At 39.7% G+C, this 115,343-nt stretch carries 95 protein-coding genes, 1 pseudogene and 1 other annotated feature (2 of these 97 only partly in view); of the genes and pseudogenes, 45 read left to right on the top strand and 51 right to left on the bottom strand.

Translation table 11 applies throughout. The features are described 5' to 3' along the window. On the top strand, positions 1-1,274 hold the 3' portion of the coding sequence (locus tag ACPEH5_RS05070) for an MFS transporter (RefSeq protein ID WP_042846490.1). The gene continues 142 nt to the left of window position 1, outside the view; the window shows 1,274 of its 1,416 coding nt (coding positions 143-1,416); its start codon lies beyond the left edge, outside the window; it ends in the stop codon at positions 1,272-1,274. 36 nt (positions 1,275-1,310) lie between these two features. On the opposite strand, the gene ansB is transcribed toward ACPEH5_RS05070, so the two are convergent. Beyond that, entirely contained in the window at positions 1,311-2,354 is a 1,044-nt protein-coding gene (gene ansB / locus ACPEH5_RS05065) for an L-asparaginase 2 (RefSeq protein ID WP_048606585.1), read from the bottom strand. Between the two features lie 194 nt (positions 2,355-2,548). On the opposite strand from ansB, the gene ycaO reads away from it, so the two are divergent. Continuing rightward, positions 2,549-4,303, top strand: a complete 1,755-nt coding sequence (gene ycaO / locus ACPEH5_RS05060) for a 30S ribosomal protein S12 methylthiotransferase accessory factor YcaO (protein ID WP_071547884.1) — start codon at positions 2,549-2,551, stop codon at positions 4,301-4,303. A 63-nt stretch (positions 4,304-4,366) separates the two neighbouring features. Here ycaO and ACPEH5_RS05055 read toward each other — a convergent pair whose 3' ends face one another. Genes ACPEH5_RS05055 through ACPEH5_RS05045 form a run of 3 tightly spaced genes read right to left on the bottom strand, consistent with a single transcriptional unit; the run spans position 4,367 to position 8,243 of the window. Then, entirely contained in the window at positions 4,367-5,959 is a 1,593-nt protein-coding gene (locus tag ACPEH5_RS05055) for a UxaA family hydrolase (RefSeq protein ID WP_281110655.1), read from the bottom strand. Between the two features lie 25 nt (positions 5,960-5,984). Next, a complete protein-coding gene (locus ACPEH5_RS05050; protein WP_281110656.1) occupies positions 5,985-7,298 on the bottom strand; it encodes an MFS transporter in 1,314 nt (437 codons plus the stop codon). Between the two features lie 51 nt (positions 7,299-7,349). Next, a complete protein-coding gene (locus ACPEH5_RS05045; RefSeq protein WP_131680520.1) occupies positions 7,350-8,243 on the bottom strand; it encodes a dihydrodipicolinate synthase family protein in 894 nt (297 codons plus the stop codon). Positions 8,244-8,599: 356 nt separating this feature from the next. Here ACPEH5_RS05045 and ACPEH5_RS05040 point away from each other — a divergent pair, with 356 nt between their 5' ends. From ACPEH5_RS05040 to pflA, 4 genes are all read left to right on the top strand, one after another. Then, positions 8,600-9,379: an IclR family transcriptional regulator gene (locus ACPEH5_RS05040; protein ID WP_048606579.1), complete on the top strand. Its 780-nt coding sequence runs from the start codon at positions 8,600-8,602 to the stop codon at positions 9,377-9,379. Positions 9,380-9,827: 448 nt separating this feature from the next. Continuing rightward, positions 9,828-10,685: a formate transporter FocA gene (gene focA, locus ACPEH5_RS05035; protein WP_048606577.1), complete on the top strand. Its 858-nt coding sequence runs from the start codon at positions 9,828-9,830 to the stop codon at positions 10,683-10,685. 70 nt (positions 10,686-10,755) lie between these two features. Then, complete coding sequence (gene pflB / locus ACPEH5_RS05030; protein WP_042846497.1) at positions 10,756-13,038, top strand: formate C-acetyltransferase; 2,283 nt, start codon at positions 10,756-10,758, stop codon at positions 13,036-13,038. A gap of 123 nt (positions 13,039-13,161) precedes the next feature. Continuing rightward, positions 13,162-13,959 (top strand): pyruvate formate lyase 1-activating protein, encoded by a 798-nt coding sequence (pflA, locus tag ACPEH5_RS05025; RefSeq protein WP_048606575.1) that lies wholly within the window; start codon positions 13,162-13,164, stop codon positions 13,957-13,959. Between the two features lie 283 nt (positions 13,960-14,242). Here pflA and ACPEH5_RS05020 read toward each other — a convergent pair whose 3' ends face one another. Genes ACPEH5_RS05020 through ACPEH5_RS05005 form a run of 4 tightly spaced genes read right to left on the bottom strand, consistent with a single transcriptional unit; the run spans position 14,243 to position 19,305 of the window. Then, entirely contained in the window at positions 14,243-15,403 is a 1,161-nt protein-coding gene (locus ACPEH5_RS05020) for a DUF1120 domain-containing protein (RefSeq protein ID WP_166686736.1), read from the bottom strand. A 10-nt stretch (positions 15,404-15,413) separates the two neighbouring features. After that, complete coding sequence (locus ACPEH5_RS05015; RefSeq protein WP_166685420.1) at positions 15,414-17,780, bottom strand: fimbria/pilus outer membrane usher protein; 2,367 nt, start codon at positions 17,778-17,780, stop codon at positions 15,414-15,416. Positions 17,781-17,785: 5 nt separating this feature from the next. After that, positions 17,786-18,481, bottom strand: a complete 696-nt coding sequence (locus ACPEH5_RS05010; protein WP_042846500.1) for a fimbria/pilus chaperone family protein — start codon at positions 18,479-18,481, stop codon at positions 17,786-17,788. Between the two features lie 56 nt (positions 18,482-18,537). Beyond that, entirely contained in the window at positions 18,538-19,305 is a 768-nt protein-coding gene (locus tag ACPEH5_RS05005) for a DUF1120 domain-containing protein (protein ID WP_048606569.1), read from the bottom strand. A 586-nt stretch (positions 19,306-19,891) separates the two neighbouring features. On the opposite strand from ACPEH5_RS05005, the pseudogene ACPEH5_RS05000 reads away from it, so the two are divergent. Both ACPEH5_RS05000 and ACPEH5_RS04995 read left to right on the top strand, forming a co-directional pair. After that, a pseudogene (locus ACPEH5_RS05000) lies at positions 19,892-20,227 on the top strand (ISNCY family transposase); the annotation flags it as partial. A gap of 670 nt (positions 20,228-20,897) precedes the next feature. Continuing rightward, the gene (locus ACPEH5_RS04995) at positions 20,898-21,704 is read left to right on the top strand and encodes a BPSS1780 family membrane protein (protein WP_042846502.1); all 807 of its coding nucleotides are present in this window, start codon (positions 20,898-20,900) and stop codon (positions 21,702-21,704) included. Positions 21,705-22,118: 414 nt separating this feature from the next. Here the strand turns inward: ACPEH5_RS04995 and serS are convergent, their stop codons facing one another. From serS to lrp, 5 genes are all read right to left on the bottom strand, one after another. Next, on the bottom strand, positions 22,119-23,411 hold the full coding sequence (gene serS, locus ACPEH5_RS04990; RefSeq protein ID WP_042846503.1) for a serine--tRNA ligase: 1,293 nt from the start codon (positions 23,409-23,411) through the stop codon (positions 22,119-22,121). Positions 23,412-23,520: 109 nt separating this feature from the next. Then, positions 23,521-24,864, bottom strand: coding sequence for a replication-associated recombination protein A (locus tag ACPEH5_RS04985; RefSeq protein ID WP_042846504.1), 1,344 nt, complete (start codon positions 24,862-24,864; stop codon positions 23,521-23,523). Between the two features lie 85 nt (positions 24,865-24,949). Beyond that, positions 24,950-25,570, bottom strand: a complete 621-nt coding sequence (lolA, locus tag ACPEH5_RS04980) for an outer membrane lipoprotein chaperone LolA (RefSeq protein ID WP_042846505.1) — start codon at positions 25,568-25,570, stop codon at positions 24,950-24,952. A gap of 106 nt (positions 25,571-25,676) precedes the next feature. Next, positions 25,677-29,264 (bottom strand): DNA translocase FtsK 4TM domain-containing protein, encoded by a 3,588-nt coding sequence (locus tag ACPEH5_RS04975; RefSeq protein WP_423727021.1) that lies wholly within the window; start codon positions 29,262-29,264, stop codon positions 25,677-25,679. A 413-nt stretch (positions 29,265-29,677) separates the two neighbouring features. Next, positions 29,678-30,172 carry a leucine-responsive transcriptional regulator Lrp gene (gene lrp, locus ACPEH5_RS04970; RefSeq protein ID WP_004918089.1) on the bottom strand — a complete coding sequence of 165 codons (495 nt, stop codon included), beginning with the start codon at positions 30,170-30,172 and terminating at the stop codon, positions 29,678-29,680. A 538-nt stretch (positions 30,173-30,710) separates the two neighbouring features. Between lrp and trxB the strand changes: the two genes are divergently transcribed. From trxB to infA, 6 genes are all read left to right on the top strand, one after another. Then, positions 30,711-31,670, top strand: a complete 960-nt coding sequence (gene trxB / locus ACPEH5_RS04965; RefSeq protein WP_042846507.1) for a thioredoxin-disulfide reductase — start codon at positions 30,711-30,713, stop codon at positions 31,668-31,670. Positions 31,671-31,853: 183 nt separating this feature from the next. Beyond that, positions 31,854-33,533, top strand: coding sequence for a DUF4153 domain-containing protein (locus tag ACPEH5_RS04960; RefSeq protein ID WP_048606565.1), 1,680 nt, complete (start codon positions 31,854-31,856; stop codon positions 33,531-33,533). 417 nt (positions 33,534-33,950) lie between these two features. Next, on the top strand, positions 33,951-35,717 hold the full coding sequence (gene cydD, locus ACPEH5_RS04955) for a heme ABC transporter permease/ATP-binding protein CydD (RefSeq protein WP_281110658.1): 1,767 nt from the start codon (positions 33,951-33,953) through the stop codon (positions 35,715-35,717). 2 nt (positions 35,718-35,719) lie between these two features. Then, positions 35,720-37,462 (top strand): heme ABC transporter ATP-binding protein/permease CydC, encoded by a 1,743-nt coding sequence (gene cydC / locus ACPEH5_RS04950; protein WP_166685337.1) that lies wholly within the window; start codon positions 35,720-35,722, stop codon positions 37,460-37,462. A 7-nt stretch (positions 37,463-37,469) separates the two neighbouring features. Next, the gene (gene aat / locus ACPEH5_RS04945; RefSeq protein ID WP_042846511.1) at positions 37,470-38,171 is read left to right on the top strand and encodes a leucyl/phenylalanyl-tRNA--protein transferase; all 702 of its coding nucleotides are present in this window, start codon (positions 37,470-37,472) and stop codon (positions 38,169-38,171) included. Between the two features lie 141 nt (positions 38,172-38,312). After that, a complete protein-coding gene (gene infA, locus ACPEH5_RS04940) occupies positions 38,313-38,531 on the top strand; it encodes a translation initiation factor IF-1 (protein ID WP_004244560.1) in 219 nt (72 codons plus the stop codon). 62 nt (positions 38,532-38,593) lie between these two features. Here infA and clpA read toward each other — a convergent pair whose 3' ends face one another. Both clpA and clpS read right to left on the bottom strand, forming a co-directional pair. Beyond that, positions 38,594-40,876, bottom strand: a complete 2,283-nt coding sequence (clpA, locus tag ACPEH5_RS04935) for an ATP-dependent Clp protease ATP-binding subunit ClpA (protein ID WP_129466733.1) — start codon at positions 40,874-40,876, stop codon at positions 38,594-38,596. A gap of 30 nt (positions 40,877-40,906) precedes the next feature. Next, a complete protein-coding gene (gene clpS, locus ACPEH5_RS04930) occupies positions 40,907-41,227 on the bottom strand; it encodes an ATP-dependent Clp protease adapter ClpS (protein ID WP_042846513.1) in 321 nt (106 codons plus the stop codon). 400 nt (positions 41,228-41,627) lie between these two features. Here clpS and cspD point away from each other — a divergent pair, with 400 nt between their 5' ends. Continuing rightward, complete coding sequence (gene cspD, locus ACPEH5_RS04925) at positions 41,628-41,870, top strand: cold shock domain-containing protein CspD (protein WP_240133431.1); 243 nt, start codon at positions 41,628-41,630, stop codon at positions 41,868-41,870. Between the two features lie 94 nt (positions 41,871-41,964). On the opposite strand, the gene ACPEH5_RS04920 is transcribed toward cspD, so the two are convergent. From ACPEH5_RS04920 to ACPEH5_RS04890, 7 genes are all read right to left on the bottom strand, one after another. After that, positions 41,965-42,927: a DUF1177 domain-containing protein gene (locus tag ACPEH5_RS04920; protein WP_206227282.1), complete on the bottom strand. Its 963-nt coding sequence runs from the start codon at positions 42,925-42,927 to the stop codon at positions 41,965-41,967. 250 nt (positions 42,928-43,177) lie between these two features. After that, entirely contained in the window at positions 43,178-43,927 is a 750-nt protein-coding gene (locus tag ACPEH5_RS04915; protein ID WP_042846516.1) for an IclR family transcriptional regulator, read from the bottom strand. Further along, positions 43,924-44,757, bottom strand: a complete 834-nt coding sequence (locus ACPEH5_RS04910) for a nitrilase-related carbon-nitrogen hydrolase (RefSeq protein ID WP_181469161.1) — start codon at positions 44,755-44,757, stop codon at positions 43,924-43,926. The genes ACPEH5_RS04915 and ACPEH5_RS04910 overlap by 4 nt, the downstream gene beginning before the upstream one ends. A 3-nt stretch (positions 44,758-44,760) precedes the next feature. Continuing rightward, complete coding sequence (locus ACPEH5_RS04905; RefSeq protein ID WP_042846518.1) at positions 44,761-46,113, bottom strand: purine-cytosine permease family protein; 1,353 nt, start codon at positions 46,111-46,113, stop codon at positions 44,761-44,763. Positions 46,114-46,582: 469 nt separating this feature from the next. Then, entirely contained in the window at positions 46,583-48,526 is a 1,944-nt protein-coding gene (gene macB / locus ACPEH5_RS04900; RefSeq protein WP_166686735.1) for a macrolide ABC transporter ATP-binding protein/permease MacB, read from the bottom strand. A 1-nt stretch (position 48,527) separates the two neighbouring features. Next, a complete protein-coding gene (macA, locus tag ACPEH5_RS04895) occupies positions 48,528-49,634 on the bottom strand; it encodes a macrolide transporter subunit MacA (RefSeq protein ID WP_281110659.1) in 1,107 nt (368 codons plus the stop codon). 211 nt (positions 49,635-49,845) lie between these two features. Next, positions 49,846-51,510 carry an ATP-dependent nuclease gene (locus ACPEH5_RS04890; RefSeq protein WP_042846521.1) on the bottom strand — a complete coding sequence of 555 codons (1,665 nt, stop codon included), beginning with the start codon at positions 51,508-51,510 and terminating at the stop codon, positions 49,846-49,848. Between the two features lie 391 nt (positions 51,511-51,901). On the opposite strand from ACPEH5_RS04890, the gene ACPEH5_RS04885 reads away from it, so the two are divergent. The 6 genes from ACPEH5_RS04885 (at position 51,902) to artM (ending at position 57,341) form a co-directional block, all read left to right on the top strand. Further along, positions 51,902-52,801: a lysine exporter LysO family protein gene (locus ACPEH5_RS04885; protein WP_048606535.1), complete on the top strand. Its 900-nt coding sequence runs from the start codon at positions 51,902-51,904 to the stop codon at positions 52,799-52,801. Between the two features lie 51 nt (positions 52,802-52,852). Further along, entirely contained in the window at positions 52,853-54,334 is a 1,482-nt protein-coding gene (locus ACPEH5_RS04880; protein ID WP_042846523.1) for a DUF2867 domain-containing protein, read from the top strand. A gap of 98 nt (positions 54,335-54,432) precedes the next feature. After that, on the top strand, positions 54,433-55,161 hold the full coding sequence (artP, locus tag ACPEH5_RS04875) for an arginine ABC transporter ATP-binding protein ArtP (protein ID WP_281110660.1): 729 nt from the start codon (positions 54,433-54,435) through the stop codon (positions 55,159-55,161). 18 nt (positions 55,162-55,179) lie between these two features. Next, positions 55,180-55,923, top strand: coding sequence for an arginine ABC transporter substrate-binding protein (gene artJ, locus ACPEH5_RS04870; RefSeq protein WP_042846525.1), 744 nt, complete (start codon positions 55,180-55,182; stop codon positions 55,921-55,923). A gap of 12 nt (positions 55,924-55,935) precedes the next feature. Continuing rightward, the gene (artQ, locus tag ACPEH5_RS04865; RefSeq protein ID WP_042846526.1) at positions 55,936-56,676 is read left to right on the top strand and encodes an arginine ABC transporter permease ArtQ; all 741 of its coding nucleotides are present in this window, start codon (positions 55,936-55,938) and stop codon (positions 56,674-56,676) included. After that, positions 56,673-57,341 (top strand): arginine ABC transporter permease ArtM, encoded by a 669-nt coding sequence (gene artM, locus ACPEH5_RS04860; RefSeq protein WP_131680514.1) that lies wholly within the window; start codon positions 56,673-56,675, stop codon positions 57,339-57,341. Before artQ ends, artM begins: the two co-directional genes overlap by 4 nt. Before the next feature lie 129 nt (positions 57,342-57,470). Here artM and rlmC read toward each other — a convergent pair whose 3' ends face one another. The 3 genes from rlmC to ACPEH5_RS04845 all read right to left on the bottom strand — a co-directional run bounded on the left by rlmC (position 57,471) and on the right by ACPEH5_RS04845 (position 59,589). Next, complete coding sequence (gene rlmC, locus ACPEH5_RS04855) at positions 57,471-58,598, bottom strand: 23S rRNA (uracil(747)-C(5))-methyltransferase RlmC (protein WP_048606529.1); 1,128 nt, start codon at positions 58,596-58,598, stop codon at positions 57,471-57,473. A gap of 9 nt (positions 58,599-58,607) precedes the next feature. Beyond that, positions 58,608-59,126, bottom strand: coding sequence for a YbjN domain-containing protein (locus tag ACPEH5_RS04850; RefSeq protein WP_042846530.1), 519 nt, complete (start codon positions 59,124-59,126; stop codon positions 58,608-58,610). 136 nt (positions 59,127-59,262) lie between these two features. Further along, on the bottom strand, positions 59,263-59,589 hold the full coding sequence (locus ACPEH5_RS04845) for a YbjC family protein (protein ID WP_042846531.1): 327 nt from the start codon (positions 59,587-59,589) through the stop codon (positions 59,263-59,265). A gap of 159 nt (positions 59,590-59,748) precedes the next feature. Between ACPEH5_RS04845 and ACPEH5_RS04840 the strand changes: the two genes are divergently transcribed. Further along, positions 59,749-60,012 (top strand): GrxA family glutaredoxin, encoded by a 264-nt coding sequence (locus tag ACPEH5_RS04840; protein WP_042846532.1) that lies wholly within the window; start codon positions 59,749-59,751, stop codon positions 60,010-60,012. A 246-nt stretch (positions 60,013-60,258) separates the two neighbouring features. On the opposite strand, the gene ACPEH5_RS04835 is transcribed toward ACPEH5_RS04840, so the two are convergent. Next, the gene (locus ACPEH5_RS04835) at positions 60,259-60,687 is read right to left on the bottom strand and encodes a secondary thiamine-phosphate synthase enzyme YjbQ (RefSeq protein ID WP_048606528.1); all 429 of its coding nucleotides are present in this window, start codon (positions 60,685-60,687) and stop codon (positions 60,259-60,261) included. A 202-nt stretch (positions 60,688-60,889) separates the two neighbouring features. On the opposite strand from ACPEH5_RS04835, the gene ybjG reads away from it, so the two are divergent. The 3 genes from ybjG to ACPEH5_RS04820 all read left to right on the top strand — a co-directional run bounded on the left by ybjG (position 60,890) and on the right by ACPEH5_RS04820 (position 65,107). Next, entirely contained in the window at positions 60,890-61,498 is a 609-nt protein-coding gene (gene ybjG / locus ACPEH5_RS04830) for an undecaprenyl-diphosphate phosphatase (RefSeq protein WP_042846534.1), read from the top strand. Between the two features lie 850 nt (positions 61,499-62,348). After that, positions 62,349-63,665 (top strand): serine/threonine transporter, encoded by a 1,317-nt coding sequence (locus ACPEH5_RS04825; RefSeq protein ID WP_042846536.1) that lies wholly within the window; start codon positions 62,349-62,351, stop codon positions 63,663-63,665. 74 nt (positions 63,666-63,739) lie between these two features. Next, positions 63,740-65,107, top strand: a complete 1,368-nt coding sequence (locus ACPEH5_RS04820) for an L-serine ammonia-lyase (RefSeq protein ID WP_048606527.1) — start codon at positions 63,740-63,742, stop codon at positions 65,105-65,107. 75 nt (positions 65,108-65,182) lie between these two features. Here the strand turns inward: ACPEH5_RS04820 and ACPEH5_RS04815 are convergent, their stop codons facing one another. Next, positions 65,183-66,388 (bottom strand): serine hydrolase, encoded by a 1,206-nt coding sequence (locus ACPEH5_RS04815; RefSeq protein WP_042846538.1) that lies wholly within the window; start codon positions 66,386-66,388, stop codon positions 65,183-65,185. Positions 66,389-66,620: 232 nt separating this feature from the next. On the opposite strand from ACPEH5_RS04815, the gene ACPEH5_RS04810 reads away from it, so the two are divergent. Beyond that, on the top strand, positions 66,621-67,244 hold the full coding sequence (locus ACPEH5_RS04810; RefSeq protein ID WP_042846539.1) for a glutathione S-transferase family protein: 624 nt from the start codon (positions 66,621-66,623) through the stop codon (positions 67,242-67,244). On the opposite strand, the gene ACPEH5_RS04805 is transcribed toward ACPEH5_RS04810, so the two are convergent. Further along, positions 67,245-68,072: an SDR family oxidoreductase gene (locus ACPEH5_RS04805; RefSeq protein ID WP_042846540.1), complete on the bottom strand. Its 828-nt coding sequence runs from the start codon at positions 68,070-68,072 to the stop codon at positions 67,245-67,247. It abuts the gene before it with no gap. Between the two features lie 268 nt (positions 68,073-68,340). Beyond that, positions 68,341-68,468, top strand: a sequence feature (His leader region). A gap of 40 nt (positions 68,469-68,508) precedes the next feature. Between ACPEH5_RS04805 and hisG the strand changes: the two genes are divergently transcribed. The 8 genes from hisG to hisIE are packed head-to-tail and all read left to right on the top strand — an operon-like array spanning position 68,509 to position 75,585. Next, positions 68,509-69,408 (top strand): ATP phosphoribosyltransferase, encoded by a 900-nt coding sequence (hisG, locus tag ACPEH5_RS04800; RefSeq protein ID WP_042846642.1) that lies wholly within the window; start codon positions 68,509-68,511, stop codon positions 69,406-69,408. A gap of 6 nt (positions 69,409-69,414) precedes the next feature. Then, entirely contained in the window at positions 69,415-70,731 is a 1,317-nt protein-coding gene (gene hisD, locus ACPEH5_RS04795) for a histidinol dehydrogenase (protein WP_048606526.1), read from the top strand. Positions 70,732-70,734: 3 nt separating this feature from the next. Then, the gene (hisC, locus tag ACPEH5_RS04790) at positions 70,735-71,805 is read left to right on the top strand and encodes a histidinol-phosphate transaminase (RefSeq protein ID WP_042846542.1); all 1,071 of its coding nucleotides are present in this window, start codon (positions 70,735-70,737) and stop codon (positions 71,803-71,805) included. A 13-nt stretch (positions 71,806-71,818) separates the two neighbouring features. Continuing rightward, positions 71,819-72,886 (top strand): bifunctional histidinol-phosphatase/imidazoleglycerol-phosphate dehydratase HisB, encoded by a 1,068-nt coding sequence (gene hisB / locus ACPEH5_RS04785; RefSeq protein WP_042846543.1) that lies wholly within the window; start codon positions 71,819-71,821, stop codon positions 72,884-72,886. Beyond that, the gene (hisH, locus tag ACPEH5_RS04780) at positions 72,886-73,479 is read left to right on the top strand and encodes an imidazole glycerol phosphate synthase subunit HisH (RefSeq protein ID WP_042846544.1); all 594 of its coding nucleotides are present in this window, start codon (positions 72,886-72,888) and stop codon (positions 73,477-73,479) included. The genes hisB and hisH overlap by 1 nt, the downstream gene beginning before the upstream one ends. Positions 73,480-73,484: 5 nt before the next feature. Further along, the gene (hisA, locus tag ACPEH5_RS04775; protein WP_042846545.1) at positions 73,485-74,222 is read left to right on the top strand and encodes a 1-(5-phosphoribosyl)-5-[(5-phosphoribosylamino)methylideneamino]imidazole-4-carboxamide isomerase; all 738 of its coding nucleotides are present in this window, start codon (positions 73,485-73,487) and stop codon (positions 74,220-74,222) included. Beyond that, complete coding sequence (gene hisF, locus ACPEH5_RS04770) at positions 74,204-74,980, top strand: imidazole glycerol phosphate synthase subunit HisF (RefSeq protein ID WP_042846546.1); 777 nt, start codon at positions 74,204-74,206, stop codon at positions 74,978-74,980. The genes hisA and hisF overlap by 19 nt, the downstream gene beginning before the upstream one ends. After that, positions 74,974-75,585: a bifunctional phosphoribosyl-AMP cyclohydrolase/phosphoribosyl-ATP diphosphatase HisIE gene (gene hisIE / locus ACPEH5_RS04765; RefSeq protein WP_181469156.1), complete on the top strand. Its 612-nt coding sequence runs from the start codon at positions 74,974-74,976 to the stop codon at positions 75,583-75,585. The genes hisF and hisIE overlap by 7 nt, the downstream gene beginning before the upstream one ends. A 34-nt stretch (positions 75,586-75,619) precedes the next feature. On the opposite strand, the gene ACPEH5_RS04760 is transcribed toward hisIE, so the two are convergent. Continuing rightward, entirely contained in the window at positions 75,620-76,606 is a 987-nt protein-coding gene (locus tag ACPEH5_RS04760; RefSeq protein WP_281110661.1) for an ABC transporter substrate-binding protein, read from the bottom strand. A 60-nt stretch (positions 76,607-76,666) separates the two neighbouring features. After that, positions 76,667-78,844 carry a TonB-dependent receptor gene (locus ACPEH5_RS04755; protein WP_281110662.1) on the bottom strand — a complete coding sequence of 726 codons (2,178 nt, stop codon included), beginning with the start codon at positions 78,842-78,844 and terminating at the stop codon, positions 76,667-76,669. 350 nt (positions 78,845-79,194) lie between these two features. Between ACPEH5_RS04755 and ACPEH5_RS04750 the strand changes: the two genes are divergently transcribed. Continuing rightward, positions 79,195-79,671 carry a YbaK/prolyl-tRNA synthetase associated domain-containing protein gene (locus tag ACPEH5_RS04750; RefSeq protein WP_131680528.1) on the top strand — a complete coding sequence of 159 codons (477 nt, stop codon included), beginning with the start codon at positions 79,195-79,197 and terminating at the stop codon, positions 79,669-79,671. Positions 79,672-79,720: 49 nt separating this feature from the next. Here the strand turns inward: ACPEH5_RS04750 and ACPEH5_RS04745 are convergent, their stop codons facing one another. After that, a complete protein-coding gene (locus ACPEH5_RS04745) occupies positions 79,721-80,362 on the bottom strand; it encodes a CatB-related O-acetyltransferase (RefSeq protein WP_129466746.1) in 642 nt (213 codons plus the stop codon). A gap of 286 nt (positions 80,363-80,648) precedes the next feature. Between ACPEH5_RS04745 and ACPEH5_RS04740 the strand changes: the two genes are divergently transcribed. Further along, on the top strand, positions 80,649-83,810 hold the full coding sequence (locus ACPEH5_RS04740) for a M66 family metalloprotease (RefSeq protein ID WP_281110663.1): 3,162 nt from the start codon (positions 80,649-80,651) through the stop codon (positions 83,808-83,810). Positions 83,811-83,893: 83 nt separating this feature from the next. Here the strand turns inward: ACPEH5_RS04740 and ACPEH5_RS04735 are convergent, their stop codons facing one another. Together ACPEH5_RS04735 and gndA are read right to left on the bottom strand one after the other, a co-directional pair. Beyond that, positions 83,894-85,081 carry a multidrug effflux MFS transporter gene (locus tag ACPEH5_RS04735; RefSeq protein ID WP_129466748.1) on the bottom strand — a complete coding sequence of 396 codons (1,188 nt, stop codon included), beginning with the start codon at positions 85,079-85,081 and terminating at the stop codon, positions 83,894-83,896. A 189-nt stretch (positions 85,082-85,270) separates the two neighbouring features. Beyond that, complete coding sequence (gndA, locus tag ACPEH5_RS04730; RefSeq protein WP_042846554.1) at positions 85,271-86,677, bottom strand: NADP-dependent phosphogluconate dehydrogenase; 1,407 nt, start codon at positions 86,675-86,677, stop codon at positions 85,271-85,273. Positions 86,678-86,919: 242 nt separating this feature from the next. Between gndA and ACPEH5_RS04725 the strand changes: the two genes are divergently transcribed. Together ACPEH5_RS04725 and ACPEH5_RS04720 are read left to right on the top strand one after the other, a co-directional pair. Further along, positions 86,920-88,503: a TerC family protein gene (locus ACPEH5_RS04725; protein WP_129466749.1), complete on the top strand. Its 1,584-nt coding sequence runs from the start codon at positions 86,920-86,922 to the stop codon at positions 88,501-88,503. Positions 88,504-88,685: 182 nt separating this feature from the next. Then, entirely contained in the window at positions 88,686-89,246 is a 561-nt protein-coding gene (locus ACPEH5_RS04720) for a hypothetical protein (protein WP_166685349.1), read from the top strand. Positions 89,247-89,414: 168 nt separating this feature from the next. Here ACPEH5_RS04720 and asmA read toward each other — a convergent pair whose 3' ends face one another. From asmA to apbC, 6 genes are all read right to left on the bottom strand, one after another. Further along, entirely contained in the window at positions 89,415-91,253 is a 1,839-nt protein-coding gene (gene asmA / locus ACPEH5_RS04715) for an outer membrane assembly protein AsmA (RefSeq protein WP_129466751.1), read from the bottom strand. Positions 91,254-91,380: 127 nt separating this feature from the next. Continuing rightward, the gene (dcd, locus tag ACPEH5_RS04710) at positions 91,381-91,962 is read right to left on the bottom strand and encodes a dCTP deaminase (RefSeq protein ID WP_042846558.1); all 582 of its coding nucleotides are present in this window, start codon (positions 91,960-91,962) and stop codon (positions 91,381-91,383) included. Between the two features lie 42 nt (positions 91,963-92,004). Next, positions 92,005-92,649 (bottom strand): uridine kinase, encoded by a 645-nt coding sequence (udk, locus tag ACPEH5_RS04705; protein ID WP_042846559.1) that lies wholly within the window; start codon positions 92,647-92,649, stop codon positions 92,005-92,007. A gap of 179 nt (positions 92,650-92,828) precedes the next feature. Next, positions 92,829-93,785 carry a zinc metalloprotease HtpX gene (gene htpX, locus ACPEH5_RS04700; RefSeq protein ID WP_042846560.1) on the bottom strand — a complete coding sequence of 319 codons (957 nt, stop codon included), beginning with the start codon at positions 93,783-93,785 and terminating at the stop codon, positions 92,829-92,831. Between the two features lie 101 nt (positions 93,786-93,886). Next, positions 93,887-94,447, bottom strand: coding sequence for a LemA family protein (locus ACPEH5_RS04695; protein ID WP_042846562.1), 561 nt, complete (start codon positions 94,445-94,447; stop codon positions 93,887-93,889). Between the two features lie 283 nt (positions 94,448-94,730). Beyond that, a complete protein-coding gene (gene apbC / locus ACPEH5_RS04690) occupies positions 94,731-95,843 on the bottom strand; it encodes an iron-sulfur cluster carrier protein ApbC (protein ID WP_042846563.1) in 1,113 nt (370 codons plus the stop codon). Positions 95,844-96,182: 339 nt separating this feature from the next. Between apbC and metG the strand changes: the two genes are divergently transcribed. The 4 genes from metG (at position 96,183) to cdd (ending at position 100,609) form a co-directional block, all read left to right on the top strand. Continuing rightward, the gene (metG, locus tag ACPEH5_RS04685; protein ID WP_042846564.1) at positions 96,183-98,210 is read left to right on the top strand and encodes a methionine--tRNA ligase; all 2,028 of its coding nucleotides are present in this window, start codon (positions 96,183-96,185) and stop codon (positions 98,208-98,210) included. A gap of 144 nt (positions 98,211-98,354) precedes the next feature. Continuing rightward, positions 98,355-98,822, top strand: a complete 468-nt coding sequence (locus tag ACPEH5_RS04680; RefSeq protein ID WP_042846565.1) for a CidA/LrgA family protein — start codon at positions 98,355-98,357, stop codon at positions 98,820-98,822. Further along, complete coding sequence (locus ACPEH5_RS04675; RefSeq protein WP_042846566.1) at positions 98,822-99,517, top strand: CidB/LrgB family autolysis modulator; 696 nt, start codon at positions 98,822-98,824, stop codon at positions 99,515-99,517. Before ACPEH5_RS04680 ends, ACPEH5_RS04675 begins: the two co-directional genes overlap by 1 nt. A gap of 204 nt (positions 99,518-99,721) precedes the next feature. Further along, positions 99,722-100,609: a cytidine deaminase gene (gene cdd / locus ACPEH5_RS04670; RefSeq protein WP_129466752.1), complete on the top strand. Its 888-nt coding sequence runs from the start codon at positions 99,722-99,724 to the stop codon at positions 100,607-100,609. A gap of 157 nt (positions 100,610-100,766) precedes the next feature. Here cdd and ACPEH5_RS04665 read toward each other — a convergent pair whose 3' ends face one another. The 6 genes from ACPEH5_RS04665 to ACPEH5_RS04640 form a co-directional block, all read right to left on the bottom strand. Beyond that, entirely contained in the window at positions 100,767-101,414 is a 648-nt protein-coding gene (locus tag ACPEH5_RS04665) for a hypothetical protein (RefSeq protein ID WP_129466753.1), read from the bottom strand. Continuing rightward, positions 101,401-102,069 carry a hypothetical protein gene (locus ACPEH5_RS04660; protein ID WP_221078535.1) on the bottom strand — a complete coding sequence of 223 codons (669 nt, stop codon included), beginning with the start codon at positions 102,067-102,069 and terminating at the stop codon, positions 101,401-101,403. Before ACPEH5_RS04660 ends, ACPEH5_RS04665 begins: the two co-directional genes overlap by 14 nt. 155 nt (positions 102,070-102,224) lie before the next feature. Continuing rightward, a complete protein-coding gene (locus ACPEH5_RS04655; RefSeq protein ID WP_281110664.1) occupies positions 102,225-102,719 on the bottom strand; it encodes a hypothetical protein in 495 nt (164 codons plus the stop codon). Between the two features lie 74 nt (positions 102,720-102,793). Beyond that, positions 102,794-104,338, bottom strand: coding sequence for a hypothetical protein (locus ACPEH5_RS04650; RefSeq protein WP_281110665.1), 1,545 nt, complete (start codon positions 104,336-104,338; stop codon positions 102,794-102,796). 13 nt (positions 104,339-104,351) lie between these two features. Next, positions 104,352-105,068 (bottom strand): hypothetical protein, encoded by a 717-nt coding sequence (locus tag ACPEH5_RS04645; RefSeq protein ID WP_129466756.1) that lies wholly within the window; start codon positions 105,066-105,068, stop codon positions 104,352-104,354. 71 nt (positions 105,069-105,139) lie between these two features. Further along, positions 105,140-105,745, bottom strand: a complete 606-nt coding sequence (locus ACPEH5_RS04640) for a hypothetical protein (RefSeq protein ID WP_281110666.1) — start codon at positions 105,743-105,745, stop codon at positions 105,140-105,142. A gap of 430 nt (positions 105,746-106,175) precedes the next feature. Here ACPEH5_RS04640 and ACPEH5_RS04635 point away from each other — a divergent pair, with 430 nt between their 5' ends. Together ACPEH5_RS04635 and ACPEH5_RS04630 are read left to right on the top strand one after the other, a co-directional pair. Continuing rightward, entirely contained in the window at positions 106,176-107,873 is a 1,698-nt protein-coding gene (locus tag ACPEH5_RS04635; RefSeq protein WP_048606512.1) for an NAD-dependent malic enzyme, read from the top strand. Between the two features lie 154 nt (positions 107,874-108,027). Further along, a complete protein-coding gene (locus ACPEH5_RS04630; RefSeq protein ID WP_131680503.1) occupies positions 108,028-108,915 on the top strand; it encodes a rhomboid family intramembrane serine protease in 888 nt (295 codons plus the stop codon). Positions 108,916-108,932: 17 nt separating this feature from the next. Here ACPEH5_RS04630 and ACPEH5_RS04625 read toward each other — a convergent pair whose 3' ends face one another. The 5 genes from ACPEH5_RS04625 to ACPEH5_RS04605 all read right to left on the bottom strand — a co-directional run bounded on the left by ACPEH5_RS04625 (position 108,933) and on the right by ACPEH5_RS04605 (position 113,788). After that, the gene (locus ACPEH5_RS04625) at positions 108,933-109,715 is read right to left on the bottom strand and encodes a sulfite exporter TauE/SafE family protein (protein WP_042846573.1); all 783 of its coding nucleotides are present in this window, start codon (positions 109,713-109,715) and stop codon (positions 108,933-108,935) included. Next, the gene (locus tag ACPEH5_RS04620; protein WP_042846574.1) at positions 109,715-110,560 is read right to left on the bottom strand and encodes a MurR/RpiR family transcriptional regulator; all 846 of its coding nucleotides are present in this window, start codon (positions 110,558-110,560) and stop codon (positions 109,715-109,717) included. Before ACPEH5_RS04620 ends, ACPEH5_RS04625 begins: the two co-directional genes overlap by 1 nt. A gap of 15 nt (positions 110,561-110,575) precedes the next feature. Beyond that, the gene (locus tag ACPEH5_RS04615; RefSeq protein WP_042846575.1) at positions 110,576-111,937 is read right to left on the bottom strand and encodes a PTS transporter subunit EIIC; all 1,362 of its coding nucleotides are present in this window, start codon (positions 111,935-111,937) and stop codon (positions 110,576-110,578) included. A 61-nt stretch (positions 111,938-111,998) separates the two neighbouring features. Further along, the gene (murQ, locus tag ACPEH5_RS04610) at positions 111,999-112,916 is read right to left on the bottom strand and encodes an N-acetylmuramic acid 6-phosphate etherase (RefSeq protein ID WP_210846876.1); all 918 of its coding nucleotides are present in this window, start codon (positions 112,914-112,916) and stop codon (positions 111,999-112,001) included. A 176-nt stretch (positions 112,917-113,092) separates the two neighbouring features. Continuing rightward, positions 113,093-113,788 carry a carbohydrate-binding family 9-like protein gene (locus tag ACPEH5_RS04605; protein WP_129466761.1) on the bottom strand — a complete coding sequence of 232 codons (696 nt, stop codon included), beginning with the start codon at positions 113,786-113,788 and terminating at the stop codon, positions 113,093-113,095. A gap of 368 nt (positions 113,789-114,156) precedes the next feature. Here ACPEH5_RS04605 and sanA point away from each other — a divergent pair, with 368 nt between their 5' ends. Continuing rightward, positions 114,157-114,861 (top strand): outer membrane permeability protein SanA, encoded by a 705-nt coding sequence (sanA, locus tag ACPEH5_RS04600; protein WP_042846578.1) that lies wholly within the window; start codon positions 114,157-114,159, stop codon positions 114,859-114,861. Positions 114,862-114,902: 41 nt separating this feature from the next. Here sanA and yeiB read toward each other — a convergent pair whose 3' ends face one another. Beyond that, positions 114,903-115,343 carry the 3' portion of a DUF418 domain-containing protein YeiB gene (gene yeiB, locus ACPEH5_RS04595; RefSeq protein ID WP_042846579.1) on the bottom strand. 702 nt of this gene lie beyond the right edge of the window, so 441 of the gene's 1,143 nt are visible here — the last part of the coding sequence; its start codon lies beyond the right edge, outside the window; its stop codon occupies positions 114,903-114,905.

The raw sequence follows: 115,343 nt of genomic DNA, 5'->3' as shown, positions 1-115,343 counted from the left end.
ATATTGGTGGTATCCGATTCTATGCATGGAATACAACTTTATTTATCCTTTCATCCATTATTCTTTCTGCACTAACCTCTCGGATTTTAAACCATCTCGGTCCTAAACGGAGTTATTTACTCGCTACTGCTATCTTCCTAATTGGCTCTGTTATTTGTGCCATCACGCCTTCTATGTTTATCATGTTGCTTGGCCGGATTATTCAAGGAGCAGGCGGGGGAATATTACTGACACTTTCCTACTCAATGGTGCATATTGTTTTCCCTCAGCACCTATGGTCAAAAGTATTAGCCATGATGTCGAGTATGTGGGGGATGGCAACATTACTGGGCCCCGCATTAGGTGGTTTTTTTGCTGAATATGATATCTGGCGCGGTGCATTTTGGTGCTTAGTATTTGTTGGGATACCTTATTTATGGCTAACGTGGTTGATTTTACCAAGTCATAATTTAACTGAAAAATGCCCTCAAGACCCAATCCCACTGCAAGCTTTGTTGCTACTTTCTGCCGCAGTATTGGCTATTTCACTTGGAAGTCTAAGTAAAGCAAGTCTAATTCCTATTCTTGGGATGTTAATTGCCATTTTATTATGTATACGATTAGTTAAACTTGAACGGACAGCCGAAAATACACTATTCCCCCAAGGTACATTCCATTACAAAGCACAACTTGCTCCTATTTACCTCACGATGGCGCTATTAGGGCTAAGTGTGCAAACAGAAGTTTTTGTCCCTTATTTTTTACAAACCCTTCATGGTGTTGCTCCATTAATGTCAGGCTACTTGGCCGCCTTAGTTGGAGCAGGATGGTCATGTTCTGCCATTATCTCGTCTTCATGCAAACCCGAACATGCGATAAAAACTATACAAATAGGCCCTTTTATTACCTTTAGTGCATTAGCTATTTTAGCACTTTTCATAACAAACATTTGGCAGATTGAAACGCTGCAAATCTGGATAATCTGCTTAGCATTATTCACAACAGGAGCTAGTATCGGCGCAGCTTGGCCACATTTGCTAACCCGTGTCCTGCAAGTTTCTATCGGCCCTGAATCACAAAAAGCCTCTTCAGCGATTACCACATTGCAGCTATTCTCCACTGCGTTTGGCGCATCTTTAGCTGGGTTAATCGCCAACCTTGCAGGGTTATCAGTACCAGGGGGAGTTGAAGGGGCGCAATCCTCAGCGAGTTGGCTATTTGCTGTGTTTTCACTGATCCCGTTACTTGCCTTAATGACGGCAAATATCGTTGCTAACAGAATGAAAGGTCAGTAACTAGAAGGCGGTAAACTCACCGCCTTCTATGCATGGTTAATATTGTTCAAATAGTTCTTGAATTTGTTTTGCATCCTTCGTTTGCGTCAAGGCTAATTGTAGTAAAACCCGTGCTTTTTGTGGGTTTAACCGTTCTGATGCTACAAAGCCATATAAGTTATCATCAACTTCCGCATTGCGTGTGGTATAGCCTGTTGGTACACGGCTTGAACGCACGACCACAACATCTTCTTTTGCTGCGTTTGCTAAGGCATCAAATACTGTTTTATACATATTACCATTACCGACTCCCGCACTTACTATCCCCTCAACCCCTTCTTCTCTAAGTGCTTTAACTGGTGCTGCGGAGGCATTAGCATAATTATAAACAATACCCACCATCGGTAGTTTTTCGAGTTTACTCACATCAAATACCGCCTTATCACTACGGGGCTGGGCAGCTTGGAAGTACGTCACTTTACCATCATGAATAAACCCTTCGGCCCCCGCGTTCACTGCATCAAACGCTTGTACTTCTGTAGTACTCATTTTCATCACATTGCGGCCTTGAACAACTTTATCATTCATGGCCATTAAAACCCCACGCTGCCCTGCTGATTTGTCTGTTGCTAAAACGACGGCGTTATACAAATTAAGCGGGCCGTCGGCACCTAACGCCGTTGAGGGGCGCATTGCCCCCACTAATACAATAGGTTTTTTACAACTCGTGGTTAAATCGAGAAAAAAAGCGGTTTCTTCTAATGTATCAGTCCCATGAGTGATCACAAAACCATCAGTTTTATCACAATCTTGATTAATCTTTTTAGCCAGTGTTAGCCAAACTTGGTCATTCATATCTTGGGAACCGATATTCACCAACTGCTCACCACTTAAATTAGCAATTTTTTTAGTTTCAGGAACAGCATTAATTAATGCGTCAATCCCGACTTTACCTGCTTGGTAGTTTGAAGAGGTTGCTGAATCTCCGCCTCCAGCAATAGTCCCTCCCGTCGCTAATACCGTAATATTGGGTTGGGCAATTGCTGATACGGCAAACAATGAAACCAGTGTCGCGAGCAGCGCTTTATTTCTGTTTTTCATCTTAATTTCCTTTCATTAATAAACTTCAGTTATTATGTGTATTTGTGCTGGGTTTTATGTGATCTATATAATTATTTTACGATAAATAATGAATTTTAAGATGATTTCTCTATGAACGAATAAAAAGCGTGAGGCTGACGACAAAAATCCGTATCATAGCCCGTTTGAAACACCCTACTCACAAGTGACTGACAATGAGCCAAACTTTTATACCCGGCAAAGATGCCGCTCTTGAAGATTCCATCGATGCATTTCAAACCAAATTAAAAAAATTGGGGTTTGATATTGAAGAAGCATCTTGGTTAAACCCTGTACCAAACGTTTGGTCAGTACATATTCGCGATAAAGAATGCCCTCTTTGCTTTACTAATGGCAAAGGTGCGAGCAAAAAAGCGGCATTAGCCTCTGCACTTGGCGAGTATTTTGAACGTTTATCAACTAACTACTTCTTTGCTGACTTTTACTTAGGTAAAGCGATTTCTGAAGGGGACTTTGTTCATTATCCCAATGAAAAATGGTTCCCACTGACAGAAGATGACAGCTTGCCTGAAGGCTTATTAGATAGCCGTCTGCTCAAATTCTATGACCCAGATAACGCATTAGCAGCAAGCCAATTAATTGATTTGCAATCAGGTAATGAAGAACGGGGTATTTGCGCCCTACCATTTACCCGCCAATCAGACGATAAAACGGTTTATATTCCAATGAATATCGTTGGCAATTTATACGTTTCTAACGGTATGTCTGCGGGAAATACAGCGAATGAAGCCCGAGTACAAGGCCTTTCTGAAGTCTTTGAACGTTTTGTAAAAAACAAAATTATCGCAGAAAGTATCAGCTTACCAACGATCCCAGCAGACGTGATGGCACGTTACCCTAGCGTAGTTGAAGCTATTGATACCCTTGAAAAAGAAGGCTTCCCAATTTTCTGCTACGACGCTTCATTAGGTGGGAAATACCCTGTCATTTGTGTCGTGTTATTTAACCCACAAAATGGCACTTGTTTTGCCTCATTTGGAGCTCACCCTGACTTTGGTGTTGCCCTTGAACGTACCGTCACTGAATTACTGCAAGGTCGTGGCTTAAAAGACCTCGATGTATTCAATGCCCCAACGTTTGATGACGAAGAAGTGGCTGAACACACCAATCTTGAAACTCACTTTATTGATTCAAGTGGTTTAATTAGCTGGGATCTATTCAAAGATGATGCGGATTATGCATTTGCAGATTGGAGTTTCAAAGGGACAACCCAAGAAGAATTTGCAACGCTTATCAGTATCTTCAATACCTTAGATGCAGAAGTGTATATTGCGGACTATAACCATTTAGGCGTATACGCATGCCGTATCTTAGTACCGGGTATGTCTGATATTTACCCGGTTGAAGACCTACATATCGCCAATAATGCGATGGGGGCTTATTTACGCGATACTATTATTAATTTGCCGGATAGCCAATGGGAAAAGCAAGACTACCTTGCCCTTATTGAGCAATTAGATGATGACGGTCTAGACGACTTCACCCGTGTCCGTGAGCTACTTGGTTTAGCTGTGGGTAAAGATAACGGCTGGAGCAACCTGCGTATTGGTGAGCTAAAATCCATGCTAGCACTGGCTGGTGGTGACCTTGAGCAAGCATTAGCTTGGGTTGAGTGGACGCAAGATTTCAACAGTTCAGTATTTACTGCAGAGCGTGCGAATTATTATCGTTGTTTGCAAACCCTGCTGTTGCTTTCTCAAGAAGAACAGCGTGAGCCTACTCAATACTACAACGCATTTGTTCGTATGTATGGGAAAGAAGCGGTGGATGCAGCATCTGCGGCTCTTGCGGGTGAATCATGTTTCTATGGTTTGTGGTCCATTGACGATGAACTAAAAGCGTTACCTGCACATCAAGCCTTGCTTGCCGCTTATGAAAAACTACAAAAAGCGAAAAGAGACAACGCATAATAGGTATTAGTTTATTGACGGGGTATCCTTACCCCGTCAATATTTAGTTTTATTCTAAATAACTTATAAATCGAGTGAACGTTTCCACAGTAAAAAATCATACTGCTCTAAACGGTCTGCTTTGACTTTATAGTCCCCACTCGCCGTTTCAATAACACGCTCAAACAACCCTTCGCTTATCGCCGGTAATGGGACACCCTCTATAATTGGCCCGCAATCATAATCAATCATATCCGATAAACGCTCTGCTATTGCGCTATTTGTGGATATTTTCAACACCGGAACAATTGGGTTCCCTGTCGGCGTACCAAGACCCGTCGAGAAGATAACCACATTACATCCCGCAGCCACTAACCCCGTAACTGCATCCACATCGTTACCGGGCGTACAAACTAACGATAACCCACTATTTGGCATTGGCTCTGCATAATCACACACCGCACTAATTGGCGATGTTCCACCCTTTTTAGCCGCTCCCGTTGATTTAATTGCATCTGTTATCAACCCATCTGCAATATTGCCCGGACTTGGGTTATCTGCAATGGTCGTACTAAAGAAATTTGCCGTTTTTTCATAGCGTTCCATTAGTTCAAGGAATTTCTTTTTATCATCAAAAGCGATACAGCGTTTCACCATATCCCCTTCAGCACCACAGAGTTCGGGGAATTCCGCTAAACCAGATGCACCGCCAAGAGTCACTAACCAATCAGAAACTAACCCCATTGCAGGGTTACCAGAAATCCCTGAAAAACCATCAGATGCCCCGCATTTAACACCTAGTTTTAAATATGATAGAGGGACATCAACCCGAGACTGAGGCTTAACTGCTTTCATGCTCTCATACGTTTGCTTTAATGCCGTTTGCATCATTTGTTCCTCGCTGTTCCATTCTTGTTGACGGAAATACAGCGTCGGTTTATCAAAGTTAGGATTACGGGCAAAAAGTGATTCTTTGAACATGTCCCGCTGTGCTTTTTCACAACCTAAACTAAATACAGTGATCCCAATGACATTAGGATGGTCTGCATAAGCCGCAAGCACATCACACATCGTTTTGCTGTCTGACGTTGCCCCACCGCACCCGCTGGTTACAGTAATACAGCGAACACCTTCTATATGTGGAAATAGTTTTGGCTTAGTGATTGCCTCTTGTGCGCCTGCCGTTAAATCAAGTGCGAAACTTTTTAAGCTATTATTGCTGTAACCCAATGCGTCATTAAGAGCATCAGTCAACTTAGTCACATTGCGGTTTTCACAAAACACTAATGGAAAAATTAACCAGTAATTAGCCGTACCAACGCGGCCATCATCCCGTAAATACCCTTTAAATGTACGCCCCTTATATTGTGAAACATCTGGGGCCAGCCATTCATAAGGCTCTTGTTCTAACGAAACAGGTGCAGCATAGTGGCGGATATTATCAACCGTAATCGCCTCACCTTTTGCGATAGCTTTTGTGGCTTTCCCTACTGCCGTACCATACATAGACACAATGCCATCAACAGGGATAGCTTCAAGGGCAAATTTGTGCTTGGCTTTGACCTCTGTCACTAACGTAACGCTTTCATTTCCCCATTGATAAGTCTCACCTGCATGTAAGTCTTTCAGCGCTACAATCAGATTATCACTTTCATCTATTCTTAATATTTTTTGCATGTTTCACCTTCCAGAAATCAAGCTATTAATTTGACGGTAACGCCTTAATATTTTTTTTATGTGTATTCTTTTTTAGTAACCCAATAAGCAATGCGCACCCCACAGTGATCACCGCTAAAGTGACAATACCCGCGGTAGTACTATTCATCATTTTATCGACCTCAACGCGAATGATTTGCGCAAGGAATGAGCAAAATGCCCCCATCGTAGTACAAAAGCCGATCCCTGCAGCAAGTGCTGGGCCGCTCAATAGCTGTGGAGGAAATGTCCAAAAAATCGGTTGCACTGATAAAAAACCTACCGCACTTAAACAGAGAGCTGCAATAGCGAATACCGGACTCGCAAATGCAGATAATGCAAGACCTAAAGCGGCTGCTAGCATACACACAACAGAGATTTCGATGCGACGATTTGGGTACCTGTCAGCAATACGAGGGATAAAATACACCCCGAATGCAGAACAAGCCCAAGGGATTGCAGCCACCAGTGATTGTTTAAAGCCTAGGCTTTCCCCCATGAGGGATGCAACTTGAGAAGGTAAAAAGAACATCAAACCATACACTGAAATTTGGATCGTGCCGTAAATCAATGCCAAGTGCCATACTTTGGCATTTTTCAGTGCAGATAATACCGATGTTGTTTCTGTTTTTTCATTTTCTTTTGCTAACTGCTCTGTCAGTGCTTTTTTCTCTTCATCAGTAAGAAAACGTGCTTTTTCGGGGCTATCATCCAGATAAAAGAATGCAAAGATACCAATAACAATCGCGGGTAAGCCTTCAATAACAAACATCCAGAACCATCCCGGACGACCTAACCAACCATGTAATTCAAGCAAAGCTCCTGATAACGGTGAACCTAAAGTTAACGCAAGTGGCACACCAAGAACAAAAATACCAATCACTGAGCCACGAACATTATTTGGAAAATAAATAGAAGCTAGTAATAAGATCCCTGGATAAAACCCAGCTTCACCCAGCCCAAGTAAAAAACGCAAAATAATAAATTGCGTTTCATTGGTAACAAACCCTGTCATTGCAGAAAGAACCCCCCAAATGACCGTCGTAATACTGAGCCATTTTTGGGCGCCTATTTTATTTAAAATCAAGTTTGCGGGAATACCAAATAATGCATACGCGGCAAAGAAAATCCCTGCACCAAATGCAAAGGCAGAATCTGATAAGCCAATATCCACTTGCATGGCATCTTTGGCAAAACCAACATTCACTCGGTCAATGAATGCAACAAAATACAAAATAAACATCAGGGGGACTAAACGCTTCCACGATTTGGCTATCGCAGAATTTAAAACGGGATTGTTATAAGCTTTTATCGTTGCCATGATATTTTTTCCCTGTCAGTAAGATGTTCTATGTTTTGGATTCAGGAAAGATTAGAGCGGTGCATCAGCAAGTGCCAATAGCTGCTGAAGCTGCTCTGTCTGTGTACTGTTCAATCCAATAAATGGTGATGTGCAATGATCAGAATTAATCACCCCTTTGAGTTGTAACGCTTTTTTAAATGTTGGAATAAATGGCGTATTCACCCCATAAATCGCCATTAATTGGTCGACGCGTTGCTGATATTTTGCGACTAATGCTAAATCACCTTGAGCAAAAGCTTGCATCCATGATGCAAAAAATTGAGGGAAAATATTCGATAAACCGCCGATACAGCCACTTCCGCCAGACAACACGACATGAGCAAAGTTATTGTCATAGCCTGCATAAACTTCAAAATGTGGGAGCCGTGATTTTACTGTTTCAATCACTTGAGCTGTATGAGAAGTGTCAGGAATGGTATCTTTTAGCCCAACAATATTAGTGTATTTATCCGCTAAGCGAAGACAAACCTCAGGAGAAACAGAGTAGCCAGTGCGCTCAGGGAAGTTATAAATAAAAATTTTAGCGGGTGTTTTTTCCGCAATCGTACTGTAAAAACGGTAAACCCCTTCATCGTCTAGTGGGAAATAATACGGGCTAATGATCATCACACCGTCAATTTCCTGCTCATAGGCAAAATTAGCCAATTCAATGGATTCATTCACATCTAGGCGGCTTGCCCCTGCATAAACATGCATTCCTTCTTTTTGATAACCGCCACAAAGTTCTATTAATGCTTTTGAATTCTGCATATTTAATGCAAAAAACTCCCCAGTACTCCCCATCGTCACAAAACCTGACACCTTTCCTTTCAAAGAGTCATAAACGTGTAAGTTCTGTTCAAGATCTACTCGCCCCTTGTCATCAAAAACGGTCACTACAGGGGTAATATAACGACTTTCCATACTTTTTTTCTCCATTATTCTTTTTCTTCATTAATCATCGTTCATATATACAAACTGTATTCATAAATAAAAACACAATCAAATAAACACGAATTCTAGATGGAGTCAAATTTATCCATTAACTTTAACTATTCACTTAATGAATTGATTAATTGAGATTTAATTGATAAAAGGGATAATAACGGTAGATTAAATCTATTTTTTTTATTAAAAAATTTTGAGCAGTATCACGGCTTTTTATTGCTCATATCAGGTTTATTCATGATGAAAATGAGACAAATCGTTTTTCTACGGCGATTTACATCGTGTTATTTTAAACCTAGAATAGCGGCAAAATTAATCAGGGAGATAGTTCAATGTCTACGGGGCACATGCCGACAATTCGAGTATTAGAGATACTTCAAGTTTTAGCGGCTGAAAATACTGGGCTTTCTTTGACACAACTTTCTGATAAAACTAATATTTTAAAGGGGACAATTTACCCTATTTTAAAAACATTAGCTGAGTTTCGGTATATCAATTACGATGATAAGAGCCAGCTTTACTATTTAGGTATTGCGTGCTCAATTCTTTCCCGCTCATTTTTCGAAAAATCATATTGGTTGAAAATGATACATCGAGAGATGACGCAAATTGTTGAAGAGTGTAATGAAGTTTGCCAAATGGGCATCTTAGATGGCGCTGATGTACTATACATAGACAAAGTGCAATCTGCACAAAAAGTCCAACTAATTTCTAACATTGGAACCCGCTTACCCGCCATTTATTCAGCATTGGGTAAAGCGATGATTTTTAACTATACTGACCAACAAATTGCTCAGCTATACCCTTCTGGCTTTACGCCACTCACTCAATATAGTGTGCAAACTCTACCTGAATTGCGTCAGCAACTTAATATTGTTAGCCAAAATGGCTATGCCGTAGACAATAAAGAAATCAACGAAGAAACAACTTGCTATGCAGTGGCATTGCGCCAACGTAATAAAATCATTGCAGCAATTAGTGTATCTATTCCGACCTTCCGCAGTGATAAACAAAAAGTTGATCAAGTCATCAAAACATTGCTCAACAGCCGTGAACGCATCGAACAAGAGCTAAATACATTAGAAGATATTGAATTTTATACTGAAAACTAATTTAGTGTCTTCATAAAAATTTAAAGTATTGGTTGCTTCCATCAAAGATTATTTTCTTATAATTGGCATAATTGTTAGATAAATATTGCTCGTTAATATAACTAACTAAAAAGTGGTATATCAGATTAAAGTTATACAAGTTAGGGGGATATATACACATAAGTTAAATTAAATATTAAACGGATCATATTCATCTTAAATAATTAACATTTGCACGTATTTTTTTACTTAATCCTGGCCTTAAGATAGCCTTTATAAAAATATTTTATAAATTTTAAAAAATATTTTTATGTTATTTTTCATTTGGTTACAGTTGATTTTAACATTTAATTAACCATTTTGACCACTTTCTCTAGAGACTTCATGATCCACATCAAATTTCTCATTTATCCCCTTTGTTACTATTATTGCGTGCTATAATTAATCAACTTTGTAAGAGAGTGTTGGTATGAAAGCTGACAACCCTTTTAATTTACTGCCACCAGCTGTAATGGCGCAAGTCGCAGATGATGCGGCCTTTTATAAGGCGAATAAGCATCCTGCAATTACTTACTTGTCAGCATTCACTGCCGGTATTTTTATCTCTATCGCATTTGTATTTTACATCACTGCAACTACAGGGGCGGCTGAAGCGCCTTATGGTTTTACTAAGCTCATTGGTGGGATTTGTTTCTCCTTGGGTCTGATGCTAGTCGTTGTATGCGGTGCCGACCTTTTCACTTCTACCGTACTCACTATTGTTTCGAAAGCCACAGGCAGGATCACTTGGGGACAAATGTTCCGTAATTGGTTTCATGTCTACATTGGTAACTTAATTGGTGCATTGTTCTTTGTCGCAATTATCTGGTTTGCAGGGCAATATACTGCAGCAAATGGGCTATGGGGTCTTAACGTTTTACAAACCACCAGCCATAAATTACACCATACTTTTGTTGAAGCTGTTGCATTAGGAATTTTAGCAAACTTAATGGTCTGCCTTGCGGTTTGGATGAGTTATTCAGGTCGTAGCTTAACTGATAAACTGGTTGTTCTTGTTCTGCCTGTTGCTATGTTTGTAGCAAGCGGTTTTGAACATAGCATTGCAAATATGTTTATGATCCCATTAGGGATTATGATTAAAGAATTTGCTCCTGCTGAGTATTGGGCTCAAATCAATATGTCACCAGAGCAGTTTTCGCACCTAACAGTCGGAAACTTTATTACAGATAACTTAATTCCAGTCACTATTGGAAATATTATTGGCGGCGCGATTTTAGTCGGCCTCATTTATTGGTTCATGCATTTACGTGGTGGCCAAAAACATTAATAGCCACTGACACACACAAAAAGATTTATTAAGATCCTTAAAAGATCCATTGTTAAAAGGTAAAAGTATCATGTCCGAGTTAAATGAAAAATTCGCTTTAGCATGGCAAGGTTTTAACCAAGGTAACTGGCAGGATAACGTCGATGTACGTGATTTTATCCAGAAAAACTACACTCCATATGAAGGTGATGAATCTTTCTTAGCAGGCTCTACCCCAGCGACTGACGCACTGTGGGATAAAGTCATGGAAGGGATCAAAATCGAAAACCGCACTCACGCGCCAGTTGATTTTGACACAGATGTTGCGTCAACTATCACTTCCCATGATGCTGGTTACATTACTAAAGAATTAGAAAAAATCGTTGGTTTACAAACTGACGCCCCTCTGAAACGTGGTCTTATCCCGTTCGGTGGTATCAAAATGGTTGAAGGCTCATGTAAAGCTTATGACCGCACTTTAGACCCAGAAATCAAAAAAATCTTCACTGAATATCGTAAGACTCACAACCAAGGTGTTTTCGACGTTTACACACCAGACATCTTAAAATGCCGTAAATCAGGTATCTTAACAGGTCTACCGGATGCATATGGTCGTGGTCGTATCATCGGTGACTACCGTCGCGTTGCACTGTACGGTATTGATTTCCTGATGAAAGACAAATTTAACCAATTCACCTCTTTGCAAGAAAGATTAGAAAAAGGTGAAGACCTGCAAATGACTATCCAACTGCGCGAAGAAATTGCTGAACAGCACCGCGCATTGGGTCAAATGAAAGAAATGGCTGCAAAATACGGTTACGATATTTCTGCACCAGCAACAAATGCACAAGAAGCTGTACAGTGGACTTACTTCGGTTACTTAGCCGCAGTGAAATCACAAAATGGTGCAGCAATGTCATTTGGTCGTGTTTCAACGTTCTTAGACGTTTATATCCAACGTGATATCGAAGCAGGTAAACTGACTGAACAACAAGCGCAAGAACTGATTGACCACTTAGTCATGAAACTGCGTATGGTACGTTTCTTACGTACACCTGAATACGATGAGCTATTCTCTGGTGACCCAATTTGGGCAACAGAATCATTAGCGGGTATGGGTCTTGATGGCCGTACTTTAGTCACCAAAAATACGTTCCGCTTCCTGAACACACTGTATACCATGGGCCCATCTCCAGAGCCTAACATGACTATTTTGTGGTCAGAAAAACTGCCATTGAATTTCAAAAAATATGCGGCAAAAGTCTCTATCGATACTTCATCAGTTCAATATGAAAACGACGACCTGATGCGTCCAGATTTCAACAACGATGACTACGCTATTGCATGTTGTGTTAGCCCAATGATTGTTGGTAAACAAATGCAGTTCTTCGGTGCTCGTGCTAACTTAGCGAAAACCATGCTGTATACCATCAATGGTGGTATCGATGAAAAACTGAAAATGCAAGTTGGTCCTAAACATGCGCCAATCATGGACGAAGTCCTTGACTTCGATACTGTGATGAATCAAATGGATGGCTTCATGGACTGGTTAGCAACTCAGTACGTCACTGCACTGAACTGCATCCACTTCATGCACGACAAATACAGCTATGAAGCTTCTCTAATGGCGCTGCATGACCGTGATGTCTATCGTACAATGGCATGTGGTATTGCGGGTCTGTCTGTTGCAGCTGACTCACTGTCTGCGATTAAGTATGCCAAAGTTAAACCAATTCGTGATGAAGACGGTATTGCAATCGACTTTGAAATCGAAGGCGAGTATCCACAATTCGGTAATAACGATTCTCGTGTAGATGATATCGCGTGTGACTTAGTTGAACGTTTCATGAAGAAAATTCAGAAACTGCCTACTTATCGTAACGCAGTACCAACTCAGTCAATCTTAACTATCACATCTAACGTTGTGTATGGTAAGAAAACAGGTAATACCCCTGATGGTCGTCGAGCAGGTGCTCCGTTTGGCCCAGGTGCAAACCCTATGCACGGCCGTGACCAAAAAGGTGCGGTTGCATCGTTAACTTCTGTTGCTAAACTGCCATTTGCTTACGCGAAAGACGGTATTTCTTATACTTTCTCTATCGTACCAAATGCATTAGGTAAAGATGACGATGTTCGTAAAACTAACTTAGCAGGTCTGATGGATGGTTACTTCCATCATGAAGCGTCTATCGAAGGCGGTCAGCACCTGAACGTTAACGTTATGAACCGTGAAATGCTGTTAGATGCAATGGAAAACCCAGAAAAATACCCACAACTGACTATCCGTGTATCTGGTTACGCAGTGCGTTTCAACTCACTGACTAAAGAACAACAGCAAGACGTTATTACTCGTACTTTCACCAGTACAATGTAATAATTAGCTTATTAAAATAAAGTAAATTAAAGGCCCCGTTTTATGGGGTCTTTTTATCTATACCAGCAACGATATTTTTCTCTCTAAAGTTTGCGGTATGACGGATATTTTGGAGTGCCTGCTATGTCTATCGATGATACTAAAACTAAAACAATAGCGACAACTAATGTGACAGAAACCCCTGCCGTACTTGGCCGTATTCACTCTTTTGAATCATGCGGTACCGTCGATGGTCCGGGGATCCGCTTTATTGTCTTTTTCCAAGGCTGCCTAATGCGCTGTCTGTATTGTCATAACCGCGATACATGGGATACCCACGGCGGTCAAATTGTGACTGTCGATGAACTAATGAAAGAAGCAGTTACCTATCGCCATTTTATGAATGCAACCGGTGGTGGTGTTACCGCATCCGGTGGCGAGGCAATTTTGCAGGCAGAATTTGTCCGCGATTGGTTCCGCGCCTGTAAAAAAGAAAATATCCATACTTGCTTAGATACGAATGGCTTTGTGCGCCGTTATGACCCTGTTATTGATGAACTAATGGATGTTACTGATTTAGTCATGCTCGATTTAAAACAAATCAATGATGATATCCACCAAAAATTAGTGGGTGTATCCAACCAGCGTACACTTGAATTCGCTCGCTATCTGGCTAAACGTAATCAAAAAACATGGGTTCGCTATGTCGTTGTACCAGGTTGGAGTGATGATGACCACTCAGTGCATCTGCTAGGTGAGTTTACTAAAGATATGAGTAATATCGAAAAAATCGAGTTATTACCTTACCATGAGCTGGGTAAACACAAGTGGGAAACTATGGGTGAAGAATATAAACTTGATGGGGTGAGACCACCATCAAAAGAAGTCATGGAGCGTGTTAAAAGTATTCTCGAAAGCTATGGCCATAAAGTGATGTATTAATACTCGTTGGGGCTTGAAATAAAGCCCCCCTTACCTTAGCGTATTGCAACTGGCTCTGTTAGTTGGGGTTGGTTTTATCAAGCAATACGCAGGTATAAAACAATTTATCCGATGCAAGTTTCCATTTCCGTATATTGTTTTTGAATTAATAACGAATATTTGGAATTGGTAATCAAACATAGAAAATGCTGTTTTACGTACTGTTCAAATACTGCAAAAACAGACCAACCGAGAATAAATCTGCGACTATGTGTTGATGCGACGTAGCCAGCCTCCCTTAAATCTACAAATAGCATAATTCAATGATAGAGCGGCCTTTGAATTTAATTTCTTTATTAACAGTTAGTAAAGAAGCTTTATTAATAAAAGCTTGAACTTTTATTGTGCCTTTTATATTAGAAAAAAGAGCAGGTTGCAAACTCCCTAATTTTGCCCAAGATATGATTTTATTTGAGGAATCATTAGGTAATAAATCACCATTCGCATGTTGCCAAATGATATTTTGGTCTCCACAAGATGCATTACCTGATATTGGCTGCACTCTCTCTGCCTTATTATCTACATATAAAGAACCTAAATCTAACGCTATCGCATATCCACCAATAGGAACACCTTCCTGAGTATTACCTAATCCCCCTGCCATCATATTGTTATTTAATAACTGAACAGGAGGAACTCCATAACCGCTAACACCTTCTTGTTTATTTGGCGCAAGTGAACGTTCAATTTGATTAAAAGTTTGGAGTGCTATAGCAGTTTTCCCCGAATCACATTGTACAGTGAAGTTAATATTTTTTTCGGGTAATATTGTATAAGAATAATTACTTAACTCATTTCTATTTATAGCACCATAGTCAATTGAGGTAGAATCAACAATAAGATTACATGCTGTTGTCATTTCTGAATAGCTAATACTTAAACTTGTACTTCCACCCAACGTTTTTAACGGTATTTTGTTCCTAACAACAACACCTTTTTTACTCAATGAATTAATTTTTAAATCAACAAGTAAATTGAAGGAAAATATTTTTCCTTTTTCACCCTGTGCGGGTTGAATACGTAGATTGGGATGAATTTTAACATCTTTTTGTGATGAGTTGATTCTATTTGAGCTATTTAATTCAATAGCATCGACTAAAATAGGTTTCCCATCAAGCATCGGATTATTTACATTTAAAATAGCTTCAGATGTATTATTTGAAAAGGTATTGCTAATCGTAGAAAAATCAATATATGGGGTAGTTTCTTCACTGCACTCTACTACTACAGGAACAATCCGATTCCCCGCATATACCACACCATTTTGTTTTTTTGTATTAAAATCAGCTAAGGTATCATAGTTAACCTCATCTGTTCCCAAGTTGATGTTACATGTCCCATGACCATCTGATGCAAATGCACTAAAAGATAGGCAAGTTAGTAGCCCTGCAATTAATTTTATCATTCTAAAGCCTTTAGTTAGCCATAAAGCAAATAGGGTTTATTATTGTAAACAATTCAGTTTTCGAAATACCAACATCACTAGTGAGATTAATAGTGCATTTTTTATTATTGCCTACGTCAACAAAATAACTTGTCGGCAAGGATAGATTATCGATAATAATTCGCCCAGCATTGTCAGTTATGGTTAATAAATCACCGTTTTTATCATATACTTTTAAATTTTTAGAAAGTTTCTTCCCATTAAATGATGGAGTTAAAATAGCTCGGTTAACTTGATTAATGTAGAAATTAACCAAGGGAACACTACCATTAGCAGGTTGAAATTCTATAATCCCATAGGGAGCATTCATATTTTTAGGTAATTTTCGGTAGTCTATCTTAGCATAATTAGTTCTATAACTATCTATACTTGGTATTACCGCGTAACCTTTACTATTAGTCATCACTGTTCCTGATGAAGATTGTATTGGAATATTTTCTTGGTTTTCTGTTTTTGCTATAGCAAATGTATTCGCTATTCTTTTCGATGAAAAAATGAGTTCATTATCAAAATAAACCATGCCGCCGGATAACGACCCATAGTAACTACTGGTATTATTACCTTTACTAATATTACCCGAAAGTAAAGTGACCGGTGTAGTATAATTCATATTCAATGAGACATTTTGATTACTTGGTTCTGTATTTTTATTCGCACTAATCGAATAACTTAAGTTATCATAATTATGGTTGCTATATCGCGTTCCGTAACTTTTGTTATTGTCATACTGATTCATCCAACTCGATAAATTTTGCCTATCCCCTAACGAAATATCGACATTGAAATAAATAGTGTTATCATTTGTGTGGTTATATAACCTTCTCTCATATCCTAAATAAACATTATATTTATTTGCATATAAGTTGTTCCAATTAGCATTATAATAATTAATCGTTCTGTCACCAAGAGAACGGTTCCAACTTAATGAAAATGACCCTAAGCTATTGAAATGTGTATTTACACCAATACCATATTGAGTTTCACTGCTGTTTACATGATTTGAATACATTATTGTATCGTAATCATTCAATGTTTCGTTAAAGTCTTTGTATTCTTTACTTCTATATAAAGAGTTCGCCGCTAAATTAGTATTCGCGATAACTGGATAATTATAACTTAATGTATAATACTCACCGTATTTGTTGTCCATATCTTTAGATATATTAGTTGTTATAGTTGCTAGTGATAAATTCGGAAATTCATAAGTATTACTGAGCCCCACACCTTGGTAATCTTTTGATGCAAGCCCCCCGACAACAACCAACATATCTGGACGTAGATTAAACCCTTTACTGACATTCATAACATAAGGCTTTTTATCTGCTTTATTTTGGTTAACTTTACCTAAGCCAAATGTTATATCTTTATTGATACTATTTGAGGCTAATATAAATGAACTAGCAGGAACGATAAATGTACTTTCTTTATTACTTTGGTTTATAACCGTTACTGATAAATCCAACCGATTATTTAATAGCGGGAGGTTTTCTAATGTATAAGGGCCTTCTGGGACAGTTGTTGTATAAATTAAAATTCCCGCTTGCCTTACTTCAATCACAGAACGTTCAAATGCGATACCATTGACGATACCACCGCCTTGAGATGAGCTATCTAATGCCAATTCCGGAACTAACTGAAAGCCAATAACTTGCCCAGAGCTAAAAAACGAATTCGATAAATTAATCTGGCCAACCTGCAAGTTTTTTTTAAGAGGTTCTAATGTTTTCTCTGCATATAAGGTTTGATGATCAAAACTCGTTTCGCCATTAAAATACGTATATGTTTGGTCGCTTCTCACAATCCAATTGTATACATTGAATCCTAATGTAAGATTTGAATTAAAAAATGACTGAGAAGCAAAATCACTTTTAGTAGAAAAATATTTTATATCATAATTAAAAACGCCTGATTTCCCTGTGTGAAGCCAATCATTTGTTGATTTATTTTTTAACAGTGATGGCGATGCGTAGATATTGACGCGTAAATCACCAGGTATCAGTTCTACCTCTAAATTATCGTAGTCCTTTATTGTTGGACACGTTGAATTAATTTTGGATAGTTCGATATTTGTAGTATTAATAAACTTAGTATCAAGACAAAGCTCTCCTTGAGAGTTAAATAAAAAAGAACTCTGACCAATATATTTATCATTTAAAAACACACTAACGATATTTTCGCCTTGAGGAAAATGAGCCTTTTCACTATATAACTTTGCAATATCACTAGGTATTCCTTTGTGTTTTAGTGCATCTTGGTCGAAGACTACTTCTTTCGCATAGGAAGAAGTAGCCACAAATAGCAAAATTGCAACAATTTTATTCTTTTTTTTTCTAGTCATTTTTACTAGTTATTTAACTTGATAGAATATTTTTGCGTGGTTGAATACCCCCATTGAGTAAATGGTTGTATAGTAACCCCATCAATCAGTGTCGGCGAACGTTGAGATGTAGTTAACTCTATAGATTGATTAGGTAAAATATAATTAGATGGTAACACCCACTCAATATTCCCAGGCTTACTCAATACACTATTGCTTAATCTTACAATATAAGGGCTAGGGTTAGTTACGATTAACGTATTTTTTTCATACTTCCATTTTAACAATTCCCAAGGAGTATCATTTTCAGGCAAGTTTTTGGGTTTTATAATAAGAGGAAGATTTTGTCGAATAGTAAATTTGATCTGTTCAGCATCAGGATCTGCTTGTGGCGGGATGCCTTCAAAAATAACTCTCATTAATACTTCATGCTTTAAATCAGAATTACTTGTGAGCATAAAGCGTATTAATTGCTTAGCTTTAGGCTCAACTCGAATAAGTTGAGGAGTAGCAATAACCAGATCTTGGTATTCAGGATCGACATTTACTAATTCTGTTGTTAATAGAACAGGATAGTTGTCTGTATTAGTCACAACAATCTCACCATCTTGACTTTTTTCATTAACAACAACGACTGACGTAGCAGGTAATATGCCTGCTGCAATTGATAGCTGTGGGATTAGTAATACAATTATAAGTAATAAATATGTTTTTATTTTCATTTTAGTTGCGTCATTTTATTATAAGGTAACTAAATTAATTTAGTTACCTACAAATTTTAGATATAATTTAATTCAATTGTTGATAAACCATCGAGTAAAACAGGTTTTGATTTACCGACTGTAGCTGCCTCTTCACTTACATAAGCTTGAACCTGTAAAACTCCATCATAAATACTCGCTTCAATAGGCGTTGTTTCATTTGCTTTCGCAAAAGAAGTTTGTAAATCCATATTATTTGAGAATAGGTTTCCGCCCGAAACTTTCCAAACTTTGCTTTGAGTATTATAGTAAATATTCTGAACTTCACTACCTGAAATAGTTGTTAGCTGATTATTGCTATCCAATGTACTCACATTCAAGCTATTCGCTTTGTAACGAACAATATACCCGCCAATATTTATACCTGTAGAGGTTTTACCTAATCCAGCTACACCATTTGAGCTATTTCCCGCACCAATATCTAATAATTTAATAGGAAGTGCAGCAAATCCTCGAGAATTCTCAGTTGCGCCAGCAACTGTACCAACTCGTTTACTAGATGCAGATAATTTAACAGGAGCATTAGCTGAACAACGAATTGTAAAACTGGTTTCCTGTATTGGTAAGGCGGCAAATTTGCCACCAAAGGCACCATCTACAAATGTTAATGTATCAAGATCAATCAAACCATAATCAATATTACCACCACCAGCAATATCTAATTCACAAGCTGCAGGGTCAATTCGACCTGTAACGCTAATATCTATAGAACCAACGCTAGCCGCTGAGGCTGTAAATGAGCATATCATTGCTGACGAAATGAGGATTGGTAATAGCTTTTTCATACTTGTTTTCCATATAATTTATTAGTTCGGCTTATATCTTATGTTTTATCCCAAAAAAGAGTAGAGAAATAATGTTCTATTTTGTAAAATTTAACTACATATTAATAATATTATAGACCTTGCTATACACAAAATAAAACACCAATAATTTCAGATTAAATACGATAACTTATTAATCTAGCATTCCCAATATGACACACTCTATGATTTAAATTAACATCATTAACAAAATAGCATCATTTTATGACTAAATTTTTAATGATGTTAATAATGATGTTAATAATGATGTTAGTAACATTTTGTTTCATTCAATACCCCAACTGCTAACTAATAGTTAAAAATAATAACTAATTTATCGTGCTAATATTTTTAATATGGGAGAGTTCATAATTTAATTTACTACTCATAATACAATAATATAATTTTACGCTTGGGTTTTGCATAATGTTAACAATCTTATATTTAAGCAAATCAAGGTATTGAATACTCACCCTCTATTTCTTAGATTAGTGTTTTATTGGTACTAAAAAGCGCTATCTCAACTATAGCAATCGCTGGTTTAAAGGTCGTGCTCTAGTCTAGAGCAGCTCTGATTTACGTTGATGATGCGACAAGTTCACTGATGTAACTGAGATTTGTTAAATATTGAGCCACTTTTAGTTATTTTGAAGCAACTACAGTGATATAGAAAAGCATGACAACCTCCTTTCGTGATACAGAAACAAAGCAAGCATTTTTCAGATCAATAATAAAAATATAACTAAAGGCGATGAGCACTCTGAATTTGGAAGAACGATGCGCGACTTAATATCCAAACCATTTGTGTTCAGGCTAGCTCAGATAAAGATCGTGTCGAAGTGCTCATTTAACCCTTCACGACTGGCTAGTCAAAGAGTTCAGGCATAAAGGTATCAGTTGTATGGGAGAATTGATATTTTCCCAATAGAACAACCTCCACAGCTGTACCATAAAAAACATACCCAATATGCTAGGTACTGGCTTTATACCTATACTCCCACTTCACCACACAGGTACATATCTTGACTTAGTTTTCCTACTAATTTTGATTAGTACAAACCCTACGTTCAACAATATAGTGCGATTAACCCGAAAAAATTAATATAAATACCTTATTTCAATATACCGATTCCGTTCCTTTTAAATAAAGGAATTACAACGTATGTTTCTACTGAAAGAAATTAAACCATCAGATATCTGCCCAATATCGAGTATTAGTTTATAAAAATTACCAATATTAACCATGTTGTTTTCATGGGTAATGTATTTCAATTAAGAATGATTTAATGCTCTATTAATGTGTTATAAAAACAAAAAACAGTATTTTATACCAACTTAAAAAGCCAATTGTTTGTTGTCATTGATAAAATATTGTCTATTTGGATTTTTTAACAAAATACTTTTTATTGAAAAAATAATTAAACATAAATACCTTACCAGAATTGTCTGCTTTATAATGTACTCACTTATCTGCATACTACTGCCAATAAGTAACAAGAGTGACATAAACTCAAAACACTTATCTATAATAATATATTGCTAACTCACTACGAAAAATAGGTTCCTTTTTTATCATGAATAATGAAAACTTTAGTGCAGATAACAACCCTGCACCTACAATTGACCCACAAAATCAAACTGATACTTTTGTTTTCCATGCTGAGCCTCGCGCGGTAGATGCTGGTGAAGGGGTTAACTGGATCAGCCAATCATGGTCTCTCGTTAAAGAGAAACTGGGTATGTGGATCTTGATTAACATCGTACTATTTGCATTAATCTTTATCATTTCGATGATCCCTTTCCTTAATTTACTGATTACCTTTATTACTCCTATTTTTATTGGCGGTATTATTGCAATCTGTGAAAACCAGCGTAAAACAGGTCAAGCTGAAATTGGCTTACTATTCGCCGGTTTCCAAAATAAATTCGGTACCCTATTTGCCGTTGGTGCAATCAACTTTGCCGCTAACTTAGTGGGTATGATCATCGCCTTTATTATTGGTGGTTCCGCTATGTTTGGTTTATTGATGGAAAGCAACCAATATGGCTCACCATCTGATGCTGCAATCCTTGCGTCTTCAGGTACATTCTTCTTTGCAATCATTATTATGGCTGTTGCTGCATTAGTCGGTACCGCATTAACTTGGTTTGCACCTGCACTGGTAATGAACCATAACTTTACTGTTGGCGCTGCAATTTCTGCCAGCTTACAAGCTGTTAAGAAAAACATCCTGCCAGGCATTCTGTTCTTTATCGTTATTTCAATCCTAATGATAATCTCAGTTATTCCTTTAGGTTTAGGTCTGTTAGTTTCTATGCCAATTATGTATGCTTGTTATTACAGCAGCTACCGTAGTCTGTTTTTCTCCCAAGTAAAATAAGCCAAGGTATGATGATTTAGCGATTTTGCTAAATCATTAAATCTAAAAAAGGAAAGCATTTGCTTTCCTTTTTACTATCCCCTACAAATCCACATATATTCCTTTAAATAATAATTTTCTTTCTCCTTTTTTAAATTAGAGTTGTTTTCCATGTATTTCAATATCACTGATTTGAAACTGTGTTAATGTCGCTAATGCAGGAAGCATCAGCCATGGAGAGGAACTAACTTATCTTACATTGCAATCTGTAGGTGAATGGGTGGGTTAGAAAATGAATTAAATATTGGCATATTTAGTCATTCAGTGAAAGGGGGCTCAGGTTTAACCTGAAGATACTTATTCAGAACACGTTAAATTTACAAAAAAAACGCGACCACTATGAGCCGCGTTTAACTTTTGAAAGAATAACGGAAATTAACCGATATATTCTAGGCCTTTCATATATGGGCGTAATACTTCTGGAACTTCAATACGGCCATCTGCTAATTGGTAGTTTTCTAAAATCGCCACCAATGTACGACCAACGGCTAAACCAGAACCATTTAGCGTATGAACTAGTTGAGTTTTCTTATCACTCTTACCACGGAAACGCGCTTGCATACGACGTGCTTGGAAATCCCACATGTTTGAACAAGAAGAAATCTCACGGTATGTATTTTGAGCTGGTAACCATACTTCTAAGTCGTAAGTTTTGCGTGAACCGAAACCAATATCACCAGTACATAAAATCACTTTACGGTAAGGTAAGTTCAATAATTGCAGAACCTTCTCAGCGTGACCTGTTAGCTCTTCCAGTGCATCCATCGATTTTTCAGGGTGAACTATTTGTACAAGCTCAACTTTGTCGAACTGGTGCATACGGATAAGACCACGAGTATCCCGACCATATGAACCCGCTTCAGAACGGAAACAAGGTGTATGTGCAGTCATTTTTAGCGGAAGATCATTTTCATCTAAAATTTCATCCCGTACTAAGTTAGTAACAGGGACTTCTGCTGTTGGGATCAACGCATAAGTGCTGCTGTCTGCTTCTTCTTCCAACGGTTTGGTATGGAATAAATCTTCACCAAACTTTGGTAATTGGCCGGTACCGTACAGCGTATCATGATTGACCAAATACGGAACATATAGCTCTTGATAACCATGCTGCTCTGTATGTAAATCCAACATAAATTGGGCTAACGCACGGTGCATACGGGCTATTTGCCCTTTCATCACCACGAAGCGTGCACCGGTCAGTTTTACCGCAGCAGGGAAGTCTAGGCCCCCTGTTAATTCGCCTAGGCTAACGTGATCTTTAACTTCAAAATCATATTCACGAGGTTTACCCCAACGCGCAACCTCGACATTGTCGGAATCATCTTTGCCATCAGGAACTTGGTCATCAGGAATATTCGGGATACTCAATGCAATATCACGGATTTCTTGTTGCAGCTTGTCTAATTCTGCCTTAGCAGAATCCAATTTTTCGCCTAATAAGTTAACTTCTTGACGTAATGGCTCAATATCTTCACCACGTGCCTTAGCCGCACCGATAGTTTTCGATCGCGAGTTACGGTCTGCTTGCAGGGTTTCAGTTTCAACTTGTAAAACTTTGCGGCGTTCTTCTAATTCACGCAGCTTTTCCACATCAAGGGTAAAACCCCTGCGAGCCAGTTTTTCAGCAACCGCGTCTAGCTCCGTACGCAGTAAATTTGGATCGAGCATGCTTATCCTGTGATAATTGTTAGTTATTGATGGTACTTAATATAACGCATTCCAGCGTTATAAATAAAAGTATAGTAATTGGCTATATAACCTTACCGCATTGCCCAGTTTAGCGATAGCGTTTTATGGCACTATTTTGATCCTGTTGGGCTAACCAGTCTAATTTTTCAGCAAACTTGCTCTCTTGCCCTCGTTTTTCAGGGTAATAATAACGCGTTGCCTGCATTGGCTCAGGAAAGTAGTTTTCCCCAGCAGCGTAAGCATTAGGCTCATCATGAGCATAACGATACCCTTTCCCTGCCCCCATTTCTTTTAACAACTTAGTTGGGGCGTTGCGTAAATGCTCAGGGACATCGTAGTCGGGCTGCATTTGAGCATCTTTAATAGCTGCTTTATATGCGGTGTAGACAGCATTACTTTTTGGAGCGCAGGCAAGGTAAATAATCGCTTGGGCAATTGCACGCTCACCTTCTGCGGGCCCCACTCGGGTAAAACAATCCCATGCAGAAATGGCCACTTGCATAGCCCGAGGGTCGGCATTCCCGACATCTTCAGAAGCTATTGCTAACAAGCGGCGTGCGACATAAAGTGGATCTCCCCCCGCCGTAATGATCCTTGCATACCAATAGAGCGCGGCGTCAGGGGCCGAGCCTCTTACTGACTTATGCAATGCAGAAATTAAATCGTAATAACGGTCACCTTTATTATCGAAGCGTGCAGTACGTTCACCACTGACTTCTTTCAGTAAGTCAGCGGTCAAAATACGTTGGCCTTGGCTATCGGCTTCAGCCATATCGGCCATCATTTCCAATAAATTCAATGAGCGCCGAGCATCGCCATTAACTAACTGTGCAATAATTTTACGTGTACTGTCAGGTAGAAGAATATTTTGCCCACCTAGCCCTCTTTCTGTATCAGCTAAGGCTTGTAACAATACTAGCTCAATATCCGCTTCTTCCAGTGACTTAAGTAAATAAACCCTTGCGCGCGAAAGTAGTGCAGAATTCAACTCAAATGAAGGGTTCTCTGTTGTCGCCCCAATGAATGTGATCGTACCATCTTCGATATGAGGTAAAAAAGCATCTTGCTGGCTTTTATTAAAACGATGAACTTCATCCACAAATAAAATTGTTCTGCGGCCTGCGCTACGGTTTTGGCGTGCTTTTTCTATTGACTCACGGATTTCTTTAACACCTGAGGTAACAGCAGAAATACGCTCTATGTCAGCCTGAGCATAATGGCCAATCACTTCAGCAAGAGTCGTTTTACCTGTCCCCGGTGGCCCCCATAAAATCATGGAGTGCAAATGCCCTGCTTTAATAGCGCGTGGTAATGGTTTCCCCTCCGCTAGCAAATGCTTTTGGCCAATGTATTGCTCAAGGGTTTCAGGCCGCATTCTTGCTGCTAAAGGTTGGAATTCATTCTGCGAAAAATCGAGAGACAGGTTACCCACGAGATCCTCTTTTTTACGTCTTAAAAATAAAGAAGTGCAAATCACCAGGCCATTAAGACCTGATGATTATTGTCGTTACTATTGGTTATTTTGCATTCGGTCGCTGGTCATCTAAGGTCACCCCTTTAGGCATCGTAAATTTGAATTTACTTGCATCAACAGGACCATTTTTTTGTTCTTTTAACTGATAAGCACTGACTTGCCCATCCTGTTCCACTGCCGAAAATTTTTCAATTGTCCCCTCTGGTGAGACTGTGATTGAAAAGCGTTTCAAGGTGCCATTAGTTTGCTTTGGTTTTAAATCAAACGTGTTACCTTGCTGAATAATTGAATACTGCTTCCAATCTTTAGGATCATTACGAGTGATTAATAAAAATGGCGTGTCTTGTGTGGCATCGGCCAAATTAGTTACCGTAACTTGTTCAACAAAAGGGTTATAAAACCACAAGTTTTTGCCGTCCGAGACTAATACACTTTCATCAGGTGATGTCATGTTCCAATTGAATAAATTCGGGCGTTCAAGCCATAAATCCCCAACACCTTCTTGAACAAGATCCCCTTCAGGGCTAGTCACCTTCTGTGAAAAACTGGCTTGGAAGCTATTGACCTTGTTCAGACGAGCTTGTAGGTCTTGACTGGCGTCGGCCAGTACTTGGCCGATATGTAAACTGAAGGCGAGTACGCCTAATAACATCATTTTTTTCATCGAACAATGACCTTAAGTTATGACCCTAAGAGGTGTGATAACGTTATACACCCCTAAAATTAAACCAACAATCAGCACACTAAATGATTAAGCTGTTAACCTATTTTTAATGCCCCATTGACGGTGGCGCAAGGACTTCACGATTCCCGTTATGACCTTGTTCACTCACAATACCTTGGATCTCCATTTGCTCAACAATCCTTGCGGCGCGGTTATAGCCAATCCTAAATTGACGTTGAACACCGGAAATAGAAACACGTTGTTTTTCAACCACAAACTCTACAGCTTGGTCAAATAATGGGTCAAGTTCTTCCCCACCACTATCATAGCCCCCACCTTCGTTATCATCACTACAAGTGGTAATGTTATCAATATATTGTGGTTTCCCACGCGCCTTCCAATCATTCACAACCGCATGAACCTCTTGGTCACGAACAAAAGCACCGTGTACACGCATAGGGATTGATGAGTTTGGCGGAAGATATAGCATATCCCCCATCCCTAATAGGGACTCAGCACCGCCTTGGTCAAGGATAGTACGAGAGTCTATTTTACTGGAAACAGTAAATGCAATACGAGTAGGGATGTTTGCTTTGATCAACCCAGTGATAATGTCGACAGACGGACGTTGCGTTGCAAGAACAAGGTGAATACCTGCTGCTCGGGCTTTTTGTGCCAATCGAGCAATTAGCTCCTCAACTTTTTTACCTGCCGTCATCATTAAATCAGCAAATTCATCAACCATAACAACGATATAAGGTTCTTTTTTCAGCATAGGATGTTCAATTTCCATGCTATCACTAGGTTTCCAATGTGGATCAGGTATTGGACGCCCCATCTCTTCGGCTGCTTTAATTTTATCATTATAACCCGCAAGGTTACGTACACCGAGAGCAGACATTAGCTTATAACGACGTTCCATTTCATTCACACACCAACGTAATGCATTAGCGGCGTCTTTCATGTCGGTAACGACTTCTGTCAATAAATGCGGGATCCCTTCATAGATGGAAAGCTCCAACATTTTCGGGTCAATCATAATAAAGCGGACATCTTCGGGCTTCGCTTTATACAAAATACTGAGGATCATGGCGTTGACACCAACGGATTTACCTGACCCAGTGGTACCTGCTACTAATAAATGCGGCATTTTTGCTAAATCAGCAACCACGGGGTCACCTTCGATATCTTTACCTAACACAATCGTTAATGGCGAAGGGTTTTTCCTAAAGTCATCGCAGTCTAAAACTTCACTTAAATAAACCGTTTGGCGTTTTTCGTTAGGGAGTTCAAGCCCAACGTACGGCTTACCCGGTATCACTTCCACAACACGTACTGCCACTGTAGATAAAGAGCGTGCAAGGTCTCGTGATAATGTTGATATACGAGCGGCTTTCACACCGGGTGCCAAATCCAGTTCAAAACGCGTGATCACAGGCCCTGGGGAGAAACCAACAACCTCAGCTTTCACCCGATAGTCATTTAACCGAGCTTCGATTAACCTAGCGGTTTGCTCAAGTTTAAACATGTCGACTGGTTCTTCCTGTTCAGGTGGGCTCGCCAGTAAGTCAAGGGATGGCATTGGTGTTGTTGGTTTTGGTAAAGGTTGATCATTTCGCACCAAAAACGGGTGGAATAAGCTATCTTGCTGTGGCTGCTGTGGCTGCTGTGGCTGCTGTGGCTGCTGTGGCTGCTGTGGCTGCTGTGGCTGCTGTGGCTGCTGTGGCTGCGCAAAAGTGTGTGCCGATGTTGACGAATTGCCAAGACCTTCATGAATATTATTTTGTGAATTTTCCGAAGGAACTGGCACCGCACTAAATGAAGGCATAAATAATGGGTCAGCTGGTTCATCGTCTACCAGATCATCAACTGGAGAAAAACTACCCAGCACGGAAAACTCTTTTTTCAAATCAACCTTAGATTCAAAGTGATCAGATATCTGGGAATGTTCATCTTCTGCAAAGCTATTTTTGTACACGTCATCGACTGCTGGAGTGGATTCAGTTGATGCGGGTATTGTGTGAGTATTATTAGAAAATGCTGACGCTGATGGCCAACGATGCTCAATTTCTGGCTGCGTCAAAGAACCTGATTCAGATGGTTCATCTTGCTGCTGTTGCTCTGCAACGCTCGGTTGTGCGCTAAATACCGGCGATTCATAGTCAGTTTCATCGATATCACCATAACGCTCTCGTTGTTGCTCTAAGAACTGAGCTCGTAGCAATTCATCTTGCTGTGCTTCCTCTTCCGTTTCAGAGGACTCCTGCTCACCTGCGGACCACTGTTGATACGCTTGCTCGCGTTTTAACGCCTCTTCTTGGCGGCGTTGCAACTCAGCATCACGCTGAGAAGGGATACGGATACCGTAAAGTTCACGACGAGTAGGTAAACGAACAGGGTTTGGCCTTGGTAATTCAGGCTCTACTGTTTGTTTTACTTGGGCGTGGCGTTCAAGTGCGGCAATGGAAATCCCCGCGGCAGCAATGGCCGCTGGGTCTGAAACACGCTCCGTCACTGTTGAACTTACAGCACTCGCGACATCACTAACATTCATCGATGGCGATGAAAGTGATTGTGGCCTTTGAGGCTCTATTTGATTATTTGACTGTTCTTGATGAGGAACATCAGCTTGATTTTGTGGTGTTATATGCTCATTAGCGTGATATTCAAATGGCGTGGATGTCGCGTTTGATTGATGAACAGGAGGTTCATCCGATATTGGTGCCGTTTCCTCAAAACCAGAACCTAATTGAGGTTGGTAATCTTCAGGCACTTCAAAATGATAGGTATTAGGCTCATCAATAGCAGAAAACGATGGCACCGTTTCTTGTTCCGGTACACCTTGAGCCGCTATTGGCGTTGCCCCTTCAGTAACCGCTGTATTTTCGGTAGACTCTGCCTCTGGTGCAGGGGATACTTCAGTCACCAACTCGGCAACAGTAGGCGCAGAAAATAAAACGTCATCTGGGTCTATAGTATCTGGGTAATTGTTAGCCCTATGCTCTGCTTCTTGCGCACGTTGTAACGCACCTTCGGTTTCTTCGACATCTACATCATAGTCATCTAAGTCATCACCCCTCGCCCTATTTGTTAATAAAGCGATAGGAAAAAGGACGGCAGATCCAATTTTTTCTGCAATTGTCAGCCATGACCAACCTGTAAATAACGTAAAACTAATAGCCCATAAGAACAGCAATGCAAGTGTTGCACCTAATGAGTTAAACCACGGCATTATTGCGTTACTAAACACGCTACCAATAACACCGCCTGAAGCAAAGTTAGGTAAATCATCAAAATTCAGTGCAGCTAGCCCACAAGAGGATAAAATTAGCGCTAACCCACCAATTAACCTTAGAGAAAGAGAGAAGAAATCAATATAGCGACGCTGACTTTCGTATTGGAAAATAGCCCAGCAACCGAGAATTAATAAGGGAGGAATTGCAAAAGCAAGAATACCAAAAGCAGAAAAAAGAATATCCGCGCTCCATGAGCCAACACTACCACCTAAATTCTTTACGGGCGCATTCCATGTGGTTTGGGACCAACTTGGGTCCGAAGGGCTGAAACTCAATAAAGCAACCATTAAAAAGATAGCGCTCAAGCAAATTGCGAGCAAAATAACCTCTAATAGCCGCCTACCGCTACTTAATTTTTTAAATTTGATGTGTTTATCTTCTGTGTATTCTTGGCTCATTATTGTTTCTTTGCTGACTGATGTTCTTTACTGATTTATGTTTATTCTAACATTAATCGCCTTGCTGTGCCTGTTTTACCGTTACGGAAGTAAATCAATGCATCACAGGAACGACAAGTTTCAGTATTTCATCTAACGCATAAGGATTCAATTTCTATTTCCCGTTAAAAATCCTAAATATTTATAGATTTAAAATCAATTAATTGGAAACAATACTCCTTGTTTACTAAGTAATTTTAGCAAACAAATGTCAACGCGGTTAGATTTGCGATTAAATGAGACACTTGAGGGTGAATAACACAATGTTTTTACTGTATTAAAACGGAACAACGCTGAGTAAACTCAGCGTTGAAACTGCAGTGCGACAACAAAGCTGAAAATGCTGTGCTGAAGTGAGGTTAAAAAAGTAAAAATTAGCGTGTTTTAATCACTAAACGGTTACTTTGTTTAACTTCTTCCATAACCACGTAGGTACGAGTATCGTTTACACCAGGTAAGCGTAAAAGAGTTTCACCTAGCAGCTTACGATATGCGGACATATCTGGCACACGCGTTTTCAACAAGTAGTCAAAATCACCAGAAACAAGGTGACATTCTTGAATTTCTTCAAGCTTTTGAACTGCTGTATTGAATTGTTCGAACACGTCTGGTGCACCACGATTCAGTGTAATCTCAACGAACACTAATAGGGATGCATCTAAGTAATGTGGATTTAACAAGGCGGTATAGCCAGAAATAAACCCTTGTCTTTCAAGACGACGCACACGCTCTAAACACGGTGTCGGTGATAAACCAACACGCTTAGACAATTCTACGTTAGAAATTCGCCCGTCTTTTTGTAGTTCGTTTAATATATTCCTGTCGATACGGTCAAGGTCTTTGCCTGGACGCTTTTTATTGTCAATCATCTCTTAATCTCTCTTTCTCTAATTGTTATTTTCTACATCTATAAAATAGCACCTTAGCCGCACCTTTTATATTTAGGGAACCGTGTTCAGGAGCAAATTTTATTCATAGTGCTGAATTTCGTGTGAATGTAATTATCACCCACAATTTTGACTCATTTTTTAAGTTTGTAAGTAGCGTAAAGTTAACTTTCCAGTAAGAACAAAAATGCGCCATTTCCATTGACCTGCTAGATAATTAACTCTTACACAGATGTTTTCGCAAATGCGCAGCCGATTGTCAAAGCAAATGAATAAAAATCAGTACAAGATTTCGCTTTTTTTTCCAGTAAAACGTTTCGCAGCCTTAATTCAAGATAATTCCTAAAAATTGTGAAGCGTGACATATTCAACTTTTTGCTACATTTTTTTACAATTAGTAGGTATTGCCTATCATAGAAATTAGTGGCATGACACTCACTCGCACTTAAACCACTTTTGTTAACCTGCTATTTCTCCTACAATCCTGTTAACGCTTTTTTTTAGATTAAAAGAGGAATTCATGAGCACAACCACACATCGCAAGTTAATCATTCTAGGTTCAGGCCCCGCAGGTTATACTGCCGCAGTCTATGCTGCACGCGCAAATTTAAGCCCAGCCCTGATTACTGGGGTGGAAAAAGGTGGTCAGTTAACTACCACCACTGAAGTTGAAAACTGGCCAGGCGACCCTGAAGGGCTTACTGGACCGATGCTAATGGAGCGCATGCATGAGCACGCAGTTAAATTTGAAACTGAAATCATCTCTGACCATATTCAAAAAGTAGATTTAAAGCAACGCCCTTTCCGACTAATCGGTGATGAAAATCAATATACTTGTGATGCCCTCATTATCGCAACAGGTGCTTCCGCTCGTTATATTGGTTTACCTTCAGAGGAAGCCTTTAAAGGTCGTGGGGTCTCTGCTTGTGCCACTTGTGATGGATTTTTTTACCGTAACCAAAAAGTCGCCGTCGTTGGTGGTGGAAATACCGCGGTTGAAGAAGCACTATATTTATCAAATATTGCCTCAGAAGTTCATTTGATCCACCGTCGTGATAGCTTCCGTGCAGAAAAAATCCTTATTAATCGTTTAATGGATAAAGTCGAAAACGGCAATATTATTCTGCATACCGACCGTACTTTAAACGAAGTACTCGGCGATGACATGGGGGTTACGGGTGTACGCCTTGAGTGCACTAAAACCCACGAAACAGAAGAAATCCCTGTAATGGGAGCCTTTATTGCTATCGGCCATAGCCCAAATACCGCTATTTTTGAAGGGCAATTAGACTTAGACAATGGTTACATTAAAGTCCAATCTGGCACACAAGGTAATGCAACCCAAACCTCAGTAGAAGGTGTTTTCGCCGCTGGTGATGTAATGGACCATATATACCGCCAAGCCATCACCTCAGCAGGGACAGGCTGTATGGCAGCATTAGATGCAGAACGTTACCTTGATGGGCTTGCTTCTAAATAATCTATAACGAACATCTAGGCTTTAATCTTAAATAGATTAAAGCCTTTTTTATTCCTTCCTACTCTCCCTAGTTTTTCTTAACAACTTGCTATTGCTCTATATTTTAAGAGCAAGTTTATATTGCGTGCAAAACATTCAACCTATACTGTTTTTACATAAAATTAACGTTAACAAGGCACAAATATGGGGCAGCAATTAGGGCGTGATGATATTCGTGGTTATGCCTATTTTATTATTGTAGTTCTCGCAATAATCCAAGGTGTTATTATTGCAGCTACCACGGATTATTCTATCCGTTATGATAGCCAGTTAAGTACAACAACAGTGTATCTACCAGTCTTACTCGCTATTTTTGTTCCTTCGGTCATTAGCTACTTAATTACTAATGCGAAATCCGCCATTTTTTATCTCAATATTGCAATTACAGTCGGGTTAACTTGCTGGATTAACTACTGGCACGCCCAAGATTTTAAAACGCCAACAGAAGCAGACCCATTTTTTGCCTTTCTCACTCTGACTGTTTTATTCTTTTTCATGTTGCCATGGATGCAAATGTTACAAACAAGCGCAACATGGAAAATCAATTACAGTTGCTTAATGGGTTTATATATTAAAAATACTTTCCTAGGTATTTTATCCTCTGCCATTGGTGGGCTATTAGCGCTAATTATAAAGCTAGCTAGCTTTTTATTTGGCATTGTAAACCTCAATTTTTTGCACGATATCCTAGATAACGAATTAGTCTATTGGGCAGGCTTTGCTCTTGGATTCAATATCAGTTTGGTCTTTTTAAGGGCTGTACTTGATATTCAACTTAGTAATTTTGCCAGTTTTATTGCTCGATTTTTCTTACCGTTGCTTAACCTAGTCGCTGCCATTTTCTTAGTGGGTTTTGTGATTTCATATTTCTCAGGTTTAGCCTCCGTCGGTCTAGGTTCGGCAGTCATGCTGTGGTTTATTATCCTGAACCTTATTTTTATTAACTTCGTATATGGTGATGGCAGTACACAATACCGATTCCGTCCGGGGCTAAATGGTTTTGTTCTCCTTAGCATTATTCTGCTCAATGCATTTTCAGCACTGTCTCTATACGGGATCATTGCACGTGTTAACCAATACAGTTGGAGCATTGAGCGCTTATACGCTTTCACAATTGCCTTGTTTTTATCCGCTATTGTCCTTGCTTATAGCCTTGCAATTCTTCGCAAAAAAACAGCATGGATGGCATCTCTAGGTACTATCAACAAAGTCGGTATTTTGTCTTTGCTAGCGATTATTTTGGTCATTAATAGCCCGATTGCCGATTTTAAAAGGATCACGGTCAACAGTATCATAGCGGGGGTTGAAAACGGCAAAATTAAGGTAAATAGTTCTTTAGCATACGACTTAAAGCATTTAGGTGAATATGGGGAACAAGCCTATAAACAATTAGATAAAAACCCAGAATACACAGAAGCGTTTCAAACTAGCCCATACAATGAAGAACAACGTAAGCCATTGAAAGGTGTGTTAATACAAGCTAAAAACAGCCCTAAATTACCAGATAGTTGGTTTGACCTCGGTGAAAATCTCACCGGTGAATGGTATTGCACATCACAGTATGAGCCATACTCATGCATGGGCTTTATGGCAGACGCCAACCAAAATGGACAAAATGATGTTGTTATGTGTTATACCTACCCCACCAGTGCCAGTATTGAATGCAATATTTGGCAACAACAGGAACAAAGCTGGGAGTTAGTCGATAACCAAACTCGTTTGTTTAATACTGTACAAGCGAAAGACAAAGCTTGGGATAATTTATTAGACGGACATTTTCAATTAAAACCTAAAGAATGGTTAATGATTGACCCTACCCCTTAGTTTTTTCTAAAAATGTAGATGGCTTAACAGAATGTCATTTAGCCATCTACATATCAAATAAAAATACAGTAATATCTCAACCAACCTCATCTTTTAAGACTGACTGAAATATTAAATTTACCTTTATAAAACAATTTAATAACAAAACACAGTTCACTTTAAATAAGGTGCTTTTATTATGTAACATATCCTAATGAAGCTGTTATGATGGAGCCTAAATAACTCGAATTACCGAGCAAGATCAAAAATACTGGTTTTCATATCGTCATTAATTATGTTGCTAGGTCACTCTATTATCTTTCTTGTGCAGTTTAAAATAGGGACTAGCGCAATATAGTAATGATGAAAGCGACGTTAGGTTGGCATAATCTAACTACACTCAATAACATTAAAACTACACCTGCTAACTAAATCATTATGGATAAATCAAGACAGACTGAATTGGTACGTTGGTTAAAACAACACAGTGCTCCCGCGAAGCGCTGGTTGCGGATCTCTATGCTGTTGGGCATGCTTAGTGGCTTACTGATTATTGCTCAAGCGTGGTTTTTAGCCGTTATCCTACAAGCATTAATTATGGATGGCACTCCACGGGAACAACTTGTAACGCCTTTTATTCTACTAATTAGCGTCTTTATTCTTCGTGCAATTGTCACTTACATACGAGAACGTATTGGCTTTCGCTGTGGGCAAGTTGTACGCCAAGAAATCCGCACAATGGTGCTAGATAAACTCCAAGAATTAGGCCCCGTTTGGGTCAAAGGGAAACCAGCGGGAAGTTGGGCAACCATTATTCTTGAACAAATCGAAGATATGCAAGACTACTACTCCCGCTATCTACCTCAAATGTATTTAGCGGGTATTATCCCCATCATGATTTTGATTGCTATCTTTCCCTTTAACTGGGCTGCTGCGTTAATTTTATTCGTGACCGCACCGCTTATTCCTATTTTTATGGCATTAGTTGGGCTTGGCGCTGCGGATGCTAATAGGCGTAATTTCATTGCATTAGGCCGCCTCAGCGGTAGTTTTCTTGATAGGTTGCGAGGCCTCGATACTTTACGATTATTCTTCCGTGAAAAAGCAGAAATTCAGCAAATTCGTGAGTCAACTGATGATTTTCGCTCTAGAACCATGGAAGTACTGCGGATGGCCTTTCTCTCTTCTGGGGTCCTCGAATTTTTTGCGTCAATTTCTATTGCGGTTGTTGCCGTCTACTTCGGGTTTTCATACCTTGGTGAAATGAACTTCGGTAGCTATGGTTTACCTGTCACACTGTTTGCGGGTTTTTTAGCTCTCATTCTTTCCCCTGAATTCTTCCAGCCATTGCGTGATCTCGGCACATATTACCATGCGAAAGCCCAAGCGGTTGGAGCTGCTGAAACGTTAGAAACATTGCTAAATAGCGAGGGGGAACAAAAAGCCCAGCAAGGTACAAAAACCCTCCCAAATGAACCTATTCGTATCGAAGCCAAGCAGCTAGAAATTTTATCGCACGATGGGGTGTGTCTTGCAGGGCCATTAGATTTTAGTATTGAACCACAGCAACGTATTGCTTTAGTAGGCCAAAGCGGTGCGGGCAAAAGCTCTCTACTCAATCTACTATTGGGTTTTTTACCCTATAACGGCTCAATCACGGTAAATGGCATTGAATTAAGTGAATTATGCCCCGATAAGTGGCATGAATTGCTTGGCTGGGTTGGGCAAAACCCACATCTACCCGAACAAACACTGATTGAAAATATCTGTTTAGGTAAACCTAACGCTTCTGAAGCAGAAGTTAAACATGCTATTGATAATGCTTATGTCTCTGAATTTTTACCGCACTTACCTGATGGCTTAAATACACGGCTGGGCGACTACGCCGCTCGCCTTTCTGTTGGGCAAGCACAACGAGTTGCTGTTGCTCGCGTTTTATTGAAACCATCGCGTTTATTGCTGTTAGATGAGCCCGCCGCAAGCCTTGATTCTCATAGCGAACAACGGGTTATGCAAACACTAAACCAGCTATCAGAGCAACAGACGACCCTGTTAGTCACCCATTTACTGGAAGAAACTATCGATTACGACCAAATTTGGGTAATGGCTAATGGCCAAATCATTCAACGGGGTAATTACAAACAACTCAGTCAATCTGAAGGGGCGTTTGCCCAGTTACTTGCCCACCGCAGTGAGGAGCTTTGATAATGAAAGTTTTATTACCCTTCTTAGCCCTTTATCGCCGTCATTGGTTTTTGATCACCTTAGGCATTATTTTAGCCATTGTGACCCTACTTGCCAGTATTGGGCTGTTAACTCTTTCTGGTTGGTTTTTAGCAGGTACCGCAATTGCCGGTTTCCCTGGGCTGTACTACTTTAATTATATGTTACCTGCCGCAGGTGTACGTGGCGCTGCTATTTTCCGTACTGCTGGTCGCTATGGAGAACGCCTAGTTAGTCACGATGCGACGTTTAAAGTTTTAGCTCACCTACGTGTTTTTGCATTTAGTAAAGTACTTCCACTCTCCCCAGGTGGGATCAGCCGCTTTCGCCAAGGTGAATTACTTAACCGCCTTGTTGCCGATGTAGAAACACTTGATCACCTCTATTTACGGGTGTTATCACCAATTATCACTGCATTTTTCGTGACTTTCGTGCTGATTTTTGGCTTAAGTTATCTTGACCCTCGCCTTGCGTGGACACTGGGAGGGGTCATGTTATTTTTATTATTTACCATGCCAATAGTCTTTTATCGTGCGGGTAAACCAATTGGTCGAGAACTGACTGAATTACGTGGAAATTACCGCACTATTTTAACGTCCGCACTACAAGGGCAAGCGGAATTAACATTATTTGGCGCAACATCGCGTTTTCGCCAAACCTTGTGGGGGATAGAAAATAGCTGGCAAGCTCGCCAACAGCAACAAGCTGCGCTTACAGGGCTATCACAAGCGGTTATCTTGTTTGCATCGGGTATTACCGCAACATTATTGCTGTGGATGGCTGCGGAGCATGTAGGAGGTGATACAAAGCCTGGCGCATTAATCGCATTATTTGTTTTCTGCGCCTTAGCAGCCTTTGAAGCGCTAGGCCCAGTTGCTGTTGCTTTCCAACATATGGGCCAAGTTATTGCTTCTGCCACCCGAGTTTCACAACTGATGACAGCCAAACCGGAAGTGACTTTCCCTACCCAAAGCCATTCAATAGAAACACTAGAAAGCTTAGAGGTTGAAAATATTTCGTTTACTTATCCAGAGCAGCCTTTTGCTGTTCTGAACAATGTCTCCCTGTCTTTGACTAAAGGCCAACATTTTGCCTTGTTAGGTAAGACTGGCTGTGGAAAATCTACTTTGCTTCAGCTTCTTACCCGCGCATGGGATGTCGACAGTGGAAGCATTACTCTCAATGGTCATCCCATCAATGAGTTTAGTGAACAAGCGTTGCGCAGCGTGATGTCCGTAGTACCACAGCGCGTTCATGTGTTTAGTGATACTTTGCGTAATAATTTATTATTAGCAAAAGAACAAGCGACTGATGCAGAACTTAATGAAGTGCTTCGCCAAGTTGGGTTAGGTAATTTGTTAGAAAACGAATTAAAACTCAATGCATGGATGGGCGATGGTGGCCGCCAATTATCTGGAGGGGAACAACGCCGCTTAGGGATTGCTCGGGCACTATTACACAATACTCCATTAGTCCTTATGGATGAACCGACAGAAGGGCTTGATGCACAAACTGAGCAACAAATTTTAGCACTGCTAAAAGAAAAGTGTGCAGATAAAACCTTGATTGTCATTACTCATCGGATGCAAGGTCTAGAAGAAATGGATAACATATGTGTGATGGATGATGGTAAAATCGTCGAACAAGGCACCCATCAAGCGCTGTTAGATATGCAAGGTCGGTATTACCAATTCCGCCAGCGCCATTGGGTACAGCAACCCCTTTGAGGCGCATATGTACCAATTAGATGATGACTCCAATTTATTTCCTCCCGTGTCTGAAGCGATGCGGGAACCGAATGGTTTATTAGCCATTGGGGGAGATCTTTCATCAAAAAGGCTGCAAGCTGCTTATTATGATGGTATCTTTCCTTGGTTTAATCCTGGAGAGATGCCTTTATGGTGGTCACCAGACCCCAGAGCTGTGCTAATGGTGGGCGATTTACATATTAGTCGTTCAATGAAAAAAGTGTTAAAAAAACAGATTTATCGCATTACGATTAACACTGCTTTCAAGCAAGTTATTGAAGCTTGTTCTGTCCGTCCCGAAGGTACGTGGATTTTACCTGAAGTACAAGCCGGTTATCTGGCTTTGCATCAAGAAGGGATCGCGCATTCTGTTGAGGCTTGGCATGGATCACAACTTGTTGGGGGGCTCTACGGCGTGAACATGGGTCACCTATTTTGTGGGGAATCTATGTTCAGTAGAATGAATGATGCATCCAAATTTGCTTTTATTACATTCTATTTTCATTTTTTGCGCTATAATGGGCAGCTTTTTGATTGTCAGGTACTTAACCACCATACCGCCTCGATGGGCGCAAAAGAGATATCCCGTAGGGATTTTTTACATATTCTTTATCGGTGGCGTAACAAAGCGATTGACCCCGCCTGCTGGTTACCGCAATCGATTGAAATACCGCCAATTTTTAATTAGTGAAAATTGGTTTTTACAATAATTTTATTCCCCATGAAAAAATAAAGATCGTGTTAAAATGCGACACTTCTTTACTTAGTGCGGGTTTTTGGGCATTATCTTGCCCGTTAAAAATCACGGTTATTAGACTTAGAGGATTAGATGGCCAAAGAAGACAATATTGAAATGCAGGGCACAGTTTTAGATACCCTGCCAAACACAATGTTCCGTGTTGAACTAGAAAACGGTCACGTAGTGACTGCTCATATTTCTGGTAAAATGCGTAAAAACTATATCCGCATCCTGACAGGCGACAAGGTAACTGTAGAGTTAACTCCTTATGACCTGAGCAAAGGCCGAATCATTTTCCGTAGCCGTTGATATTCTCTTCAGGCAAGGCCTGACATTACCACAGGTGCATGACACACCTGTGGTCTATTTCGTCAGAATACCGCATCCTCCGGAGAGGCCTTGTGCACGCTACTGAAGCTGTATGTCAGTGTGTTACTTTTTTCATCAAGCCCGATACTTACAGAGCCGCCATTGGTTAATGAACCAAATAGCAATTCATTTGCTAATGGTTTTTTCAGGTTATCCTGAATTACGCGCGCCATAGGTCGGGCGCCCATTGCTTTATCATAACCTTTTTCACATAACCAACGACGAGCCGCTGAGCTCACCTCAATGGATACCCCTTTCTCATCAAGTTGTACTTGTAATTCAACAATAAACTTATCAACCACTTGCGTGATAATCTCAGGCGTTAACGAATTAAACCAAATAATGCCATCTAGACGATTACGAAACTCTGGAGAAAATACTTTTTTAATCTCAGACATCGCATCAGTACTGTTGTCTTGGTCAGCAAAACCAATGGAACGACGTTGTGTTTCTTGCACACCAGCATTGGTTGTCATCACCACCACTACATTACGAAAATCAGCCTTACGGCCATTATTATCGGTTAATGTGCCGTGATCCATTACTTGCAGCAGAATATTAAACACATCAGGATGTGCCTTTTCGATTTCATCCAATAACACCACTGAATGTGGATGTTTAATAACAGCATCAGTCAGTAAACCGCCTTGGTCAAACCCGACATAGCCCGGAGGTGCACCAATTAAACGACTAACTGTGTGGCGCTCCATATACTCAGACATATCAAATCGTAATAGTTTGATATCTAGTGCTTTAGCTAACTGAACGGTGACTTCTGTTTTACCAACCCCAGTTGGACCTGCAAATAAAAACGAGCCAACAGGTTTATTGTCTACCCCTAAACCTGCTCGATTCATTTTAATGGCTTCCGATAATGCATTGATCGCATTGTCTTGGCCAAATACGAGCATTTTCAAACGCGAATCAAGGGTTTTCAGTTTGTCTTTATCACTCGATGAAACCGTTTTTTCTGGGATACGTGCAATACGTGCCACCACGGTTTCTATTTCAGGTACACCAATGGTTTTTTTACGCTTACTTGGTGCAATAAGCCGCGTACGGGCTCCAGCTTCATCAATAACATCAATTGCTTTATCTGGTAGGTGCCTGTCTGTGATGTATTTAATAGATAAATCCACAGCAGCTTGGATAGCTTTAGCGGTATAACGCACATCATGATGCGCTTCATACTTAGGCTTTAACCCAGTGATGATACGAATAGTTTCTTCTGGTGTAGGTTCAACAATATCAATTTTTTGAAAACGACGCGCTAACGCCCTATCTTTCTCGAAAATACTACTAAACTCTTGATATGTCGTTGAGCCAATGACTCGAATACGCCCACCTGATAGCAAAGGCTTAATCAAATTAGCGGCGTCAACTTGGCCACCGGATGCAGCACCCGCACCGATAATCGTATGTATTTCATCGATAAATAAAATACTCTTCGGGTCTTTTTCTAGCATTTTTAGCAGCGCTTTAAAGCGTTTCTCAAAGTCCCCGCGGTATTTGGTGCCCGCTAATAATGAGCCAATATCTAATGAATAAATAGTGCAACCTTTCATCACTTCTGGGACATCGTCTTGCTCAATACGCCACGCTAAGCCCTCTGCGATTGCTGTTTTACCAACGCCAGACTCCCCGACTAATAGTGGGTTATTTTTACGGCGGCGACATAGCACTTGGATCGTACGCTCTAATTCTGCCTGCCGTCCCACCAGTGGGTCGATATTCCCTTTTTTAGCCTGCTGGTTCAGGTTAGTCGTGAAGTTGTCCATATGGTCTTCTGAGACCGGCTGTTCCTCATTTGGAGTACTACTCGGGGAAATATCTTGTTCAGATGAAGGCCCCTCACCTTTTACTGTGCCATGAGAGATATAATTGACGACATCTAAGCGACTGACATCATGCTTACGCAATAAGTATGCCGCTTGAGATTCTTGTTCACTAAAAATAGCGACTAAGACATTCGCACCACTGACCTCGTTGCGCCCAGATGACTGCACATGAAAAACAGCTCGCTGTAATACACGTTGAAAACTCAGAGTAGGTTGGGTGTCTCTGTTATCATTTTCGGGTAACAAAGGTGTAGTTTGCGCGATGAAGTGTTCCAGTTCTTGGCGCAGCGCGACAAGATCAACCTTGCAAGCATCTAGAGCTTCGCGCGCAGAGATATTACTCAATAACGCCAGCAATAGGTGCTCTACTGTCATAAACTCATGGCGGCTATCTTTCGCTTTTGTAAAAGCTACATTTAAACTAAGCTCCAGTTCTTGATTGAGCATAAGCACCTCCCAAAATTGATATTAAACCAGTCAAACTTTCTCTATAGTGCAAAGCAAAGGGTACTCATGTTCACGAGCAAAAGTATTGACTTGCGCCGCTTTTGTTTCAGCAACCTCTGCGGTAAAAATTCCACAAACTCCCTTTCCTTGAATATGGACATCTAACATTATCTGTGTAGCGCGTTCTTCATCAAAAGAAAAGTATTTTTGTAACACTTCGACAACAAAATCCATCGGAGTATAATCGTCATTATTTAATAATACCTTATACATCGATGGTGGCTGTAAGGTTTGCTCTACTTCATCTTTAAAAATGACGTCTGTTTTAAATGTGCCCAGAAAATCGCTCATTACTTTCTTGCTCAGTCTTACTAAATGTTAAATTTCAATTTTAGCATAGTCTTTATTATCAACGATTTCACCAATCAAGTTGATAATGCCATCAAACTATACGGTTAGATTAGTATGTCATTTTTTATCATATGTACTATAAACCACAGTGTAGCATGGCAATCGCCCTCACTTCTATGATTTGCAATCTGTGAGCCATATCAAATATCACAGAAAATAGCCGTCAATGCTTATCGAATTCTTAACACTTTACCATAATTACTGAGACTCGCCTCTTGACCTTATAAGGCAATTTACTACAGTATGTTTTACGAGCAATCAACAGAGTATTTATACTTAGTTGTTGTGTGTATTTTATACATGTCTGTAAAACACTATTTGCAAACCTAAAGGATAAAATATGGAGACGGGTATCGTTAAGTGGTTCAATAACGCAAAAGGCTTTGGTTTTATTTGCCCGGCTGATGGCGGAGAAGATATTTTTGCTCATTATTCCTGCATTAAAATGGATGGTTATCGGACTTTAAAAGCAGGTCAAAAAGTGCAATTTAGCATAACGATTGGGCCAAAAGGTAATCATGCGGATCTGATTATTCCAATTGAAGTTGAGAGTACTCTTCCTGATAATACTGAATCAAATTAATACGTTGTACAATTTAACACTTTGTGCAATAGAGCACAGTTAATTATTTCAATATCATTGATGACGTCAATAATTAACTGTGGCTATTTATAACTTAACTATCAGATAATGGTTTTTTAGCCGCACAACCACCCGCTGTTTGCAGATGGGTCATATCACCATACAATGACGTTAATAATGCATATTGTTCAACGTCATAAAACTTACATTGGTTTTCTGTAAACGCTTTTGCAACTTCAATCATAAATTTTACAGCCGCCGCAATATCAACTTCATGGCTAGCCCCTGTGGAGCAACCCGGTACGACGGTATCTGAGCAAATGGCCACACCAACAACAGGAGCTGATGTTGACACCGCAGGTTGTAAAATACTATTAATATGATGAAGGCCATTGCCGTAAGGCGTTATGTCTTGAATAGATAACGGGAACGTGACTGCCTTTTGCCCACTACTCCACTCCATTAAGCGGATCAAATCTTCAGACACAGGCAGGATATAACCACTTTTTACTGTAGGGGATAACGCATACCCCTTGTGGTTCAGTAAACGATTCCCTTTTGTCGTATCTACCGACAAAATTGCATCCGCCTCAGGAATTGCTTCATGCTGATTCATCGTCGCATCTTCAAGGGGAGAATCCATAAAATCAACAGGTGTATGAGGCCGCGTTGGGGCATTAGGGCAAATATGAGTTGTGATAATCACATCCCCTGCCAGTTTGTCCCCCTTTTCATGCATTTCTGCTAACTTAAGACCTGCCGCAACTGCAGCTATGGCACCATCAGCATCAGAAACAACACCAATTCGAGATGGCCTAGCACCAATACCACCTAAGCGGCCGATAATCCCCAGTGTTGGAGCACCTTTACCTTGTGATTTACCTTGTGTGCCAGGAATATGAATACGGACAAAATCACTTTGACCTTTAAGATCCTTGACTGTTTTAGACGTGACATTAATTTGTGGGAAACCCTGGAATAATGCAACAATGTCTTCACCCCTAACACTAGCGCTATCGATTAAATCGTAAACGCAAAGAGTTTGTTTTAGACTCATTGTATTTCCTTCAATTTTAATTATTTTTTATAAAAATGAAGGGCTACTTTGGGGATAACTAGCCCAATAAAGCTAGGTTTCCCCATTTCACCCCATGTGAAACCACTTATTGCTGAGGTCTCACCTTTTCCTGATGAAGGCGTTATTCACGCACTTAAAATAAAGTACTAACGATATAAACTGCTTATAATTTACTCTTTACTTTCACTACTTACTTTTACTACCTACTTTACTACATGACATAATTTCACTACTTTTTGATACTTTTTTGTAGCCAGTAAGGGTCGCCAACCATACAACCTAGATAAGCAGCCTTATGGCAAAGATTAGTGGATAATTGCTCCATAACCTCTTTGTTCATCTGCATTTCAGGCAAACTTAAACACAGTGCATATAATGAATTTTGCGATGGGTCAAAAACGGTACTGGATACAGAAGCAACACCAGCTACAGATTCATTCATCGAGAACTCCCAGCCACGCTCAGCAATAAGGTTCATTTGTTGAATCAACCTTTCTTGCTCATCTTTTGACTCACGACTAATAATTTCTGACCTTTCATTCAACGGTAGCCTAGATAACAACGCACGCCCCGTAGAAGTACCAAGAATAGGCAAACGAGTCCCCGGCTGGGTAACCACTTGCAACATACTATTGCCAAAACGCGCATGGACAACACGCACCATGTCATCATCAAGTGCGGATACATAGCTGGTAAAACCGCTATCTTTAGCAAGCTCATCAAGCGCTTCAAGCATCATATCGATTAAAGGGTTCATCCCCCTCGCTCGGTGAGCTAATTCCATAATCAATAAGCCAGGCCGATAAATTGGCGCATTATTTTTCTTTTCTAACAGCCCTAGTTCTGCCATCTGTTTTAAAAGGCGTGATGCGGAGCTCTTTGGCATACCTAATTCATTTACCAACGTTGTTACTGTTAGCTCAGCGCCTGTACGCAGGAACAGTTGATAAACATCAACGACACTAGATAAAATACTCATGACCCTAAACCTTGGGTTAATACACCGTAACTTTGTGGTTTTCTATCTCTTAGATAAGGTACTTTAAGGCGTGTATGCGCTTGGTCTAAGAAATCAATTTCACCAATTAATAGCTCTTCACCTGCATGAGTTGCTTCATAAAGAACTTGTCCACGAGGGCCTAATACCTTGCTTCCACCAAATAAATGGAGGTCTTCTTCATGGCCCCAACGGTTTACAGCAAGTAAGTGGGTACCATTTTCCAGTGCTCGACAAGCGCTGTTGATATCCCAAACGTCTTTATCTTGTACACACCATGCAGAGGGGGCTAATAACAATTCGGCCCCTTGTAGCGTTAAAATACGAGCGACTTCAGGGAACCCCATGTCATAGCAGATCATGATGCCAATTTTCCCTATTGGTGTGTCAAATACAGGGAAGCTGTCACCACGACCAAACCACTGTTTTTCTAAACCAAAAGCATGGACTTTGCGAAATATACCGCTAATCCCTTTACACCCTGGGTTCCAAACCCCCACAGAGTTATATATGTCACCTAAATAGTCGCCACGCTCAACAAAACCGCTAACGATGGTAATATTAAGGCGGGTCGCAAGTTCACTAAATAAGTTATAGGTTTCGCTGCCCTCTGAATCACTTAAGTCCCAGAGTTTTGTAGTTAATAAATCACCACGATAACCTGTTGTTGCTAATTCAGGGAAACAAACCAGCTTCGCCCCTGAATCAGCAGCTTGTTGGCACATTAGCGCCATGCGCTGCAAATTATTCTGCTTATTACCGAGTTCAGAATTAAACTGAGCCAAAGCAACTTTAACTTTTGTACCTGACATTGCTTAATCCTTATCCAAATTAGAGACTTGGCGAAAATGCACAGCTTCAACACCTTTTGCTTTTGCCTGCCAGCTCATGGCAACCCAATAAGCTATAGCCCCCGTAACTAATGAGTTAAGTGCTGGAATACCGTAATCTGCATTAAATGGCCCTAACTCTGATGTTCCCCATCCGACTATGACGGCAATTAACCAGACAATTAAAGTAATGGGGTTATACGCTTCGCAACTAGGCGGCAATATGCCCTGTGCACGCGTAGTATCTAGCTCTTTGCGGTCTCGTTTTAAGATATAGTAGTCAACAACCATAATCCCTGCGACAGGAGGGATTGCTATTCCAAGGTAAATTAAGAAGCCAATAAAATTGTCTAAAATCCCTAACATTGAAGCGATGGTCCCAAAAATACCAATCACCCACGTTAAATAACGGCGGTCAAAACGTTTATTAAAAATCGCATTGAGTAGTGTTGAGAAACCTAAAGATGATGAGTATAGATTGATATCATTCATTTTTATTGTTGAAAAAATAACAATCGATGCACCTAATAGGCCAGTCAATGCCATCATTAAATCAAACACTTGGCTAGTACGTAATGAAAGTGCCATCAGTACCGCTATCATGTTTACCAGAAGCTCTCCAAAAAAAGTGCCGATGAGCGTCATCCAAAACACATCTTTAGGGGCTTTCATAAAGCGGCTGATGTCTGGTGTTGTCACCGCTGCAATAATAAAACCGCCAGCAACCATCGTGATTGCAGCTGGCATTGTCATTAGTGGCCCGGCGGGTTCAGTGTCATTGATAAGAGTACCAATATCCTGACCTGATAATAAATTATACGTCGCCCAACCTAATGCGAATAAAAATAGCGGCGTTGAGATATTTGCAGTAATAGATAAAAATCGATACCCATATACTGTAATAACCGTCACCGCAATACCTGTAATAAGTGACCAAGTCCCTGGTGTTAGCACGTTAGTCGCTTTATACATACCATCCGCGAAGAAGCCATTTTGTACGCCAAACCAACCCATTAAAGAAATGGCAATTGCGCCACCAATCAGAGCTGAACCTAACTTACCAAAACCCGCCCACCTAGAGAGTAGGCTAATCGACATACCTTCGCGACATGCAGCCGCCCCAAGCCCCCAACTGACTACCTGCAAAATTACAGAGCCAAGCATGGTTGCCCAAAACGCCTGCCAAAAAGTTAACCCGTACCCGAGCGCCGCACCTAACATGACTTGTGAAACACAAGCTAGTGCACCAATTCGTAGAATTAACACTTCATAGAATGGTCTACGAGCACTTTGGGGTACCCGAGCCAAAGAATAATCTTCACCTACTTTATTCGCCATATTCGCACCTGCTGTGTGGTTGTCTTTGCTTAGTTTTTTACTGGCTTTATTATAAGTTCCATTATATGGAACTAGGTTTCATTTATTCTACAAGCAAATAATATCCATGATCGCTACCAATTCGCAAGTAGAATTTATCTTTTCAGACAATATTTTTATTATGAAATATTTAAATAAATGAGGGAATACATATAGCGAGAAAAAATTTCATTGATAAATGAATAGGTTAAATTTGGAGCATTTAATTAGCAGAATTTAATCAAGGAACTCGGTTTCATTAAACGGAACTGTAACATGATGTAAATATATTCTTAAATAGGCAAAACTTCAATGCATGAATACCCTACTTATAAGGAAAATGATATCTATATTGATTGGAAAGGTCAGATATTAAACCGCCTTAAAAAACACTAAAGCAATTTCCTCTGTATTGTATAAACCAATACAGAGGAAAATATTAATAGGTTAATTACTCCCTCGCTAATGCATCAATCGGATTTAATCGAGCGGCATTACGTGCGGGTAAAAAGCCAAAAATAACCCCGATCGCTGTTGAACAAGCAAACGCACTCACTAGCGCCATAGGGTCAAAGGAAAAAGTCCAGCCGGGCAATGCCATTTGGGCCAATAAACTGATGCCATAGGACAATCCAATTCCTAGCAGCCCCCCCATTAAGCATACTAAAATGGCCTCAATCAAAAACTGCTGCATGACATCACTGGTCCTTGCACCCACAGCCATACGAATGCCTATTTCACGAGTTCGCTCCGTCACCGAAACAAGCATGATATTCATCACCCCGATCCCCCCGACCACGAGTGAAATAACAGCCACTAAAGTTAGGAATAACTGCATTGTTCTCGTTGTTTTTTCAGCTGCTTTAACAAAAGTATCAAGGTTAAAAGTAAATATATCTTGCTTACCATGACGCAATGTCAGTAAACGAGTTAATTGTTGCTCTACCGTTTTAGCGTCATAACCCTCTTTTACCCGAACCGTGAAACTATCATAATAAGGGCGATTAATAATTTTACTGTTCACTGTGGTATCTGGCAGCCAAATTGATAATGACTTGCTTGAGCCAAAAGCTGATTTTTTCTCTTCAAGCACCCCAATAACGGTAACAGGCATATTACCAACTAACAAAGTTTCGCCCACCACACGCTCTTGCTTAGGGAAAAATCGTCGTTTCGTGTTCGCATCAATCACAACAACTTGCGCACGCCTATCCACCATATCTTGCGTAAAATTCATGCCTTCTGAAAACTTTGACGCATAGACATCAAAATAACCGCGCCCAACACCTAAAAGCTGTGCCGCCGCATCTAAATTTCCCTTTCTTAGGCGAGTCGAACTATTGATTTCTCCTGAAATCGCATACACATAGGGTTGTTTTGCTAAGGCTTCAATATCTGCGGCTTTTAAAGACTGACGATTTTGCGCATCATCACTGCCAAAATCTTCCCCGGGATAAATTGAAATGGTATTAGTTCCAATTGATTTTATATCATTCAAAACCATATCTTGTGCTGCATCACCAATAACCATAATCGATACCACCGAAGCGATACCAATGATGATCCCTAACATTGTCAGCAAAGTACGCATTTTATTGACGACCATTGCACGCCAAGCCATCAATAAAGCTTCACTAAACCGACCATATACCTGACTTAAAGACAGTTTACGGCTAGCAGCTTTTGGTAACGAATTAGTACGAACAGCTGCTACCACCCCCGAATCACGAAGAATTTCACCATCCTTAATCTCAACAACCCGCTCCGCTTGCTCAGCTATTTTTGGGTCGTGGGTGACAATAATTACGGTATGCCCCTGAGCGCAGAGGTCTTTTAAGATTTTCATCACCTCTTCGCCAGAATGGCTATCGAGTGCGCCTGTCGGTTCATCAGCTAAAATGATTTGCCCACCATTCATCAGTGCCCTTGCAATACTGACTCGTTGCTGCTGGCCACCAGAAAGCTGACTAGGACGGTAGTTGATGCGTTCACCTAACCCTAAGCGTTGTAATAATTGCGCGGCTCGTTCGCGGCGCTGTGCCTTCCCTGCTCCCGCATATATAGCGGGGACTTCAACATTTTGCTCTGCACTTAAATGACTCAATAAGTGATAACGTTGAAAAATAAAGCCAAAATGTTCGCGTCGAAGCTCAGCAAGTTGGTCGTTATCTAAGGTGGCAATATTTTGCCCGTCAACGATGTAATCCCCTGACGATGGTTTATCTAAACAACCAATAATATTCATCAGTGTTGATTTACCAGACCCTGATGCCCCAATAATTGCAACCATTTCACCTGCATTAATTTTCAGTGAAACATTTTTCAAGACTGTAGTTTGGTTTTCACCTTCACCGTAACGGCGGGTGATCCCTTGAAGCTCAATTAACGCAGACATTTTAGTTCTCCGTGTCACTGTGCCCAATGATCACTTTGTCACCATCATTTAACCCCTTGACGACCTCCACATACACATCATTACGGCTACCAATCTCAATTTGTTTTTTCTCTGCTTTATCACCTTGCAGAATATCTACCTCATAAGTTTGTGGCGAAATTTGATCTCCCAATGCAGATAGAGGCAATAACAAAACGTTCTTACGTGAGTCTAATTCGATTTTGACCTGTGCCGTCATTTGTAATTTTAATAAATGTTGTGGGTTAGGCACTTCAAACCGCGCATAATAGAAAATAGCATCATTGATTTTTTCAGGTGTCGGCAGTATATCCTTTAGCTGGCCTGAAAATTTTTTATCTGGTGCGCCAAGCACCGTAAAAGATGCCTCTTGCCCTGGCTCTAAGTAAATTACGTCAGCTTCAGAGACTTCAGCTTTCACCAACATAGTATCCAAATCAGCAAGCGTTAAAATGGTTGGTGCCTCTTGGGCTGCGATTACTGTTTGCCCTTGTAATGTTTTAATAAAAGTAACAATACCGTCCATTGGTGCAGTAATTTGCGTGTATTTTAGGTTCGTTTTCGCGGTGTCTAAAGTGGCTTGGTTACGTTTAATTTGCGCTTGATAAGTCGCGACTTGGGCTTTTTTTACTTCAACGTCGGTTTTTGCTTTGTCTAAATCTTGTTGTGCGACCGCTTGTAACTTTGCCAAGCTAACATGACGCTGGTACGTGACTTGTGCCAAACGCAACTCAGCTTGAGCTAAGGAAAGGTTAGCTTCTAACTCGCGAGTCGTTGCTTCGGATTCAATCACATCATTTTGGGCTTTTTTAGGATCAATAACGGCAAGTAAGTCACCTTTTTTGACGTAATCGCCTTCTTTAACATATAACGTTTGTAGCTGACCACTTACTTGGGCTCCGACATCAACTTTACGTACCGCATCGAGTTTACCTGTAGCGAGAACTTGCTTATCCAAATCGCCTCGAGTGACATCAACGGTCTGAAAAACTTCTTGATCGTTATCATTAAAGAGAAACCCAGCGATACCAGCGGCAACAATAATTATCACCAAATAAAGAGGCCACTTTTTTTTAGGCTTTACCTTCATTTATACCTGCTTCCTATGAACAAAAAGAGGGCTGCGCCCTCTAAAATAACTTACTGTAAGATAACAATAATGTTTCAACTTAACATATTGGCTTAATTCAATATGTTCATAATATATAACTTAAGTTATCAATTGATTAAACACATAGCAGGCTAAACTTTTCCTAGGTTAAATAATCAATCAACAACATACCTATTTTTGTTATCTCAGCTTAATTAGCTTTTCCCCTTGCAAGCCATGCAACACGAGAAAACATATTTTTCAGTTGCAGTGGAATGCTATCAGGCCCTAACTCTGCCGCCCGATTTACGGTGGCTAAGGCTAAATCAGGTTTTGAAGTACGGGAAATCGCTTTAATGATCACCCGTCTGGTTGAGACTTTTGCATTATCAGGAATATCTGCAATTTCATGATATAGGCTTCTGAACCCTTCGCGATATAGGAAATGTTCCATATCTGGAGCGGTTAACATCGTTAGCCTATCCCTATCTGGCGAATTGATTTTATTCGCATAATGCGTTGCAGTAGCGGCATATTTACGCCCCGCTTCATCACCATCCGTCAACACATGCCATTCAATCCCCATTTTATTGGCAAATTTCAACAGCGGCTTCAAGCCACTTTGTGCAAACGCAATAACTTTAATGCCTTCCGTTTCAAAGTAATAATGACATTGGCTTGCAAACTCGCTCATTAGCCAAATTTCAGTTTCCCCTTCAACCAATAACCAACAACGAGCAAAAAGTGCAGATGGCCGGTTAAATCGAATATGGAAAGAGATTTTACGTAACTCTTCAGGGCTTAAATCATTTTGGTTTAAACGATAAGCAGATACTTTATTCGTATTGCGCACCAAACGACACAAATCTTCCAAAGGCGCCAGTGAAAGTAGCTCACCTGAATTGGTTGTCGTGATACGTTGAAGTGAAAACAGGCTAAATAACCCCCAAGCAATAGAGAGCATAATCGGATGTAGTCGAGTTTCAGGGTCTTCAACAATAATCAATGGCCTCGCATGTTTATCTAAGTGAATATTACCTTTGGCTTGTAATAATGAATAAAACATCCCTAAGATAATTAAACGGATATTTCGTTGGTTTGGTTTTGCGATAAGACGATTAATATTGTCCAGTGCTTTCCAACCTTGTTTGCGAGGTTGAATATTTATGAGTGAATTGTCTGTCTTAATAATATGTGCAGTTTGCCCTGAAAAATAATGGCTCAATAATTGCTGCATTGCATCGATACCCGCCCCTAAATCATCATCACTGAGGCGCTCAGGGTTTTTAACTAACGCACTTGTTAATTCCTTAATATGAGCATTAAACATATCCCGCATTTCTTTTTGCCCAGTCACTATTATTTCTGGGTTAATCGACTGTAAGAAACGAGCATCTCGTAAACGGATAACGGGGTACAGCCGAACAATTTCTTTTATGTATTTCCCTACATTATCCAAGGATAATTTATTACCACCTGAATTTAAGAAGCTTTTATCAACCACGACAGTATTGTCATCTTTGAGTTCAGCACTCACTCGGTAAAAAATATGCTTAAGGTCATCACCATTATCGACCCAAACGGAGCTAAGATTATGGAAACGATATGACTGATGCCGGCCTTTACGGCGCTCACAAAATTTTAAAACAATCTGTAATGAACGATAACGTGAATCATCATTCCCTGCTGGGTGATGAAAGTCATGTAAAGTGAATTGATAATCTTTATGTTCGGGGGAGAGAAGAATATCAAGAGCATCAAGTAAACTGGATTTACCCCATGAGTTCTCACCGATTAAAACTGTGCTGTTATTAAGTTCTAAAGACAGCCGGTTAATCCCTCTAAATCCATATATTTCCACACGTTCCAGATACATATCTCTCTCCTTGGAATATTTTTAATTCACTTGGAACCACCAGTACAAGATAGCGCCAATGATTGAGCATACTAAAGGACAATATTTAGAGCTTACCGATTAAGCTTGTTTATTACTATATATATGTACGAGAAATAAAAAATCTTCACAACAAAACAGCTAACTGTATTGAGCATCTAATTGCAGTGTTATAAAATAGTAAAACTTTTATTTTTAGTATTTTTAACTTGCTTTTCGATGAATTAACCAATAAAAAATTTTATGGCGAAAAGCCCTTTTAGTACGGTGCGTTAAATCAGGTTTGTGCTGCGATAACTTAAATAAAGAAAAATAAGCATAACGCCTTGTTTATATTTACCTAGTCGATGGGATAACCTCTAAGGATGCGGCCATGTATTCAGGACTTTTAATTATTCTTCTACCGTTAACTTTCGGTTATCTTATTCCTATAAAAAACAAACAAATACTCCATCGTGTCCATCAATCATTGAACTCAATGGTGTATGTTATTTTATTTTTAATGGGTATTACGCTTGCACTGCTCGAAAACTTAAGTGTTCACTTAATTTCTATTTTAATTTATGCCGTTACCTTCTTTGCCTGTATATTTTTACTAAATGTTATCTCGCTGTTATTGTTAGATAAACTTGACCCGTGGAAAATTCCTCAGCATAAACAAGAAAAACCTCCTTCACGCCTCAAGATGGTATTCGAATCCTTACAGCTCTGCGGTGTACTGCTTTTAGGGTTTGTTGTTGGGCTAACTGGCTTTGATTTTCTACACTATGCAGATAAAGGCAGCCAGTTAGCGTTGATGCTACTGCTTTTATTGGTTGGGATTCAGCTACGTAATAGCGGCATGAGCATCAAGCAAATTTTAATTAACCGCCGAGGCACAACAATTGCCTTCGTGATGGCGGTCAGTGCGTTGGCTGGTGGCGCGCTTGCTGCATTTTTATTAGGTATTCCTGTTAAAATGGGGCTAGCTCTTGCTTCTGGGTTCGGTTGGTATTCCTTAACGGGGATTGTCTTAACCGATGCTTACGGCCCTGTAATGGGAAGTGCAGCATTCTTCAACGACTTAGCTCGCGAACTTGCTGCAATTATGTTGATACCAATGATTATTAACCGTTATCGCTCAACCGCACTGGGTATTTGTGGCTCAACCTCAATGGATTTTACCCTCCCCGTTTTGCAACGTAGCGGTGGGGTGTCTATTGTCCCTGCGGCCATTGTTCATGGCTTCGTACTTAGTCTTATTACGCCAATTCTTATGGCCTTCTTTACATAGGTAAAATTTCAGTCACAATAGCGGTTAATTTGCGTGAAACAGGAAATTAACATGACAGATAAACAACGTGTTTTAGTGTTGGGCGCTAGCGGCTATATTGGGCAAAACCTAATTCCCCAGCTGATTGAACAAGGATATGACGTTATTGCTGGGGCTCGTCGTGTTGATTGGATGCTATCTCAAGGTTGGCATGATACCCAATGCATTTATGTTGACCTTCACGACCCCGAAACTTTAAAAGGGGTCATGGAAGATATCGACATTGTTTATTTCCTAGTACACAGCATGGCAGACCAAGCTAATCTGGTTGAGCGGGAACGCGCAGCAGCACGTAATGTACAACAGGCTCTTGAAGGCTCTAATGTTAAGCATATTATCTATCTTAGCGCATTGCAGCACGGCCATACCTATTCACCACACCTTATCGCAAGGCGTTTAACCGGCGATATCTTGCGTGAAAGTCATATCCCTGTGACTGAAATCCGTTCTTCTATTATTGTTGGGCCAGGTTCAGCAGCCTTCGAAATTATGCGGGATATGGTTTATAACTTGGCTATTTTAACCCCACCACGCTGGGTGCGTTCAAAATCATCTCCAATCGCCCTATCCAATATTCTATATTATTTAACACAACTGGCAAAAACGCCGGTAACAGAAAGCCGAATTTTCGATGCAGGCGGCCCTGAATATATAAGCTACCAAGAGCTATTCAAAAGATTTATCAAAGTCAGCGGTAAACGCCGTTTGCTGATCCCTATCCCAATTCCAATTAGTATGATTTCGGTGCATTTTATTAGCCTTATCACCTCAGTACCGCCTTCAATTGCTAAGGAGCTAATCCAAGGCTTACAACATGACCTTCCTGCTGATGATAAAGCACTACGCGAGTTGATCCCTCAAACCTTAATTTCTTTCGATGACGCAGTCAGGGCAACCTTAGCGGAAGAAGCGGATGCCGTCGATAATGCAGATTGGGGATACGACCCTGAAGTTCGCAAGCGTTGGCGACCGGGCTATGGTTTTTATCCAAAACAAGCAGGTGCAACGCTTGGTACCATCGCTAGCAGCGAGTCTCTTTGGCATGTCGTTCAACAAATTGGTGGCAAAGATGGTTATTTTTATGCCAACGGCCTTTGGAAAACCCGCGCCATCATGGATGATATGATGTTGAATAAAATTAAATATGGGCGTCCCAATCGCGAAGAGCTGCAACTTGGCGATGAAATAGATGGTTGGCGTGTCATAAACCTTGAACCTAATAAACAACTTAGTTTGCTATTTGGTATGAAGGCACCGGGCCTTGGGCGGCTGACATTTACTATTCATGATAGCGGTAACCGCCGCTCAATTGATGTTAGAGCTTGGTGGCACCCAGCTGGCTTCTGTGGTCTGCTTTATTGGTTTGCCATGATGCCAGCACACTTATTTATTTTTAAAGGTATGGCGAAGCGAATTAGTGAACTGGCTTTTGAACGGGATAAACAACTCGCTAAGCAACAGCCGATAGAGCATCCAACTGAGAAAACAGAATAATTTCAGCGTAAAAACCAAATTTTTATGCATAAATTATTGCATAAATATGCTCATGGGATTAATATCGCAGGTAGTGAAAAAAGATATTATTGGTAAGCATGAGCATTCAATTAAAAAACATCAACTGTTTCTATGGTTCCCATCAGGCTCTCTTTGATATCAATCTAGAGTGTTCTGCAGGTGAGACCATGGTATTACTCGGGCCAAGTGGAGCAGGTAAAAGCTCTTTACTGCGTGTTCTCAATTTATTGGAAATGCCACGTTCTGGCCATTTAAATATTGTCGGTCAGCAATTTGACTTTTCATCGGTACCCGATGCGAAATCTATCCGTGAATTGCGTCAAAATGTCGGCATGGTATTCCAACAATATAACCTGTGGCCTCACTTGAATGTGATGGATAACCTAATTGAAGCCCCTTGCCGTGTATTAAAGTTATCGAAACAAGAAGCACAAAGTAAAGCGGCTAAGCTGTTAGAACGCCTACGTTTATCTCAATTTGCTGACCGCTATCCTTTACATTTATCTGGTGGTCAACAACAACGTGTTGCAATTGCAAGGGCGCTTATGATGGAGCCTAAGGTTCTGTTGTTTGATGAACCAACGGCTGCGCTTGACCCTGAAATAACCGCACAGGTTGTCGATATTATCCGCGAATTATCAGCAACAGGCATTACACAAGTTATCGTGACTCATGAAGTAGAAATTGCACGTAAAACCGCTAGCCGTGTAGTGTACATGGAAAACGGTCATATTGTAGAACAAGGAGACGCCAGCCATTTTTCGGCGCCTCAAACTGAAGCATTTGCAAATTATCTGTCACATTAATAGATATAGGATTAAGCAATGAAAAAAATTATATTAGCCGCGCTACTAGGCGCAGTAACCCTATCAGCAACTGCTGCAGAAAAAGAAACCATTCGTTTTGCAACGGAAGCAACTTATGCACCGTTTGAAATGTTTGATAAAAATAACCAAATTGTGGGTTTTGATGTGGATTTAGCCAATGCAATGTGCGAAAAAATGAACGCAACTTGCACATTTACTCACCAATCATTTGATAGTTTAATCCCTAGCTTGAAATTCCGTCGTTTCGAAGCATTGATGGCTGGTATCGATATTACCCCTGAGCGCCAACAACAGGTCGATTTTACTGAAACCTACTACCCTAACTCTGCTGAGTTTATCGCAGTAAAAGAGAAAATCTCTTCGGTTGATCAACTAAAAGACAAAAAAATCGGTGTGCAAAATGGGACAACTCACCAGAAATACATCATGGAACAACATAAAGGGATGACAACCGTTCCTTATGATAACTATCAATCTGCCATTTTAGATTTACAAAATGGCCGTATTGATGCTGTCTTTGGTGACACCGCTGTTGCTGATGAGTGGTTAAAAGCGAAAGGTAATGAAAACCTAACGGCTGTTGGCGAAAAAGTCACTGATCCACAATACTTCGGTATTGGTCTAGGTATTGCTGTTCGTAAAGGAAATAAAGAGCTACTGGATAAAATGAATAAAGCCTTAGCTGAAGTTAAAGCAGACGGCACTTATGATGCTATCCACAAAAAATGGTTTCAACAGTAATTGATATAATTAATGAGCAACTTTCTATTTTTAACAAGTGCCGCCGGTATCACCGTCGGCCTTGCTGTTTCTGCACTGGTTTTAGGGCTGATCCTCGCCATGTTATTTACTGCGTGGGAGTCCGTCCGTTTTAAACCTATTGCCTTTTTAGGGACTTGCTGGGTTACTTTGATCCGTGGTCTACCTGAATTACTGGTCGTGTTGTTTGTCTACTTTGGTACATTACAACTGATCAATTTGCTTGGTGATGGGTTCGATATAAACCTCGGTTTTTGGCAAACCACTATTCAAATTGACCCTAGCATTTTCTTTGCTGATAGCGGTGAATTTGATTACACCCCATTTGTCTGCGGTGTCATTGCCCTCGCCTTGTTATATGCGTCTTATGCATCACAAACATTGAGAGGAGCTTTAAAAGCAGTACCTTATGGTCAGTGGGAAGCCGGTTTTGCATTAGGTTTAAACAAACGCACTATTTTCTTTCGGTTCATTATGCCGCAAATGTGGCGCCATGCACTTCCTGGATTAGGTAACCAATGGCTTGTATTATTAAAAGATACTGCGTTAGTTTCACTCATCAGTGTTAATGATTTAATGCTACAAACAAAAACAATCGTTAATAGAACTCACGAACCTTTCACATGGTACGCCATTGTAGGGTTGATTTACCTTGCTATTACGTTAGTCAGTCAAGTTATCTTAAAACGTATTGAATTGCGTACCACTCGCTTTGAGCGAGGTGAATCAAAATGATTGATTTAATTTTAGATATTCTTCCGGGGCTACCAACCAGCTTATCACTGACGTTTAGTGCTCTTATTGTGGCTTTTCTTTTAGCGATATTATTTACTTTAATTCTCTCGCTTAAGACCCCCGTGGTTTCTCAAGCGGTTAAAGTCTATATCACGCTATTTACTGGCACGCCTTTATTGGTACAGTTTTTCTTAATATATAATGGTCCAAGCCAGTTTAAATCGTTGCAGGATTATCCAATGCTCTGGGAGTTTATCTCGACCCCATGGGTATGTGCGATGCTCGCATTAGCACTAAACAGTGCAGCGTATTCCACTTTGTTATTCCATGGTGCAGTTAAAGCCATTCCATCAGGCCAATGGCAGTCGTGCCAAGCCCTCGGGATGAGTAAAATGCAAACCATGCGTATTATTTTGCCTTATGCCTTTAAACGTTCGTTATCGTCCTATTCCAACGAAGTCGTTCTGATTTTCAAAAGTACTTCACTTGCCAGTACGATTACAATGCTAGATGTCATGGGCTACAGCCAACTGATCTTTGGGCAAAGCTGGAATGTCATGGCGTTTGTTGCTGCGGGGATTATTTATTTAGTGGTCAATGCAATTTTAACAGTGCTAATGCGTTTAATCGAGCGTAAGGCTCTAGCCTTCGAACACCGCAATTAACAAATTATAATTCAATTGGTTATATAAAAAGCTTGGGTGCCCACCAAGCTTTTTTATTCTATCGTTCTTCCATTCATATTGATAATGAGACCTTAGCTCAAATATGTACGCATATTATCAACTTAAGTCTTATTTTATTTTTAATAATGTTAATACTTCAAAATGTGCAGTGTGTGGAAATAAATCAAACAGTTGTACCTTACAAACTTGATAGCCAGACAACCACTTCAAATCTTGTGCCATCGTTTTTGCATTACAGCTTGAATAGAGAATATATTCAGGTTGCATATGAGAAAGATAATCACACAGTGCTTTACCTATTCCTCTACGTGGTGGATTGACTAAAATAAGCTGCGGAATATCCTGATTAGCAGTAGCAAAACGCGTAGAGTCGAGGGCTTTAAATTCAACATATTGTAGCCCTAGTTCATTCGCTGATTGTTGAGCACTGGCAATTGCAGGAGCACTGATTTCAATGCCAGTTAAGCGGGTCTCTTTTTCAGCGCAGTGCAACCCAAAACCCCCAACCCCACAAAACAAATCCCACAAGCTATGAATATTTAATGCTTTTACCCACTCTCTCGCGGTTTGGTATAGCTTAGCTGCAACAACAGGATTAGTTTGGAAAAAACCTTGTGGTCGAATAAACAAAGGAACTTGATTAAACTCCTCACGCAGTGTGTGTTGCGGAGTTAAGAAAATCTCTTCCTCGCCTTCGAGTATTGCCATATGTACGGGCTGAATATTTGCCGTAATCACCTCAAGTTGTGGTAATTGCTCTTGTAACCAAGGCAATGCATTTTTGAGCTGAACCAGTTTTTTCTCTGAACGCAGCACAAAGCGCAGCATAAACCTACCCGTGTGTCGGCTTTGTGTTAACAAAAGATATTTCAGTTCCCCACGTTTGCGTTCAATGTTGTACGGCGTGAGCCCTGCTCGAGCGATAAAGGGGGAAAGCACACTAAAGATATCTGAAAATGAGGCGGGGTATAATGGGCAATCCGTTAGGTCGACACCGACCCCATTTTCTCCGATAATCCCGAAAATTGGCCTTTCAACACTCCCACTAACCACCATTTTCGCTTTATTACGAAAAGCGACTTGTAAGCCAGTGACGGGGGGTTGAAACTTAATAGCCTCAATTTCTGGTAATAACGCCTGTAGTTGCCCCTGCTTTGCAGCAATTTGTTGTTCTGGTGTCAGTTCTAACCATTGGCACGAGCGACATGCGCCCGTGAGGTATTTTTCACAATGCATAACAAAAAGTTAGTGAAGGATTATGGAAGGTTTATCATCATCAGGAGAAAACTCCGACTCATCTTCAGCAGAGCCGTCATCCTCACTAAAATCACCTTGATTGGCATACAAGAGATTATTACTAAAGATTTCATAAACAATAGCAGAAATTTGGTCTTCTGCTTGCTGCACAAAAAGGCAAAACTGTCGATAAGTCATTCCTGCTTCTAAGGAAAATGATTGACTCACAACGAGTTTAGGTAAGTTTTCATCGTTAATTTCAAGAAAAACTTTAGCTGTTAATGAACTGGCATTGATTTGGCTGATATTCGCCACAAGCGTCACAATAGCCGTTGGTTTCAACTCGGCTAATGCAGACAGTACCAAAACATTATTTAAAATATCGAGCTTCGCATCAAAAATACCCTCTATGTTTTGCATATGAGGTAAATGCAATGCTGCGCAGGAATCACACTCGAAATAAGAGGTTTTGAGTTGGTCTAGCCATTCACGTAACTTTGTGATGTCAGGGTAACAAATAGAATCCATGGGCAATAAACCTTCTTCAACTCAAAATAATCATGCAATATCGGTTTGTTAGAGCCTTGATTTCACCTCTAACAGAAAAGCGAATAATTTTCACACATTGTAAGCCGAAACGCTAGCGAAACCACGTTTTTTATGGCTATTCATCGTGTTTATCATCAAAAGATTCTGGTTTTTGGCTGTGCTTTTTGGTCGATTGTTTATTATCAATCCCTAAAAAACTTAAACTATGGATAGCGCGCCAAATAATATGAATGACAGCAGGAACTAAACAGCCAATCCCAACCATAATAATCGCAATTATTACCCCTTGCTGCATTAAAGGTTCAGGTAATGTCATATAATCATTTAATGTCAGTAAAACGATTATCAGGAGTATAATTCCCACACCTTCTAATACCAAAATAGGTTTGGGCATATCCGCTAATGAGCGCATAGTCCCTTTAGATTCCGGTTTGTTACTCATTATAGTTACCTTTCCACTGTTACATCGCTATCATACTCTCTCGATTATATGTCATACCTATAGGTATAACAGGAAAATTCGACTTTTATTTCACAATTTATGTAGGCATAGTATTGAATATTGCGATTAAAATTCGAGTTCAAGATAAAAGGAGATACTATGTATACTGTTATTTTTGGTCGCCCTGGCTGCCCCTATTGTGTTCGTGCGAAAGAACTTGCTGAAAAACTGAAAAATGAACGTGACGATTTTGACTACCGTTATGTCGATATCCAAGCTGAAGGCATTTCTAAAGAAGATCTGTCTAAAACTGTCGGTAAACCTGTTGAAACTGTGCCACAAATTTTTATTGATGAAACTCATATCGGCGGTTGCACTGATTTTGAAGCTTATGCAAAAGAAAATTTGGATCTATACAAATAATTAGCCCCTCAGATTTATCTACTCAACAAGCAAAGTGGTTCACTTATTGACAAGTACTCACACTTTGCTTGTTCTTTTTGTGCTATTTCATTTAAATTTCATAAAAAAGTGCATTTTTTTTCATCTGCCTGAGAACTTTCTTTTTTAGATGGGGTCTTAATTTATGCCACTGCTTTTCTTTGATGTCCCCATATTGAGGAGCCCGATAGCCAACTCTATGTTTTCATGCTATCGGGTTTTTTGTTTCTAATCAGCAAGTTCCCCTTGTAATGTAATAATTAACCTGCGTTTCCCGCCGTAATTACGATGTTCACACAAGTAGATCCCCTGCCATGTTCCAAGATTTAAGCGCCCTTTTGTCACAGGGATAGTCAAACTAGCTCCTAATAAACTACTTTTAAGGTGCGCAGGCATATCATCACTTCCTTCATAAGTATGCTTAAAATAAGGTTCATTTTCCGGCACTGCTTTATTAAAGAAACGCTCAAAATCTTCTCTAACGGTATAATCTGCATTCTCATTGACTGTCAAAGAGGCAGATGTATGCTGAATAAAAATATTCACTAAACCAATATCGATTAAACTTAGTTCAGGCAATTGCTGAAGGATCTCCTCTGTGACTAAATGGAATCCCCTTTGTTTTGCATTGAGCTGTATTTCTTTTTGCCACCACACGATTTTTCCCCTTCCTCAACGACGCGAAAACACTTTACCGCGTTAAATAATCATTGAGTAATTGTTTAACCGCAAGTAAATTTGTCGCACAACGCTTTCAATAATAAGACAAAGGGACTTTACCTGCTAAGTCGGAAACTTTAATCTCTCCCTCTTACATGTTTGCTCTGTCTTATTTACTAACTGTCCGAGGTACTGAACTGTGCTGGAACAACTGAATCTTGATCTTTTCAATTTGATCAATGCCACACCAGAGACCGCGAGTGGAACCATTGCGCTAGCCAATGTTATTGCCAAGCGCTTAATCCTTATTTTTCCACTTTTTACTGTTGCCTGTTGGTTCTGGGGTGCCCAGCCAAATATGACCCGCCAACGTGCTTTTGCATGCAAAGCAGCGATTGCTATTGTTGTAGGTTTAGCCATTTCTTGGTTAATTGGCTATATTGCCCCACACGATCGCCCATTTGTCATGGGAATTGGAACAAACTTCTCAGATCATGAAGCCACACCATCATTTCCAAGCAACCATGGCACCATTGTCTTTACTTTCGCCTTTGCCTTCCTTTTCTGGCTAAGAACTTGGGTGGGGTTAGTGATGATGATACCGGCTATCGTGATTGCTTGGTCACGCATTTACCTAGGTGTCCATTGGCCTTTAGATATGGCAGGTGCCTTTATATTAGCAATTGTTGCCTGCGGAATTGCACAGGTTATCTGGTCTATTGGTGCAAATAAAATCCAAGAACCTATAACCCGGCTTTATAGTTTAATTTTTGGTTCTCTTATTCGCAAAGGTTGGTTCCAACCATAGTCATTAAAAAGTACTGGTGTTAATTAATACCAGTACTTTTATTCATTTTAGAAATTGAGCTAAATCAAAGTTTCTGCTTATTTTCTTTCTCTTCTTTAAAATTATTTTTAAGTATTAAACATAATTATTAAAACAATTAATTAACAAATATTTTGTTACGCTTTTTAATTATTTTTTTCGACGCAAAAAAAGTCACAAAAAATGACATGAAAATATCTATAAATAATTAATATATGATTTTAACCCCAACAAATTACCCTCTGGTTAATCACTCACTAAACCATTCCAAGAAATAAAAATATAATGTTAAATAACAACACATTACATAAGACAAAAGTCTAATTTATTGCTCTAGCATTAGAGTAAAACTTCATACTTAGATTAGCGTGGATTATATTTCAATCAGTTTAATGCTGATTATTAATATAATAATGTTTTTCCAGCAGAATTTAATTCTGTTTGTATTTAGCTTATTTAGAATTCATTAAATCAATATATAAACGTTTTAAAAAATAAACCTAACGCAAATTTTATTAACAATTTTATAAAATATAATGATTCCTTGCAAACTTGGTGGATATTTCTCTTTTGAGAGAATGATCACGGTACTTTATTCTGTTAAACTATAGATTCACACACTCAAAAACCATTTTTAAAATTTACTGATAAATTTACAAAACTGATTGAAGATAAAATTAGTATTACTTTTAGTTTTATTTCTAATCAGATTGTTACGTAAAAGAAAACGATTGTTATTTAGTAATTGTTCGTACCAAAAGATTAAAACGTCGTAACGCATTTGAACGTTACGCTTAAATGATTTTTTTGACTTTTATTTTCGGAGACTATTATGGATGCAACAAAAGTTGGTTCCATCGACAAAACAGCCTCGCAAACAGTAAACAGCAATGCTTGGCGCAAAACTGACACAGTATGGATGCTGGGTTTATATGGTACAGCTATCGGTGCTGGAGTACTGTTTTTGCCAATCAACGCAGGTATGAGCGGCTTATTACCTGTTTTATTGATGCTAGTTTTAGCCTTCCCTATGACGTTCTTTGCTCATCGCGGTTTAACTCGGTTCGTTCTTTCTGGTTCGAAACCTGACACAGATATTACTGGTGTTGTAGAAGAACACTTTGGTCGTACAGCAGGCAACTGGATCACCCTACTTTATTTCTTCGCGATCTACCCTATTTTGCTGGTTTATGGTGTATCTATCACCAATAACGTGAATAAATTCCTAACCGAATTATTAGGTGTTGGCGCGCCACCTCGCTGGTTACTTGCCTTGATCCTTGTTGGTGGTGTAATGGCGATTGTTGCTTTTGGTGAAAAATACATAGTCAAAGTCATGAGTATGCTGGTTTTCCCATTTATCGCTGTATTAGTTGCCTTTTCTTTGTATATGATCCCTCATTGGAGTGGGGATGTACTGAATACATTAACCTTTGAAGGCATCACTGAAGCCACTAAAAATACAGGTGGGCAAAGTATTTGGATCACTATTTGGTTAACAATCCCAGTGATGGTGTTTGCATTTAACCATTCTCCTATCATCTCGGCTTTCTCTGTCGCAAAACGCGAAGAATATGGCGATGCAGCGGAAAAAAAATGTTCACGTATTCTTGCTTCTGCACATGTTTTGATGGTTTTGACTGTCATGTTCTTCGTCATTAGTTGTGTGTTTACTTTATCTTCAGCAGACCTAGCACAGGCGAAAGCACAAAATATCAGTATTCTTGACTATTTATCTGGCTACTTCGATCAACCATTCATCAAATACGCAGCTGCAATTATTGCATTCATCGCAATTATTAAATCTTTCCTAGGGCACTATCTAGGTGCTCGTGAAGGTTTCAATGGCCTAGTTGAACGTGCTTATCGTGCAAAGGGTAAAACCGTTGATGTTCGTAAGCTAAACCGTGGTACCGCAATCTTCATGCTAGTCACTACATGGATAGTTGCAACATTAAACCCTGGCGTACTGGATATCATCGAAAGCCTCGGTGGGCCTGTTATCGCCATCTTATTGTTCCTGATGCCAATGTATGCCATCAACAAAGTGCCTGCAATGCGCAAATATGCCGATAAAATCAGTAATGTATTTATCGTAATTATGGGTCTAGTCGCTATCTCTGCGGCAATATATAAGTTATTCTTCTAATTGAAGCTACCAGGTCGTTATTATGAAAATAGCGACCTGATTTCAATGACTTTCTACAAAAGGAAGCACTGAATATGATTAGTGTATTTGATATCTTCAAAATAGGCATCGGCCCTTCAAGTTCCCACACTGTCGGCCCAATGAAAGCGGGCAAACAATTTGTTGATGACCTTATTCAACAAAACTTACTTACCACCACTACACGTATTGCGGTTGATGTATACGGCTCGCTTTCCCTGACAGGTAAAGGCCACGCCACAGATATGGCAATCATTATGGGGCTTGCGGGTAACTTACCCGATACTATTGATATTGACGCTATTCCTGCGTTTATGCGTAATGTCGAGCACACAGGTAAACTTCTTTTAGCCCAAGGGCAACATGAGGTCGATTTTCCGACCGAAGGTGGGATGAACTTTCATCATACCAACTTGCCGCTCCATGAAAATGGAATGACTATCACGGCATTTGCAGGTAACGAAATTCTATACACTAAAAATTACTATTCCATTGGTGGTGGCTTTATCGTTGATGAAGAGCATTTCGGCCAAGAGAATGAAAATGCAGTTCAAGTCCCTTATCCGTTTAAATATGCGGCAGATTTACAAAAGCATTGTAAGGAAACAGGTTTATCCCTTTCTGCACTGGTAATGCAAAATGAATTAGCTTTACGCAGTAAAGATGAAATTCAACATTATTTATCCTCCGTTTGGGATGTAATGAAAGCCGGTATTGAACGCGGCGTGACAACGGAGGGTTTATTACCCGGTCCATTACGTGTCCCTCGCCGTGCCGCAGCACTACGCCGCCAACTTGTCACAACCGATAGCACAAACACTGACCCTATGGCGGTCATTGATTGGATCAACATGTTTGCTCTTGCCGTCAATGAAGAAAACGCTGCCGGTGGCCGCGTTGTAACAGCTCCAACTAACGGCGCCTGTGGCATAGTCCCCGCCGTGTTAGCCTATTATGATAAATTCATTCGCCCTGTGAATGAGAACTCCTACACTCGGTATTTTTTAGTCTCAGGGGTTATCGGTGCTCTATATAAAATGAACGCATCGATTTCAGGTGCTGAAGTTGGTTGCCAAGGGGAAGTTGGTGTTGCTTGTTCAATGGCGGCTGCAGGTCTCGCAGAGTTAATGGGCGGTAGCCCTGAGCAAGTGTGTATCGCCGCGGAAATTGCGATGGAACATAATTTAGGGTTAACTTGTGACCCCGTTGGCGGGCAAGTTCAAGTCCCTTGTATTGAACGAAATGCAATCGCGTCGGTGAAAGCAGTTAATGCGGCGCGTATGGCATTACGACGAGTCAGTGACCCGCGTGTTTGCCTTGATAAAGTTATTGAAACGATGTATGAAACAGGCAAAGACATTAACGCAAAATACCGTGAAACCTCCCAAGGCGGGCTAGCCATTAAACTGGCACACTGCGAATAAATACTTGTATACACTATCTAGCCCTAATCCCCCATAGTGGGGCGGTTAGGGCTAGTTTTAGCTAAAGATAATCACTTACCCAAAGATTGCACTCCACCAGCCGCTGATGGTTTTCATGATATAGTCCCAAATACGACCAAAGAACCCGGCTTCCTCAACAGCAGATTTTGCCACTAAAGGATGTTGCTCAACGACTTCACCATTCAGAATAAAGTTAATCGTCCCTACCGCTTGGTTTTTCGCTAAAGGTGCTTCAAGGGAATCATTTGTAAGCTGAATATCTACTTTTAAATTTTGTAGCTGCCCTTTAGGGATTGTGATAGAAACATCATCAGCAACACCGAGTGAAACCTCCGAGGTATCCCCAAACCAAACCCGTTGTTTCTTCAATGTGGTGTCTGCTTTTATTGGTGTCACCGTTTCAAAAAAGCGAAAACCCCAAGTCAGTAACTTCTCACTTTCTGAAAAACGCACTCGGTCACTTGGCGCCCCTAACACAACAGAAATTAAGCGCATATCACCTTCCGTGGCTGATGCCACTAAATTATGCCCTGCGCCACTAGTGTGCCCTGTTTTTACGCCATCAACTTTTAAATTTTGGTTCCACAACAAACGATTACGGTTAGGTTGGCGAATTTTATTAAAGGTAAATTCTTTCTCTTTATGCAATACATATTCATCGGGGACATCACGGATCATCGCTTGTGTTAAAATAGCCATATCGCGTGCTGTACTAAATTGCCCTTCAGAATCTAGGCCATGAACTGTTTTAAAGTGTGTATTCTTTAAGCCTATTTGTTGCACATAATGGTTCATTAAACTGACAAATGAATCCTGGCTCCCCGCAACATAATCAGCTAAAGCGATACTGGCATCATTCCCTGACTGGATAACAATTCCTTTGTTTAAATCCAATACTGAAACACGGTCTTTCGGCTTCAAAAACATGAGTGAAGAGCCTTTTAATACCGGGTTTCCTGTCGCCCATGCGTCTTCCCCCACTGTTACCATATCCTGCGGCGTAATTTTCCCTGATTTAACTGCCTGACCTACCACATAACTGGTCATAATTTTAGTCAAGCTTGCAGGGTCTAAACGCTCGTCAGGGTTTGCAGACGCTAGGATTTTGCCACTTTTATAATCCATTAGAACGAATGCTTTTGCATCAACTTGAGGAGCAACCGGGGTCTGAGCCGCATACGTACTCCCACTTACGGCAATCAATAGACTCAACCCAACCCCGACTTGTCGGGTTTTTAGGGACAACATTTTTTTACTCATCGGTTATTCCTTCACTTATTCATAAAACATTTAAAATAAATATCATCTTGCTCAACATCACTAAACGATGAAACCACCGCTGTGATCAAATGCGATAACTCAATCTAACCAAGCCTAATATAAGACTTTATTTTCACTGAGACCACCTATAGGAAATAAAGATTTGCCTACGAGTGAATTTAATCTATCTTAACCATGGCTGATGACAAAAAAATCAATTTAGGAGGCTGCAATGTTAACTGTCTGGGGACGCGTCAACTCTTCCAACGTTAAAAAGGTACTTTGGTGCTTAGAAGAATTAAATGTCGCTTATAATCAAAAAGATGTGGGTGGCCCATTTGGTGGGTTAGATACACCTGAATATAAAAAAATGAATCCAAACAGTACAATTCCAACTCTACAGGATGATGACTTTGCACTGTGGGAATCAAATGCAATTTTACGTTACCTTACGGAAAAGTTTGATCACTCTCACTTATTGATCGCTAAAGACCTGCAAGAGAAAGCCGCAGCGGATAAATGGATGGATTGGAGTAGTGCCAATCTGTTTGAACACATCAAGCAGATGATGAACAAAATTGTCCGTGTCCCACAAGCAGAAAGGGACCCAGAACTCGCTAAGGTAATTTATGGCAACATTAATAAATTATTGCAAATTGCCGACGATGCATTAGCAAACCAAGCTTACTTCAGTGGCGACAAATTTGGCATTGCTGATATTGCTATCGCACCGCTATTTTATCCATGGCATGAAATCGTTACCGACCGCCCTGAATTCAAAAATTTAGAGCGTTGGTATCAGCAATTAACCACACGCCCTGCATTCAAAAAAATTGTTATGATCCCAATTAAGTGATTATAGCGTCATATTCATCAAGTCAGGGTTTGGATATTGATATTCAAACCCAAGTTCTTGGCAAATCTTATTACCATTAATTACTTTACCTCCTGACTCATTTATTTCATCAATAAATTCAGGTGGTACTAAGCCAATCGATTTAGCCGCCTTGGTATAGAATTCCGCGCGTGTGGGGTGCGTTGGTGCACACAAGTTAAAAATATGGCCGCCATCAGGCTGCTGAAGCAATAGTAAAATTGCCGTGATAACATCATCTTGATGCACCATATTCACCGGTAGGTTAGCCCCTTTAACCCCTGTTTTACCCGCTAAAAACCGGCCCGCATGGCGTTTCTCTCCCACTAAACCGGCGAGTCGTAAAATATCCACTGAAATGTTCGGCAATTGGTGTAACCAGCGTTCAGCCCTTATGAGTGCCGTCGCTGAGGTTGTTGACCCATTAAGATTCGCTTTTTCCGTGATTTCACCATCTTGCTCCCCATATACCGAGGTAGAAGAGGTAAAAATCACTTTTGGCACTCGAAAAGTGACTGCACAATTAACTAAAGTTTCAATCGCTTCAACGTATTGGTCCACATTCACTTTTGAAGGCGGGAGCAAAATGACCAAGGCATCGCTCTCCACCATAAGCTGAGTTAAATCTTCACTATCACACTCAATTTCAGGGGTTAGCTTTAATGCATAGCACTCTATGCCCACAGCACGGGCGGCCTCTATGCCATCAGGCGTCGTCTTAGTTCCGACAACTTGAATACCCTTTGCTAATAAAGCCTGAGCCAATGGTAACCCAACCCAACCTAGCCCAACGATGGTCACTTTTTTCATACAATCGATCCTCCATTGACTCATTCACTGAAATTCACTCTAGGTTATCTGAAAACCTTAAAACTTCCGAATACATTTTTTGAGGGATTTATCACTATAAATCCTACTCAACTAATTATTATTGGTTATTTTTTAAAAAAAGGTTGCATTCATAGGGGGAAATCGGATAGGTTGAATACCAATGAGTATTTAGTTAGCACAGTGAATGTTTAGTCATTCACGTAAATTAGAGAACGGAAGACATTATGAATCGTATTTCACGCAACCATCATCATCACCATCATCCTGATTAGTCTTTCGGGCGATGTGTGCTGGAAGACGATCAACGAATCTTCCGGTGGCTGAAATGCGAATTGAGAAAACCCTCGGAAGATTATCTTCCGAGGGTTTTTTTATTTTAAAACAAAAATTTATTAAAGGAATATGGGGTAAGGTTATGTTGGATAAATCACGTTTACGTATTGCAATTCAAAAATCAGGTCGTCTGAGTGAAGAATCAAGAGAATTACTATCTCGCTGTGGGATCAAAATTAATTTACAACAACAACGTTTGATTGCTTATGCAGAAAATATGCCTATTGATTTACTTCGTGTCCGCGATGATGACATTCCAGGGCTGGTTATGGATGGCGTTGTTGACCTCGGTATCATTGGTGAAAACGTTCTGGAAGAAGAGCTATTAAATCGCCGTGCTCAAGGTGAAGACCCTCAATATAAAACACTACGTCGCCTTGATTTTGGCGGCTGCCGCCTATCACTTGCTGCACCATTAGATTTCAACTATACCGGTGCAGAATGCTTAAATGGTTCCCGCGTTGCAACTTCTTACCCGCACTTATTAAAACGTTATTTCGACCAAAAAGGCATTCAATTTAAATCATGCTTACTTAATGGCTCAGTTGAAGTTGCACCACGTGCAGGCCTATCAGACGCGATTTGTGACTTAGTCTCAACAGGGGCGACATTAGAGGCAAACGGGCTGAAAGAAGTGGAAGTCATTTACCGTTCAAAAGCCTGTTTAATCCAACGCGATGGTGAAATGTCGGCAGATAAACAGCAACTCATTGACCGCATGATGACCCGAATTCAAGGCGTTATCCAAGCTCGCGAATCTAAATACATCATGTTACACGCGCCAAGTGAAACACTGGAAGAAATTATTGCACTACTGCCTGGTGCTGAGCGCCCAACTATTTTACCTCTAGCGGGTGAACAAAGCCGTGTAGCAATGCACATGGTTAGCTCCGAAACTTTGTTCTGGGAAACCATGGAAAAACTGAAAGCATTAGGCGCAAGTTCAATTCTTGTTCTGCCAATCGAAAAAATGATGGAGTAAATCGTCATGGAAATGGGATTCAACCAGCCAATTCGCTGGGCAGATTGTAACGACCAACAACAAAGTGCATTGCTGATGCGCCCTGCTATTGCTGCCTCTGGCAGCATTACTAGCGCGGTCAGTGACATTATCGACCAAGTCCGTCGTGAAGGTGACCTTGCCCTTCAAACCTTAAGCCGTCGTTTCGATAAAACCGAAATCGACACCGTGCGTATTGCAGCGAATACGGTAGATGAAGCTGAAGCTCGTCTTGGTGATGAAATTAAAACTGCAATGAAAACGGCAATTGGCAATATCCGTCGTTTTCATGAGGCGCAAAAGCCTGTACCAATAACGGTAGAAACCCAAGCTGGTGTTGTTTGCCAGCAAATCACGCGCCCAATTGATGCGGTTGGCTTGTATATTCCGGGTGGTTCCGCGCCATTACTGTCAACGGTTATGATGTTGGGAACACCAGCCAATATTGCGGGTTGTCGGAAAATTATCCTGTGCTCTCCTCCACCAATTGCTGATGAAATTCTGTATGCAGCCAAGCTGTGTGGTATTAGCGATATTTTCCAAGTAGGTGGCGCACAAGCGATTGCCGCCATGGCATTTGGTACCCAAAGCATTCCTACAGTGGATAAAATTTTTGGCCCCGGTAATGCCTATGTCACAGAGGCAAAACGCCAAGTCAGCCAAAGCCATGATGGTGCTGCCATTGATATGCCAGCGGGCCCTTCTGAAGTATTAGTGATTGCGGATAGCGGAGCAAACCCAGCGTTCACCGCATCTGATTTACTATCACAAGCGGAACACGGCCCTGATTCACAAGTCATTTTATTAACTGACGATGAAAACTTTGCCCAGCGCGTGATTGAGGAAACAGAAAAACAATTAGCGCAACTTTCTCGTGCAGAAATTGCAAGGGAAGCACTGAGTGCCAGCCGTGTGATCATCGCTGATTCGATCGAACAATGCGTTGAAATTAGCAATCGCTATGGCCCTGAGCATTTAATATTACAAACCCGCGATGCTGATAACCTAGTCGACGCTATCACTAGTGCAGGGTCAGTATTCGTTGGTGACTGGTCACCGGAGTCTGCGGGGGATTACGCATCAGGGACTAACCACGTTTTACCGACCTATGGCTATACCTCGACTTATTCAAGCCTTGGCCTTGCTGATTTTATGAAACGCATGACCGTACAAAAGTTGTCTAAACAAGGCCTATTAGGGCTAGCCAACACCATCGAAACTTTAGCTCAAGCAGAGCAACTCACCGCTCACAAAAATGCCGTTACCTTACGCGTTAACGAACTAAAAAAACAAAATCAGGAGTAAGTCATGAGCCAAAAATTTAATGCCGCCAGTCTTGCACGTGAAAATGTTAAAACCATGACCCCTTATATGTCTGCACGGCGCTTAGGTGGAAATGGTGATGTCTGGCTCAATGCCAACGAATACCCCATTGCCCCTGATTATCAATTCAGTGAACATAACCTTAACCGTTACCCTGAATGCCAACCGGTTGCCGTAATCAATAACTATGCGGCTTATACGCAAATTACACCAGAACAGGTGTTGGTTTGCCGTGGAGCCGATGAGTCCATTGAGTTGTTGATCCGCGCATTTTGTGAGCCGGGAAAAGATGCGGTGATGTTTTGCCCGCCAACCTATGGCATGTACAGCGTCAGTGCAGAAACCTTTGGTGTTGAACAAAAGAAAATCATGGCGTTGCCAGACTGGGCATTAAACGTTAATGCAATCCGTGAAAACTTATCTAATACCAAACTGATTTATATTTGTAGCCCAAATAACCCAACGGGCAATATCATCGATAATAAAGATTTACGTGAAGTGTTAGATATGGCAGCGGGCCGTGCATTGGTGGTAGTTGATGAAGCCTATATTGAATTTTGCCCGCAATATAGCGTGACTACTTGGTTAGCAGAATACCCAAATTTAGTTATTTTAAGAACCTTATCAAAAGCTTTCGCTCTCGCTGGGTTACGTTGTGGTTTTACCCTTGCTTCACCTGAAGTTATTGAAGTGCTATTAAAAGTGATTGCGCCTTATCCATTATCAACACCGGTTGCCATGATTGCGGCTCAAGCCTTAGATGAACAAGGCATAACCACCATGAGAAACCGCGTAAAAACCGTAACAGAAAACCGCATCGCCCTCAGTGAAGCCCTGCGTGACTTATCGGTGGTTGAACATGTTTATCCGAGTGAAACTAACTATATTTTAGTGCGCTTTAAAGATGGCAATAAAGTGTTTAAAGCCCTGTGGGATCAAGGCATTATTTTACGTGACCAAAGTAAACAACCTGGTCTTGAAAACTGTTTACGTATTACTATCGGGACAGAAATTGAAAATACCCGTGTTATTGAAGCTATTGCAGCACTTTGCTAATTAGGAATGACTCATGAGCCAGAAAATTCTTTTTATCGACCGTGATGGTACCTTAATTACTGAGCCACCGACGGATTTTCAAGTCGACAGCTTAAACAAACTCGCCTTTGAAAAAGCGGTCATTCCTAGCTTACTTGCTCTGCAAAAAGCCAATTACCGCTTAGTGATGATAACCAACCAAGATGGCTTAGGCACCGATAGCTTCCCAACTGCTGACTTTGAACCACCCCATAATTTAATGATGCAAATTTTCACTTCTCAAGGCATCACGTTTGACGAAGTTCTAATTTGCCCTCATAAGCCTGAAGATAACTGCCCTTGCCGTAAACCTAAACTTCAATTGGTAGAACGCTATTTAGATAGCAATGTATTAGATAGCGAAAACAGCTATGTGATTGGTGACCGCGAAACCGATATTCAGCTTGCTGATAATATGGGGATCAAAGGCTTACGTTATAATGCAACTGAGCTTGATTGGGAAGCGATCACAGCACAACTCACTAAACGTAATCGCCATGCACGAGTAGAACGCGTTACCAAAGAAACGAATATACAAGTAGAAGTTTGGTTAGACCAAGAAGGTGGCAGTAAAATCAACACTGGGGTTGGCTTCTTCGACCACATGTTAGACCAAATAGCGACCCATGGCGGCTTCCGTTTAAATATCGAGGTCAATGGTGACTTATTTATTGATGACCACCACACAGTTGAAGACACAGGGCTTGCATTAGGTGAAGCTCTCAGAATTGCTTTAGGTGATAAACGAGGCATCGCACGCTTTGGTTTCGTGCTCCCAATGGATGAATGCCAAGCACGCTGCGCACTGGATATTTCAGGTCGCCCTCACCTTGAATATAAAGCAGAATTTAAATACCAACGCGTAGGTGATTTAAGTACAGAAATGATTGAGCACTTTTTTAGCTCACTTTCCTATGCAATGGGCTGCACATTACACCTAAAAACAAAAGGAAAAAACGATCACCACAAAGCAGAAAGCTTATTTAAAGTCTTTGGTCGGACACTGCGCCAAGCGATCCGCGTTGAAGGGGATACCCTCCCAAGCTCAAAAGGGGTTTTGTGATGAACGTCGTCATCCTTGATACTGGCTGTGCTAATTTGGCGTCTGTCGCTTATGCAGTAAAACGTTTAGGCTATGACCCGGTGATCAGCCGAGAAACCAATACTATTTTACAGGCAGACAAGGTGTTTCTACCCGGTGTCGGTACCGCTAGTGCCGCAATGGAAAAGCTCATTGAGCGTGAATTAGTCCCATTAATTAAGGCACTAACTCAACCTGTATTAGGTATCTGTTTAGGGATGCAATTGCTTGGCTCCTTTAGCGAAGAAGGGCAAACAAATATCCCATTACTGGGGCTGATTGATAGCCCAGTACAAAAAATGGATGCTAACGGTTTACCTGTTCCCCATAGTGGTTGGAACCAAGTCAAAGCACTTGCTGGAAACCCGTTATTTAAAGGCATTGCCGATGATGCTTATTTTTATTTTGTACACGGCTATGCTATGCCTATTTCAGCGAATACCATTGCGCAAACACAATATGGAAATTTATTTAGCAGTGCTATCAATCGCGATAATTTCTATGGCGTACAATTTCACCCAGAGCGCTCTGGGGCTGCGGGTTCTCGCTTGATTCAGAATTTTTTGGAGATGTAATTACCATGATCATTCCTGCATTAGATTTAATCGATGGCACGGTAGTACGGTTACACCAAGGGGATTACGCTAAGCAAACAGATTACGGTAATGACCCTCTGCCACGCTTGCAACAGTATGAAAAAGAAGGCGCAAAACTCTTACACCTTGTGGATTTAACGGGGGCTAAAGACCCGCAAAAACGCCAAATTCCACTTCTTAAAAAATTATTAGCTGGCGTTAGTGTGCCGGTGCAAGTTGGTGGCGGTATTCGTAGCGAAGACGATGTTAAAGCATTGCTAGAGGCCGGTGCGACTCGCGTGGTGATCGGCTCAACGGCCGTAACAAAACCTGAACTCGTAAAAACTTGGTTTGAAACCTATGGTGGAGAAGCCATTGTACTGGCTCTAGATGTACGCATTAACGCCGAAGGTGTAAAAGAAATTGCTATCAGTGGTTGGCAAGAAAACTCAAATTTAACATTAGAACAAGCCATTGAAATCTATCAACCTTATGGTTTAAAACATGTGCTCTGCACCGATATCTCTAAAGATGGCACGTTAACCGGCTCTAATGTGAATTTATACCAAGAAATCAGCCAAAAATTCCCTGATATTGCCTTTCAAGCATCTGGAGGAATTGGTAATTTAGACGATATTGCGGCTATTCCAGCATCTGGTGCCGCCGGGGTTATTGTTGGTCGTGCATTATTGGAAGGCAAATTTACCGTTACGGAGGCAATCGAATGTTGGCAAAACGCATAATTCCGTGTTTGGACGTCCGTGATGGCCAAGTCGTTAAAGGGGTGCAGTTTCGTAATCACGAAATCATCGGTGATATCGTTCCTTTAGCGCAACGCTACGCACAAGAAGGCGCTGATGAACTGGTATTCTACGATATTACAGCTTCGTCGGATGGCCGCGTTGTGGATAAAAGCTGGGTCGCTAAAGTTGCTGAGGTGATTGATATTCCATTTTGTGTAGCGGGTGGTATTAAAAGCGTTGAAGATGCAGCTCAAATACTGTCTTTTGGTGCAGACAAAATTTCAATTAATTCCCCTGCGTTATCTGACCCAACCTTAATCAGCCGCTTAGCAGATAGGTTTGGCGTACAATGTATTGTTGTTGGTATCGATACTTGGTTTGATGACAGTACTAATGAATACCTTGTATACCAATTTACCGGTGATGAAAAACGTACAACACAAACTCATTGGAAAACCCTCGATTGGGTCAAAGAAGTGCAACAACGTGGCGCTGGGGAAATCGTTTTGAATATGATGAACCAAGATGGCGTCCGCCAAGGATATGACCTTGTTCAACTGAAAAAAGTCCGTGATGTGTGCCAAGTACCACTCATCGCATCAGGCGGTGCGGGGGAAAAAGTCCATTTTCTTGATGCCTTTGCTGACGCCAATGTTGATGGGGCTTTAGCCGCCTCGGTTTTCCATAAACAAATTATTAATATCGGTGAGTTAAAACAGTACCTAGCCGAAAATGGAGTTCAAATTAGAGTATGTTAACCACAGAACAATGTAGCCAACTGGCATGGCAAAAAGTCGATAATTTAATGCCTGTGATCGTGCAACATGCCGTATCAGGGGATGTATTAATGCTTGGGTATATGACCCCTGAAGCATTACAAACCACTTTAGACAGCCGTAAAGTCACTTTTTATTCTCGAACTAAACAACGTTTGTGGACCAAAGGTGAAACATCAAATAATTTTTTAAATTTAGTTGATATTTACCCTGATTGTGACAGCGATACTTTATTGGCGCTCGCCTTACCGGATGGCCCAACATGTCATAAAGGCACTCAAAGTTGCTTTGCTCCCGCACAAAGTGATTGGGGCTTTCTGTTTGAGCTAGAAACCTTGCTAAAAGAGCGAAAAACGGCATCACCTGAAAGCTCTTATACCGCTCGTCTATATGCAAGTGGCACTAAACGTATCGCCCAAAAAGTTGGGGAAGAAGGTGTTGAAACGGCCTTAGCAGCCACCGTCAATGACCGCGCTGAATTAACTAACGAAGCCGCTGATTTGATGTATCACTTAATGGTACTACTGCAAGACCAAGAACTTGATTTAAGTACTATTATTAAACGTTTAAAAGAACGTCACCAATAAATCAATAGCTGCCAGTTTTACTGGCAGCTAAATTTTAAGGGTTCAAAATTTTATCGATTTGCTGGTCACTGAGGCGAATTGCAAAGAATTTCAGGTAAAAATCTGCGGTTTCCTGTTTCATGTCAATATCCGCAAAGCGTTCGGGGTAAAGTGTTTGCGCCAACCATAAAAATTGTAATGCTTCTTCTGACGTCTCACGGCACCACCAGAACATACCCTTTGGGTTCACATATACTTGCTGGTTCTTTACTGCGCGAAGCGCACTCCACTGAGCTGATGATTTTATTATCTGTGCATCTTCTTTATTCATTGCCACTATTACATCAGGGTTCGCCGCAATAATAGTTTCGAGTAAAACTTCACCAGAATTATTTTTCTTATTGGAAAACCATGTTTCAGCGACATTTTTTGCGCCAGCTAAATCCATCCAGTCTTGGTTTAATGAGGGACGACCAGAGGTAAATAACGCACTCCCCATACTATGGTACACCGTCCGCTTCTCTCCCTCGGTTAACCCGACTAAGAGTTCGCTGACTAATGTAATATTGCGGTCAAAATAACGTTGATATTCTATCGCTTTTTGCTGTGCATCCGGGCCTAGCTCAACCGCCGTTGCTTGTACTCTTTCCTGCAAAGCTTGTAGTGAATTGGCAGGGTACTCCACAACTTTCACCCCCGCACTTTCTAAAATGTCTCTCTGTGGTACTTCCATCCCTTTTGCAACAAACAATAATTGTGTTTGTAATGAAATAATCTGTTCTGGGTTTAATTGGTTACTTAGGCTGATAACTGGAACATTATCAATGTTGGGTAACATTTGGCGAAATAATGGAATTTTCTTCGCAATCACCGATGTACCAACAATCTGCTCACCATACCCCAACATCATAATAATGGTATTTTGTGCCGGCCATGGTGTCGCAATCCGTAGATCGGGGTTATCTGTTTTCGCTAGGGATAAACCATAAGTTAGCAGCCCTACCAGCAAAATAACCGTTTGTAAAAAATCAGCTTTTCTCATATTTGTCACCCTTCTTTGCTGAATAATAAAGAAGGGTGCCCCTTATTTTTATAGGATTAATTAGAAATCAAAAGTTGCGGTTGCGCGTACTTCACGGCCTGAACCTACAAATGCGCTATTACCACCGCCTTGGCCATTATTTCCCCCCGGGAAAATCGATGCCCAATAGCGCTTATCTGTCACATTATTAACGGATAACCTAAAAGTGGTAGGAACAAGACCTATTTTGGTGCTGTAACGAGCCCCTAGGTCTAAAGTGGTGTAGCTATCTATCCAACTCGTATTTGTATCATTAGCGGCACGTTTTCCGCTGTAATGCACATTAGCGCTATAAACCAGCTCAGGCACCGATGGTAAGCTATACTCTACGAGCATATTGGTTTGGACTTTAGGTACCCCAACGACGCGTTTGTCTTTAGTCGATATTAACCCTGTATCTGTTAATTTAGGGTCAAGAAAAGTCACACCACTATAGATATTTAACCCCTGCCATACATGGCCTGTCGCGCTAAGCTCAAGCCCTCGATTTACTTGTTTTCCCTGTTCACGAAAGAGATCATTACCATCCACATAAGCAAATGGCCGTTCTAAATGAAACAACGCAGCCCCTAGGTTTAAGTCGGCAACATCGGCTTTAATTCCCAACTCATATTGCTTACTACGGTAAGGGTCTAAAGTATGCCCTTCATTTTTAATACCTTGTCCTAATGGAGCAGTATCTCCTTCCTCCAGTGAATCCGCATAGCTAATATAGGTCATTACTTGTGGGCTAATTTTGTACATCAGTGCCGCTTGTGGGCTAAGACCATGATGATGAGTTTGACTCGTTTTATGGTGTTGTTTATCAAAACTACGACTTTCTAACCAACTTTGACTGAGGTAAAACATTGCAGACCATTGGGGGTCAAAGGTGATGGTATCGCCAATTGTGATACTTTGTTGGCGATTTTCAGCCGATTTATAACGTGAGCCCCCCGTATGGATCTTACCATCAGAAGGCTCTTCCATTGGCGATGGATGGTACATATTGGTATCACCTAAATTGCGTCGAGTACTATTTTCTTTTGAGCTATAAATCGACCACACATAGCCATTCGTCGCTAACGACAAATCATGAGCGATTGGCCCTGTCTCCACATGGCCATTTAACATTACGGAGTGACTTAGCACTCTAAAGCGCCCCGATGCAGGAGAATCCATCAACGATCGGGAAATCGTTCCATTATTATCTTGAATAGCACTGGTTACCGTCCGCATAGCTCTATCTGCTTGTTGATAGCCTACCCCAGCTTTCAATGACCAATCTTCATTAAAATCATGAAGTAAGCGAGTGCTAACTGTATCAGTAGTTAAATCATTGCCTGCGGTATGTAGTGCTAAGTTTTTATCTTGTGGATTTGGTGCTTTTGGTAACTTAACCTTAGGACCATAGCTGAAACTCCCCACATACCCTTTTTGCACAAAGTTATAATGGCTCGCATTAAGTTGTAATTGCGTACCAGGCTGAATATTCCAATCCAGTGCTAATGAGGCAAATTTACGCCGTAATGTACTATCATCTGCACTGCCCGTACCTTCTTCATCCAGTAAGTTAAGACGGTAGCCAAAGCGCTTATTTTCATCAAAATACCCTCCTAAGTCCCCATGACCACTATAGGCATTACGGCTTTGATAGCCTAACGTTAAGCGTTGCACATCCTCAGGTCGTTTGGCCGTAAAATTAAACTGCCCCGCTGGACTTGCAGGGCCATACAATGCCCCCGTCAAACTATTAATAATGTCGACCCTGTCCAGCATTTCAACAGGGAATGCTGTGGTCGAAATAATATACAAATCATCAAGGCGACTATTTGCCACCACACTACCCTGCATTCCTCTGCTTTGAGGACGCCCAACATCCATGCCCCCTCGGGCTTGCATTTGTGTACTTGGTGCAAACTTCAACAATTCACTCAAACTTTTAGCTTGTTGGTTATTGATTATTTCGCGGCTAATAGTGGTTGTGGAGTATGGTGTATCAATCCATTCCAAATTCCCTAATGGGCCAATATCAATTTGTGAAGTAAAAAAGCCGGCTCCGGCTTGCGCTTCTGTCGTGACATCGTTTGGCGCTGCTGTCACCAACATACGGTCTTGTTTAGGTTTAGCTAGTTGCTCAGAGACTTGAGCAGCAACAATAGATGGGGCTATCCCTGCAATAAGAGGCAATATTACATATAAGTTAAATTTACGGTTCATATTATCTTTTCGTTATATAAAATTTTATATTACCGATAATAAAATACAGCGTAAATGATCAACCTCAATTCTTAACAATTTGTATTCTCACTAACTCATGAAAAAACATAACTATAACAGTTTGATTTTAATAGAAATAAAAAACAAAATAGCATATGAAATAGAAAAGGCTATAAACTAACCAATAAAACAGATTAAAACCGCATCTGATATGCAATTTATAATATTTAGCATATTTTGATTTTTAACATCCCTTGGTTTTGCGGTTGTATCTGCATGTAAACTTGCTATCATTCCCTGATATTGATGTGGTTTTAAAGGGAATAACAGTGTCTGAAAATTCTATTTTTATGCAGTTAACACAATTACTTAATAAAAATAATGCAAAGTATCGTGTGATGGAGCACCCCACCGCTGGGAAATCAGAAGAAGTGGCAAAAATACGTGGCACTCAACTTGGGCAAGGTGCAAAGGGATTGGTATGTCATGTTAAAGGTAATGGTATCCGCCAACATGTACTCGCGATTTTGCCAGCAGATAAACAAGCCGATTTAAACAAAATTGCACTGGCAATTGGTGGAACTCGTGCGTCCTTAGCAAGCCCGAAAGAAGTGAATGAACTCACGCAATGTGTATTCGGTGCGATCCCCCCTTTTAGCTTTCATCCCAATTTAAAGCTCATTGCTGACCCGCTGCTGTTTGAACGTTTTGAGGAATTAGCCTTTAATGCAGGCACATTAGAACGCTCGATTATTTTAAATACAGAAGATTACCAAAGAATAGCCAAGCCCACTTTAGTAAAGTTTATTCGTATAGAAGAAAGCTAACCATCTAATCGTAAAAAGGGTTATTCCATAGAATAACCCTAAATGACAATTACTGATTAAGCTGTCGGTCGTATTCAATACTGGCTTGCTTTAGTGCCTGAAAATCAGATCCACAAATCACGCGCTTTAAAGCGGAGAATTTTGCTTCTGGCCAATCATAGATTTTCAGCGCCAAGAGTTCGCTAATCACTTCAGGCGCAAACCGGTGTTTAACTGGCTTGGCAGGGTTCCCCCCAACAATGCTATAAGGCTCAACATCTTTAACAACCACACTGTTGCTCGCAATGACGGCTCCCTCACCAATTTTGACACCCGGCATGATAAAAGCTCGCATGCCAATCCATGCTCCGTCACCAATCACCGTATCCCCCTTTCCTATATAAGCTTCCTCAATATATTCAAGGAAAGGATATAAACAAAACCAATCCATTCGATGAGTATGATTCCCACCCATCAAAATCACGGCTTCACTGCCAATACAAACATAGTCCCCAATGTAAAGTTGGTCTACATGCCACGCAAGCTGCCAATCTCGACTTTGCTCATCCCCCTGAAGGTAACGAACAACCGAATTTTCAAAGCCATTATCCCAACAATCACTGTAGTAGCTATGCTTACCTTTAATATGAATATTAGGGTTTTGCACAACCTCATGCAGTAATTCATATTTTGACCAATGCTTTTTATTCATGGTAATAAACCTTTTAATCCGTTTATATTTACCATAGAACGCTGTCTATGGTGATGTATTCGCGTTCAAAATACATCACCTTTAGCTACCCTTGGCTTATTTAACAATGGATTCTGCATATTCAATACTCAGCTAGAAATATCATACAAACTTACCATTAATTAAAGTTTAAGACTAACTGTTAGTCAATCATGATTATTAGCTGCACTTTATTTAATATAATATTGATAAGTAATTTTAATTAATTACTTGATTGATAAATACCAAAAATATAAAAAGGAATTTTATGTTTAATCCTACTACGAGCGCACTACCATCAATAACAGAAATAATCGAGGCTGAAAATACCTATCCCTTCACTCTTAACCCTGAAAATGATAACAGAATTTTATTAGATATATGGCACATCATACATGAAGCTAATACTAACCCATTAATAAGTGATAAATACCTAGAAGTACAATTATTCCAGCAACGGTTCAACGATATCATTAATGCAAAAATGAAGTATTTTAATAAAAACCAATTTCCTAATGACCTTATTGGGGAATTAAAGGCTAATGTCACTTTTGCTCAAGCCAGTATAATCCCTGCCAAAAATAGAATTGCTGGAGACACACACCCAACTCTAGTTTCCGACCGTAATACTTTGATACTGGTAAAACCCCATAAAATTATTGCAGAGAGTGAACCTTTTCAATTCAAAATATTTGATAAAAAAAACAACTTATTAATAACTAAAGAGCTTCTTCCCCCTTCAAAACTCCCCCCCACTGCAAATAACCATATTCCAGAAACTGACTTATTACCTCACTATTTTAATAAAACAAATAAATTTGACCTGACTATTAACCATAATGATGACCTAGAAAAGGTAACAGAAAACCCCATTTACTTTGATAAGTTAATTAAAATAAATGATAAAATAAACATAATATTCAATGCCCCTTTCCCGCAGAAAACCTTTGTAATTAATAATAACACTGAATATAGCTATAAATACATCTCTATTTACAATGATTCAAATAAAACTGTAAAAATTGAATATGGTAATAAGCATACCTCACTAAAAAAAAACAATAGCCTTATTTTTATTTGTGATGGAAATGGCCGATGGCAAACAAAGAAGGATGTAGAAATATCTGAGTACTACCGGGTTACACCATCTTCTTTCGAATTTAAACTAAAAGGATTTACTCAATTACTCGCCCCCCGAAAAGAGGGCAGAACTGACACAAATAATTTAGACCAATATTTTAAAATTCACTCGAGTATAGAACTTGAATTAACAGATAATGATTGGGTTAAAAAAATTTACTTAATTAATAACAAGCAGCATAGTGGTAAAAAAATACTGTTTTCATCCAAAACTAAAAAACAAACGGAGATTAGCTTCAATAATAATATTGTCTCACTGAAAAAAGGTGAACAACGACTTCTCGTTTGTAACTTTGATGGTGTATGGGAAAACACTCCCATTGCTGCTCCCCCACCATTAACTATTTCACCTTCTATAATAGACGGCAGTTTATATGACTTACTCATTAGTGATAACTCACAAATCCAAAAAATCACCAATGATAGTGAATCTTTTAACCAGCTAATCGCACACAATGAAACGATAAAAATAGCAACTAGTGATGGGAATTGGGCGCCAAAATTTCGACTTAACGCTAATGACTTTTTCCATAATAAGAAAGTTATGTTTTCATCCGAAGCTTCTTATACCAGTTCTATTTTCTACGGCAGTAAAAAATATGAGCTAAAAACAGGCGAAAAAATCACTTTTATTTATGATATTAAAAAAAAATGGGTCCCGATAACAGAACCTACCACAAGCGCCCCGCTTGAAAACCTCGCCTATTCAGAAAATACTTGGTCAGCTATCATTCCTAAAGAATATATAAAACCGGGTATACGCTTTGAGTTCAATACCCTTGAGTCTACAGGAGCGCTTAATGATGTGAAAATTGGTGCTCCCAATATCCTGATGATTAACACTATAGATATTGGTATGTTAACCCCCCCAAGGAATGAGTTTGACTTTCAAAATAACCATGAGTTAAACCGCCAATATGGCCAAACAGTCCCCGCTGCGACATTGATTGTAACTCGTTTTGACCCCGTCTACTTAACTCAAGTTGTTACCCCTCGTGGTGAGCTATTTATTGATAAAGCAACAGGCGAAGGGGGTGGTCATGACGGGAATATGCGACATGAGATTGCCAAAGACCTCATTTCTGACGGCATTAATTCAGCCAACTATGGTATTAATAGTTCTCAGGCATCAGCTCCATCATTTCTCCCCACATTCCAAGTAACCATGCATAATTCTGTTGGCGTATACGAAAATGGCATACAACATCATGGTTGGTCGGGAGGCGGTGGAAAAGCCACATTATATGAATCAAAGGGAAATGAGGTTAGCCATGAATTAGGTCATAATTTTGGCTTAGGTGATTATCACGGCGGTCCTGAAGGCGGAACACACACCACACCCGATAAAAAAAACTCATCATGGCTATGGGATTGTGAGTACAATTATTTTATTCCTAACTTGTCACACGACGGGGTATTTAATACTGATGCAATGTCTAGTGGCTACCCTTTCGACTCAAACTATAATTCTTTTACCGCTTACACACCAAATTCATTAGCTGCAATTCAAAAACGGCTTCAAAATAGTTATATATTTTCCCCTGAATCGACGACTGGTTATAAAAAATGGGATTCTGAAAAAGCAGAAATGGTAGATGCCAGCCCTGATCTTTCAGAGCTTATATTCTTTCATTATTCGACAAAGAATGGGGAAAATTTAACCGATGAAAAACTTAATACTTTTGCAGAGAAATATAAGTTTATTCACATACAAAGTGGTAATGGCTACCATACTCCTAATATGATTTTCCCTCCTGCCACGCCTAAAAATAAAGGCTCAATCATAAAAATAAGCTCATTTGCAGACTGGAGTAGTAATGTAATCGTCAATAGCGTTGAAAGTAAAATAACTAAAGACAAAATACTATCTTATATTTCGAATGGCCATACTTGGCAAAAAATAGAGAGCCAAGGGATATATAAAAAACCTGATAAACAAGGCGTCCCTATTATTACCTTAACCGGGTTTTATGACCCCGACGGCAAGTTTGAAAGGCAAAGCTGTATACCTCTCTATGGTTCTTTCGGCATGGTTTATCTACCTGATGAACACATTTCCCCTGACTCACCATATTTAGAAGTAATATTACAAGATGGCACAATTAATAAATACCAACTGCATGCCTTTAGAATGAAAGAGGGCCTGATGAATAAATACCATGTCAATATTGAATGGAAGCTTAACCCAGTAAAAGTGAATATTTATGTTAATAATAAAATAGTTCACACTGAAGATATCGAAATAAAAACCCTAAAACACCCAACAACAATTAATGGGGAAATAGTTTAATGTTGATATAAGGTATTAGCATAAAGTAATCTCAAGGCTCAATTAACATTGCTAACTAATCGAGCCTTGAATAGCATTAATAATTAATGACTTTCGTCTTTAGTTAATTTTAAGCTCGCCTTTCTTGCAACTAAGCCAAAAATACAACCAATTAACATAACTATCGCTAGGGATAGTTTCGGGGCGATAGGTAAAGCAATGGCAAATAACCCTAACCCTGCTCCTCCTGCCATTTGCACAAACCCCACTAACGCAGAAGCCGTCCCGGCTTCGTTACCAAATGGTTCTAAGGCATAACTTGTTGCGGTGCCCATCATAAAGGCAAGGCCGGTACAAGCACATGCGACAGGTAACATATACACAGCCCAATGATTTTGCACTTGTTCAGAGAGTAAAATAAAACCAAGCAGCAACCCTAAACAACCTAATGCCATCATCGTACTGCCCACTAATAAACAAGTTGGCCGGCCAATTTTATGAATAAAGTAATTGGCAATATAGCTGGCAAACATGATCCAAAAACCATTTATTCCAAATACAATAGAAAATTCTAGTGGGGTAAGTTGTGCATCCCCCATTAGAACACTGGGCGCAAGGGAAACATAAGTTAGTGCCATCCCCATAGTCCCTGCATTAACCAAAGCAAAAATGATAAATTGACGGTCACCCAAAATCCGCCAATAGGTTTTAAGTTGGGTCGTTTTTACTGCTGGCAAATTTGTTGGCCGTGTTTCCGGTAATAATATGATAATCAGTACTAATATTACCAACGCATACAGTGCAAGGAACCAAAATGGCGCGCGCCACCCCCAAGCCTCTGCCAATAACCCCCCTAATAATGGGGCCAATGCAGGAACAATATTGAGTGTACCATTTAGAAAACCGAAAGCTCGCGCCGCTTCTGTACCATTCATCCGGTCGCGCACACAACTAAAAGCCACTACAGAAGTGCAACAAACCGCAACTCCCTGCAATAAACGAGAAGCAATAAATACTGCCGGTGTCGTTGCTACAATCGCAACACCTGCACCGATGATATATAGCACCATACCTGCAATCGCGACAGGTTTTCGTCCATATCTATCCACTAGTGGGCCCGAAATTAATTGCCCTAACCCCAGAACGAGAATGAACAGTGCTATCGTTGACTGGATCACCGACTCACTGCTACCTAAATCCCTCGCAATATCAGGTATTGTCGGCAAATATAAATCAATCCCTAATGGACCAAGTAATACTAATAAAAGCAATAAAATAAGAAAGTTACGCATAAACCATGCCTAGACTCGATAAAATATAATTTAAAAAATATTCGCTGTTATAAATTATAATAAAGCTATATTCGATACCGAATAAGCGATTTACTCATCGTTATAAATTAACCATTTTACGGTGCTTAAAAGTCAAAAAAGGCGCTAAACCTAGCGCCTTTTATGTCATCAATAATCAATGATGACGGATTATTCCATCCATTCTGTGTGGAAAACACCGTCTTTATCCGTACGTTTATAAGTGTGAGCACCAAAGTAGTCACGCTGCGCTTGGATTAAGTTTGCAGGCAATACCGCTGAACGGTAGCTATCATAGTAAGAAATTGCTGCTGAGAACGTTGGTGTAGGTATGCCATTTTGCACCCCATAACAAACAACATCACGCAGAGCTTGTTGGTATTCATCGGCAATTTGTTTGAAATATGGCGCTAACAGCAAGTTGGCAATTTTTGCATCTTGGTTATAAGCGTCAGTGATTTTTTGCAAGAATTGAGCACGAATAATACAACCCGCACGGAAAATTTTCGCGATTTCACCGTAGTTGAGGTCCCAATTATATTCATCTGATGCCGCTTTCAGCTGTTGGAAACCTTGCGCATAAGAAACAATTTTACCTAGATATAACGCACGGCGAATTTTCTCAATAAATGCTTTTTTATCACCATCAACTGCTTTTAATACTGGGCCACTTAATACTTTAGAGGCGGCTACACGTTGGTCTTTCAAGAATGAAATATAACGCGCAAATACAGATTCAGTGATCAGAGTCAGAGGAATGCCTAAATCAAGAGCACTTTGGCTAGTCCATTTACCTGTCCCTTTATTTGCTGCTTCATCAAGGATCACATCAACCAGATATTTACCATCTTCATCTTTTTTCTTGAAGATATCTGCTGTGATTTCAATCAAATAGCTGCTTAACTCACCTTTATTCCACTCTGCAAAGGTGTCTGCCAATTCTTCGTTACTTAAGTTCAATGAGCCTTTTAGCAATGAATATGCTTCTGCAATTAATTGCATATCACCATATTCGATACCATTGTGAACCATTTTGACATAGTGCCCTGCACCATCTGGACCAATATAAGTCACACATGGCTCGCCTTCTGCTTTCGCTGCAATCTCTTTTAAAATTGGAGCAACTAATTCATAAGCTTCTTTTTGACCGCCAGGCATGATTGAAGGGCCTTTCAATGCACCTTCTTCACCACCAGAAACACCTGTACCGATGAAGTTGAAACCTTGTTCAGATAATTCGCGATTACGACGGATAGTATCTTTATAAAGAGTGTTACCACCATCTATTAAGATATCACCTTTGTCCAAATGAGGAGTCAGCGAGGCAATTGTTTTGTCTGTTGCTTCACCCGCTTTAACCATCAACAAGATGCGGCGTGGTTTTTCCAGAGAGTCAACAAACTCTTCAATTGTATAGTTGGGAACTAATTTTTTCCCTGGATTTTCGGCGATAACTTCATCTGTTTTATCTTTAGAACGGTTAAAGATAGACACTGAATAACCGCGGCTTTCAATGTTCAGCGCAAGATTGCGCCCCATGACAGCCATTCCGACAACACCAATCTGCTGCTTTGACATGAAAAACTCCTGTCTGATTAGGACCAAGTCAGCCTTGATAGTGCTGACATTCTGTTAACGGGATCACATATTAACCTAGGATTGTGCAGCATGGTAGTTATTGATGCAATCGATGACGTATTCACGACTTTTTTTGTCAAAAAATATCTAACTAAAGTGAATTTTTATTGATATTTAGTTCAACAAACCGCATTATTCACCTGTCGGCATAAGCCGTCATATCAGAAGGTAAAACAAACTGTATGGAATGGATCGCAGATCCTTCGATTTGGGCGGGCCTCGCTACCCTTATCGTTCTAGAAATCGTTCTTGGTATAGATAACCTCGTTTTCATCGCCATTCTAGCTGACAAGCTCCCGCCTAAGTTGCGTGATAGAGCCCGTGTAACGGGGCTTATGCTTGCACTTATCATGCGCGTTGTCCTGCTCTTTAGCCTGTCATGGCTAATTACGCTAACGAAACCAATATTGACACTCTTTGAGCATCCTTTCAGCGCTCGGGATCTGATCATGTTGATCGGGGGGCTATTCCTATTGTTCAAAGCAACAATGGAGCTAAACGAACGACTAGAAGGTAAAGACGAGCACACTAATACTCAACGAAAAACATCGAATTTCTGGGCTGTTGTTGCACAAATCATTGTTCTTGATGCGGTTTTCTCTCTTGACTCTGTCATTACAGCTGTCGGTATGGTTGACCATATTGGCGTCATGATTGCCGCAGTCACTATTGCAATGCTGTTGATGATTTGGGCAAGTAAACCGTTGACTAGCTTTGTCAATAACCACCCCACCATTGTCATACTGTGTTTAAGCTTCTTACTTATGATTGGTTTCAGCTTAGTTGCCGAAGGCTTCGGTTATGCCATACCGAAAGGCTACTTATATGCTGCGATCGGCTTCTCTATCATGATTGAAGTTCTTAACCAATTTGCGCAGTTCAATCGCCGTAAATTCCTGACGGGAACAAGGCCTCTGCGCGAACGTACTGCTGAAGCGGTATTACGTATTTTAAGTGGTAAAGCAGAAAGAGGCGAATTAGACCCTCACACATCAGATCTGATTGCGGATAACCAATCTGTTTTTGACCCGCAAGAACGTTTGATGATTGCGCGTGTCTTAGGTATGGCACAACGTAACGTTGAGAGTATTATGACCTCACGTCATGATGTGGATTACCTCGACATCAATAAATCCTCCGCCGATTTACTGCAATTGATGGAGAAAAACCCGCATTCACGCTTAGTGGTTATAGATGAAACAATTAGTGATGAACCTGTTGGTGTTGTTCATGTAATGGATTTAGTCAAACAACAGCTTCGTGGTAAACCGCTTAATTTGCGTGCATTAATCACGCAACCTCTAATTTTCCCTGAAGGGTTATCACTATTAAAAGCATTAGAACAGTTCCGTAAAGCCCATACACACTTTGCGTTTGTTGTGGATGAATTTGGCTCTATCGAAGGTATCGTCACATTGACCGACGTAATGGAAACAATCGCGGGTAACTTGCCTGTTGGTGATGAAGAAAATGACTCACGCCACGATATTCAAAAACTGGATGATGGTACTTGGATTGCCAACGGCTTTATGCCACTTGAAGACCTGATCATGTTTATCCCAATGGAATTAGACGATAAGCGTGAATATGAAACAATTGCAGGTTTACTAATGGAACACTTACAGCGCGTTCCTGAAGTAGGCGAACAGATGACTATCAATGGCTGCGTATTCCAACCACTTGAAGTCAACAGTCATCGTGTTAATAAAGTGCTCATTACACCGCCAGCACCCGAAGGTGATGGCTATGAATTTGAAGATGACTAACCTTTAGCTCTAAACAAAATAAATACCGGCCTCTGAGCCGGTATTTTTATTTCACTTTTAGTGAAAAATGGCTATTTAATAGCAGTAAATAAAAAACAACATCGTTTTTTAAAAGAATAATCATTGAAATACTGAATAATTTATAGCATTGAATACACCTAATCTTTAACCAAGGTCATGCTATGTATATAAAAACTCAGTCTCCAAATATAAATACGTTAAAAACACAGAAAATTAACCAAACTACAAATAAATCATCAGGAAAGGTTGCTGTTACCGCTAATCAACTTCAAAATAATACTGAACAATATCCTATGGCTTCTAAAAAGAAAGTCCGCTTTTTAGAAAACGACCAAATGAAAGAATTATCTCGTCAAGAGACCACGAGTAAACTCTCAAAAAATAAATCTACTGATGCATTAACCAAAAAAGAATTACTAATTACATCAGAGAAAATAATCCATAAGCAAGATATAAAAGATTTAAGAAATTACATATCTAAAAGCTTAGATTTAATTTCCAAACAAATAAAAAAAATAGGCACCTCAGATGATCGAGGGTGTAAAGTTACCCTATCTAAAGATACGATGAATAAGTTTAATAACATATTATTAAACTTAAAAGATAATATTCAACACTATAAGAATGAATTAGGGCGTTCAACTTACCAGCACAATAGTAATAAAGAAAAAACACTTAGCAAATTAGAAAATAAATTAAGTAAACAACAGGGGAATTTATAAAAAGTGAAGGAAGAAGTAACTATTTATCTAGGGATAGTTCAGTTAAGCAGACTAAAAATACCTTTGAAAACACAAAACAAAGATAAGAAGATTATAAAAATGGAAATGGCTACTATTAATGTCCATTTGCATTTATAAAAAACGCCCAATAAAGGGCGTTTTTTTAAGTTAAAGCGCGTTTAATAAATCATTAAGCCCTTTATTTTCTTCTTTTTTTAAGAAATTACCAATGGCTTCTTTAGCTTGAGTTCGTAATTCATTTCGCAAGAGTTTTTCCACATCTAGCTGGTACTGTAAACTATACCAGCTACCGTAAATCCGCAGAGGAATTGTCATCTCTTGTAGCTGTTTAACCAAGCGTGAATCCCCTCCCCAACCATTGGCGATATTCACACCTAAATTAACATCTATAGTTTCATTAGGGATATTCATATTCCCTTGACCATTAATATTAACCAAGGCAGAGGTCGCTTGCATGGAGGATATATTTAAATTACCTTTATTCAAAATACCAGCTACCTTGAATAAATCTACTTCCGTATAATTACCAGTATTAACGGGAGCATTTATTTTATTCGTAACACGAGAAACCGACTGCTGAATTAGTTGTGGGATATTCAAGCCTTGTAATTTGGCACTTCTCAATTCAAAGCTAACCGGCCCCTGCCATTGGTTTTTTACCGCATAATCATCATACCCAATACCCGATAAGGTTGCATTTAACGAAATAATACCGCTTATTTTCTGCGGCATATTAAATGCTTTTAGTAATGGTGTTAAATCGATATGGTTAAATTTTGGCTTAGCTGAAACATAAGCAGGAGTTGAGCGGTAATTCAAGGTGACGGGCAATGAGAAATCCCCACCAAACGCTTTCCCTTGCAGTTTAGCAACGCTAAAACGTGGAGCTTGGTTTTGTGCCTCAAAAACCACATCAGTTACTGTCATTCCACGATAAACTAAATGATTAATAGCTAAATTAATATCTGCGGTAAAAGACTGTAAACCAGATAAATCATACTGTTGAGTATTTGAACCTGATATCACAGGTTTAACACCGATACGGTTATTATTTGTCTCAGCCGTTGAATTAGAATCAGCCGCTGCTGTACCAAGTAAGTTATCTAAATCTAATTTATCTGAAACTAACTCAATCGCCACTTTTGGGATATCTGTTAATTGGATACTGATATTGCCCGTTAAGCTACTCTCATTGGCTTTGATCAACAAATTACTCAAACTTGCATTTTCTATTTTCCCTTTTGAATACAGGAAATCGCTGGTAATCTGCCCTTCTATACCGTTTTCGGGTAAATCAACACCACTTAATTTATAGTCAAATTGTGTCAACTTCCCACTAATCTTTTGATTAATATTAGATAAATCTATATCAGCCCGTGTATCAAAAATAAGTTCTTGCTGGTTTTTATTCAAGTTACCACTGAATTTGGCTGCGATTTGTTTTTTATCACTTTTTTTCAATGATAAATTTATATTTCGTAAATTAAATTCGTCTTTAGCAGTTTGCCAGATAACTAAGCTATTGGATATATTGATTTTTTCTATATCTAATAACCAATTAGTTTTTTCTGTTGGAGAGGATGATGGCGCTGTTCCGCCAGGGGCTACTGGGGCATTGGTGTGAATTTTGGGTTCGCTTTCTGGTGTTTTGCGAATGACCGCACCATCAATCACAATTTGCTCAACGGAGAGCTTATGAGAAATAAGCGGCCATAATTCAACATCTAGGCGCATGTTTTCCGCACTAAGAACAGGAGTTGTCGCATTAGGAGCTGTGAGAGATATCGGCCCCGTAATAATACTGAGTGTAGGCCAAACATGCCAACGCATATCCCCATTGAATTCAAGCTGATATCCACTTTTTTTATCTACTTGTTCCACAATGTAATGACGGAAATCGTTGGGGTTTACTAGCATCACAAGTGTTGTCAAACCCGCAACAATGACCACAAGTAAAATAATCAATGTCGTTAAAAAACGTTTCATGCTTCCCTCTCTTAAAACCCACCAGCGCCCATCATAAAGCGAACTTACACCACGGCTATCCCTGAAAATGGGCGGAAATTGCTTCTCATATCCTTCAAGAACAACAAGTTCCGCAAAATTACAGTGCTTAGTCTTCGCTAATCCGGCTACCTACTGCACCTTGTTGGTTTTTATATTTAGCATCTTGACGGCTATTATATGGGCGGTCTGCACTACCAGATAATGGCTCAAAACTTAAAGCACCGATCACCATACCCGGACGTAACGCTAAAGGCAATTTCCCAGAATTATAAAACTCTAACACGATTTGCCCATGCCAGCCGGGATCGATTCGATGTGCTGTTACGTGTACCATCAAACCCAGCCTTGCTAGTGAAGAACGACCATCTAACCAACCAACAAGATTGTCAGGGAGCGTAACAGACTCAAGCGTCACTGCAAGTGCTAATTCCCCTGGATGTAGGAAAAATGGTTCATCTTCACCTAGCACGATTTCATCGCTCATTACACGATCCAACGCGGCATTAACCTCATTTTTGGGACCGCTCAGGTCAATAAATGCAGCGGTATGCCCACGAAAAACACGGAATTGATTACCCAGTCGAACATCAGCGGTTGCACCATTAATCCGTTCAACGGGTGGGCGTGGGCTAATGACTAATTTACCATCATCCATCCATTGAATAATATCGCGGTCACATAGACGCATGGTTGTTTCCCCCTTCATTATTTTAGTCTCTGCGCTAATTTGTTAATCTTGACAGAATTCACCAATTTTTGCTTTCAAGACATCTATCGCAACCCGGTTTTTACCACCGCGAGGTACAATAATATCAGCATATTGCTTAGACGGTTCAATAAACTGCAAAAACATTGGGCGCACAGTTTTATTATATTGTTCGATGACAGAATCAAGTGTTCTGCCCCTTTCATTTACATCACGTTTAATGCGGCGCATCAAGCAAATATCGAGTGGAGTATCAACAAAAATAGAAAAGTCCATCTCACCACGTAAGCGTTTATCAGTTAACAATAAAATGCCTTCAATGATAATGACTTTTTTAGGTTTAAACGTAATGGTTTTTTGTTTGCGAGTATGAGCGACATAGTCGTATTGAGGAATTTCTACTGCTTGACCACTTTTCAGTGATTTAAGATGCTCATAAAGCAAGCTGTGATCCATTGAATTAGGATGGTCATAGTTTACTTTAAGCCGTTCTTCCATTGGAATATCTGCTTGGTCTTTATAATAACAGTCCTCTGGAATAACACCTATATTATGATCACCGACCTTTTCCCTAAGTTCTCGATATAGAGTGCTTGCAATTAAGCTTTTGCCAGATGCAGAGGCTCCCGATATACCTACAATGGTACAGTGATGCGCTATGTCAGTCATAAAATGATAACCTGGTTAAATATTTTAGAAATGAAAATACATAACATAGAAATGTTATGTTGGCGGAATTATAGGGGGTAATGACGTGTTGTTCCAGCATCCCTCGGCAAAGTTTGCTAAAAAAACGCCAATATTTGAAGAAAAGCCGCTAATCAATACTCGCTGTATTTATTTTACTATTAAAATTGCTTTTTACCTTCCAAGACAGCAATGCGGTTTTCAATAGATGGGTGTGTAGAAAAAACTGAATCTCCCTTATTAAAAATATAAGCCGCTTTTCGATAAGCCTGACCAGTACTTCGCTCATCGTACTCATGGGTTTCATGCTTCCCAGATATTTTTTTCAACGCACTGATCATGGCTTGGTTATCAGATGTCAGATCGACTGCGGCTGCATCTGCCATATATTCACGTGTGCGAGATAAGTAAAAATAAAGAATTTGTGTTATCCACGGTAAAACGAAATTAAGGACTAGTAAAATAACTTGAGCCTTATTAGCGGCATTATTTCTGCTTCGCCCAGCCGTGCGAATAAAGATTTGGCTAAATAAATTGGTCACCGTCAAAATAACATTTGCTAAAATACCCACATACAAGGTTAATTTTGAGTCCCCATGGATAATATGCCCCACTTCATGAGCTAAAACGGCCTGAACCTCCTGTCGATTAAGGCTTTGAAGCAAACCTCGGGTCACTCCCACAAGGGCATTACGTTTGTTCCACCCCGCAGCAAAAGCATTCGGCTCGTCAGTATCTAAAATATATAAACGTGGAATATAACCTAAACTAGCGCTCAAACTAAGCTCTTCGATAATATTGAACAGTTGTTTTTCTTCAGAACTTTTTGCATTTTCCTGAGTGATTTCCCTAGCGTTCATTCCCGCTAGCATCATTTTATGCCCTCTAAAATGAATATAAATCAACCCAAGAAATGTCAAACCTAGAACAATAAATGTCGCTATAGGCCACTCTTGAAACGTCACAAACTCCATCGCATTATCAAACAAATCTAGCTGTTCATTTGGGTGCGTTGCAATATCCGCCAGTAAACCAATGACTAACATTAGCAAAATGTAACTCATCACAACTAAACGAGTACGAATATTATTTTTGCGTATGACGTTTCTAAAATCCATAAAATGACCTGTTCTCTACAATAATACAAAACATTGGAATGCTGTCGAGAAGGAACCTCAGCACCCCAATGATTTTTCAATATTATGAATTAAAACGATATTTAATCGAAGTTAATACGACGTGATTCTTCAGATTTAATCGTTTCTTCATCAAGACGCCAGTATTCCTTAGATATTTTTAAGCTCGGAATAATACCAACAATCAGTGCAGCTGGCATTGAGGCTATATAAGCGTTATACGTTTCTAATGAACGGTTATAACCACGTTTGGCAAAAGAAAGTTTATTCTCAGAAGAAACGATTTCCTCTTGCAAATTGGCCATAATCGCATCTGACTTTAACTCTGGATAAGCTTCAACCGCAACATTGATAGCGCCACTAGTCACCATTTTAGACAGCGCATCTTCCGCTTCTCGTGCTTTATCCCCTGTTGCATTTTGTGCTTGGGTTCGTAGTTCAGTAATTTTACTGAAAACTTCGGTTTCATGGCTTAAATATTTTTTAACCGTTGCAAGCAAACTATCAAATACTTTTCCACGGCGATCTAATTGAACTGAAATTTCAGTTTCACTAGAAATAACCGCTTCACGCAATGCCACAATGCGGTTATAAAAGTAAAAAATAATAATCGCTATAACAACAATAAAAATTAAAAATTTCATAATCACCTTTTAGGGCTTACCCGCAGGAAGACAACTGATTAAACAAGATATGCTGCTATTCTACGCGAACATTAAGCAATAAAGAAACGCTAAGCATATAAATCAGAAAAATAGAAAGTTTAGGTAAACATTTTTCCGTTATAAGAGATATAAAAAACAAAAAGAAAAATACAACTCAGAACATTTGCTAATAAAAAAGGGGAAAAGCCGCGCTTACCCCCTATTTCACTTATTAAGCTAGTTTACTTTTAGCGCTCAATAATGGTTTCTACTTTGCGATAACTTAAACCGCACGGAAAGAAATTTCCGTTGGGATTTTATCCCCTTCCCAATACATAAGTGCAGAAATACCTGACGCAATTTCACGGTAAATATCCGCAAACTCACCTTCAGGGTCACGCATAACTGTCGGTTGCCCGCGGTCTAAGTCTTCACGTAGAGAGATATGCAGTGGAACCTGCCCTAATAACTTAGTATGGTATTTTTCTGCTAATTTCTCTGCGCCACCAGTACCAAAAATTGGTTCAACATGGCCACAATTACTACAAATATGAGCACTCATATTTTCGACCACTCCCAGTACAGGGACATTCACTTTCTTAAACATCACGATACCTTTCATGGCATCAACTAATGCGATATCTTGTGGGGTAGTAACAACCACTGCACCGGTTACTGGGATATTTTGTGACAGTGTGAGTTGAATATCACCCGTTCCTGGTGGCATATCGATAACTAAATAGTCTAAATCTGGCCATAGTGTATCTTGGAGCATTTGCATTAATGCTTTGCTTGCCATTGGGCCACGCCAAACCATCGCATTATCGTCAGTAACTAAATAACCGATTGAATTCGTTGCTAGACCATAAGCCATTATCGGTGCCATGTGCTGACCATCAGGAGATGTAGGGCGCTCTAGTGTGGTCCCTAACATATTCGGAATTGATGGGCCATAGATATCCGCATCAAGAATACCGACTTTAGCCCCTTCTTGCGCCAAAGCTAATGCTAAGTTTACCGAGGTACTTGATTTACCAACACCACCTTTACCTGAACTCACCGCTAAGATATTACGAACACCATTAATACCGGGCAAATCATTTGCTCGTTTTAACGTCGTAATATCATGACGAAGTTTCCATTCAACTGCGTGTGCGCCGGTTTGTTGTTTTAATTCTGCTGTTTTTTCGCTAATTAATGCTTGAAACGGCCCTTTCCAAACGAAAGGCATCACTAACTCGACATGCAGCACATTGTCCAACATTGCGCAGTGGTGTAATGCTTTAATAGCAATCAAATTACGTTGCAGCGTTGGGTGTGTAAATGAAGCCAAAACCTTGGAGACTTGTTCAGTCAACAGTTCTGGTTTGTTTTGCTCGGGGGATTTATCGTTCATCCCGGCTCCTTTATTTATATTTTTGAACTATGTATATCCTAAATAGCGTCTCTAGGTTTATCAAACTCAGTAAACTACCGAAGATCCGCTGAATATACTTTGACTAAGATTAATCATAACAGAGAACACAAAAAATAGTGAAGCTAAGCTCAGGAAAAGCCACGAAGAGTTAATCTCCCCCCCCCTAAAGTGAACTGAATGACAAAGTTTTATGGTGTCTCAGATAACAATTTCTTTTTTAAACAAATTTCCAATTAATATTTTATACCCCTAGCAGCGATGGTTTTGATCGGTTAACATCAAAGACCCTTTTCAAATAATGGAAGTAAGAAAGTTACTATGTCTCAAGTCGCGAATAAATCACTGGTAACCTGTGCGTTACCCTATGCTAACGGTTCAATCCATCTTGGTCATATCCTGGAACATATTCAGGCTGATATTTGGGTCCGTTATCAGCGAATGCGCGGCAAAGAGGTTCACTTTATCTGTGCCGATGACGCGCACGGTACGCCAATCATGCTTAAAGCGCAGCAACTCGGTATTACTCCCGAAGAAATGATTGCAGCAGTGAGCCAAGAGCATCAGGACGATTTTGCTGGTTTTGCCATTAGCTATGATAATTACCACTCAACACATAGTGCAGAAAATAAAACATTATCAGAACTGATTTATGGGAAGCTGAAAAATAACGGTTTTATTAAAAACCGAACCATTTCACAGCTTTTCGACCCAGAAAAAGGCATGTTTTTACCTGATCGCTTCGTTAAAGGCACTTGCCCAAAATGTAAAGCTGAAGACCAATACGGTGACAACTGCGAAGTGTGTAGCGCAACCTATAGCCCAACGGAATTAATTAATCCACGTTCGGTGATTTCTGGTGCTACACCTGTAATGCGTGATTCCGAACACTTTTTCTTTGATCTTCCTGCATTTAGCGACATGCTTCAAGCGTGGACTCGCTCAGGCGCATTACAAGAACAAGTCGCAAACAAAATGCAAGAATGGTTCGAATCAGGCCTACAACAATGGGATATCACCCGTGATGCGCCTTATTTCGGTTTTGAAATTCCTGATGCGCCGGGGAAATATTTCTATGTCTGGCTTGACGCTCCTATCGGCTATATGGGCTCATTTAAAAACCTCTGTGATAAACGCGGTGATCTCGATTTCGATGAATTTTGGAATAAGGACTCAAAAACTGATCTTTACCATTTTATTGGTAAAGACATCGTCTATTTCCATAGCCTATTTTGGCCAGCCATGCTAGAAGGCAGTAATTTCCGTAAACCGACAAATTTATTTGTTCATGGCTATGTCACGGTAAACGGTGCAAAAATGTCTAAATCGCGCGGTACTTTTATTACTGCTCGTTCATATTTAGATCATTTAGATGCTGATTGCTTACGCTATTACTATGCAGCGAAGCTATCTTCACGTATTGATGATATCGATTTGAATTTAGAAGACTTCGTACAACGAGTGAACAGTGATATCGTCAATAAAGTGGTTAACCTAGCCTCCCGTAATGCAGGTTTTATCGCTAAACGCTTTGATGGCAAATTATCAGCAAACTTAGCTGAACCTGAGCTATACCAACAGTTTGTCGATGCTGCAAAAATCATTGGTGAGGACTATAACAACCGCGAATACAATAAAGCTATCCGTGAAATTATGGCTCTGGCCGATATCGCTAACCGTTACGTAGATGAGAAAGCCCCTTGGGTGGTCGCGAAACAAGAAGGTAAAGACCAAGAGCTGCAAGATATTTGCTCTATGGGTATTAACTTGTTCCGAATTCTCATGACTTACCTGAAACCCGTTTTACCAGGTCTGACTAAACGTGCGGAAGCATTCTTAAATACGGAACTTGCATGGGATGCGATTAACACCCCATTATTGAACCACAGCGTCGCACCGTTCAAAGCGCTATTTAACCGTATTGAAATGGCAAAAGTAGATGCGATGGTTGAAGCCTCAAAAGAGAGCATCAAACCTATCCAGCAAGTTACTGGGCCTTTGGCTGACGATCCTGTCCAAGACACTATCACTTTTGATGATTTCGCTAAAATAGACCTACGTATCGCGTTAATCAAACATGCTGATTTTGTTGAAGGCTCTGATAAACTTTTGAAATTACAACTAGATATTGGTGGTGAAACTCGCCAAGTATTCTCTGGTATTCGCTCTGCTTATCCAGATCCAAAAGTATTAGAAGGCCGTTTAACCGTGATGGTTGCAAACCTTGCGCCACGTAAAATGCGCTTTGGTATTTCAGAGGGTATGGTAATGGCAGCAGGCCCTGGTGGAAAAGATATTTATCTGCTCAGCCCTGATAACGGAGCACAGCCAGGTATGCAAGTTAAATAACGAGCATATGCAGTAATCCAGTTATTTGTTATAAGTGGGGAGCTAAAAACTCCCCACTTTTTTATTGCCTTTTTATTGTGATCGGTAGCACAATTATAAAGTTAATTGTATGATGAATAGATATTACATAACAGGACCAGTCTCATGTCATTTAAGCAGGTACTGATAACGGGGTGGCAATATTTGCGCGCTTTTGCAATACTTTACCTCTGCCTGATTATCGGAAACCTTATTTCCGCACTACTTCCCTTTTCCATTCCCGGCAGCATTGTCGGTATGTTAATCTTATTTGTATTGCTTGCATTACAAATAATTCCAGCTCACTGGGCCCAACCCGGTTGCAGTATTTTATTGAAAAATATGACCATTCTGTTTGTTCCTATTGGTGTTGGCATAATGAATTACTATGAATTAATCAGTCAACAAATGGTTCCTATCATCGTTTCTTGTGTGGTCAGTACCTTAATCGTCATGGTCGTTGTTGCTATCAGTTCAAACTATATCCATAAAGAACGCCCTGTCGTTGGCGCTAAACCAGATGAAGTTCCGTTACCCCCTGAAGAACCTATTTCTTCGGTTATTAATAATGATAAAACTAAGGGGGAGGACTAATGCTAGCGCATATTTGGTGGTCATTGCCGCTGACTATTGTAGTGTTTTATTTAGCACGCCAGCTGTCAGTAAAATTTAAATTACCAATTTTAAACCCACTATTGGTCACAATAGCGGTGCTTATTACGCTATTAGTTTTAACTAACACATCCTATGAGCACTATTTTGCAGGTAGCAAAATACTCAATGATTTACTGCAACCTGCAGTCGTCGCGCTTGCTTTTCCACTTTATGAGCAAATGCACCAGATCCGCGCTCAGTGGAAATCCTTATTAAGCATTTGTTTTGCTGGTAGCTTAGTGGCTATGTTCAGTGGTGCAGCCATTGCACTCTGGTTAGGTGCAACCCCTGATATCGCAGGTTCTATTTTACCTAAGTCGGTCACTACCCCTATTGCGATGGCTGTTGCTGATTCGGTTGGTGGGGTCCCTGCCATTAGTGCTGCTTGTGTGTTGTTTGTTGGGATTTTAGGCGCCATGTTCGGCCATAGCTTATTTGATGTGCTGCGTATTCGAACCCACGCGTCTAGAGGCCTTGCAATGGGAACCGCTTCTCACGCCTTAGGCACCGCACGTTGCGCTGAAGTGAATTATATTGAAGGGGCTTATAGTTCACTAGCACTAATGACCTGTGGTGTGATCACTTCACTTATTGCTCCGTTTATATTTCCTGTCATTTTACATCTTTTTAGCTAAGCTTAACTCACTAAGAAAATAACTAATCATATGAGTAAGAGGAATTAATCAGCCTCTTACTCACTAGCGCACATTAAAACATGAGATACTTCTCTCAATTCAAGAATTTGTTTCATATGTTTCATTTAAAATAGTGACTTTAGTCACACATTGTTCTACGTATTATTGAATAGAATGAAAACAATTAAATAGGGAGGGTAACTCATGCATTCAAGATTTAAGGCCGCTTGGGCCGAGCTTCCAGAAAAGTTACAGTCTGTACTTAGACCTATCATCGATAAGTCCGATTTTTCGGGGATGTTAACCGCAGAACAAGTTAAAAATATTAAAACACAAAGTGGTATTAACGATTCGGAATTAGCTTTTGCATTGTTACCTTTTGCCGCAGCCTATGCCGTCACACCTATCTCCCATTTTCAAGTTGGTGCAATCGCTTGCGGTGCAAGTGGTAATTTGTACTTTGGTGCCAATATGGAATTTAGCCACGTATCAATGGGGCAAGTCATTCATGCAGAACAATGCGCTGTAACCCATTCATGGATGAAAGGTGAAACACAAATTACCTCAATTACCGTGAATTACACACCTTGTGGGCACTGCCGCCAATTTATGAATGAATTGCGTGAAGGCGGTAAAATTATGGTGAATTTACCAGGCCGCACACCTGCGGTACTACACCACTATTTACCAGACTCATTTGGGCCCTCTGACCTCAATATTACTACACTACTGCTAGACACTGTTGACCATGGTTATAAAAACCAAAGCCGTGACCGGTTATTAAGTGCAGCAATTGAGGCTGCAAACCAATCCCATGCACCTTATAGTAAGGCCCATTCAGGTATTGCGTTACAGTTGAAAGATGGCTCACTGTTTACAGGCCGCTACGCAGAGAATGCGGCATTCAACCCAAGTTTACCGCCACTGCAAGCCGCTTTAATTATGATTAACCTTGCAGGTAAAGATATTCATGCCATCGACCAAGCTAAATTTGTTGAAAAACAAGATGCGATTATCAAACATTGGTGTGTTACCGAAAATACATTACAGGCACTAGGTTGCCAAAATATTGAATTAGCTTATTTGGATTAATTTTATATTTATTTAAATATAACGGTTATTGCTGGGAGCTTGAATAAACAGCAATAACCGTATAGTTGCTATTAGAACTTTAATCTTGTTCACAGTACCATTTACCTGCAAAGTGGCCATCCATAATAGAACTCACTAGTTTTGATTAATATAAGCCCTAGTAAGTGAATTCATTAAACAATTTTTCTGTTTCATTTATCGTCTCTTCTAATGTAATAACTAAAGGGATCTTTCGCATTTTTTCTAGCCAAGCTTGGCTTTGTTGCTGTTTTATCGATGCAGATTGCGCGGCTTCTTCTTTCATGTCTAGCCAAATGCTAGCAAATAACGCTGATTCACCATTAAGTGATTTATTAGAAAAGCTATTTAATAGTTTCCCTATAATTTTATTCTTTTTATCTATAGATAATACTTCAAATACATCTTTAAACAACCAACCTTCATAAGGAATCCCTGAATTTAACATCGCTTCTTTTTTTATTTTAATAAATTCTTGATGTGTAATATCACCAATTGGGATGTTATCACTTTCTTTGCGATTTTTCATAATTCGTCCATATGCTAATTTGACTTCTTTTTGATACCGACTCCGCTTTTCACTGGTGAATGACTCACCCCGTGCCTTCATATGATTATTTAAAAACTCTTTTTCTAGATAAATAAAAATACTGAAATATTTATCACTTGAATCATTTACCTTTTGAGGGTTATATTTTTCATTAAAAGAGTAACCTTTATTTATGAGAATTAAACATGATAAAATTATAAAAATTAATTTAGAAATAATAGATTTAGAAACCATCATTAGAACTCCTTTTATTCTTATTAAAATTCATTGAATTATTAATCATTTCTTCAAACATAAAGTCTAATTCTTTTTCTATATTTTTAACTAAAGTAATCCGCCTCATTTTCTCCAGCCATCTTTTGCTTTTAATTTGCTTGTCTGATGGTGGTTTGGAAGCTTCTCTTACCATTGCATACCAAAGCATCATGAATAATTTAGCTTCCTTCGCAGGATCGTTGTTATTCATCACAAAAATGAACTGTTGCCATAGTGCCTCTCGGTTTCTCTCATTAATAACATCTAAAACATCTGCTAAAATCCAAGCATAATAAGACATTCCCATTTCATTTAAATTCTCACGATAAAAACCCATTGCCTGTTCATGGCTTAATTTTTTAATAAATGCTTCCTTTGGATACTTTAAAAATTCTAACATTAGGTTATTATCTTTTTCACCCTTAAAAATGACTAATTTTTTTCTATCAAATATTAAATCCTTAGATTCAGAAAAGTATAACATCTGTAGCATAAAGAAAAGACGTGGCGTTTTAACACCTTTATTTTCACAAAAATTAATTGTATTTTTTTTATTATATTTCACATTATTTCCTTGAGGATTTTGGCAAGCACCGAGAAGAAAAACTGAAAGTACAACTATTAATTTATAATTCATAGACATCCTTGTGATTCATAAAGTTAGAAACCAACAATCTTAAAAAGAAATTATGTAAAAAACACATTGTCCACATAAAAATAAACATCAGTAATCACCATTCGGTTACTAATAATTAAAATAATTTATTTTATTATAAGTAGACTTTTTAAATATTAATTAAAACTAAAAGATCCTCCAGAAGAATAACCACTATAACTAAATTCAGGTATACTTGGCATTGAGGGTATTGAGTATTTATCATCAAATGAGTCCATTGAATTGTTCATTGATGATATATTGTCTCTTAACTGGCCAATCATATTTTCAAAATGATGGTTACTTCTTATGGTATCTGTAGGGAAGTCTTTAAATCCGGAAGTTCCCGGAAGAACAACACTCGGGCGTTCTAGATAATAATTTGTTGGTGTTTCATTATCCTTAAACCTATCAAGTAAGTTTGTTGTACGAGGTACTAATTGTCTATTCGGTTCAGATTTTGGATAAGTGCTTTCCAATATCGATTTATCTACCATATTGTGTGGATACTTAATTGGAGGTGTTGATGGCGCTCCTTGATTGATAGGCTGGGTTTTGGTTTGCGATATTTTGCTCTCAACCCCATAAATATCTAAATCGCTTTTAGGGATAACTTTTTTTAATTCATTCACGTAGGCTGCTATATCTTCCTTGAGTGTTATTCCACTTTCTACAAAATAATCACCAAAAACAGCCCCCGCTTCTTTTATATTACCAACTGTGATGCAGTATTAGTCCACTCAATAAATAACTCAATTTTTTCTTTAGATGGATTTTTTATTATCTCAGTCAGCATCTCATCGGTTAAATAAAGTCCAAACTCAACCTGTTGTTTATTACTTCCTGAATTTGATATCATTTCATCATAAATTTCATTATGTTTTTCAATAGGGATAATCTGTAGTGGAATTGATAATGTCCAGGCTTCTTTAGGTAAATTTTCACTTATAAATACTTTATCATGTATATCTTCAATGTCCCGAATAGTAAACTTTTTACGTAAAACTGTTGTTTTTTCATCATCAAACTTATCAAGCAACTTTTGCCTCGTTTCTAATGCCACCTTAAATTGTATTCTTTTTAAATCATTATGGCCTAATATGATATTATGCTGTTTTGCTCTTTCAACTAAGAAATTTGTTGCCATTTTTCCTGCAGATGAGTCACCTCTAACAAGCCCATTAGGGATCACACCATACTGTTCATTATTTTCTACTAAATAGTCATATAAAATTTTAGGATCTTTTTTCTCTTCTAATTTTTCACACACATCCTGTGCATCTTTTAAATGCAATTCAAATTTATTCTGTTCATTCACATTAAATAATGCAGCGCGTTTCTTCCTGCGATTATGCCTATTTACACTGATTTCATTCATTAAAAATTTTAATTTTTCCTCTTTGGTTTCCCAAAATAAGATATCTATCTCACTTTTTATTGATGAAATGGCATCTTGAGTTAATACCTCATCAGCATCAACTTCATGAAATACCCACGGAACGACATCACCTAGCACTTTTTCGTTTGTTTTTATACGACCAATCACATCCGTCATTAAATTAGATAATTCTGACCCAGAGCTTCTTATCTTATCAAGCTCATAATTTTGTGAATTACTTAATTCCTTATACATTGAAATATAGAAATTATTCGTTAACCATGACTTTAACATCTCTTTTTCAGAACTATTACTTGAAATATATTTTTTAATCATCATATCAAATGTCTTATAATGATGATTGATTTGCTCTTTGAATTCTGTGCTGGAATTTAGTCTATGAATCCAAAAGCCTTCCCTTTCATTTGGTGAGAGTGATTCAAATACCGCATGTAAATACCAGTTCTCAATACTAAACCTACTTTTATAGCAGGCTTTAGTATTAATTAAAATCAACTCATCATGATTAATATCCAGTATTTCAACCAGTTCCCCACCAGATTCATTGAGTTTACTCTCAAGTAAAATTAAATATTCATCCGCTAGTCTAAAATCTATATTACTAAATTCCTCCGATTTTATTTTTTCATTATTTAACAATGGATTTTTATTCGGATCATACAACGTATATTTACCCCAAAAACCTGATTCACTTCCACTCACTCCAGCAAATAAAGCATACCGATCACCTTTATTCGCTAGATATCGATACATTTGCTTAGGACTTTTATCTTCCCTTAATAATTTTGTAATCATAGTAAGATCATTGTTTGTAAACACTCTACTGACACTGTATTTTTTAATATTTGACATTTAACATCCCTTTCTATTTAGTATAATTTATCACAAATTCTTTTGATTTTAATAAAATACTTTCCCATCGATTTATTAGATTCCATTTTATATTCACTTGAATATATGCATCAACTTGGGGTATTTGACCGTTAATTTCACAAAAGTAATATTCATTTTTCACTTGTACCCAATCACAACGAATAACACCTATTACTTCACTTTTACTTTCAAACCAATAAACTCTCCTTTTTCTTTGATAATACTCACTTTCGTTCTTCATTAATCCTTTATCTTCATATTCAACAAAATACAAGTCAAGTTCATCATCATAATAAACATTACTTCTTTTACCAAAAAAATCGTTATTAATTGAATTATCTCTAAGTTCGTTCATTGTTGCCGTATCATTTGTCATTGGCATTACTGCTATTTTTATCTTCTCTATATTTGGGTCTAACCCCATTCTGTCGACGGGTTTCATTGCCGGCCATGTCATTCTTAAAGGCAACACAGTGAAATTAGCATCACATCCTTTTTTATTTTTGATTGCTCTACGATCAAAATAACTATACCCTTCATACTCAGCAATAAAATCGACATAATTAACAGGTACTTCAACAGTATGTCCATTAAACTTACCACAAACAAAGCCCGGTCTATTTTCTGCATAAACATTTATAGAAATTAATAATAGAAATACATTAATAATTAACTTAAATATATAACTGATAAAAACACCAAATTCCATAACTTCACCTATTGAACTAATTTAATAATAATTAAATTATAAAAATTAGAATAATAAAATATAATTTCCAATCATGATTTAAATGATATAATTACGCACTCAAGTCTATTAAGCCATCTTTTGCTTTTTTCGATCTTATCTAAATCCGATACATTTTTCATTTTATTCCAAAGAAATAAGAATACTTTTTTTTCACTTTCATGGGAATCATTCGCCAATGCATTTAGCATGTCATCCCAAATTTTTTGATTAGTTTCATGATCTAAGACATCAAAAACATCTGCAAAGAACCAAGCATCAAAGGGCATGTCACAGGCTGCAAATGCTTTTTTATTTATTTCAGCAGCCTCTTGATAACTAATATCCCTGCGAGTCGTAGTACTGCCATTTTCAAAACGTTTTAAAAGCACTTCTAGATGAGCTAATGCGTGTTCATAATGGTATTTATTAAAATCTTTATTTGATAATGGTTTATTATATTCAACCATCACTTGCTTCATATATTCTCTAATCAAAATAATAAAAATACCTATTTCTTTCTTACTATTATAATAATTTTCAATATTATCTGATTTTACTTTCTCTTTTTTGTTTGTTAAAAAGCCACTTCCATATGACAGATTGCAAAGAGAAATAATCAATAATATGAATATTATTAATATGTTTTTAATTTTCATCTATGATTTACCCCAAGATTGAAATATAAATTAATAACCCTAAGCTAAAACAGTTAAAAACATGCAGCAATATATGATGTTTGAAAATATAATTTCACTTACAGTAAACTAATTTTTTCACTCACTAACTCATTAAAAATAGTGAAAAAAACATTAAGAGAATTTATCCATCAGGAAGTTAAACCATTGTTTAAAAAACCGTTGAGATAAAAAGAATTCATTCATACTTGCCTAACCGTGATCTACCCACCGTAATGAGTACACCATTGACGGCTTTCATTCCCTTTCGCGCTTAAACTCCTTATCATATGCACAATATTTTTCAGTAAATTTTTTAACGCTTTTTTATCATTATTTACTGTACATATTTGCTGTTTAGCTTAGGATCTACCCTGACTTTGTTGATTAATCGTCCGAAGAGTGATATTTCATGGAACATGAATACGAAACAAAACGCCCTCTCTATATACCCTACGCTGGCCCAATTTTGCTTGAGTTTCCTTTACTGAATAAAGGAAGTGCGTTTACCGAAGAAGAACGCGCAAGTTTTAACTTACATGGATTACTGCCTGAACAAGTTGAAACCATCGAAGAACAAGTTGAGCGTGCTTACCGCCAATTAATTGATTTTAAATCAGATATTGATAAGCATATCTATTTAAGAAATATTCAAGACACCAACGAAACCTTATTTTATCGCCTTATTGATGCCCACCTTACAGAGGTCATGCCAATCATCTATACCCCTACGGTGGGTGAAGCCTGTGAGCATTTCTCTGATATTTATCGTCGTGCACGAGGTTTATTTATTTCTTATCCGAACCGTGAATACATCGACGACATGCTACAAAATGCCACCAAACAAAACGTAAAAGTCATCGTTGTAACCGATGGTGAACGTATCTTAGGTCTTGGTGACCAAGGTATCGGTGGAATGGGCATCCCAATTGGTAAACTCTCTTTATATACTGCGTGTGGGGGGATCAGCCCAGCTTATACCCTGCCAATCGTTATTGATGTGGGGACCAATAATCCACAACGCCTGAATGACCCCCTGTATATGGGATGGCGTCATCCACGGATCACTGGCGATGAATACAACGAATTCCTCGAAGAATTTGTACAAGCGGTAAAACGCCGCTGGCCAAATGTATTGCTGCAATTTGAAGATTTTGCACAGAAGAATGCAATGCCGTTGTTAAACCGCTACCGTAATGAGCTCTGCTGTTTTAATGATGATATTCAAGGTACTGCATCCGTCGCACTTGGTAGCTTAATTGCAGCTAGCCATGCTGCTGGTAGTAAGTTAAGCGACCAACGCGTCACTTTCTTAGGCGCCGGTTCAGCCGGGTGTGGTATTGCTGAGCAAATCATTGCCCAAATGAAATCTGAGGGTCTGAGTGACGAAGAGGCTCGTTCACGCATATATATGGTTGACCGCTTTGGTCTGTTAACCGATAAACTGCCTAATTTACTCGACTTCCAAGCCAAATTAACCCAAAACAGTGGAAATTTAACTGATTGGGATGTTAACAGTGATTCAATTTCACTGTTAGATGTGGTGCGTAATGCCAAACCAACCATATTAATTGGTGTATCTGGCCAAGCTGGGTTATTCACAGAAGAAATCATTAAAGAGATGCATAAGCACTGTGAACGCCCTATCGTCATGCCATTATCGAACCCAACTTCGCGGGTTGAAGCTCGCCCTGAAGACATTATCAATTGGACTGATGGCAAGGCCTTAGTCGCAACAGGAAGTCCATTTAGCCCAGTGTCTTACAAAGACCAAGTGTTCCCAATTGCACAATGTAACAACTCCTATATCTTCCCAGGTATTGGCCTTGGTGTGATTGCCTCAGGAGCAAAACGGGTTACTGATGGTATGTTAATGGCTGCCAGCCGTGCGTTAGCAAGCTGTTCTCCTCTGGCAAAAGAAGGGAAAGGGGCGTTATTACCTTTGCTTTCTGATATCCAACACGTTTCTCGTATCATTGCTAAACAAGTTGCAAAAGAAGCACAGATTCAAGGTGTTGCTACCGTAACTTCGGATGAAGCACTTGATGAAGCAATTGAACGTAATTTCTGGAAACCGGAGTACCGCACTTATAAACGAACTTCATTTTAATTCGTAATAAGCGTATGAAAGGGGCTCTTAGGCCCCTTTTTTGTTTTTACAATTCCCTAAAAAGCTAAAATCTGTATTCTCAGATAATGATAAATTGCGCTAAACAAATCACTTATTTAAGATAACGTCCATGACTGATTAATAGGATATTTACATGACTGGCGACCTCAATGCAGCAACTGTGCAGAAACCTAAATTTTCCCTATGGGCAATAGCCCTGACGCTCTGTATTGCGGTGCTAAATATTGTTGTTTATTTTTATCAGCTCAATTATGCCGCCCCACTCGATTCCCAAGAAAATAATTTATTGCTATTTGGTGCCAATGTTTACCAACTTTCATTAACTGGGGATTGGTGGCGTTATCCAGTCAGTATGCTATTGCACTCAGGCGGTATGCACCTTGCTTTAAATACGTTGGCCTTGTTTGTTATTGGGATTGAATGCGAACGTAACTATGGGAAATTTAGAATGCTCGCGATATACCTATTTTCAGGTATCGGAGCTGCCTTTTTCAGCGCTTATTGGCAATATCAAGAAGCATTAAAAGAAGTGGCATCTCAAGCCTCATTAAATACATGGAGCAGCCTTTATCTACCCGATAATACCGTTTATATCACTGTTAGTATTGGCGCTTCAGGTGCCATTATGGGGTTAGCCGCAGCCTCAGTTATTTACCTTTTAAAAGCCATCAATAACCCTGCTCTTTCTATAGAACAACGAAACCAGTTAAAGCGCCCGTTATACAATATAATGGCCATGATAGGTCTAACTTTGGTAAATGGTTTGCAATCAGGGATTGATAACGCGGCACATATTGGCGGTGCAGTTCTTGGCGCATTTATTAGTGGGGCTTTTGTACTTGCGCCACAGGCAACCAACCGAGGAAAATTTACATCTAGTATATTAATTACTTTAATTGCGGCTATTTTACTGTTTTTTGCACTTAATCAGTATTCATCATCCGAAGATGAAGAACTTAACTATGAGCGTCAATTTATTTATCAAGAAATGGAAAAAGAGCTCAATCAATGGCAAAGCTGAGCCCTAACACGATAAAACTAAAAAGAAAATAAATTCATAGTCATCATCACCGCACTACAGGCAATCAATAACAATGTGACATATTGGAAAGTGCGCTCAGACAAATGAACCAATAAATATTTCGCAAGGGGCATCACCATCAATGCCCCAGCACATAATATCAACGCCAATTTTAAATCGGTATAGCCATCCTGTGCATAAGCCAAAGCTGATGAACCCGATAATAACGTCGTCACAAAAATTGATGTCCCTATTGCCTGTTTAATATTCAGCTGCATATATCGCAATAGCATAGGTAACACAACAACACCACCACCCACCCCCGTTGCACCTAGCACCACGCCGGCTAGAATAGCAGGGAGCGCCATCGCTTTTAGTTGGTTGGTTTCTACCATTTTTTGCTTAATGACTGAAACAAAAAACATTCTCTGAATAAATAAATACAACGAGAAAATAATTGCAGCAGCAACTAAAAGGTTAATCCCCCATTCGACTTGTAGTTGATACCCAGGCAACCCCCCAAGCCAAGTCACTAAAAGACTTGATAAAAAAGTACTCGGCAACATAATGGCTAAAACAATCATCGCCCCTTTAAAAGGAATATTGCCTAACCGAAAATGCATATAGGAAGAAGAGACTTTCATCAACATCGAAAGAAAATTAGCTGTCGCGACAGCCGCTAATGCGTTAAGCCCAAAAAAATAGGTTAATATGGGCAGAACAATCACTCCACCACCAACCCCCGTTGTACTGATAATCAGCCCAATTAGAGCACCTATTGCTAACTCTGTTACAATCATTAACTCTTGCCTTGTATCAGTGCTTGTCGCCCTTTTTGTAATGCTAAGTCTGCATCACTATCCACTAACGTAAGATATTTAAAAAACAACGTATCAAAGATGATCATCTGTAACACTTGGGGGGTAATTATCCCTAACTGTGTATGCTGCTCATCATAAAAATAAGGTAAACTGAAATCAGCTAATTTCACCGCTTCATCTTGCCCGAAACGAGTCAAAGCAACCGTCGGGCAGCCTGTCTCTTTCGCAGCTCGCAACATCTGGTTGATTTCTTGAGTATTCCCACGAGCAGTCACTGCAATAGCTAAATCATCTTGGTTTAAATTAGCAGAATAACTTAACTGAACATGTAAGTCGTAGCTGAATAATGCATGCTTGTTGATACGAATAAGTTTATGGTAAATATCACTGGCAACAATTGCTGATGACCCCACACCAAACAATACAATCCGCTTCGCATTATTCATTTTTTGGGCAACGTCATCGATAACTGACGGTTCTAGTAAATCCAATGACTTTTCAATTGCCGAAATAAACATTTGCCCTGTTTTAGCGATTATCTGCTCCGTTCCATCATTACGGCTCAGATTACCGTATAAGCTTTCCGCTTTATGTTGTTTTTCATCAGACAAATAATCAACTTTAAATTCAGGATAGCCACGATAACCCATCTGGCGTGAAAAGCGGATAACAGACGCACTACTGACCCCAGCAGCTTGTGCTAATTCTGCGGCATTCATCGCAATCATACTGTCACGATTATCCAACAAAAATGTGGCAATTCGCTGCTCAGTGCCTTTACCTCTAGTTTGTAAGCTTTCCAGTTTTACCGTCAGTGTCGACATGGCTATTCCTTCTAGTTATTTTTCTGGATCAGTGAAGCCTATTATCATACTGGCAATGAACCCGACAATCCATGCGCCTGCAACTGCAATTAGAAAGTCCAGTATTTGCCCATCTCCTACTAATGGGATTAATGATAACCCAGCGGTGCCAAATGGGATGATAATACCAACATGGAAAAAGGCCATTAATGCACCACCAGCAGCACCACCAATACAGCCAGCAATGAAGGGCTTACCTAGCGGTAATGACACACCAAATAACAATGGTTCACCTACCCCAAAAATACCGACCGGCAATGCCCCGACTAGCGTTTTTTTCAACCGTTGATTTTTAGTTTTTAAATACACCCAGAAACAAGAACCTACCTGCCCCATACCGCCCATTGCTAAGATTGGGAATAAATAATTCAGACCAAAGGTTTGTAAAATTTCCGCATGGATAGGTATCAACCCTTGGTGCAGACCCGTTAACAGTAAAAATAAGAAACTACCGCCTAAGACCCCACCTGTCGCTACAGCACCACCACCACTATCCAGTAATGCAACAGAAACACCTTGCGCCAAGATTTGATTCAAATAATGGCCAGCAGGTTGGAATACGATAATGGCAACCATTGCTGATACTAAGATCGTAACAAATGGTGTGACTATCAAATCAAGGCTTTCTTTGATAATACTTCGAAACCACACTTCAAATTTTGACGAAAAAACAACGACCATCAAGACGGCGAATATCCCACCACTATTTGGTACCAGTTTGGAGCCAAATAAAGTAATATCAGCCAATCCCGGCATGGAGAGCAAGCCCGCCATAACCGCACCAATTGAGGTCGATGCGCCGAGTTCCTTTGCCGTATTTACCCCAATCATAATTGATAGATAAACAAATACTGAACTGCCGATTAATTTCAATAATTTGAATAGCTCTGGAAATTGTTCTACAACCCCTGGTGCAACCAAACGAACAATATTGATAAGCCCCATAATAAGGCCGCAACCAATCAGAGCTGGAATAGTAGGAACAAATATAGCAGCCAAGGTGTTTAAAGTACGACGAATAGAAAACGCTTTTTTCTCTACAGGAGCTTGCTCGGCTGTGGTGGCTGATGCACTACCCTGCATTCGCTTATTCATTACTGAAAAAACTTTTGCTGCGGTGCCCATACCAACAATCACCTGCTGTTGCTCACCATTAAAAATAACACCTTTCACACCATCAATTTGCTTCAACGCATCAGCATCAAACTTGCTATTGTCCTTTAACACTAAACGGATACGAGTCATACAGTGAGTTAAAGTTGCCACGTTCTCAAAGCCGCCCGCATATTTTTCTATTTCTCTGGCGAGTACTTCCAGATGTTCTATCTTATTAGCCATATTATTCCCCTGATGTTGGCTGAGCCAATAGCTTGGCTCTCCATCATGCTATACCGGTTTATTAACGGTGAGTTTCTAACATTTTATCCAGTGTTGTATTTGGATGCTGCTGAACTATATCCGTTGCTTGCTGTGCACTAATTTGTAATTCATACATTAAAATTGCGCGTCGTGGGTGGTAATCCACTTGCACTAATAACTCTGCGGCTATTTGTGTATCAATACCGCAAACTTCACTGACAATTCGTTCTGCACGGCGTAATAATTTAATATTACTGGCAACGACATCAATCATTAAGTTAGTGTGGATACGGCCGAGGCGGCCCATAACACATGTACTTAACATACCTAAAATCATTTTTTGGGCGGTACCACTCTTCATGCGCGTTGAGCCTGATAGCACTTCAGGCCCTACATCTGGCGCAATCGCTATTTTTGCAATATGACTTAAGAGCCCGCGGCCCCGGGTCGTGATAGCAACGGTTAACACACCAAGCCCATTGGCATAGTCAATCCCTGCTAAAGTAAATGGAGTTCGCCCACTTGCAGCGATACCCACAACAACGTCTTTTCCACAAAGCTGGCGCTTTTTCAATTCTTCTATTGCTGCTTCAGGTGAATCTTCAATATTTTCAACTGCCTTTAGCATCGCATCTTGACCACCAGCAATAATTGATTGCACTAATTCTGGTGAGGTACCAAAAGTTGGAGGGCACTCCGCGCTATCTAAGACTGCAAGCCTTCCACTAGTCCCCGCACCGATATAAAACAAACGACCGCCTTGTTTTAAGCACTCAGCAATAGCATCAACCGCCTCTGCAATCGCGGGTAAAACGGTCTGAATAGCCCCTGCAACTGTGCTATCCGCTTGGTTAATTAGTGTAACCATCGATAATGTCTCCAAACGTGAAAACTGTAAGGTTTCCTGATTGAATTCATTTTGTAGACAGTCACTCAGAGTACTTTCGGCTAGAGACATTGAAACACCCCTCATTGCATTTGAAATTTAATTTCAATAAAAATTACTATGTATGAATTTTTATTTCAATTTAAATTGCAATAATAAAATCAACTAAAGTGATGATTATGATCTTTCTCACAGTTCATTCATGTTCTAAGGGAAAAAGCGGCAGTGAAATACTGCCGCTCATAGCGTTATTTTACAAATTTACAGGTGCCAAAAGCAGAAGGTATATGAAAATCAGGTTTTACAGAATCAGGTTTGATCCAGCTAATCCACTTACGGACTTGCTTAGGCTCACCAGCACTAAACTCCCCGCGTAAGATAGCGCACATTAGGGTTTTCTTATCTTTGTCTTGCCATAAATTAAGCTTGCTGAACTCATCAAGGTCAATCTTGCCTGTTAATATATAGCCGTTTGGTGTTATTTCACCCACGGTTTGCAGCGTTTCCCAATTCCAACTAGGGTCGACCTCCCGATAAAAATTAGCCTTCGCGTCAAAAGTACGCCCTTTAGGGTCCATTTCAGCAGTATAATAAGGCTTTAGTTCAGGGCTGGTAGCAAAAAATAGCTCTACACGATCAGAATCTAATACTGCTTGGTCTTTATCAGGGTCATCCCCCAGCTGTATGTCTTTATCTTCGGCAATAAAACGAAAATATAATGCGTCATCACTCCAAAGTGCACGAAAATCTGTTTTCGGAGCGGCTTCTTTTTCCCATGGATAAGTAAAGTCCGTCAATACCTCTGCCTGTTCCCAGATTTCAGCACTTTTAGTCGCATCATTCAGTGATTTCAACTGTTCTGTATGGTTAATTTGGTAATCTTTTGCTGCTACGCTTGAAGTAATCAGTACCGCACTTGCCGCGATTAATGTCGTTAGTTTCATGCTTTTCACCTATCAGGTTACTGTGTTTATTATCAAAGATAGACTACATTTAAAGAAATTTAATTTCACAACAAAATATAAATATAAAATTAAAATTTCATAACAGATAGCCTTATGACATAAAAACTACCGAGATGTGAAACTGCTCACTGTTTATAATGGCAAACTTTCAATTTTTTCATCCAATCGCTGATGTTTTTTCACACAATAATGCGCTTTAATATTCGTCAACCTTATACAAAGGGCTAACATTGACACGACTTTACGTTACGTGACTTGCGCCACTTATTTAACTCAAGTAGCCTAGAAGCTCTGGTCAATTAAGGCTAGCAATCTCATTTATGATTTTTTATTTTCAAGGCTAGGACATGAGGAAACGTCTGATTATTGGTCTTTTTATTCTTGCAGGGATAGCAATAACGACCATTATTTTGCTTGATCGCTGGATAAGCTGGGATACCGCTCCCTATATCTATGAAGATATAGAAAAATTGCCTGCACGCGATGTTGGCATGGTGCTTGGTACATCAAAATATTACACATCCGGTGTGACTAACCTCTACTACTCCTATCGCATTAAAGGTGCAGCAGAAGCTTACCGTAGTGGCAAAGTAAAGTATTTGCTCTTAAGTGGTGATAATGGTGCACATAATTACAATGAACCCATCAATATGCGCAAAGACCTTATTAAAGAAGGTGTTCCCGCGTCAAAGATTGTTCTTGATTTTGCAGGTTTTAGGACTCTGGATTCTGTAGTTCGTACTAAGAAGGTTTTTGATACCGATAATTTTACTATCATTACCCAACGTTTCCATTGTGAGCGAGCGGTCTTTATAGCAAAACATAAAGGTATTGATGCGCAATGTTTAGCGGTCCCCACCCCCGAAGGAATGTATAGAGTCAGGGCTCGGGAAGTGTTCGCACGGCTCGGTGCATTAGCTGATTTATATATTTTAAAGCGCGAACCAAAGTTCTTAGGGGAGCAAGAATCTATACCTGCTCCAATAAAAATGCCGGATGGAATTAAAGGCTACCCAGCGGTTTCACCCGAAGAAATAAATAAATTAAACTAACTGACCTAAGTGAATAAGCCATCATTAAAGCCGATAACCGCTTAACGATACAACTTTTCAGTTAACGTACGCCAGCACCATTCAAGTGGCCCTTGGCGAAATACTCGCAACCAATAATGAGAAAATAATAGGTTTATAGCCCAAATTATTGGAATAAAAAGCAGTAATTCAACACGGCTGAATACCCCAAAATACCCTAGGTGATAAAATATTGTCGTACAAATCAGGGTTTGTAAAATATAGTTACTTAATGCCATTCGCCCCACATTCTGTAGGTAATCAACCAATTTACTAGACTGGATTTTACCCCAAAAGCCATATACTAATGCGATATAACCCAATGATTGAAAAGGGGTAACTAACTCATTAATAATGTACCCTACAATTGAAGTAGCAAAATAGCTCCAATTTAATTGGCTTTGTGCATATAACGCGATAATTTGCACCACCAGCGCAGGAACAATAAATAATTTAGCTATTTT

Source organism: Providencia sp. NPDC089933, assembly GCF_049545585.1.
GTDB lineage: Bacteria > Pseudomonadota > Gammaproteobacteria > Enterobacterales > Enterobacteriaceae > Providencia > Providencia huashanensis.
Note: the sequence above shows the minus strand (reverse complement) of the source record. Positions and strands in the feature narration are given on the sequence as shown.

Excerpts from the sequence above, each read along its gene's own strand:
- ansB (WP_048606585.1), bottom strand. The coding sequence starts at position 2,354 with ATGAAAAACAGAAATAAAGCGCTGCTCGCGACACTGGTTTCATTGTTT.
- ycaO (WP_071547884.1), top strand. The coding sequence starts at position 2,549 with ATGAGCCAAACTTTTATACCCGGCAAAGATGCCGCTCTTGAAGATTCC.
- ACPEH5_RS05055 (WP_281110655.1), bottom strand. The coding sequence starts at position 5,959 with ATGCAAAAAATATTAAGAATAGATGAAAGTGATAATCTGATTGTAGCG.
- ACPEH5_RS05050 (WP_281110656.1), bottom strand. The coding sequence starts at position 7,298 with ATGGCAACGATAAAAGCTTATAACAATCCCGTTTTAAATTCTGCGATA.
- ACPEH5_RS05045 (WP_131680520.1), bottom strand. The coding sequence starts at position 8,243 with ATGGAAAGTCGTTATATTACCCCTGTAGTGACCGTTTTTGATGACAAG.
- ACPEH5_RS05040 (WP_048606579.1), top strand. The coding sequence starts at position 8,600 with ATGTCTACGGGGCACATGCCGACAATTCGAGTATTAGAGATACTTCAA.
- focA (WP_048606577.1), top strand. The coding sequence starts at position 9,828 with ATGAAAGCTGACAACCCTTTTAATTTACTGCCACCAGCTGTAATGGCG.
- pflB (WP_042846497.1), top strand. The coding sequence starts at position 10,756 with ATGTCCGAGTTAAATGAAAAATTCGCTTTAGCATGGCAAGGTTTTAAC.
- pflA (WP_048606575.1), top strand. The coding sequence starts at position 13,162 with ATGTCTATCGATGATACTAAAACTAAAACAATAGCGACAACTAATGTG.
- ACPEH5_RS05020 (WP_166686736.1), bottom strand. The coding sequence starts at position 15,403 with ATGATAAAATTAATTGCAGGGCTACTAACTTGCCTATCTTTTAGTGCA.
- ACPEH5_RS05015 (WP_166685420.1), bottom strand. The coding sequence starts at position 17,780 with ATGACTAGAAAAAAAAAGAATAAAATTGTTGCAATTTTGCTATTTGTG.
- ACPEH5_RS05010 (WP_042846500.1), bottom strand. The coding sequence starts at position 18,481 with ATGAAAATAAAAACATATTTATTACTTATAATTGTATTACTAATCCCA.
- ACPEH5_RS05005 (WP_048606569.1), bottom strand. The coding sequence starts at position 19,305 with ATGAAAAAGCTATTACCAATCCTCATTTCGTCAGCAATGATATGCTCA.
- ACPEH5_RS04995 (WP_042846502.1), top strand. The coding sequence starts at position 20,898 with ATGAATAATGAAAACTTTAGTGCAGATAACAACCCTGCACCTACAATT.
- serS (WP_042846503.1), bottom strand. The coding sequence starts at position 23,411 with ATGCTCGATCCAAATTTACTGCGTACGGAGCTAGACGCGGTTGCTGAA.
- lolA (WP_042846505.1), bottom strand. The coding sequence starts at position 25,570 with ATGAAAAAAATGATGTTATTAGGCGTACTCGCCTTCAGTTTACATATC.
- ACPEH5_RS04975 (WP_423727021.1), bottom strand. The coding sequence starts at position 29,264 with ATGAGCCAAGAATACACAGAAGATAAACACATCAAATTTAAAAAATTA.
- lrp (WP_004918089.1), bottom strand. The coding sequence starts at position 30,172 with ATGATTGACAATAAAAAGCGTCCAGGCAAAGACCTTGACCGTATCGAC.
- trxB (WP_042846507.1), top strand. The coding sequence starts at position 30,711 with ATGAGCACAACCACACATCGCAAGTTAATCATTCTAGGTTCAGGCCCC.
- ACPEH5_RS04960 (WP_048606565.1), top strand. The coding sequence starts at position 31,854 with ATGGGGCAGCAATTAGGGCGTGATGATATTCGTGGTTATGCCTATTTT.
- cydD (WP_281110658.1), top strand. The coding sequence starts at position 33,951 with ATGGATAAATCAAGACAGACTGAATTGGTACGTTGGTTAAAACAACAC.
- cydC (WP_166685337.1), top strand. The coding sequence starts at position 35,720 with ATGAAAGTTTTATTACCCTTCTTAGCCCTTTATCGCCGTCATTGGTTT.
- aat (WP_042846511.1), top strand. The coding sequence starts at position 37,470 with ATGTACCAATTAGATGATGACTCCAATTTATTTCCTCCCGTGTCTGAA.
- infA (WP_004244560.1), top strand. The coding sequence starts at position 38,313 with ATGGCCAAAGAAGACAATATTGAAATGCAGGGCACAGTTTTAGATACC.
- clpA (WP_129466733.1), bottom strand. The coding sequence starts at position 40,876 with ATGCTCAATCAAGAACTGGAGCTTAGTTTAAATGTAGCTTTTACAAAA.
- clpS (WP_042846513.1), bottom strand. The coding sequence starts at position 41,227 with ATGAGCGATTTTCTGGGCACATTTAAAACAGACGTCATTTTTAAAGAT.
- cspD (WP_240133431.1), top strand. The coding sequence starts at position 41,628 with ATGGAGACGGGTATCGTTAAGTGGTTCAATAACGCAAAAGGCTTTGGT.
- ACPEH5_RS04920 (WP_206227282.1), bottom strand. The coding sequence starts at position 42,927 with ATGAGTCTAAAACAAACTCTTTGCGTTTACGATTTAATCGATAGCGCT.
- ACPEH5_RS04915 (WP_042846516.1), bottom strand. The coding sequence starts at position 43,927 with ATGAGTATTTTATCTAGTGTCGTTGATGTTTATCAACTGTTCCTGCGT.
- ACPEH5_RS04910 (WP_181469161.1), bottom strand. The coding sequence starts at position 44,757 with ATGTCAGGTACAAAAGTTAAAGTTGCTTTGGCTCAGTTTAATTCTGAA.
- ACPEH5_RS04905 (WP_042846518.1), bottom strand. The coding sequence starts at position 46,113 with ATGGCGAATAAAGTAGGTGAAGATTATTCTTTGGCTCGGGTACCCCAA.
- macB (WP_166686735.1), bottom strand. The coding sequence starts at position 48,526 with ATGTCTGCGTTAATTGAGCTTCAAGGGATCACCCGCCGTTACGGTGAA.
- macA (WP_281110659.1), bottom strand. The coding sequence starts at position 49,634 with ATGAAGGTAAAGCCTAAAAAAAAGTGGCCTCTTTATTTGGTGATAATT.
- ACPEH5_RS04890 (WP_042846521.1), bottom strand. The coding sequence starts at position 51,510 with ATGTATCTGGAACGTGTGGAAATATATGGATTTAGAGGGATTAACCGG.
- ACPEH5_RS04885 (WP_048606535.1), top strand. The coding sequence starts at position 51,902 with ATGTATTCAGGACTTTTAATTATTCTTCTACCGTTAACTTTCGGTTAT.
- ACPEH5_RS04880 (WP_042846523.1), top strand. The coding sequence starts at position 52,853 with ATGACAGATAAACAACGTGTTTTAGTGTTGGGCGCTAGCGGCTATATT.
- artP (WP_281110660.1), top strand. The coding sequence starts at position 54,433 with ATGAGCATTCAATTAAAAAACATCAACTGTTTCTATGGTTCCCATCAG.
- artJ (WP_042846525.1), top strand. The coding sequence starts at position 55,180 with ATGAAAAAAATTATATTAGCCGCGCTACTAGGCGCAGTAACCCTATCA.
- artQ (WP_042846526.1), top strand. The coding sequence starts at position 55,936 with ATGAGCAACTTTCTATTTTTAACAAGTGCCGCCGGTATCACCGTCGGC.
- artM (WP_131680514.1), top strand. The coding sequence starts at position 56,673 with ATGATTGATTTAATTTTAGATATTCTTCCGGGGCTACCAACCAGCTTA.
- rlmC (WP_048606529.1), bottom strand. The coding sequence starts at position 58,598 with ATGCATTGTGAAAAATACCTCACGGGCGCATGTCGCTCGTGCCAATGG.
- ACPEH5_RS04850 (WP_042846530.1), bottom strand. The coding sequence starts at position 59,126 with ATGGATTCTATTTGTTACCCTGACATCACAAAGTTACGTGAATGGCTA.
- ACPEH5_RS04845 (WP_042846531.1), bottom strand. The coding sequence starts at position 59,589 with ATGAGTAACAAACCGGAATCTAAAGGGACTATGCGCTCATTAGCGGAT.
- ACPEH5_RS04840 (WP_042846532.1), top strand. The coding sequence starts at position 59,749 with ATGTATACTGTTATTTTTGGTCGCCCTGGCTGCCCCTATTGTGTTCGT.
- ACPEH5_RS04825 (WP_042846536.1), top strand. The coding sequence starts at position 62,349 with ATGGATGCAACAAAAGTTGGTTCCATCGACAAAACAGCCTCGCAAACA.
- ACPEH5_RS04820 (WP_048606527.1), top strand. The coding sequence starts at position 63,740 with ATGATTAGTGTATTTGATATCTTCAAAATAGGCATCGGCCCTTCAAGT.
- ACPEH5_RS04815 (WP_042846538.1), bottom strand. The coding sequence starts at position 66,388 with ATGAGTAAAAAAATGTTGTCCCTAAAAACCCGACAAGTCGGGGTTGGG.
- ACPEH5_RS04810 (WP_042846539.1), top strand. The coding sequence starts at position 66,621 with ATGTTAACTGTCTGGGGACGCGTCAACTCTTCCAACGTTAAAAAGGTA.
- ACPEH5_RS04805 (WP_042846540.1), bottom strand. The coding sequence starts at position 68,072 with ATGAAAAAAGTGACCATCGTTGGGCTAGGTTGGGTTGGGTTACCATTG.
- hisG (WP_042846642.1), top strand. The coding sequence starts at position 68,509 with ATGTTGGATAAATCACGTTTACGTATTGCAATTCAAAAATCAGGTCGT.
- hisD (WP_048606526.1), top strand. The coding sequence starts at position 69,415 with ATGGAAATGGGATTCAACCAGCCAATTCGCTGGGCAGATTGTAACGAC.
- hisC (WP_042846542.1), top strand. The coding sequence starts at position 70,735 with ATGAGCCAAAAATTTAATGCCGCCAGTCTTGCACGTGAAAATGTTAAA.
- hisB (WP_042846543.1), top strand. The coding sequence starts at position 71,819 with ATGAGCCAGAAAATTCTTTTTATCGACCGTGATGGTACCTTAATTACT.
- hisH (WP_042846544.1), top strand. The coding sequence starts at position 72,886 with ATGAACGTCGTCATCCTTGATACTGGCTGTGCTAATTTGGCGTCTGTC.
- hisA (WP_042846545.1), top strand. The coding sequence starts at position 73,485 with ATGATCATTCCTGCATTAGATTTAATCGATGGCACGGTAGTACGGTTA.
- hisF (WP_042846546.1), top strand. The coding sequence starts at position 74,204 with ATGTTGGCAAAACGCATAATTCCGTGTTTGGACGTCCGTGATGGCCAA.
- hisIE (WP_181469156.1), top strand. The coding sequence starts at position 74,974 with ATGTTAACCACAGAACAATGTAGCCAACTGGCATGGCAAAAAGTCGAT.
- ACPEH5_RS04760 (WP_281110661.1), bottom strand. The coding sequence starts at position 76,606 with ATGAGAAAAGCTGATTTTTTACAAACGGTTATTTTGCTGGTAGGGCTG.
- ACPEH5_RS04755 (WP_281110662.1), bottom strand. The coding sequence starts at position 78,844 with ATGAACCGTAAATTTAACTTATATGTAATATTGCCTCTTATTGCAGGG.
- ACPEH5_RS04750 (WP_131680528.1), top strand. The coding sequence starts at position 79,195 with ATGCAGTTAACACAATTACTTAATAAAAATAATGCAAAGTATCGTGTG.
- ACPEH5_RS04745 (WP_129466746.1), bottom strand. The coding sequence starts at position 80,362 with ATGAATAAAAAGCATTGGTCAAAATATGAATTACTGCATGAGGTTGTG.
- ACPEH5_RS04740 (WP_281110663.1), top strand. The coding sequence starts at position 80,649 with ATGTTTAATCCTACTACGAGCGCACTACCATCAATAACAGAAATAATC.
- ACPEH5_RS04735 (WP_129466748.1), bottom strand. The coding sequence starts at position 85,081 with ATGCGTAACTTTCTTATTTTATTGCTTTTATTAGTATTACTTGGTCCA.
- gndA (WP_042846554.1), bottom strand. The coding sequence starts at position 86,677 with ATGTCAAAGCAGCAGATTGGTGTTGTCGGAATGGCTGTCATGGGGCGC.
- ACPEH5_RS04725 (WP_129466749.1), top strand. The coding sequence starts at position 86,920 with ATGGAATGGATCGCAGATCCTTCGATTTGGGCGGGCCTCGCTACCCTT.
- ACPEH5_RS04720 (WP_166685349.1), top strand. The coding sequence starts at position 88,686 with ATGTATATAAAAACTCAGTCTCCAAATATAAATACGTTAAAAACACAG.
- asmA (WP_129466751.1), bottom strand. The coding sequence starts at position 91,253 with ATGAAACGTTTTTTAACGACATTGATTATTTTACTTGTGGTCATTGTT.
- dcd (WP_042846558.1), bottom strand. The coding sequence starts at position 91,962 with ATGCGTCTATGTGACCGCGATATTATTCAATGGATGGATGATGGTAAA.
- udk (WP_042846559.1), bottom strand. The coding sequence starts at position 92,649 with ATGACTGACATAGCGCATCACTGTACCATTGTAGGTATATCGGGAGCC.
- htpX (WP_042846560.1), bottom strand. The coding sequence starts at position 93,785 with ATGGATTTTAGAAACGTCATACGCAAAAATAATATTCGTACTCGTTTA.
- ACPEH5_RS04695 (WP_042846562.1), bottom strand. The coding sequence starts at position 94,447 with ATGAAATTTTTAATTTTTATTGTTGTTATAGCGATTATTATTTTTTAC.
- apbC (WP_042846563.1), bottom strand. The coding sequence starts at position 95,843 with ATGAACGATAAATCCCCCGAGCAAAACAAACCAGAACTGTTGACTGAA.
- metG (WP_042846564.1), top strand. The coding sequence starts at position 96,183 with ATGTCTCAAGTCGCGAATAAATCACTGGTAACCTGTGCGTTACCCTAT.
- ACPEH5_RS04680 (WP_042846565.1), top strand. The coding sequence starts at position 98,355 with ATGTCATTTAAGCAGGTACTGATAACGGGGTGGCAATATTTGCGCGCT.
- ACPEH5_RS04675 (WP_042846566.1), top strand. The coding sequence starts at position 98,822 with ATGCTAGCGCATATTTGGTGGTCATTGCCGCTGACTATTGTAGTGTTT.
- cdd (WP_129466752.1), top strand. The coding sequence starts at position 99,722 with ATGCATTCAAGATTTAAGGCCGCTTGGGCCGAGCTTCCAGAAAAGTTA.
- ACPEH5_RS04665 (WP_129466753.1), bottom strand. The coding sequence starts at position 101,414 with ATGATGGTTTCTAAATCTATTATTTCTAAATTAATTTTTATAATTTTA.
- ACPEH5_RS04660 (WP_221078535.1), bottom strand. The coding sequence starts at position 102,069 with ATGAATTATAAATTAATAGTTGTACTTTCAGTTTTTCTTCTCGGTGCT.
- ACPEH5_RS04650 (WP_281110665.1), bottom strand. The coding sequence starts at position 104,338 with ATGTCAAATATTAAAAAATACAGTGTCAGTAGAGTGTTTACAAACAAT.
- ACPEH5_RS04645 (WP_129466756.1), bottom strand. The coding sequence starts at position 105,068 with ATGGAATTTGGTGTTTTTATCAGTTATATATTTAAGTTAATTATTAAT.
- ACPEH5_RS04640 (WP_281110666.1), bottom strand. The coding sequence starts at position 105,745 with ATGAAAATTAAAAACATATTAATAATATTCATATTATTGATTATTTCT.
- ACPEH5_RS04635 (WP_048606512.1), top strand. The coding sequence starts at position 106,176 with ATGGAACATGAATACGAAACAAAACGCCCTCTCTATATACCCTACGCT.
- ACPEH5_RS04630 (WP_131680503.1), top strand. The coding sequence starts at position 108,028 with ATGACTGGCGACCTCAATGCAGCAACTGTGCAGAAACCTAAATTTTCC.
- ACPEH5_RS04625 (WP_042846573.1), bottom strand. The coding sequence starts at position 109,715 with ATGATTGTAACAGAGTTAGCAATAGGTGCTCTAATTGGGCTGATTATC.
- ACPEH5_RS04620 (WP_042846574.1), bottom strand. The coding sequence starts at position 110,560 with ATGTCGACACTGACGGTAAAACTGGAAAGCTTACAAACTAGAGGTAAA.
- ACPEH5_RS04615 (WP_042846575.1), bottom strand. The coding sequence starts at position 111,937 with ATGGCTAATAAGATAGAACATCTGGAAGTACTCGCCAGAGAAATAGAA.
- murQ (WP_210846876.1), bottom strand. The coding sequence starts at position 112,916 with ATGTCTCTAGCCGAAAGTACTCTGAGTGACTGTCTACAAAATGAATTC.
- ACPEH5_RS04605 (WP_129466761.1), bottom strand. The coding sequence starts at position 113,788 with ATGAAACTAACGACATTAATCGCGGCAAGTGCGGTACTGATTACTTCA.
- sanA (WP_042846578.1), top strand. The coding sequence starts at position 114,157 with ATGAGGAAACGTCTGATTATTGGTCTTTTTATTCTTGCAGGGATAGCA.